This window comes from Chitinophaga skermanii, assembly GCF_003259335.1.
GTDB classification, from domain to species: domain Bacteria; phylum Bacteroidota; class Bacteroidia; order Chitinophagales; family Chitinophagaceae; genus Chitinophaga; species Chitinophaga skermanii.
The window spans coordinates 1-107,706 of the sequence record NZ_QLLL01000014.1; the positions used below are offsets into that span (position 1 = coordinate 1).

Genomic DNA, 107,706 nt, shown 5'->3' on the forward strand with positions numbered 1-107,706 from the left:
TTCCCAAGGCGCTATTAATACAGGTAATTATAACATTACGCCAAGTGGATTCTCTTCTTCCAATTACATGCTTACATATGTAACCGGTACACTTACGATTAACCCCGCTAGTTTAACGGTGACTGCCATCGATGATACCAAAACATACAACGGCATTGCCTACAATGGTGGTAATGGCGTTACTTATACAGGCTTTGTAAACGGAGAGAATGCGACGGTTTTAGGTGGTACATTAACATACAGTGGTACCTCCCAAGGAGCAACCAATACAGGTAATTACCTCATTACCCCGGGCGGTTTAACATCGCCTAACTATACGATCAACTTCAATAACGGTACTTTACAAATTACCACGGCTACCTTAACAATCACTGCCACAAATGCTACCAAAGTATATGACGGCATTGCATACAATGGAGGTAACGGCGTAACGTATGCAGGTTTTGTAGGTACTGAAGATGAAACAATACTAGGTGGAACATTGGTTTACATGGGTACCTCCCAAGGTGCCGTAAATGCAGGTAATTATATTATTACACCAAGCGGTTACACATCTTCCAACTACAATATCACCTACACCAACGGTACCCTCGATATAACAAAAGCTGGTTTATCGATCACCGCAGATAATGCTAGTAAAAACTACGATGGCCAATTATACACAGGCTTCACGGCTAACTATACTGGTTTCCAGAATGGTGAAACAGCCGCTAATTTAACAGGTAGCTTAAGCTTCACAGGCAATGCAACAACCGCTGTAAACGCAGGTACTTACACGGTCACGCCAAGTGGTTATACATCTACCAACTACGATATTACTTACAATAACGGTACGCTTGTAATCGACCCAGTAGGCTTAACAGTTACAGCTACTGATGCAACAAAAACCTATGATGGCATAGCATACGCTGGAGGTAACGGCGTAACGTATACCGGTTTTGTGGGTAGTGAAGATGCAACTGTATTAGGTGGTACATTGAGCTATACCGGTACCTCACAAGGTGCCATTAATACAGGTAACTATGTGATTACGCCTAGCGGGTTCACTTCTTCCAACTACATTATTACATATACAAACGGTGCGCTTACTATCAACCCGGCTACGTTAAATGTAACGGCTGTGGATGATAATAAAGCATATGATGGTATCGCCTACAACGGGGGGAATGGCGCTACTTATACCGGCTTCGTGAATGGGGAAGGTGTCGCTATATTAAGTGGTACATTAGCTTATAACGGTACTTCTCAAGGCGCACAACACGTAGGTAATTACACGATTATCCCAAGCGGGTTAACTGCTGCCAACTACACCATTAACTACATCAATGGTAACTTGCAAATCACACCTGCTACCTTAACGATCACCGCTAATAACGATACAAAAAATTACGATGGCGTCGCTTATAACGGTGGTAACGGGGTTACATACAATGGTTTTGTAAACGGTGAAACAGCAAGCGTGTTAACAGGTACAATGGCCTACTTAGGTACTTCCCAAGGCGCTATTACACCAGGTACTTATACCATCACCCCAAGCGGCATAACGGCCCAAGATTATACAATCTCGTTTATCCCTGGTCAATTAGTAATCGATAAAGGAACCTTAACGATTACGGCGAATAACGCGCAAAAAACATACAACGCTATTGCTTACAATGGAGGTAATGGTGTAACCTACACAGGCTTCGTGAATGGAGATAATGCCGGTACTTTAAGTGGTACAATAACTTATAGCGGTACTTCCCAAGGTGCCATAAATGCAGGTAATTATATGATCACCCCAAGCGGTGTAACGTCTGCTTATTATAATATTGTATTCACTAACGGAACGCTTACCATCAACCGCGCACCGCTCACAATTACAGCAGAAGATAAACAACGCTGCGTTGGCTCCGCGAATCCTACATTCACCTTCAGCTTCAGCGGGTTTGTTGCAAACGAATCGCTCAGTGTACTTACTAGTATGCCAACGGCTACTTCAAGTGCTACAGCCGCATCTACGCCTGGTAATTATACAATTGTTCCGGCAGGTGCCCAAGCGAATAACTATACCATCACTTACGTGAATGGTAACTTAACGGTGATTGCTTCTCCTGTAAGTACCATGACGGCCCCACAAGGTCAACTCCTTTGCGGCCCAACTGCTTCGGTACAATTACAAGCATCCGGTAATTATACATTTACTTGGTACCTCAACAATGCCCAGTTACCAAATACGAACGGCACATTACAAGTGATGAATGAAGGTACCTACACCGCCATTGCTACCAACGCAAATGGTTGTGCTGCTACAGTTGCCAACAGTATCACGATCACTAAACGTTTAGCGCCAACGGCTAACTTTGTATTCGATTCTTATTGTATGGACAAGCCCGTTACGTTCATTAACCAAAGTAATGTGGCCAATAGCGGCCCTGTTACTTATACATGGAGTAGCAGCGAAGGACAATCCAGCTCGGCCGCGTCACCTCGCTTTACATACCCCATCCCGGGTATCTTCCATGTAACGTTAACGGTTACACCAAACGAGTGTCCTGCTTTAGCCACTACTACTTCCAAATCGGTAGCCATTGAAATGGCGATCCCGGCACAACGTTTAAAACAAGCGAGCGTAGTAGCGAATATGCCAGGAATGATCAAAGGCCGCCAATTCCCATTGGCAAATTATAACTGGTCGCCTATGGTTGGCCTATCAAGCACAACTGTATTCAACCCGTTTGCAACGCTTACCCAATCACAGGAATACACCATCGAAATGCAATTCCCTTCCGGTTGCGTTACCACCGACACCCTGTTCGTAGACGCCACCGCGAAAAGCACTTTCTACGTAGCTTCTGCCTTCACGCCGAATAACGACGGTAAAAACGATCTCTTACACGTAGTACCAAAAGGTGTAAAACAGCTTACTTTCTTTAAAGTATTCGATCGTTGGGGCAATGTAGTTTTTGAAACCCGCGATGCAGCACACGGCTGGGACGGTACTTTCAAAAGCTTAGAAGTGCCTACCGGCGCCTACATTTGGTTCGCCGAAGGGGTAGGTAGCGAAGGACAAGTAATCCAAGCAAAAGGCAACGTTACACTTATACGATAAAGCAAACTAGTACATAAACAAAAAGCGATCTCTTCATTCGTAAGAGATCGCTTTTTGCTTTTATTGATAAGTATCTATCTACTTAAATTTCCCATTTATACCCCGCAGCATATACTGTTTGCAGGTAGCTGTTACATCCTGCATCGTGTAATTTGCGCTTGAAGTTTTTAATATGCGCATACAAGAAGTTATAATCTTCCAACATACCCGCTATATCACCCGACAAGTGTTCGGCTAACGCGTTCTTAGAAATCACTTTATTCGCATTGCTCATAAAATAGAGGAGTAGGTCAAATTCCTTCCGCGTAAGGGGTACTACTTGTTCGTTAACAAGCACCGTTTGTGCCAATATATCAACTGTAATCTCGTGTTGCTTTACAATGTTGGAATTATTGAACTTACGGCGACGGATAATAGAAAATACCCTGGCCGACAATTCCGGCAAATGGAAAGGCTTCGCCAAGTAATCGTCTGCCCCGGCATGTAATGCTGCTACCTTGTGTTCAAAAGCATCCTTGGCAGAAATGATAATTAAGCCATCTTGTTTGTTTTGTCGTTTAATTTCTGCTAGCAATTGCATACCGTCGCCACCCGGTAATGTAAGGTCGAGGATAATACAATCGTATTCATAACTATTGATTTTGGTAAGCGCCGTTTGGAAGTTTCCCGCGTATTCACACAAATAATTTTCTCCTACCAGGTAACTCATAATGCTCTGCGCCAATTGAATTTCATCTTCTATTAAAAGCAACTTCATATCGTAAAACTCAAGTTGAATTCTGAATTAATTTTGAATAATAACTGTCGTTACAAGCAGTTTGTACTACTAATAAGTACGTAATGGGGAGATAAAAGGTTGCCTAACTCATTGAAAATTATAGGGTAATGGTTTTTTAAGGGGGTTTGTAATAATGATAGAAACGATGGGAAATCAATTCAGCATTCCCTCGTTTTTATTTCTTTTATGAGCCAATTTCCAGTTTGCATTGATCTTTCTTTGCAAAAATAATTTACACACCTTGAAAAAGCTATACATATTTCTCGTACTGCTCATGATGAGTGTACATCTTTTTGCACAAAGTGGATCGATCAAAGGAACGGTACACTCTGCCGATGGAAAACCAGCTGCTTTTGTGACGATTAGTATTAAGAATTCCCAAAAAGGAGCGTTCTCTGGTGAAGACGGCTCTTTTACAATTAAGAACGTAAAAGTTGGCCAACATACCTTGGTTATCTCTTACACGGGCGCCAAAACGCTCTTCCAAACGGTGACGGTTGAAGATGATAAAGTGTCAACCATTCAAATCGCCCTCCAAGAAACGGCTAGCCAATTGAACGAGGTGGTGGTGGAAGGTGCTAAAACACGTACCATCAATAAACGCCCCATCAGCATTGGTAAATTACCGGTTCCGGCAATGGACTTACCACAAGGTATTGCTATTATTGGTCATGAAATGCTCGAAAACCAACAAGTACAACGTTTAAGCGACGTAGTTAAAGATATAAACGGTGTGTACATGGCTTCTATGCGTGCCGGTACACAAGAAACCTTCAACGCCCGTGGTTACGGTTTCTCTAGCAGCAATATGTTCAAAAACGGTGCGCGCGTAAATTCTGGTGTAATGCCGGAAATGAGCTCACTTGAACGTGTTGAAATCCTAAAAGGCAGCGCCGCCATTTTATATGGTAACGTAGCCCCGGGTGCCGTAATGAACATGGTAACCAAGCAGCCGAAATTCAACTTCGGTGGCGAAGTAAACCTCCGCGCAGGTAGCTTCGGTTTATTCAAACCATCGGTAGATATTTACGGTCCTATTAACTCCCGCGTAGCCTACCGCGTAAACGGTACCTTCGAAACGGCCGATAGTTACCGCGACCAGGTTCATTCTAAACGTTACTACGTCAACCCATCTTTACTTTTCAAACTCAGCGACCGTACCGAGTTACTAGTACAAGGCGATTATTTGAAACACGATTTCACACCCGATTTTGGTATTGGTTCAATCAATAACACCAAAATTGCCGATGTGCCTAGAAATACATTCTTTGGTACACCTTGGCAATATGCCCATACGCAACAATCAACTGCCGGTGTAAACTTGAAACACAAGTTTAACGAAGGTTGGTCGTTGAATGCCATGGTTAGCTATCAAAACTACAACCGCGATTACTATTCTACGGAAAGAATCCAAGCCGATAGCACCGGTAAATGGGTACGTCCATTAAACAGGACTTACAATACGGAAGATTATTACGTAGCGCAAGTGGATATCAACGGTAAATTCAAAACCGGTAACGTTGAACACAACGTACTAGCAGGTGTTGATGCCGATCGTTATAACACCGTTGCTTATTCGTACAATCAGCCTACCACATACGATACCATCAATATCTTGGATCTTAGCAAATACAAACAACGCCAAGATATTCCCGATGCATCAAGAATTCGTAGCGTAACATCGCCTATTAGCCGTGTTGGTGTGTATGTACAAGACCTCGTGCGCATTACGCCGAAATTGAATGTATTGGCGGGTGTGCGTTATTCATACCTACAAAACGAAGCACCGGTAACAAAAGATTTGAAAACAGGTGCCGAAACAAAAGGTAAATCGAAGTACGACCAAGCATTTTCGCCACGTGTAGGTATCGTGTACAAAGTGAAACCTAACATGGCCTTCTTTGCCAGCTATTCGAATTCATTTACACCCAATAATGGTATCGATGTCGACAGTGCTAACTTAAAGCCTTCTATTATCGACCAGTATGAAATTGGTATGAAGAACGACTTCGTGAAAGGGAAATTGTCGGTGAACGTTACTGCGTACCGTATCAAAAACAATAACTATGCACAAACTGCGCCTTTCCAAAAAGATGGTGTTACACCTAACAACAATGCCAACCTTAAAGCGTTGATCGGCGAAACGTTGAGCCAGGGTGTAGAACTCGATATCAATGGTCATCCATTGCCAGGTTTGGATGTAATAGCGGGTTACAGCTACAATAATATCACAATTGAAGGTACATCCGATCGCACCGGCGGATCTACGAAGGGCGAACGTTTAGTGGGTAACCCCAATCATACAGCAAATGCAAGTGTATTCTATACTATTCAAAAAGCCAGCTTGAAAGGCTTGCGTTTTGGAGTAGGGTATTACTACATTGGTCAACGTTATGCAGGTTGGAACAACACAGTGAACCAAGCACAGAAATACAATAGGTTGATTTCTGTTCCTGGGTTCTCTACCCTCGATTTCACAGCAGGTTACTCTTTCAAACGTTTCTCTGTATTAGCGAAGGTTTCGAACATTACGAATACGTATAACTATTACGTGCATGAGAACTATAGCATTAACCCAATTCCGCCAACGCAAGTAACAGGAACGGTTGCCTATAAATTCTAATTTTTAGCAGGATACTTATGTCAATGATAGCCGCATGTTCGCAAGAGCATGCGGTTTTTTTAATGTATGCAGTACGCTGCTAACTTGTATACTGGAGGTTGAAAAATATAAGCATTTTCAACTGCTATTACTTACAGTGAAATAAATTTTTATAACAGGTTGATAATAATCCTTCTATAAGTTGGCTTCAGTAGGAGTATAATATCTTCTAATGTTCTCCCAATGTTCTCCTAATGTTCTTCCAATGTTCTCCCAATGTTTTTCCAATACCAGGGATATATATGGAACATGTTGCCGTACTATTGGAGAGGTAAGTTCCCTGTTGTTCTCCCTGTAAGTGTAAGTCGCCTGGTATACCTACTTCTGATACCTTCAGCTAGTTACAAGGTAGCTCCCATGTAATATTCATGTAAATCCACCTGCATACCATGTAATCGCCATGTAATTGTCTTATACTTCGCTTTGTTTACAGTGTATGAAGACTTGATGTTTACTTTGGAAAGCATGGGGTTTGAAGGAAAGGAGAGCAGGAGTTATGTTGAAACGGTTATCGATGAAATGAATAAGTGTATTATAGACGTTGTGAAAGCAGTGAAAGACCCGTAAAAGCACAAAAAAGGATGCATATGAGCAATGCATCCTTCCTTTGTATGAATTGTTGTGTTAAACTGCTTGTTGAACGAGCGCCGGTTTTTTCTTCTTTTTCCTTGTTCTATTAAGCCACATGATAGTACCAGTCGTTGGAAAGGTAGCACCTAGCAAGGCAAGTATAAAGGCAAAGATTTTAGAAGGCCAGCCGAAGATGGCGCCTGTATGAAGTGGTTTAATAGTAGCGCGGATTTTTTGACCACTCGTGCGCTCCGCGAAAGTTTGGGTTTTAATGATATGACCTTCGTATTGATCAATGAAATAAGTTGTTGTGGCATTTTCATGCAAAGCTTTCGGCGGCAATACGTTTACTTGGAATGCACCGGCCGAATCTTTAGGGGCAGATAAGGAATAGTAGATCCCATCTTGCGTTTGTGCCTGTACTATTCGAAGGGCATCTTCGTAATTAATTTCCCCCGGCGCCGTAGGACCAGAATTCGGTGGAGGCGTAGCCTTTGGAGATGTACCTAAGCTAGCATACAAGGCATTGTTAAACCAATCGAACGACCAAGTTAACCCTGTAAAAGCCGAAATAAATAAGAAGATGGATGTATAGAACCCGAAAACGACGTGTAAATCATTCGTTACTCTTTTCCAATTACCATCCCATTTCACCTTCAAACGCTGCTTTAAGATGTTGCGCGTTTTCGGCCACCACAGGATAAACCCTGTAATTAAGATGAACAAGAAAATGAAAGTGCTGATACCTGTAATTAACTTGCCGGTTTTGCCCGCTAATAACCAGCGGTGCAAAGAGAATATTTGATAATAGAATGATTCGGCGTAACTGTAAGATTCGATCATCTCACCCGTGTAAGGGTTCATGAAAGCAGTGCGTGTTTTAGCTTTTTCCTCTTTTTGTTCTTTAGGGCCCGTTCCTTTTTTCCCTTCTTTCGCTGGTTTACCCGCTTGCTTGGGTTTTTCTTTTTTGGCTTCTTCGTATTGAACTTGCACAGAACGCCCGGGATCTGCAAACAATTGCACACGGGTTATTTTAGTACCTGGGAAAGTTGCTTGTACTTTCGCTGCCAACACGTCTATCGAGAGGCGAGGGCCTGATGGTTTTACGTAGTAACGATCGTGGTGGGTGAGTTCTGTTAATTCTTTTTCAAATACCAATGCAGCGCCCGTTAAACAGCTAACAGAAATCACGAGGCCTGCCGCCAATCCTAAGTATAAATGAATACGTCTAAAGAAAATTTTCATACAGCTAATGAGTCGGAAGACACAAAGAAAAGAAAGCAGCATAACTTAATGATCTCGAAACGGGAATTTATTTTATTCAGAATTGCTAGTTGAAGGGTTTATAATAATTTGCATATTATCTATATACAAATTATAAAAATATATTATTTTGAATGAAAGCAGGGTTTTGTTCCCAATTGGATAACTGGTTCATTCATATTCATCTCGCTTCAAAGAAGGGTTACTACGAAAAGATTACATTTTTCTTTCTTATATTTGAGCAGCAAACCTAACTATTTTCTCATCGCTGTATGTACTAACATCATCAGCACAAAAGCATGTAAAATATCCTCTATAATCCTATTACCTTATGCGGAAACTTCTTACGTATTTACTTCTATTCTTATTGTTGGCTTGCAACACCAATAATTCGTTACAGATCAATAAAGATCATCTTGGCCCAACGTATGTTTGTGGCAAACTTAATCTCGATACACTTAAGTCAACTATCTACGACATAGACTCCATCACGTATGATAATGGTGATTGGTTTTCTTATAAATTCTACGAAAACGAAGACCGTCAATTCTGGGTATGTTTCGAAACCGCCGGAGAAAACAATAACATAATTCGCCTAACAACAAATAATCCTAAGTACGCCACCACCGAAGGCGTACACGTGGGCGACAAGCTCAGCGATATTGTAAAGAAGTACCCCTACCAAGTGCACTACGAAGCCGGTGTTGCCTTCCTTACACTCGAACAATCTGAAGTAACTGTACAATTTAACAATATGCTGAAAGGCTCTACAGAAGAACTAGAAGATGTATTATACGATGGTGAAACATCCACAACCGTCCTGTTGAAGTTGTTGAATGAAAATGCCGTGGTGGCAATTTTGGGGATTTCAAATTATTGTGGAGGCATATGAGTTTAACATTGCCAATTCACGGTCACAGCAAGAAATAGCTTGGAAAGTTTCAATTATTTGTTTGTTAAGTTCAATCTTCAACAGGAAGGATTGATAGTTTAAAATGAATATATACTTGTGTTAACGTTGTATTGTGAGGTGTTGATGTGTTTATCGAATTGAATAGATTTTATCGATGAGTATTTTTTTATTGCTTTGGTATTTTTATTAAAACCTAACTATACGAATCTAGTTTTTCTATGAAATATTCTTACCTCTTATAAGTTTACTAGAGTTTTCTTACGTGTAATCCTATACCATTGGATACAAATATTCATGGACAAATGATCACTATACTGCTATAGTTGATTTTGTTCCTAAAAATTAATTTACTAAATGGAAGAATTTTTATCGGTATCATTGTTTTTTCAGGATGAATTGTTGATTACATTAAATAATATATGGTTAGATCCATATGCACCTTCAACAAATAGAAAAATCGTTTTTCAAGGAGTAAGTGGTTTCCCAAATGCCTTTTGGGAAGGGAAAGAAATTTTAATTATCGTTGAAGTAATTAATAGAGAAAAAATCAGAGAGATTGCATCTTTCAATTTTCAAATTGAAATTACTAATACCATAGAGCTCGAGAATAATGTTAGTGGATGGTTTATAGATGGTGCAATTAGTGAAGTCAGTAAGCCTTATTATCAACCGCATGTTGATATTCTTATGCAATGGCAAAATGGAGAAAGTATTGACTGGTATAGTTTAAATTCAGACTCAAAATCTAACTACTTGGCGGCTTGTTTTTTTTATTCTGGATTAGATTTTAGATTGAAGAAGAAGAAGGAATTTGTCATTGATATGAGTAAAATCAAGGAGGAGTCTGATATTATTTATGAACTTTCTCAAGAAATGTTGGAGAATAGAGGATATATGGGAAAAGAATTATTTACTTTAATTGATTGTTTTTATTTAATGAATGACAGAAAGTTAAATGAAAATATACAAATCAAATTACTTAATTCGGCTTTGATTGATAAAAAATTGGGACAATCTTTTGTTAATTTGATTAGTAGAAATTTATTGGAAGCAGGCTTTCAAGTTGAGGTATACTAGTGTAGTATGAGCAAGAATGATGATTTAAAGTCATTCTTGCTTTTATCCGTATCCCCAAAACTTTCTCACCCCCAAATTCCTCCCACTTCTTATTTTAGCAACAGAATTACCAATACTTGCTAAATAACCATCATACATATTCCGACTTGGAATTGATCAGTCTACTCAAAAAAGTCAACATCGGAGCCTTCGATGCCATCTATTCACAGCATTGGGCGGCGATGTACCAGTCTGCCTTTTATTTGTTGAGAGACGAGGATGCGGTGATGGATATTGTGCAAGATATTTTTACTGGGCTATGGGAAAAGTGCCAGCAGCTAGATATCCAAGTGATGCTTGCTTACCTCCGTACTGCTGTACGTTTCAAAGTCGCTAATTATATCAAGGCAGGAAAAATCCACTCCTCCTTCTATACAGAACTCGCCGGGATCGACATGCCCAACACCCCCGGACCGCAAGATTTCCTAGAACTGAACGACCTTAAAACCATCATCCAATAGGTAGTCGGCGAAATGCCCGAGAAATGCCGCGAAATATTCCTCCTCAGCCGCGACGGGCAGCTCAGTAACCAACAAATTGCCGACCTATTAGGCATATCCATCAAAACTGTGGAAGCGCAAAAGACCATCGCACTTAAACGCATAAGAATGAAAAAGTCCCAATTTACTTTAATTTCGGTTTAAATATAATGATGACAAATCAAAAAGATGATGAAACAGCTAATAGTATTGAACCGAAGGAGAAAGGGTAGTATCATAGCCTTATGTATTGTAATTTTCTTTGCTTATTTGTTCATGTCAACTCGTGGTAAAACAGATGGAAGGCAAATTTTTGACAGTAATAAGAAATCCTTTGATAAAGTAGTTTCGATAGCAGATTCTATTATTAGTTTATTCCCTGGATGTTATTCCTTTAGGTTTTTAATTACAAGTAAATACATGTACCAGGTTTGCGATTCTGTTAAGCCAAACGTTGTTAAATTACCAGGGGAATATTTGGCGACACAGGATGAAGGATTTATTCGTGAGTTTATGCGCGAATGTCATATCAATATTATTAAGGTTAAAGATGGTCGTGTAGAATTTATATTCGATGACTCAGAACCTGGTAGAATAATTTATTCACGATTTAAGTACGGAGATTTCAAGGAAAATAGCATAGGAGGGAAATACTTGTTTTTTACTGATAAGGAATACAATTCAAATTAATAATATTTTAATGGTTGTTAATAAACACCACAAATCGCTTTACGATTCAATGCCAGCCATATTTCTTATTAGATCCCTTCTTGCCCTACAGCAAGAGGGGATTTTTTTTATCAAATTCTTCCTGCCATAGCAGCGACTTTTCAAAGCTTTTTTCAAATTTCCCCGCATATTTATTTTCCTTGCTTGAAATGTATTACTTTCATTACCGGAACACCATATTATAACAAGGAAATTATACAACGATGAACTTTTCTGTACAACCCACATTAGAAAACGATATTGCTATCTTGTATCCCCTACAAGCAGACGACTTCGAAGCTTTATTTGCCGTAGCTTCCGATCCAAAAGTATGGGAGCAGCATCCTAATAAGGACCGTTATAAAAGAGATATATTTATGAATTTCTTTGATGGCGCTTTAAAGAGCGGAGGAGCATTTAAAGTTGTAGAGAAGGCTAGTGGCCAGGTATGTGGCAGCAGCCGTTTTTATGATTACAATGAAGCAGAGAACAGCATATTTGTTGGCTACACATTTTACGGTACAGCTTTTTGGGGTAAAGGATTAAATCCATCGGTTAAAAAGTTAATGCTAGATTATATTTTCCAGTATGTAGATAAAGTATTATTCCATATCGGGGCCGATAATATTCGTTCTCAAATTGCCATTGGTCGTATTGGTGCAAAGAAAATCGGGGAAGAAGAGGTCGCTTATTTTGGAGAACCTTCACGACTAAATTTTGTGTATGCGGTTGAGAAGAAAGATTGGTTGAAATAAGTATCGTTTTCGTAATGGAGGATGTTTGTTAACTGGCCAGGACGAAGGCTGATGATTGTTTGTGTTTACAGTTGAATGAACCCGCGGTTTTGTGATGCCACGACGAACAATTCGTCGTGATGACTTGTTATAGAAAGTATTAATATATGCATTAAAACCAATATCATGAAACTGTTTCTAAGTCAACTATTATTATGTCTCGTACTGTCGACTACTATGTTTGCCCAAACAGCTCCCGTAAAGTATGATGTAATACAGAAAACCAACGGGGAGGAAATGAAAGGGAAAGTAATGGAAATGAATGATACAGAAGTGAAATTTACCTATGCAGGAGAAACCCTTTTGTACACGATTAAAAAATCCGATATTCAAAAAATTACCTTCGGTAGCGGTAGAGTAGAAGTAATCAATGCCCCCACTTCAACACCTGCCACCGACCCAACTACACCAGCGCTACCCGCAACACCCAATGTAGATCCCCGGAACCGCGTAGCCATTTTGCCATTTACCGTAATACACGACGGTCAAGATGCCCCGCAAGATGTAAGCTTTCAAATACAATCTGAAGCCTATCATTTCCTGAATAAGCACGCTGGTGTATATACACTCGTAGATCCACGCACGGTAAATGTAGCCCTCAATAAAGCCGGCATTACAAAAGCCACCTTTATGAACTATAGCATGGATGAAATTGCCAACGCACTAGGCGTAGAATACGTGGTAATTGGTACCGTAAGTGTAAATAGAACTTCTGCCACTACCTACGGTTCAAGTACGTATAACGATAAAGAGAATAAAGACAAGAATAAGAAATCGGGTTCGGAAAGCACCTATGCTACCAGCACCCAGAACTATAGTAGTAAAACTGAAATCAGCATTTACAATAATAAAGGTCAAACTATTTCCAATCAAAACCGCAACTCGATGTTAAATACACAAGATGCTTATCATTCCACCTTGGAATATTTGCTGAAACGTTGCCCCTTGTATACGAAATAGTTGACAGTATCTATAGCCAATATGTACATGAAGTTTATTAATCGTCTCATCATTCTATTATGTTTGGCATTGCCCGTAGCCGGGCAAGATTCCACCTCGCGCTTAATGCAAACCTTGCAACAATTAAGCACAAAGGAATCGCGTGAAAGCATAGATAAATATAAACAACAACGTATATCGGTGCAACAATCCCAAACGCTCGACGAGCTAAAGGTGGTTACACAAAGAACGAAGTTGTTTCTGAAAAGCGGTATTGATTCCTTGGCAATACGTCATGATATTAAGTTGGTGACAGACGATTTTAAGATATTGCAAGTGGGAGTGCTGTACGATAAGGAAAGCACGATTTCTCAACGTAACTACACCGTTTCTGCCGTTATTCTTTCAGAACTCATCAATTTAACAGCAGATCATAAGGAGCATGTCGATGCATATGTACATGTATTGGTACAATATCGAAGCCGCATAGATTCTTTATCGAGCGATTCAACACTTTTTGTATTTAGTAGCGATTCTGCGAAAGCGGTTAAATATCTCAAACGATTAGCCATCGCGGCACGCGAAATCAGTCCTATTGATAGTGCCGTTGATAAACACTTAGGGAATCTCCAAGAAATAGGTACTACCTTGGATCAACTCCTGTTCGAATTAAGATTAGCTGGTGAAGAAATCGAAGTACACCGTGCAAACCTATCTAAACATACGATGCACCGCGAGTTTCCTAACCTGTTGGCCAGTGGTGGTAATTATAGACCATTGGGGAGAATCGTGCAAATATCCTATGCAAAAGAACAACTCGCCTGGAAGTTTTATTTACAAGACAATAAAGGCAAGCTTTTGTTATGGCTTGTATTGATTGTTATGTCGAGCATCTTTCTCTATACCTTACGCAAGAAGTATAGAGCCGAGCACCCCTTGCAAGAGGAAGCCAAAGAACAACTCGTTATTCGCTACCCAATATTAACTGCCATCGTTATCGTGAGCAGTATTTATCAATTCGTGTTTATTGATGCCCCCTTTATTTTTAGTTGTGGGAATTGGTGGATATGTGCCATTTGTTTGGCCATCATATTTAAAAACCACATCACTTCTTATTGGTGGCGTTTTTGGGTAGGCTTAGTATGCTTATTTACACTCGCTTGCTTCGATAATTTGATTTTACTGGCATCGCTGACCGAACGCTGGTGCATATTTTTGTTAGCAGCGATTGGCGCGGTATTTAGTGCTGTTTATTTAATCAACAACAAACGGCACGAGTTGCGCGAGAAACGCATCCTATACTTTATCGCGGTGATGGGTATGGCACAGGTAATTTCAATCGGGTTTAACCTATTGGGGCGATATAACCTGTCTAAAACCTTCATGACAAGCGGGTTTATTGGATTAGTGATTGCGATTCTTTTCTTATGGACCATCCGCTTCATTAATGAAGGATTAAAAATAGCCTCGCTTATTTATAAGCGCCCCGACAAGCAATTACTATACATCAACTTTGATAAAGTGGGAGAAAAGGCGCCTTCCATCTTCTACGTGTTGTTGGTAGTAGGTTGGTTTATCCTAATGGGCCGTAATTTCTACGGCTTTAGGCAATTCACGGTTCCGTTCAATAATTTCCTAAACCAAGAACGAACAGTAGGGGATTACACCTTTACAGTAAACGGCCTCTTTGTATTTGTATTGATCTTTATCTGCGCCATGGTGCTATCGAAATTGATAAGCTTTTTTGCCTATGATCATAGTACGCCGCAAAGCCCCAATAACAACCAAAAACGCGTTGCGCTGGGAAGCTGGTTGTTGCTGGTGCGCATATTCGTTATTAGTACAGGTTTGTTCTTAGCCATTGCAGCTTCTGGTATACCGCTCGATAAAATCACAATTATTCTAGGAGCATTAAGTGTGGGTATAGGCTTAGGTTTACAATCGTTGGTAACTAACCTCGTTAGCGGGTTGATTATTGCCTTTGAGAAGCCTGTTAACGTAGGTGATTATATTGAGGTAAATGGGAAAGCCGGTACCATGAAAGAGATCGGTTTTAGAAGTAGCGTAGTAACCTTGTTAGATGGCGCCAACTTAGTCATCCCCAATGGCGATTTGTTAAAAGATCAATTGGTGAATTGGTCATTGTCGAAGAATAATAGGAGAGTTCATATCCCGGTAGGCGTTGCTTATGGTACGGATTTAGAAAAGGCACAGGCTGTGTTAATGACTATTCTACAAAAGGATGAACGCGTATTGGGATATCCAGCACCCCTTGTCATAGCACAACGATTCGGTGAAAGCTCCATTGATTTGGAAATGATGTTTTGGATTCATCATTGGCGAGATACATTTAGTGTTACAAATGATATGATATTGGCTGTTGATCGTGAATTTAAACAAGCTGGCATCGAGATCCCATTCCCGCAGCAAGACCTTCACATTATTCAACAGCAAAAAAATGAACCATCACAATAAATAGAACCAGTTATGAAAAACCTATTCATTGCAAGTGTATTGGGTTGGGCGATATCAGCCATGGCTTGTCAACCCAGCCAACAAAAACCACAAGCCGACTCGCTTCCTCCAAAAGAAGATGGAGCAATAGTAGTACCTCCTGTAGACTCGTCCGTTTTAATAGAACCTTCGCGGGCCTTGGATGAAGCGGTTGTAACGATGATTAAGAACAATTTGGAAAAGAAATATGCGAACGACTTGGCCAAACAATTACTAGATTCTACAAGCCGTAGTTTCTACGCCGAAGCATACGATGTAAACGACGATGGCAACAAGGAAATTTTTGTGAGCTTAATGGGGCCTTATTTCTGTGGATCAGGCGGCTGTAATGTATTATTGCTAAAAAGTAATGGTGAACGCATCACGGATTTTACAGTTACGGCTACACCTATTATCGTTAGTAATACCAGTTCTCATAAATGGAAAGATTTAATCATTGAAAGCGGTGGCAAAAAACACCTTGTGAAGTTCAATGGGAAGAATTATCCATCCAATCCAAGTGTGCAACCGGTCTATAAAGAAACAGTAAGTGATACCTTACCGAAGGTACTTGACATTGCTCATCACACTTATCCAAAGTATACATTCTAATAGTATATAAAAAGAAGGTGCTACAAAGCATGCAGCACCTTCTTGTAATTTTTATTTACTTTCTTGCTCAATGGGTAGATCTTTTGGAAGCATCACCTCTGCCTCGTTTACATCCTCGTATTTAATATTGGTCGCCGTACATTGCATACGGTTCGTTTCGAAAGCTAATACAGCGCCATAAGGCGAATAGATACCAATTACGCCGCCTTGGAAAGGTAATTGATCTGTTACCCAAAGCGTGGTTTTGTCGTTGTTGTTTTTAACTGTAATTTCTTTACAAACAAAACCTAGAATCGTTTTTGTTTTAGTACCTACTTTGTATTTCTCGTTATCTGTTGAAGCGTTGTAAGGCTTCTGTATCAATTTCTTTTTACCATTACCATCTTGTTGTAAGCTATATACCGATGTGGTGGCTGGGTCAATATACCTAGCTATATCTTGCCCGCTACCTGCACGAAGTGTCATGCGTGTATTGCCCTCTTCCGATTCCATGTCTTTCGGGCCAGGCATAACTGTTTTAGCATGGCTCCCATTGAAATAAAGCGTAGCTTCTGTTGTAGCGGTGGCCGGCAGAATATCCTTGAATTGTTGTTGATCTGGACGTAAGGAAGCATGTACATTAATGGTAATATCGTAACTAATTTTACCAGATTTCTGTTGTTGTGCTTGTGCCATTTGTAAGCAGAGTAGGCCCGCTACTAAAAATGTTAACTTTTTCATGTTGTATTATGATTTAATCTTTTTGAATTGCCTGAATTTGTATACCCCGCTCAGCATAAAGTACCTACCCAATGCATTATTGCGACGATCTTCAATAAACCCGTTCCCCATAATGCGGGTAAGCCCAGCGTTCTTATTCATCACATCTTTCGCATCAAAACGAAGACTAAATGATTTTCCTACCTCTTTCTGTAAAGCCAAACTCAACAAAGGAATCGTTTGGTTATAGCCATTACTAAGTCCTAATGTGCTATACGCCTCGAATGAGGTTTCAAACGTGGTACGATAGGGTAGCATGTGAATGGTTTCAATACTATAGTTCAATAACCAACTGGTTTGCGGTTGAATGCTCGCCATTGTTAATTGCCTGTTATACCAAGTGGCATTGAACTTACCGTGCACGCTGGTTTTGTAACCGAAGTAATAATTCATATCCATACCGGGTCGCAAAGTGAATGCCTTGCTAATAGTGGCAATGCCATTATTAAAAATCGTTTGATATTGATAGCCTGTTTGCAGCTCCGTATTCATATTGGAGCCGTTGTTTTTCAAACGGAAGCTTTTACCCAGGGTAAGTGAAGCACTGTAATTCCCTTTTACGTTCGTAGGCATTACGTATTGTACCCCGCTTTGCAAATCAATACTGGTGCTATCGGTTACTTGGCTATTGTAGTAACGAACATCCCCTACAGCAAACAAACTATTGCCGGTACCGGTATCGAACTGCCGGAAATGTACACTCCAAGCATGCAAACGAATAGGCTTAAGCGCAGGATTACCATTGCGTATGTAAAGCGGGTCGCTTTTGTCGGGCAGTGCTTGTAAGTACTGCATGGCGGGTAAAGTAGTGGTATAGTTATACTTGAAACGTAGTTTTCTGCGTGGATCAAACTTGTATTCTGCTAACACTTCAGGTGCAAACGCGTGAAACTTTTGGGCGATGGTATAGTCCTTAGTGGCGGAAGTACCTCTTAAATCGTTCACTAAGTACCCCGCATCCATGGTAAGCTGTAGCTTTTGCCATTGCCCGGCAAAGGAAACTTTCGCGAGGTTTTGCCATTGATTCGTTTGTAAAACATCGCTTAATTGGGGATCGATTTTTTCTTTTAGTTGGTCGCGTATTTGGATATTGTATTCCCCGCGGTTAAAATAGATTTTATCGCCAATTTGAAGGTATGTTTTCTTGGATAGTGGCATTGTGAAAACGCCGTTGGCACTCAAACTTTTCTGCTCGCTTTTATTCATTTGCAGTTGAGCAATTTCCTTTTGTTGTTCGCCACTCGGCAAGTTGTAAAAGGTACTTTTTGAAGCATTCTCTTGCGTTTGATCGAATGTGTACCATTCGGGTTTCACCTGCAGTAAAAGCGAATAACCAGGTGTGGCAAAGCGATGGCGTGCTAATATTTCGGCACTGCCTAATGTGTGCCGCGCTTTGGTATGGTTGGCCAATTGCCCATCATTGAGTATGGCTTTATTTAAACTTAACGACTGAAAATTTCGCGTAAGATGGTTTTCACTTGTTGTAAGATCTATATGCGGCGACACTTTAATGCTGTTGCGTTGGTTGATTTTCCAATCTGCACTAGCATCAACCCGTTGGTTGGTTTGCTGTTGTTGAGTAGAACCGTTTTGTAAGTAACGGTAACTTGTATCAACTAACTGGAATAATTTATCGTTGCTATATTGATTAGTGGTATTGGATGTGTTGAAGAAATAACTACTACGCCATTTGAGATTCGTCCAGTCGTTGTTAAAATTCGCCCCACCGTATTTCGTATCCGTTAGGCCAATTGGTCGGGCCATTTCTGCCAATTCGCTGGGGTCGCCTTCAATCCGTACACCTTTCATACGCATAAGTTCGGAAATAGCAGCAGGCGGTAGGTTGCGGAACATCGTAGGATTTGTACCGGCTAATCGAATCAACTCCGCTGCGCTGAAGCCCGATTTGTTCACGTTGTTTCCCTTCAATAACAACGACAATTGCATATCATCCAACAAGCTGTTCGCATTTATCCCCGCATCGTAACGCTCATTTGTACCGATACCACCGTGAACATTCCCAAAGATGCCACGCTTGCTATTTTTCTTTGTAACGAGGTTGATCGTTTTCACTTGTTGACCATCGTTCACTCCTGTAAACTCGGCCATGTCACTTTGTTTGTCGAGAACTTGTACCTTATCGATCATATTGGCCGGTAAATTCCGGGAGGCAATAGCAGGGTCGTTCCCGAAGAATTCTTTCCCGTCCACAAGTATCCTTTGTACAGTTTCTCCTTGGGCCTTAATAGTGCCATCTTTCTCCACTTGTACCCCGGGCAACTTACGTAGTAACTCATCTACAACAGCATTTTCCCGTGTTTTAAATTTATTGGCATTGTATTCTACCGTATCGCCTTTCATAGAAACCGGCGGTGTATTATCTACAATCGTTACCCCGTTCAACTGCACTACTTTATCGATATCCAATTCCATTGTTGGCGGTAAAGCCGGGTACTTACCTGTATTACTACTAAACCTTTGCAATAAAGGTTTATAACCCGCGATGCTCATTGCTAAAACGTAATCACCGTTTTGTAACGTTGCATGTAAACGGCCTGTTGAATCGGTAAAACCTTGTGCAATGGGTACGAGCAATGTATCTTGTATGCGCGAAATTCGGAATGGCTGGAAGGAGGCGCTAGTTGGTTGCTTGGGCGTGATGATTTTAGTTTGTATAGCCTGTTGACCATACAAGGGTATAAAGCAAACGGTAAAAAGAAGTGTAATAAATGTAATCCTGGCGTTCATGGTTTATTGCATATTGCTATGCAGCAAAACTATTAAGCGGCGAGGGTTTTATGGGTTAACGAGACTTGATATAACCTTAATGAATGTTAAAATTTTAGACAATTAGTTTATATCCTTTACCACGAACATTCACAATTTGAATACGTTCATCATATTGTAAGAATTTGCGCATACGGGTCATGTAAACATCCATATTACGGGCATTAAAGAAACTATCATCCCCCCAAATTTCCATCAGCATATCTTTTCTTGCCGTGATTTGGTGTAGGTTGTCGGCTAACATTTTCAATATATCGGCTTCCCTTTGCGATAAACGTTGTACGCCATTGGGGTGGTGGAGGGTTTGACGGGGATAATCGAATTGGTAATCCCCAATCAGCAAATACTGCGTATCACTCTTCTTCGCTGTAGGTTTAGCTTGTACCCGTTTCAGCAACGCTTGCATGCGCATGATCAGCTCCTCGATACTAAAAGGTTTCTTCATGTAATCGTCGGCTCCCACTTGGAAACCCTTAATAACATCTTGTACTTCGCTTTTTGCAGTAAGGAAAATGAGTGGTATTTGATCATTGATGGCCCGGATTTCCGTCACCAACGTAATGCCGTCTTTCTTGGGCATCATAATATCAACAATACAAATACTTGGTTGTAGCAATTGGAATAGCTGGAGGCCTTCTACACCATTGGTGGCAATGGTTACATCAAAACCTTTCATCGCTAGCGTTTCCTTCACCACGCCCGCTAACACGTTTTCATCTTCAACCAATAAAACCTTTACTTGTTCCATGCTCTTTTCAAATGTATGGTGAATGTTGTGCCTTTCCCTAGTTCGCTGGTAACGGAGATGTGCCCATTTAGTTCAGTTACGAGGCTTTTTACATGACTCAATCCCAGTCCATATCCTTTCACATCATGCACATTGCCTTGCGGAACACGGTAAAACTTATCGAAAATGAGTGCAAGTTGTGAGGTAGCGATCCCAATCCCGCGATCTTGTACCAATATAATCACTTGTTCTTCGTTGCCCGTAACACGTATGCTTACCCAACGGTTGTCAACCGCTGTGTACTTTATCGCGTTATCTACAAGGTTAACAATAATCGTTTCCAAATAAGCCGCTTCCGTATGAATAACCGGGTTATCCAATTGTACTGTCAATACAAGCTGCACCCCCTGCAATTTGGAAAAACGTGCCAGTACACTGGGTAACCAAGTATCGAGCGCAATAGCGGTAACTGGCCCCGCAATTTGTGCATGATGTTCCAAGCGTGTTAGCTGCACAATGCGATCGAGGAGAAGCTGTAGTTTGCGTAATTCCTCTCGTTCAAGTTGTAAATACCGCGATGTCTTTTCTGGATCGTGCATACCCCCGAAATCAAGTAATGTTTCGTTTGTAGCACTCAAGATCGCAACAGGTGTTTTGAGTTCATGGGTGATATTGGAAATGAAATCATTCTTCATCACCTCTAACTTTTTCTGTTTGATAATGATACGCCAGAGTATCCAAATACAGAAGATTATGAGCACCACCAATAAAAACGACAATACAATGGGCCATAATATCTTCACAAACAACCAACCACTAAGTCCTTGAAATTGCGCAGCAATATTCGGCTTACGCGAATAACTATCCGCTCGCAAGTTAACGATCATAGGTGCTTGTAATGAAGTATCGGCTGGGGAAAGGGTTAAGATGGTAAAAGGAAGATGAATATTCCGGGCCGCCAACTCTTTTGTGTAAAAGCGGCGCAGCACAGCCGTATCAACACTCACAATGTTACTCATGCTAAAGATGGAAGATAATAACCTTTTAGGATCAACACCTACGGCTTTTAAGTCCACATTTTTCCGCACCAGCATGGTATCGGAATTGCCGGCCCTCGCTTCCATATCGCCCGAGAAAACGGTTACAACGCCTCTACTCACGGGTCTTTTCTTCGAAGTATCATGGCGATCGCCAACGTGTATATCACCGGAAAGGTCGAACCGTTCAGCTGAAAGCGGCAAGCCAGGGGCGCTGGTGCCTTGGATTTTACCCTTCAATCCCATTTTCTCAATCGCTTCCACCATAGCTTGGTCGTACGCTTTCTGTAAAGCATCGGAAGCAACCTGTTGGAAATTCTGTTGCTGGTTCGTATACACACTGAACAACCAGTACAACTGGAAAACAGTTACAGCCAATGCTGTAGGTATAGCAATCCACCAAATCCGCTTGACGATAAAATCCATATAACAAATGTAATGAACGAATAGGCAGGGAAAATAAAACATTAACGTTCATTAACAAAATATCGAGGTTGGTTAACAGTTGGGGGGGATGGGAATTGGTGGAAGTTGGGAATTGAAGAACATTTTAAAATGCTAAAAAGTATGTTATGCTGATTTATTTCTAGGTTCTAATGGATTATATCAAAATCAATAAATAAACAATTATTCTGATAAACTAATGCATTTGGCCATTAATTGCTCCTGAACATACCTATTTGTTATATGTTCCTGCTCCAATCTTCGGTTTTCCTTTTGTAAAAAGGCATACATTTTTTGTTCATAGGGATGTAAATGAGGTAATTCAATCTTGCGGTATTTGGAATGTACCGAAAACGAAGAAAATTCATTGTACGTCGTTTCGTCCATTAAAAAACTCATAGCGTGATGGTAGTAATTTCGTGTCATGTTCAACATTTCAAAACCAGCTGCATCCATGTCGAACCAGCAATACAGTTCACAATTAGCCAGCCAAGGAATATGTTTATTAACCCGGCTTTTAAAACCTTCTCCAAAGATGGCTACGCTGTTTTTGATTTTTGGAAAGGAACGAAAACAGGCTCCATTCTCAATAATAAACACCTTGTCTGGTTTCCACGGGAGTAAAGCAGCATCATCAATCGTGAGCGCCACTTCATGATATCCCAAGGTAGATTTTAGTACCTCATCCAATACCCTTACTTGTGTATAGATATTGTTACGTTTTATTTGATACCTGCCCGAAAAATCTTTTTCTGTTATGTTAATCTTATATGAAGGCAATATATTATCCAACATCTTTTTCAAAGGCTTAGTATTCTGTTCGATAAACTTTGTGTGCAACGCTATCGGAAGCTCACGTAGGTAAAACGGATGAGGAGGGCTATGGTCGAAGAAGTAACGGACTACTTTCAGTAAATCGGACATGATGCCCGCATAAGTTAGTAGGAAAGCAGGTTGCTCAGCAACCCATTGAGAATTGTTCGGAAAAGAGTCAGTAATTAGCTTAAAGGTTTCTTTTATTTTCAAAAAAACTTTTTCCCGCTTAGTAAAGAAAAGATAATCCTCCAGGCTTTCAAAGAATATTTTATCGGGTATCTTTTGTGGTGATCCCTGTATGTTTTTTGTTTTCCATATTACAGTATATCCTTTGCCTTTTGCTTCCTTTGAGTGATTATATAAAGGCACAATAGCAAGTTGAAGTTGGTTAAAGCCAGTATCTTTTACTTTTTTGTCTGATGGTATAACCAGTGGAAAAGGATTTTCATTTTTTAAAATAGCACCCGCTATTCTAAAAAAGTGTTTATCTGATTTAACTAAAAGTTCCTGTAGTGTTATCATTCTGATTCTTCGCTTATTTGTTTAAATTTTTCACCTTGTTCATAATACTGCTCCATTGTTAGGTTATACAATACTGAATTTTTTTTATTCTTAATTTCTACAAAATGCACCGCATGAATGTATGGTTCTGCGATGTTTATTTTGTCTAATGGGGTTACTACGAGAATTTGCAAATTGAGTTGTTCGCAGAATTCCATTAAGAAACGGCTTTTCTCAGGATCCAGCCTGCTAAAGGCTTCATCAACTGTTATGAAGCGAAGGCTTTTGTGTTGACGACCTTGTTGAAAAATTCCAAACTGGTGTGCAATAGCTGCGCCCAAAATGGCATATGTGAACTGTGCTTTTTGCCCTCCCGAATAGCTGGCGGTGTTATCATGGTATTGCTCTGCTTTGTTTTCTATCATAGAGTATTCTCTCGCACTAAAGGTGAGCCAGTTGCGTACATCACTTACTTTTCTACGCCAGGTTTCTTCTTTTTGAAGTTCGGTAATTAGGTGCTTAATTTTTTCAAATACCTGTTCCCTGTAAAGGTCGTCTTGCTGTGTGGCAAAGTCCAACGCATTAGGAATTGCATCACTAAGCTGCCCACGGAAGATATTAATTTCGTTTTCACCACGCAGTGGTCGGTGTTCAAGTTGCAGATAAGTGTCGGGATTGCGGTTAAAAGTAATTTTCTTTAATGGAATGTTTAGTTCCTCAATCATATCCTTAATCTTATCCAGCTCAGTGTTCAGCCAAGTACGGTAGCTGGTAAGTGCATCTAGCATGCTTTTGTCCATGTATTCGCGGAACCTTTTTTTATGTTTCACCAACCGCTGTGTTTGTATAATATTATATAGCTCTTCAATTTCCTCTATATTTTTAAGATCAGCGCTGATGTTGATTACATCGCCATGCCAACTTGGAAAGTCTCGGATTATTTTTTCCTCTGGATGAACAAATGCCGCTATGTCTTTGATAATCTTTTGTTCCAGTTGGTTAACAGTTTCTGAAGCCGTTCGTTGCCTTGATTTTAGCCTAGTGCCAATCTGTTTTATCTCATTTTCAAAGGCTGAAAGTCCCTGTTCATTAATAAGTTCAAGTTTTTCTTCCTGCAAAAATCTCTGGATAGAACGTGATCCTGTATCGGAGAGTGCCTTAAAATCAAGGCTAAGCAATCTGGCGTTTTTATTAATATACTCATCGTTCAATGTTTTTATTTCTCCAACTAAACGATCTCTTTTGGCGTGTTCTAATTGTAGTATTCTTTCCGTGTCCTTAATCAGTTCAACAATTTGCTCATACGCGTGCGATGATTTCTTAAGTTCATTTAACTGTTCGTTCAACAACACTAACTTTTTTGCATGCCGCTGCCAATCTATCTCGTCATAATATCGGTATCGAAGTAAGTTAGTAATTGCAAGTATAGTTTTATTAATGTCGTCAATGCGTGGTGTTATTTCCCTGATTTTGTCACTTATCTGTTGATAATTTGATTCTGCCAGGTGTTTCTGTTGTTGTAGGTATTTTATTGTTTCCCGGTTATCCCATCCCAAGCGATATTTCCCTTTGTGCCATTTGCCGGGGCGGTCATCTTTTTCATGGCGGTTTACATTGCGCATGAGTCCATTGGATGTAATAGCTTTTTGTGATCCATAGAACACATCCAGGTCGTCGGTACAATAATAATTGAAACGATCAAATAAAGCATTTGTTATCCAGTCTTTATAGATAGAGTCCTTAAATTCCAATTTATCCACGAGATCATTCTCATCTGTCGACCAGCGAAGTAATGGTGCAATTCTCTTCTCTATTTTTTGGTATACTAATTTAGTTTGCAAATCATTGTTATAAATAAAATGATTGACTGCCTTTATAAATTTTTCCGGTACTAGCAATTGCATAGAAAAATTATGTAACAGTCGCTCAATAGCGTCTTCCCATTTTTGTTCTGCCGGTTTTACCTTTATTAACTCACCGGCAAAAGGAAGTTCAACTTCTGTTATATCCAACAGTTCTGTTAGCCGTTTTCTAGCCTGTACTAGATCTTCGGGTATTCGATTTCTTCGCTCTAGCAGTGAGGATATCTGCTTTTGTAACTCATTTATCTTTGTTTCTGTACTTTCTTGTTCAATTTTATATCTCGTTTTTTGTTCCGACAATCTCTCTTGGTCCTTGGGTATGATAATGCCCAGTTTTTCAGCCTGCTTGTAGTTTTCGTTAAATGCAGAACTACTTGAAGGGAAATCCAACTTCAGTTGCTTACAAGTGTCTTCATAAAATTTACTCGCTGCAGATTTATCATTTCTTTTGATGATTTCTGCTTCAATATCCTTATTCAGTAAGGTTACCTGGTGGTCGATGTTCAGGGCGGCCTTTTGGGTGATTAATTGAACTTTTTTCTCATCTAATTCGCTTATTCTTTCTGTTGTAAGACGCTTTTCTTCTTGAGCTATTGTTGTATCCCATTTAACCTTACTAATATATGTTACTAACAGGTCATACTCTTTTTTATTAAGATAGAAGGGCATTTGTTCTTCCACAAAATCGAGCTCGGTTTTAAGGCTTCGTTGTTCATACAGTGTGTCTTTATGGATGATAATGGGTGTAAGAAGCTCCAATTGTTTTTCATCTTTCTGTATAGCTTTATGGCTGATAAGTAGGTCACTATAATGTTCATACAAGCTTCTGAATTGCTCTTCCGCTTCTGATTCTTCTAGCATTTCTTGCCTTATAAAGTTTGTAAGATCACCCAATACTTTTATGCCCACTGTCTGGCTAAAGAGTGATAGCGCTTTATCTTTTAGACCGAACAAATCGCTAAAACGGCTGGCATATTCTTTAAAGCTGTTGTATAGTTCTGTTTTAGGGAATTGGTTTTTCAATTTCTTTTTCCAATCACCTCGTATATCAAAATGATTTTTTCCAAAATGCTCATTGATGTTGAGCAAGTAGGGTGCAATGAGGAAGATTTTTTGCAAACTTCCATTGCTGTACCATCTAACCTGTATTAATGATATAGTGTGATGTGTACCTGAGTTTTGAAAGCAAGCCAGTAGAACAGAATAGGGATTTTCTGCTTTTTGTCGTAATTGCTCTATTTTGGATTTTTCTTCCTCCTCGGAAAAGGTTTTACCATGATAGCCCCAAAAGTAGGAGTTTTCGTCTCTTTCTTTTTTAGATTCAGCACCCGACGATTGGTTGTAAAACCTTTTACCAGTAGGTACCAGTATAGTGAGCAGGGCATCTATTAAAGTGGTTTTACCGCTACCATTTGCTCCAGTAAGTAGTGAGGTCCGACCATCGGGTTGCAGTTTGTACACTTTACCATTAAAGGTCCCCCAGTTAAACACTTCGAGGTACCGTAGCCTATAGCCATTGTCTGTATTATTGTTACTAAAGAGTGTGGACATAATGGGCGAGCTTTTGTTTTATTTCTTCTAGCTTTTCGTTGTTGATAAATGCTTTCAGAATCCGTTTTATTTCATACTGGTTGTTGTCCTTGTTAACAGTATCTTCGCGGTTGAGTTTCAGTATACCGATGTTAAGCAACACAGTAATGGGTTTGGACAAGTCACGCCACAATTTACTCTTGTTGGTTTGTTCTTTGTAAAACAACTCAATACGTTCTTTAATCTCCTTTTGTGTTAGAAAGTATTTAGTGCCATCACTGCGTACATCAAATTCTTCCAGGCCTTCCCGCAACATGACAGCTAGCAGGGTAGACTCGTAATTCAGCGCCTGTTTTTTCATCAATCGTGGTAATGGTTGTTCTTCATCCTCGCCAGCTTCCGGTTGTAGCACTCTAGCAAAGCCATCCTGTTCAGTAATGATTAACTGCATCCCTATTTTTCCAAAGTATTCCTGTATGGCCGATTGCCAACCCAGTATATCGCGCCAAGTATTTTTGTCATCCGCATACACTGGCCCTTGCAGCAGTTTAATAATGGCAGCGGCATAAGGCGCCCTTAATATTTTCGGTTCCATATTAATGTACAATTGGTTTTGTATAAATAATCATCGGCACATTTACCCAACGGTCACCAACCAGGATTGGCTCTTTAGCATCCTCTAAAATAATATGATGGCTACCTTCGGTTGCGAGTGAAAAGTAACCTACTACTTCGCTTAGGCCATTTTCGATACCATAGACATCAATAATTTCCCTTAATGTTGCCTGGCCTTTGGCTTCCACTATTACGTCTATACGTTGTTGTAGCTTCTTCTTATCAATAGTAAACTGGTCAAACAGGGCTTTATAGTCAACCTCTTCTTCTTCCGTATGATTGTCGGGAAATAAGACGGTCGTAGCCGTATCTCGTTCTTCGCCTAGTTGCCAACGGTCAAAAAGATTAATGATAGGCTCATCCTCAATTATAATGAATTGTTCCTCCTTTATTTTTGTATCAATTAGGTCAAAAGCCATTTGCCGTATGTCTCCAATTAGTTCCATGGCCTTTCTACGTTCTAATAAGCTTTTTTCAGATAATACCCGGCTAATTTTTTCGCTTAATTTTTTATTGGCGTCTATTACTTTCCGGCCAGAAACATGCAAGTAGCGTTTCAGGTTTTTAAGGAATTTATCGTTATTATAGTCAATATTGTTTTCGGTCAATATCTGGTAAAGTCGCTCGGTAAGTACGCTAAATTCCTGTTGTCTTTTTTCGTTCATCAAAAACTCCCAAAAAGCTTTAAAGCTTTTACCTTGAGGCTTTTGGTCTATATCGTCCAATGCATCTAACGCAAATACCAACAGTGTGCCCTTCGCTATGTCGCGCTCTGTGTATTTCCGTTGTATGTCTTTGCGTATCTGCTCAAAGTTTTGCTCCACTTCTGAAAAATCAGCCAATAGTTCACGGGCCATTTTGTTGAGGTCGTAAAACTGCTCTTTAATTTCGGTTTCGTCAAACACGCTTGGCTTTTTACCTAGTTTGATAAGGTTAATCTCGTTTTCTATTTCGAATTTCTTTTTCTGCAATTCTTCTATGCGAGCTTCGGGATCTTCATTGGTTTGCTCTACCATTTTTTGCAGTTTAAAAAAGATGTCTTTAAACCGGCTGTTAGTTCCTATATATTCGCGCGGTGCTAGGTCCTCTAACCATTTAAGTACTTTAATAGTGTCCGGCGTCAATTCGTGCAAGTCTTCGCCATCGTCGCCAGGATATTTACGGAGGTACCCGCTATTACTCCATTTATCAATATATTGGGAGGCTCTTATTGCGAAATCGTCGAATAGAGTAGCAGCATCTAACTCCTCATCTTTTTCTTCATAAGATAGCTCTTCCATATATCCCTCAAGCTTGCTGCGGAGTTCGCCGTTGGCAATAGTAGTTGTATTTGCATCCGTAAATACTTTATGTAGAAACGAAATAATGAACGGCGCATTTTTGAGCCGAATCAGCTGCAACGGTTTTGCCGTTTTAAACTGTTGAACAATGGATTCAAATGTCATATTACATAAATATAAACATCATTTAGATACATACCTTACACAATTATATTTTGTCATTAACTTATTTTCTTTGCAAATATTGCTTTAATAGCTCCTCTTTTTGATTCCAATATGAATTCAATAACGCAACTAAACAAGAACCTTTTCAACACAAAATATTAGCAATGTTTCTATATTAATGAGTAATTACATTTTTTGTATATAAATGCATCTATTCAAACAACAGCAGTTTTATATATTTGCATTTTAACAAGTTTGCTAACTATTTGATTTTGAATACGATGATGTGAGAAATTTTTGATTACGTTCGAACTGAAAAGGGGTAATTGTACCGAAATAAATAGATACATATATTCAAGACTAAAATGACACACAAGCCTTATAGTTATTGATAACCAGCGCAGGTTCGACTCCTGTTCTGGGCACAAAATGTAAACACCATCTTTACTTTGTAGAGATGGTGTTATTATTGATTAGATATAAACAATCTGCTTCCTTAGGGTTGTAACACAAACCCTTTATCAACCTCTCCACAATACATCTTCATTCCGTTTATTACATAATAATATTTCCCTTTTTCCATATGCAATCCTGCTCTTAAAGTTCCATTTACCCACTGGTTCGCTAATGTTACAACATAAAATGCACTCGAATCATGTGGTGCAATTGTTCTTTTCAAGGTAGATGGTGTTAGCAATGCAGTATCTAAAAATAATTCCATCCTCGGCAAGCCATAATTAAACATGCTTGTTTTCCCCGTGGTCATCGTATCGGGGGGTAATAATATCCTAAAATAACTACCCGGTGAAGATGTAAGTTCAATGGAATCCACAGGGAAGCCAATATTTAAGTTGAATGGTTGCGCTGTTTCATTGATAATATGTGTCCAAAATACAGCATACACATACGCCTTACCATGTGGGTCGGTGTACCTTAATCCTCCTTTGGGAAAACTGTTTTGTATGGTAACCTGGCTACCACTGGCATCCGTATAGGTATTCTTGGTATAGGGGGTATCGGCACGGATGTTAGATGGCATATGCTTTGTTGGAAGACCAGTTTTTTGCGGCTCGTTGCAAGACGCACAAGTTGCCAACATTAAAGTCAATAAATAGAAGGGTAAATGTGTCATCTTTCTTTTCGTATTATAGATATAAATGGCAGATCCCAATTAACAGCCACGTGTTTTCCGCGCGATTATTTTAATAAGAAACCCAATCTCATCCGACACAACCTGGTCGGCCACCACATCATAAAACTTACCCGACCTATAACGAATGCCCCAATCCGTTCTGTCAATAACAAGCTTTCCATTGGCTGTTAATACGCCATCCTTCAATTCCATGCTGGCAGGAAAAGTAACTAGCCTTGTAACACCCTTAATGGTTAGTTTGCCTGTAACAAGTATCGTTTTATCGCTTTCTGTAGTCACGTTGGTGATTACAATGGCAGAAGTAGGGAATTTCTCCACGTCAAAATAATCAGGTGATTTTAAGTGATGTATAGGCGTATTGGTATTCGATTTGTCTTTATATGCCAGCGAGTGTAAGTTAATGACTGCCGATCCGCCAATAAGTTGACCGTTTTCAACAATGAAGGCACCATTAGAAAGGTATACAAACCCTGTATGTTCTTTGTCGGGCGAGAGCACCATAGTACCTGTCCATGTAATTACACTTTCTTTGGTATCGATCGCATATACTTCTCCTTTGTTGCTCGATGGTGTAACTGCTTTTTCCTTTTTTTGAGAAGTTTGGCAATTGGAAAACAAAACGGCTGCCAGTAAACTAATGTACATAAATAACTTGTTGTTCATACGAAAGGTGTTCTTGAGTGATAGGTAATTGCCCTTTTTTAATGAGTCATCGTTTTCGGGCTTTAAAAGGATGATGCAACGAAATTCTTTGATATCTTTCAGCACGGGAAATTTGGCGTGTAAATAGAATTGTAAACATTGTAAATTTTTAAATTGACTATATGCGTACTAGGCAACAGCTCCTCTTAGGAAAGCGCAAATACCTCGTTGGGTCTATCTTAGGGCTCATGATAACTTTCATCTGTGTAGCGTTCACGATGGGTAGCAGCGAGGATTTTGATATGGCTAGGCGAGAAGTGTTACTGCGTAAAATTGGGCATGAATTACTTTTACAATCAGGCGATAGTACATCGAGGGTGCTTCCTGTAAGAAAGCTAGGAAAGCATGAGTACCAAATCAGTTTTGAGCAGGCGTTTTCTTTTCAACCGGAAATATTAGTGAACACTACTCGGCATGTATTGGCGCAAGATCCCCAAGCAGGGGAGTACGTAGTAAATGTAGTAAACTGCAATAGTAGTACGATCGCCTATAGTTATGCCATATCCCACAATAGGAAGGATGATATCGTTAGCTGTATTGGAAGGAAACAGCCAACTGCCTGCTACACAATTAATGTAATGTTCAAAACATTGGATACCAATACTGCAAAATCCGGTTATTTATTGGGCAGCATTCCATTGATAGCCCTTGTTGGCTTCTTATTGCTAAGGTCGGTTAAACCTAAAAACGTACCCGTACCCAATGTTAGCCAACCTACAAACTGCATGACTATAGGTGCCGTGTTGTTCGATGCCCAACAAAAGAAACTCCACATCCACGAACAAACGATCGAGTTAACCAAAACAGAAACCCGCGTATTGTTACTTTTCGCCGTTTCGCCCAACGAAATTATCGAGCGAAGCAGGTTGCAAAAGGAAATATGGGAAGATGAAGGTGTGATAGTAGGGCGTAGCCTAGATATGTTCATCTCCAAATTGCGGAAAAAACTGGAACCAGATCCAAGCCTAAAAATTGTAGTGATACGCGGTAAAGGATATAAACTAGAAATCAGCGCTTAAAAATAGTAAATAGGGGCATCCCCAATCCAGCTCATTTACCCCTAAAAAGCCTTCATCCTTGTAAAACGATGAAGGCTTTTTCGTACTATTTATCCCTCCAATTCCTCCCATTTCCCCCTCCATATCAAAAAAATCGAATGTTTTTTTAGTGTATTGAAACACCCCGAACCACCCTCCCAAAACCCATGTTTTTCAAGGAATAACCCAATTCGTTACATGTGCCTTAAGTGCATTAAGGTTTAGTACGATGAATTGAATATCAGCATGTTATGATGAAATTAGTTTGGAATATTGCATTTAATTTCAATAAATTTGATCATTCAAAGCATAGCATACGGGACGTTTATTTTTCCTTACGTTGAATGAGAAATTAGTAAGGCACATGTGTATTTAGATTACCACGATTTATGAAGTAGCATTTGTTCCCAAACCGTAAACACAAAACACCCATGATGTAGAAAACCTGGGGGAGCACTAACCCCCATATCAACCAATTTATAACCCGTAAAAAATCCACTTTATGAAAAAATTGACTCTGCGGCTTGCAGCCGCAGGCATGCTATGCGTTGCATTGTATGCTTGTAAAAAAAACATCTACACGCCTGGTGAAAACGACAATGGCACCACGGTAAGAGCAAACGAATCTGTTAGTATATGGACCACCACCGGCAGCCAAAGCCAGCTTCTCCAACAACAAGGCAATGTTACTTTCGCACCTGATGCAGGCACCAACGCTACTACCATTACGGTAAACGACGCCACCACTTACCAAAGTATCGATGGCTTCGGCTTTACCCTTACACAAGGTAGTGCCAAACTTATCAGCAACCTGTCGGCATCCGCGCAAAGCTCTTTGTTAAATGAATTATTTAGCCCATCCAGCGGCATCGGCTTATCCGTTGTAAGGGTAGGTGTAGGAGCCACCGATTTAAGTGACTATTCATACACCTATCGCGATGGTGCATCGTTCAGCCTAGCCGGCCCCGATCAAACGTACACCATCCCAATTTTGAAGAAAATCTTAGCAATCAATCCCGCCATCAAAGTATTGGCTACCCCGTGGACTGCCCCCACTTGGATGAAAACCAACGGCTCGTTCGTTGGCGGCACCCTAAAAGCTGAAAACTACGAAAGCTACGGGCAATACTGGCTCGATTACATGAATGCTATGAGAGGACAAGGCATCGAAATCTGGGGTATCACACCACAGAACGAACCGCTCAATCCGTATAACGAACCTAGTATGACCCTCACGAAGGAGAACCAACTAGGCCTTATCAATAGCTATATCGGTCCTAAACTACGCGGCGCCGGTTTTAACTGTAAAATTATTTGCTACGATCACAACTGTGATAATACCGAGTACCCCATCTACGTTGCTAATAACAGCTCTTACGTAGATGGCTCCGCCTTCCACTTATATGGCGGGAATATCTCGGCCATGACCACCGTAAAGAACGCCACCAACAAAAACGTATACTTCACTGAACAGTATACTTCCACCACGGGTAGCTTCTCCGGTGATCTTTCATGGCATATCCAAAACGTAGTCATCGGTTCCCTCAATAACTGGTCGAAAACCGTTTTGGAATGGAACCTCGCGAGCGACTCGCAAGGTGGCCCACATACCCCAGGTGGCAGTACCGTATCAAGAGGTGCCGTAACAATCGATGGTAGCACAATTACAAGAAGAGTGGGCTATTACATTATTGCACATGTATCTAAGTTTGTGCAACCGGGCGCTGTTCGTATTGCATCTAACAGCTCGGGCAACATTCAAACAACTGCGTTTAAAAATAGCGATGGCTCTAAAGTACTATTGGCTTTCAACAACGGCGGCTCTAGTGTTTCCTTTAAAGTGAAATGGGGTAACCAATCATTTACCTACTCGTTAGCAGCTGGTTCTGCAGCTACCTTCAAATGGTCGGGTACAGGCGGCGGCACTACTTCCCCAGCTCCTATCGGTCAAAATATTACGTTGAAAGGTTTGAATAACCAATACGTAAGTAGCGAAAACGGTACCCAAGCAATGAATTGTAACAGGGCTACAGCATCCGGCTGGGAAACCTTTACTGTAGTAGATGCAGGTGGCGGAAAAGTTGCTTTACAAGCTATGGGTAAATACGTAAGTTCTGAAAATGGTGCACAAGCCATGACTTGCAACCGTACCACGATCGGTGATTGGGAGAAGTTTGACTGGGTAGTGAATGCCGATGGTAAAATATCGTTGCGTGGTAACAACGGTCAATATGTTAGTTCAGAAAACGGTACACAACCAATGAATTGCAACCGTGCTTCTATATCGGGTTGGGAGGCATTTGGTGTAAACCAGTAGCCTATTCTACACATGAAATCGTTTACCCACCGCTGGCAAAAGGCCCGGTGGGTAAACTAAATTACAGACCATGAGAGTTTTTCTAATCAATATCTTATGCCTGCTTGCCTGTGCACATGTTGCTGCCCAACAAAAGCAGCCATTCGCTACAGTAGAACTATCTGGAGGCTACCAAGTAGCCAACCTTCATTGGTCAATCGCAGGTAAAGTAAATGGCGCACCTGTTAATGTATTGTCGGAAGTGAAATGGAGTGACCTAAGCGGTCCTACATTTAATGCTACGCTACAATTACACCCCGCTAAGCAAATATTCATCGGCGCAGCGCTTACGCGATCTTTCATCAAATCCGGCAATGCCACCGATACAGATTACGGAGATAACGATCGTAGCGCCACTACCTACCACGCACAATTAAATAGTGATGAAGGCTCGCTACAAACATGCCGGCTCTACGGCGGTTATTATTTCCTCCAACAAAGAAAATGGCAAGTGGCGGCCATGATGGGCTATACAAACAATAAAGCATGGCTGTATTTACTCAACCACGCAGCGGAAGTGCCCGGTCAAAAGAACCTTCGTTCTACCTATAGCACAACTTGGAAAGGTATTACAGGAGGCATCATTGGCAACTACCATGCAACATCATGGCTAGCTATATCAGCAGATGCGCAATACAGCCAAGTGGCATACCGCGCCGTAGCAGATTGGAATTTGATCGATGCATTTCAACATCCCATCAGCTTTACACAGCGAGCCAATGGATTCGATCTGCGTATGGCCGTTAGTAGTGTTTTTAAATTGAACCACTATCTAGCACTTTTCATCACAGGCACGTACCAACACGCCGAAACAGGGTATGGTACAGACGAATTATTTTTAGCATCGGGTGCTGTTCAAACAACACGTTTTAACGGCGCATTTACAGGTGCTAAGCAAATAGCTATCGGCACGCGTATGCAATTCTAAGCAACTAAGTTTTCATAATCAAATCTACCCAACTCCCTTTTTTATTCTTTTTAGAAGCATGCTCTTCTGAATCTAGCAAGTTCTTAATCCGCACAGCATACGCCCAGCAAGTGCCTTGCCGCATACCCGTTTTCTCTGCAATTTGGTAAGAAGAAATATGCCCCTTGGTTGTAAATACGAGGTATACAATGTAAAATGCCTTGTTGATGGGTATACGGTTATTCTCGAATATCGTATCATTCATCGGCGATTCTTCATAGGCACATTTATTACAACGACGACTAAATGGTTTTCGTCCCTTACTAAAGTTATGATAACTACATTTCTTACAAGTGAACCCGTTACTCCATTTTAAATCGGCGAGGAAACGGTAACAATTCTCTTGGTCGGGGTATTTCTGGCTGAATTCTTCGAAGGTTAAAGCGGCCGATTTTATGCGGGCATCCGTAATTTTTTCGATATTGGTTTTCAATGCTGCATTGTCCTTCTCAAGTATACCATTCATGCGGGCAATCTCTTGCGCTTGCAAATAAATCTCCCGCGATTGTAGTTCCAATTGTTTTGTACGGGCCGCAACCTGTTCTTCCAATTGTTGGTTCACGGTTTCTTGTAGCTTCAAGTGATGCTGCATATGGTAAATAGCGTCGTCTTGGGCTTGCTTCTTCTCTTTTCTAAATAGCCTTACTTGGTCGCCGATGGAAAAGGAGAGGAAGATCATTTCTAATACAAAACCCATCACCATCCCGTAATGTGCCGCCACGGCCGGGTTACCGGTAATAAATCCTAACACGTTAATCAATTTAGCAATCGCTCCAATAAACAATAAGGCATTCCCCACAACAAAAAACCGGGCAGGCTTAAATCCCTTGTACCAAATAATAACACCCGTTATGAAGGCCGTAAACAGCGGTATAAAATCAAGGAATTTATAGATGAACCATTCTTTTTTGAACAAAAGACAAATAATAAAGAAAGCTGTACGTACAATAATGGTCCAGTTAATTATTTTATATAAAACAGGACTCTGCCTTTTTACCCGCAACAACGAGCGTGCAAAAATGAGCGCGAATACACTCATGCAGTACAATGAAACGCCATACATGTAAACATTTAATGTAGGGGTATTAGGCCATAAAAATTGGAAGGCAATACCATCGGTACTCGCTTCATACACCCCAACACTTACAATGTATAATACATAATAAAGGTAATGCCTTAGCCCCGTTGCCATTAACATCAGCAAGTTGTAAAAGCAAAACACGATGATCATACCATAAAACAAGCCGTACGTAATGTATTCTACAAGGGCATAGTTAATAAATCGCTCCAGCGTTCGGTACACCATAATGAAATTGATCTCGTTCAAAGATTTTATCCGAACGTAATAAGTATACGTGCCCGCTGCCGTAGTAGGAATAAGGAATTCAAAGTTCTTATGCCTGAAAAGCCGGTCTTGGAAATTCTTAGCGGCCCCGGCATGCGCTGGAATATATTGGCCATCCGCGCCCGGTAAATAAAGCGTAATATCGTCGATCGTTTGATCGAAAAACTCGATTACACTATGGCGTTTGTCGAGCGACTGTGGAATGACCACCTGCACCTTGAACCAGTAAGCCGATGATTGATGCGTATTTTTAGGGTAGTAGCTGGTATTCGTTTTAAATGCCCCCGCTGCGTCCCGTTGCCTTATTTCATCGAATGTTAAGTTGCCTACAGGATCTTCTAACCAATGGATTTCGCCGAATGTGAAAATGTATTCTGCCGTTTTATGCAATATGTTCACCGGCTTTTGTGCCTGTAAGCTAATGCATGCGCAACAGCATAAAATAGCAGTTAGATAGGCTTTAATAGGAACGTTGAATCGAATCATGTGGAACGCGGTGGAATTTTGGTGGATGTATTGTATATGTAATGGCGGGATGTACTATAAAAGCATCCTATACGTGGAATAATGGCCATTAAGTGTTTGGTTGTTCTACTGTTTTTTCCTGTAACTAGTCATTTATCTTCATACTTGCGACAATTTTGCTCGTTGATCCTACTTACACAACTGCAGGCCGTGTAGTTGTACTAATGTAATGAAACCGGCGGATTTATACATCCAATAGGCATGGAAATATAAGATCCTGTTCCAAAGAAACAAAAGGCAAGTTGAAAATCAAAATGATGCACAGTTAGGCGAGGTATATCGGCATCATTAGGTAGGTATCATTACTTTCTAAAAAGTACGTTCATAATCACCTGCGCACGTTCATCTAACAATTGCTGGAATTCTTTTTCCGTTAGCTTAAACATCTTTTTATATAAGGGGGCCATGATAAGGGGGTAGGATAGCAGGGAAAATAAATTCATTAAGAAGTGAATAGGATTCGTTTTGTCGATCAATCCTTCCTCCATGGCTGTCGCCGCTTCTACTAAATAAGTTTTTACAGGGGCCGATTGAATGTTCGCTACAAGCTTTTTCCCGTATGTATTGATTTCAGTAATCAAGAACGTTTCTTCGTACGGGTAAGCCATCAACTCTTTTAAAAATACGTATATCATACGCTCCGTCTTCGCTTTGAATGGTTGACCGGATAACATGCATTCGTCTAAACGTTGACTCAAGCCTTGCAGGGCATCTTGAAAAATAGCGGCCACCAGTTGATCTCTCGAACGGAAATAGTAATGTAAGCCCGTTCTATTTACGCCCGCAGCATCGGCAATTTCTTGCGTGGTAGCATGCAGTTTTCCTTCTGCAAATAGCAGGCGTTTAGCGGTATCTTTAATGAGCTGTTCCGTTCCCGTATTTTTTAGCGGCATAATGCTTTAGCTTAAATGAATGGTTTGTTGAATGCCAATTTCGTCGATGAAATAGTCATCGTGAGAAATCACGAGCAATGTACCTTCAAAATTCTTGACAGCCAAAGTTAGCACCGCTAAACTTTGAATATCGAGGTTGTTGGTGGGTTCGTCGAGTATAAGTATATCGGGCGCATGTCCACTAGCCAACAAGCAGCTCAAAGATAATTTCATTTTCTCACCACCGCTAAGTCCCGCGCATTTTCTATCGAAGAAGTTGGGTGAAAACTGGGCGTCTACGAGTAATTGTTGCAGCTCTTCTTCATCTAATCTTTTGCCATTATGGGCTTGAATTTGTTCGAAAACAGTGAGGGTAGGATCAATAATAGCGTATGCTTGATCGAGGTAGTAATAGGAGAAAGCTGGACTGTTGTTAGTGCCTGTAGTAGGTTGGAGTTGATGCGTGATGAGTTGTAAAAGCGTGGTTTTTCCAATGCCGTTTTCACCTAAGATTTGAACACGATCACCATATTTCACTTGGAAAGAAAGCTTGTTCCAGAGCGGATGCTCGTGGTAACTAAAGTTTACATCAATGAAATCGACGAGCACTTTCCCGGGTTGTGGAGTGGGGGAAGGGATATGAATCTTCAGCGTTTCGTAGACCGAAATTTGCGCCTTGGTTTTTTCAATCTCGATCAGCAGGTGCTCGATTTTCTCTTCATGGGCATTCATCATACGGGCGGTACTACGTTCGGCCTTGTTTTTTAAACCACCGGCGATAATGCGGGGAATGGAATTGCTCATACCAACTGCACGACCGGCCGATTCTTGTTGTGCCCGGTGCCCGGCCATGTCGTTCGCCTTTCGTTCGTACAGCTTGAGGGCTTTGGATTGCTCGTTCAAGCGGGCACGTAACGCGCTCACCTTTTCTAGTTTTTTCTGCTGATAGAAATCGAAATTCCCACCAAAGGTTTCAATCCCCTTGTCGCTGAGTTCTACAATTTTATGCATGAGGTTCAAGAGCGTTCTATCATGACTAACAATCAACATCGTAGATTTACTTTGCTGAATTAGGGTGTACAATTGCCGACGCGTATGGGCATCGAGATGGTTCGAAGGCTCGTCGAGCAGAATAAGGCGCTGACTATTCAATTCCATTGCCGCTAAGAAAACCCGGGTCTTCTGTCCACCACTTAAACTGCCTAGTAACCTATTTTCGCTGATACTACCAACACCCCATTTTTCGAGCACCTTGCGCACCGTGTTTTCAATATCCCAATCTTCATCCAACACGGTAAAATGATGTAAGCCGGTATCGCCACCAAGTATCGCCTGCAAAGCAAGCAACTTCTTATCCACCCCTAAAGCCATCGCCACAGTCCATGTATCATATTCACCTAAATGCTGCGGCACATACCACGGTGTTTCGGTGGTTGTAATATCCCCCGGTGCCGATGGTAACTTACCTGCCAATAATTTTAATAAACTCGACTTCCCCGCACCGTTAATGCCCACCAGCGCCGCTTTCTCACCATCGTTTAATATAAAGTTCAAATCGCTGAATAACGGTACATTATCGGGATGATTATAATGCAACGACTTTACAATTAGTCCCACGGGCCACCTGGTTTTAAAATGAATACCTTGGTTTGTACAGCAAAGATGTAATAAATATTCAATTTTGTTAGACAAAATTGTTAAAATAAGCATTAGTTGTCGATTCAGTTATTATACAGGTATGTAAAGGAGTATATGCGAAGGGTATTAATGTTGTGTAGCCTTGGCTATCGCGCTACTCAAATCCCGCTCTACATTGTATAACAAGCATTAAACTGGTATAATTTTAACCTGTCAATATGGCGATACGGTGCAAGTTGTAGCACATTTTCAACCGGGATTTTCCCAGGTGTTCATCGATAATTTACCGTTGTAAACCAAAGCATTGCCCGGCTCTTCACCGGGGCGTTACCGAGAAAAGCTTAGGTTTTCCAAGGAGTTTGCCGACATTCATTCGACTGTTTGTCGACAATTTGTTGAAATTACCCTTACTGGAAGCGTGTTTTTATGAAATTTGTCGACACGTTGCCGAGATTTTCCGATGAAACCCTTTGTGGAGCTGTTTTTAGCCTCAAATAGTCGAGATTTTGGGGTTAAATTCAATGCAGTCAATAGTTTGGAGAAATTACTTAAAATAAGGCGTTTTTAGAGGTAGATGATGAGTTTTGATCAATTTGTCGATGATTTGTTTTGAGGTCGAAAAACGGGCTAAAAATGCCCTTAAAATGCAAATTTTAGCCCCTTTGATGAGCGAACGAAAAATGTTGGTTTGTTTTGGTGAAGTTAGTAGAATTTTGTACCTGTCAAGATGTCGGTATGGTAGAAGGCCAATCATTCATATGGCGAAAATGAAAATACCATTATAATATTACTTACAGTAGGAGGGAAACCTTTTCCATGTTTGGGCCCCGCACTGTTTTTTAAGAAAAAGAAATGGCCACTTTATCTGCAGTCTTTTGTAAATAATTATTAAAAACTTTCCGCCACCTCGAACATCATTTTCTCTTTGCTTTTCGGGTGCGTGAACTCGAGGTAGGCTGCGTGTAAATACATTCTTTCAGCAGCAGTACCATATAAATCATCACCCACAATCGGTGCATTTAATCCCAGTTCATGAGCGGCATGCATGCGTAATTGGTGCGTTCTTCCCGTTAGTGGCCAAAAATGTATTTTCGTCGTATGTGCATGGCGTTCCACTACTTGCCATTTTGTTACGCTCTTTTTGCCTGCTGTGAAACTAACAATTTGCCTTGGCCTGTTTAATAAATCGGCACAAAGTGGTAAATCAATTTCCCCGCTCGGTGTTTCTATTACTTTTGATAATAATGCAGTGTAACGTTTGCTCACGGTTCGTTGTAAGAATTGGCGTTGAATGTGTTTATGGATAGCTTGTGATTTTGCTACCACAATTAATCCCGAGGTATCCATATCCAAGCGGTGGACCATGTAAGGTTCCGCACCACCCATGAGAGATTTGAGCCGCGAGTAAACAGAGTCTTCAATCGTTACGCCCGGTACAGAACGTAAACCGGCTGCTTTGTTCACTACAATCACGCTTTCATCTTCATATACAATGTCCAGTTCATGGCTTGTTGCGTTATTCAATAGCAAAGGATTATCGTCCACGTCCATTCCTTCCAGCATATGTGCTAGGATTGGTTTGCATTTGCCTGTACAAGCAGGGTAGTAATGTCGGTGCTTCCTGATCTCGGATTTCGGAGAGGCGCCCCACCAGAATTCCGCCATGGCAATAGGGGTATACCCGTTTTTGAAAGCATACTGTAGTAGCTTCGGTATCGCGCATTCGCCTGCTGCTGAAGGTGGTGTGCCTAGCGGTGTTAGTTTGAATATATCCAGTACGCTTTTGCTTTTGCCGGCTTTATTGAGGAAGATATATTGATCGAATAGTTGTTGTTGTAGCGCTGCGGATTTTTCCTTCCGTTCTGTTTTTAAAGTCTCCAAAGTGGTTTGAAAAGCGGCTACCCGTGTTTGTAATGCTTGTAATGTAGTAGCCCACGTTTTCGTTAATACTTTCAAGCGATGTTTGTCGTGTAGGCTTTGCTTTATAAGTTCGGCTTCTGCTATCGTATATTCTGCTTGTGATAAACTTGTAATAAGCGACTCGCGCAATTGCTTGCGGTGGGCTTTATTGTGTTTAAGTTCCTCTTTGAGTGTGTCGATTTCTTGGGATGAAGTGGTGCTTGCTTGCGCAAGGTTTGCTTGTAATTGTATGTATTCTTCGCTGTTTGTGATAGCCTCGATTTGTGAGTTGATACTATTAATCACCACCTGCTCTTTCAAAAAGAAACTATCTTCCTCCAACATATCAAACACCGGCGGCACAAACTTCACATGGTCGTTCGTACCCGCCAACTTCCCGGAAAAAGCCGATAAATACCCCAATTTGCCTGCATGGTCTTGGATCACCAACACCCCGAACATCTTTCCTATACCTGTTCCCGCTTTCTCATCCAACCCAAAATCATGCGCTAACCCCGTATGCGTAACCAAATATTCTTGCAGCTCCGCCGCCGCTATTTTCGTTAGCGGGTGCGGCTCGTAATAAAAAGGAAAGGTAAACTTCGCTGGCAAGGAAATACCCTGGATCGCTTCCTCCGAAAAATATGAAATTCTATGATCGTTACTGTTTCCCAAGTCGACAAATCTTTAAAATAATCCTGCAAAATTATTACTTCTAATCGAATTCATTCAATAATGCCTTCTTTCCTTTACCGCTACCATATTCAGCACATGTTTAAAGATGCGCGCTAATACCTGTAAAAATGGTATATCCGCTTAAATGATCGCATATTGTGTAAATATAATATTTGAATATATATTATATTTACATGACTTATACCTAACTAGCCATGAAACCTCTTGTCCTGTTTTTTGCCGCATTTTTAATTTGTTACAGTCAACTTTCTGCACAACTCTATCAAGTGGATGATAGTACAGACTTACAACACGTCAAAGAATTAGCGTCTATAACGCAATCAAACATCAATATAAATATTAAGGGTACAAAGAAGTCCACTGTCACGCTTCTACAAACCAACGATTCTACTGTCGAAGTGGTGCTAACATGGCCGCAACAATATGAACTGGGTAATGGAAAGAAGATTGACGTGACACAACATTTTGTTGTACAGCAAAATGTTTACAAGTACTGGTATGCCGAATTTGATGCCAACAATATCGCGGCTATCACCCAAAGCGAAGCATTCTTAAGTGAGGATATGCGCAAGATAGGTTCCATTTATTGCAGCTTCTATTTCGAGTTTTATGCTCGTTTTTATCTCAATGATGCCAATAAAGTAGTGATGGAGTATAGGCGGTTAAAAGTAGAGAACCTGCCACCTGCCCTACAAAAAGAGGTACGTGATACAATTGCGGTGGAAAATGCACGGTTAGCGGCGGAAGAAGAAGCGCAACGGGAAATTGCAAGAAAATATGGGGTCGACGTAGCGAAGGATTTTAGCGGAGGTTATGCATTAATTGGTATGATTAGTGACGAAAAAGACTTTAGTGGTAACTATATTACACGGTATGCATTTATCGATACCACGGGTTATATAATGCAAGGTGAACCTTATTTTACTGCGGCAGAAAGCTATACTGAACATTATGCTTTGGTGCGCAATCCTGAAACAAGGCGGTACCAGTTTTTAGGAGACGAATATGTTATGCCAATGTCGACAACATTTCAATATGGTTTCCCCTTTAGCGAAGGGTGCGCGCTTATTTATGATAATAACTATTGGGGTTTTATAGACACGACCGGTTATCTCGTTACAAAAATGCAGTATTATAATGCTCGCTCTTTTTCTGATGGTATGGCGGCTGTGATGTATGAAGATAAATGGGGCTATGTCGATAAAACAGGGAAAGAAGCCCTCATCCTACAGTTCAATATGGCACATGATTTTAAAGAAGGGTATGCCTTAGTGGGGAAGGAGGGTGATCGTGCTTTGAAGTATTATTATATCACAAAAAATGGCGAAGTAGCTTACACGTTTAGTGACAATGAAAAACCTATTCGTTCCAACATGGAAGAGTTTAAAGCGTACACGTTACAGCCAAGCGATTTTCACAATGGAGTAGCTATTATAGAACGCAATGGTCGACAAGTGTATATCGATAGTAAGGGTAAAGAAATTGTCCGTATAAAATCCCGTGGTTGCGCGTTGGAACTACATCACTTTGTGAATGGTTTTGCTAGGGTAAAAGCTTGTGGTAAATGGGGCTTGATCGCGCGTAATGGCGATTGGGTAGTGCCGCCGATCTACGACGGCATCGGAAACATGTACGACAATCGTGTTGCTGTAATACGAAATGGGAACGGCGGTTTTGCAGATTCTACCGGTCGTGTTGTTATTAATCCCCAAATAATGGAACCTGCAGCTGCGATACAGAAACAACCACCCTTCACATATGTTTCTAACTTTTCGGAAGGACTAGCAGTTGTGCAGGTAAATGAAAAATATGGGTATATAGATAAGTATGGCAATTGGTTTATAAAACCCACTTTCGAAGATGCTCTTCCATTTAAGAATGGCTTTGCCCGCGTGATATACGCCGATAGGTCTAAACAATGGAAATACATACGTCGCGACGGTATACAACTGCCTATTTTTTTTCTTGACCCAAGTAATGGAAATTAAAAGATGAAAATATTTTTACAATCCCTATTGGCCATTACTGTATACATCTTCAACAGTACAGTAAGCCATGCACAAGTATTTAATAAAGCACCCAAGTTTGGTGACGATCTTCAACAGGTTAAGCATTACATACAGCAATATGTAAAAGAACAAAATAACCTTATTAGTTTATATGGGCTTGATCTTCCCCTTTATACTACAGGCTCCCAGTTGCGTGGTGGAAACGTTGTAGACGTATGGATGTGTTATAAAGAATGCTGGTATGTATTTAACACAAGCTTCTACGATATTTGTACGCATTTTATCTTCGAAAATGGGAAATATGCATACAAAGAAGAAACGTTTCGAAATAAGTCGGAAGAAATGTTAGCCTTTAGCATAAAAAGCAGGGGATACACCCATAAAATGGGTGATTACTATTTTTCCGATACCTACGATTATTACTACAAGATCTTCACCGAGAAGGAAGGGGCTACATGGGCGTACCACCCAACTGATCTCAATAAATTACCGGCAGATATTGCGGCTACTGTGAAAAAAGAAATGGAGGAAGGGCGAACAAAGGCCAATAGAACGAATACGGCCGATTTACAAGCAAAAAATACAGAAGATTTCCAATTAGAACCTGCGCACTATCTTTTTATAAACGGGGAAGATTTTAATGAAGGACTGGCCCTTGTAGGTGTGGATGCTTATAAGCCTGTAGGCAGCCGCGATTTTGGAGAGCATAAAAAGTATGGTTATATCAATGAAAATGGCGTCTTTCAAATTTTACCTATTTACGCAGCCGCCTATCCGTTTAAGAATGGCTTTGCCCGTGTAAGAAAGGATTTAAGTGATGACATGTACTTCATTAATCAATCGGGAGAAAATATATTTAAGTCGTACTACAATAAAGCAAACGATTTTGTAGAAGGCTTGGCCGCAGTAATGGAAAAGGATCGGAAATATGGTTTTATTGATATGAATGGAAAGCGTGTTACCCAGTATCGATATGATGATGTGAAAGATTTTAAAAATGGATATGCATGCGTTAAGCGCGGCGATAAATGGGGGTATATCAACAAAACAGGAGAAGAAGTGGTGTTGCCACAATTTGAGATGGCCCGGGATTTCAATGAAGGCTTAGCTTTTGTTACAAAGAGTGGAGATGGCAAAACATTCCACCAATACATCGACGAATCTTTCAATATCGTGTTTCAACTGGATGAAGAATCAGTAAGCAATAGGGCGCAATCATTTGTAGATACCGAATACTACGATTTTCATAATGGTGTAGTAAAAGTACTATACTACAATCCGCGCCAATACTTTGCAAAAACTGAAACCCACTATTATAATACAAAAGGTAAACAAGTAAACACCGCGAAAGGCAGCACAGCTTATTATGGTGCAGAGGTTACCTTTGTAGAGAAAGAAGATCGGGGTCCTTATTCAGGGGTATTGGATATTAAAGGCCGTTGGATCATCAAACCACGCTTCGAAAAAATCGGTAAGTTTAGTGAAGGGTTAGCGAAAGTAATGCTGAATAATAACTGGGGATATATCAATTTGAAAGGCGATGTAGTGATTAATAAAGATATTCTTCAACCCAAAGGCACCATCCTACATCAATATCCAATTACGGAAGCAGGTGATTTCTCAGGTGGGCTAGCTTTGGTAAAATATAATGACCGCTATGGTTATATGAATCACGACGGCGCTTGGGTAATAGCACCCACCTACATACAAGCATGCGCCTTTAAAGAAGGCATTGCCCGTGTAAGATTTCCTGGACGATTTGAATGGTGTTACATCGATAAAACAGGTAAAGTATTACGACCCGAGAGAAGATAGTATTGCACGAAAGCCTGTTTATACAACAGTAAAAACAGGCTTTATTTGAATAACGTAAAATTTTATTTGAAATATTAAAAAACAATTCTACATTTGCAACCCGAACAGCGCAATAGCGCAGTTCATTGGCAAACTTGCCCAGATGGCGGAACTGGTAGACGCGCTAGACTCAAAATCTTGTTTTCGAAAGGGAGTGCAGGTTCGATTCCTGTTCTGGGCACAAGAAAGGTTGTAAGGATTGAACTTACAACCTTTTTTATTTGTGTCAATGTCGTATTTGTCCGTTTTTTCCGCTTTTATTCACCAATCACGACACAAAATTGACACACCCCACATGACACACGCTTAATTTCTCCAAAGCTACTGGCCACTTGCATTTTGGTAGTATGTTAATGCGACACTCAAGCCTTCAAAAAATTCTTTCCTCCGCTTTTTTTCACTTTCGTTCGATTTTAGAAATTACCTCAAATCCTTACTGACACGGCATACTATTAGTGCCAATGGTTTCACTCTCTAAATCATTGGAGCATGAATTTTCTGAAACGTAAAAACACTAAAGGCGATAAAATATACTACTATTAAGACTTTGGCAGGGAGAAAGGACAGCGTCCGGCCACTGGAATTTTCGTATATACAAAGCCGAAAGACACGATACAGAAGCAGCACAATAAGCAGGCATTGGCTTAGTTGGAGGTAAAAAAGAGTTAGGCCATCATTGAGCAGCAGTCTATTGGTACAGCGTTCATAACAGCGTATAAGTTCAAAGAGAACTTCCTCGACTATTACGAAGAGTATGTAAACAACAATAAGCGGGATGGCAACCGCCATCTGAAAAGTAGCCTGAAGCAGTTCCGGCTATTTCTAGGCGCTTCCATTATCTCACAAAGTGATATAACCGAAAATACCTGCAAGGCATTTCTTAGGTTATTGTTAGATAAATATACCGGAGAGACGCCCGCCGACTACTACACCCAGTTTAAGTGGGTAATGGCTGCGGCCCCGCTGATGGCTATTTCCTGACAAACTCCACCGAAAAGGTAACTGCTAAATCAAATCCCAGTACCTGGTTGAAAGAATATCTGGAAGTCCCGGAATATCTGGAGCTTCTCAATACGCCATGTACCAACGAAGAGCTATACCGGTTTGCGCTGGGTAGAAGGTAAGTACATCAAATGGTCATGTGCGCGGTTGAGTTTTGCAATACTGTTGAAAGATAAATTGGTAGATGACACTACGATTGCTTATTTGATGAGGCATAACACTACAAAGTAGGTGCAGAAAACATATAAGCGGTACCGGCCAGCGGATCAGCAAATGACGATAGAGCAATTACCTACGCCTAAGCTGTTACCGTTTTTTCTTAAGGTTTAACATTCTAATAAAGGACCATACATTAATTATTATTTTATTTATATTTGAGATATTTAAAGGGTGCCATAAATATGATGAATTTCGCTCAACTCACTTGTGTTTCTTTTTTCAGTAAACAAACAGGGTATGATTTATTTATAAGTATTACTGGTGGGTTCGTAAGTGTTCTGGGCGCATTTTATGTTTACATTATTTCATTAAATCAAGTTAGAAGAGATCGACTAATATATTTTGTTGGACTTCTTGATAGTGTGATACCCTCAGGGATTAAACAAGCCGAATATTGTCAGGAATTATCTGAAAAAGTCAAAAAATCACCATGGATATTCCCTTTGCTGCAGTTTGAAGCAAACAATGATTTAAAGAGAATATCTGAAAGGATTGAACAAGAGGGAATATACCACGCTTTGTTACAGAAATATGGTAGAACTAAAACTAATTATACCTCATTTAGAAATATTTATGCCAAAATTGACTATCTGGATTTAATGATTGATGAATTGAGAAGTTTTAACTCTAGTGCACAAAAAGCGATGTGGGAAAGAAAGCGACTCTATGCAGAAAATTTCAGAAGTATTAAAGTCTTGATTGAAAGAATTATTATAGATGCGAAATACACTAATAGTCAAAATTATTCACATATTCCAGTACGTCTTGATGATATTTTGCAGCGTTTTTATCAGAATTCTCCGTCTGATAAGGAAAACATTAGAGAAACATACTTATATGTTGTTTGGCCCGTACAGTTATTTATACTTACAAATAACCAACAAACGGATGAATTAACATCACTTTTGCAACTGGTAATGGAAGGAATAAACCAATACAAAGGAATTGAAACAGCAGCGTTACACAACGCTAAAGATTTTATCCAATTTCAAAATGCGTTAAGTAACACGTCACAAGACCTCTTGACTTTAACCACCTATATTAAATCAGATTTTCCCATAGAAGAAATATCCTTATTTAGAAAACTGAATCCCTTTCGGATGTAGATTTTATAACTCTCTAACTTCCCTTCATTATCCCATAGCGACCACCAATTCAACGTGGAGGTCGAAGTAACGTGTTTGAAAAAAAATACTACCAATACTGACTGTGAATTATTTTTGTGGAGGGGAGAAGGAAGATACGTATAAATGTTCCTCTACTTTCTTGTAAAAGACAGATACGGATAACCAAAATTTTTGCAAAGTGCCGAAATCGTACTAACGGTCGGGTTAGCCTTGGTAGTTTCAATCCTGCCTACTTGAATTATTAGTATCGTTATAAACCTCTTCCAGGCTCACATCCTTAGCCTCTCGTAAATCCTTCAGGACAGCTGCGATGCCTTTTAATAGCTTGTTATCTCTTATTTTGTGTTGCCATCTATACATTATGGCAAGAAATAATTTTTATTAAGGAATCGTGTATGCGAAGAGTGTGATTGGAGCCTTTTTTCACAATCTTTGCAACTCCGGAGCAAGATTGTCAACTCATTGTGTAACAATGATACAAGTTGCTGGTGTTGCTAAGAGCACCTCGTTTGTAACAAAAAATATTAGCCCCTTCTTAAACGGATTAAAAGTCTTAACTTAGAAGTTAGTCGTACTTCTAGTCATTAACTAGGTCAAACGGATAGAATATATGCTACCTCAAAATTCAACTAATTTAAAAAATAGAGTCAACAAACTTTATCTGCCACGAACAAAACCATTACTTCCACTATTTGAAGTAATTAGTAATTCAATTCATGCTATTAATGATAAAGCTCATACTCTGGACCGTCCATATGACGGAAAAATTGAGATAGAAATATTACGCAATGGAAATATTCAAGCGCTTGCGTCTTTACCTGAAATAAATAACTACCCTATACATTCTTTTAAAGTGACAGATAATGGCATTGGCTTTAATGCAGAAAATATAAAGGCTTTTGCTGAATGTGATACCGATAGAAAGGCTGCGATTGGTGGAAAAGGTGTGGGCAGGCTTGTTTGCTTGAAAGCTTTTGAGAGAATAAAAGTAGAGAGTGTGTATTTAGACAATGACATGTTTAAAGCTAGGAAATTTGAATATAAAAAATCGAAAGATGGGTTTAATGATTATTTAGAAGGGCTTGAAACCGATAAAACGGGGACTGAAACCATTGTTACTCTTTCTAAATACGAGTTAGAATTTCAAAAAAATGTACCCACGAATATATATGAAATAGCACAGGAAATAGTAAATCATTTTCAACTATACTTTATCCAAGGGTTAGCACCAGATATTATTATTCTAAATCAAAATCGAACCAGTATAAATTTAAAGACTCTGTTTGAAACAGATTTTGCGAAAGATATTTTATCAGGTGAATTCACACTCGCAAATGAAACCTTTAAAACCATTATTTCTAAATCTTATAACGCAAAAAGTCACAAGTTTTTATATTGCGCTCACCAAAGAATTGTAAAAGAGGAAGGCGTGTCCAAATATATTGAGGACTTAAAGTACAAAATTGTGACAACAGATATTCAGCAGACATTTTACTACCAAATTTTCATAGTTGGCGATTTTTTAGATAATAATGTAAATGAGGAAAGAACGAACTTTAATTTTAAAGCCGATGATGAAGATGAAACTTTAGATATAAAAGAAATTACATTAGCGAAAATCAGGAAAGGCGCAATTACCTTAGTAGAAGACATTTTGAGTGAATTCTTGAAACAGGCGAGAGTGGAAAAGCTAGCTAAGTACATTCCAATAATAGAAACTGAATTTCCCAATTACTTTGCTGTTATAAATCATAACAAAGAAAAGGTTGAAAGACTACCAGCTGGCCTTTCTAAATCCGAGTTGGATTTAAAACTTTACGAAATAGAAAGCGACTGGCGCATAAACGTAAAGAAAGATGGGGTAGAGTTATTGAAAAAGAAAAAAGACATAACGAATCTTGACGAATACAAAGAACTTTACGAAAAGTTTCTGGGTGAATTTAATGAAATTGGCCAATCTGATTTAGCTCGGTATGTTGTTCATCGTAGGGCCGTTATTGATTTATTAGACCAGTTAATTGAATTAAATTCCAAAGATAAATTTGCACATGAAGATATAGTTCACAGTTTATTTTTCCCCATTAGAGAATTTAAGAGTACTGTTCCATTTGAAAAACAGAATCTTTGGTTATTAGATGAAAGATTGACCTTTAATACATTATTAGCATCTGATAAGTTATTTAGCAAAATCAATGATATAGATTCTCAATCAAGTGACCGTTCTGACCTCTTAATCAGGGTAGAAGAGGTGTTTGATGATGCAGTCCTTTACTCTGAGGAAAAAATTCCCTTTGAATCATTTACAATAGTTGAATTCAAAAGACCAGAACGAGATGATTACGTGCATGGCGACAAAAAGAAAGATCCCATTAAACAGGTAAGGTGCTACATTGAGGAAATAATTAATAATAAGGTGAAAGTGCGCGGTAAATCGCTTGGGGCTAGCGTGAGTACTCCATTTTATTGCTATATAGTTGCAGATATCACAGATTCGCTTAAATCAATATTGGTCTATGAGGGCTTTGACTCGACACCTGATGGGCTGGGATATTTTAAGTTTTTTAATATAAACCACTCTAGGGCATATATAGAAGTATTGCCATTTAAGAAAGTTATCAAGGATGCTAAACAGCGGAATAAAATACTCTTTGATAAATTAAAACTTAGCTAATAAAGGAAACAGACACTTCATTGACACAAATACCTAACAACTAATTCACCCATAACTAGGTTCGATTCCTGTTCTGGGCACCCAAAATAAAAGCCTTGTAAACACTAAGTTTACAAGGCTTTTATCATTTTATCCCACAGCCAATTAATCAGCAAACTTTTGAATCGCACCCGGCGCAACGGGTGTAAAGAAATTCACCAAATTACCATCTGGATCGCGAAATAACAGCGATCTATTTCCCCAAGGCATGGTAGTGGGCGGCTGCACGATATAGGGTTGTATATATTCCGCCAGTCTTTCATAATCGTTGTCAACATGATCCACTTTGAATTCAATGATGGCCGTTTTGTTGGCCGCTGCCTGTGCAACCTGTGCTCCACCAAATGCCTGCAATGTTTTAGTACTCCCTATAGCAAGTGTAGCAGTACCTGTTTTCAACTCGGCAAATTCGGAAGTATAAAAAGTAAATGAACCACCGGTAATACGGGCGTAAAATTCCGTTAACCGTTGGATGTCGGCTGTAATAATTCGAATAGAAACTAATTGCATGATTTGCTTTTTTAAAGTTGTTAAACATCCTCTCACCATAAAGCAAGATGTATATGCAAAAGTGGGAGGGCGTTGTGACAACAGTATGTCAGCAGTGTAGGAATATTTCTATAAAGGGCTTATAAACATTCAAGTAAAAGAAGCCCAATTCCGCATAAAAAACAACTAATTATTACCTGCGCGCGAAACGCATAACATACCTTTTTGTTCACTTTATTTTTATTTTTTTAATACCTCCATTATCCTATTTTCGCCGCTCGCTACGTGTAAAAAGTACAACCCTGGCTATGTTTTAAAAACGAATTCCAAGTAATACGCAGTAGAACAACCATCCCCAGTTATTCCTTCAAAAGCACAGAAAAACCTTTACCAAAACAACACCCTACAGTATGCATCAACCTTCAATAAATACAACACTGCACGAATAGGTAACCCCCATCACGCCATACATCCAGTAAGCCATACCCGTATCAAAGTTGATTATGCTTACGCGGTACCCCGTGAAGTACTATCGTGGTGTGCTATGAAGGTAAATAACCATGCAATTACATCGTAACCTCATAATTGTAAATACAATGAATACACATTTAAACGACATTCTTACACTTCCCGCCAAAGGGCTTCCCAATGTAAAGCACGTGGATGTACTAGTATCCTGTGAACTTATGAACAACCATTCGAAGGCCTGCCCAATTGAGCCTTCCGATCAATTACTCATCACCCAAGATCGGCAAGGCCAAGCGATGCTATTTGATATTGATAGTAATGGCGTCTTACACCTGTTCCATTATAATGATGGTATGGCCGGGGGATATACAGCCTACGAACTGGTGAAGGATTGGCCTAGCTATGATAAGGTGGTTACCTTCGACTTGTCGGAAAACAGGGATGGTACCATTTCAATTGCCATGGTAGTGAACCGAAGAAACGGTTACTTCACCGATGTACTGGTAGCCGATAATATCCCCGCGAATTTTGAATGGAAGAATTTTAGTCAAGTAGTTAAAAAAGTAACGGGTATAGCGTCAGAATTCAGGGGAACGAAAATCCGTATCGGCACAAGCGATATGGATGGCCATGCCATGGTAGTGGTGAATGGAAATGTTCTTGGTAATGAAACCTATTACCGGGTAGATAATAGGTATGCTGCCTCGCAATTAACGATGTCAAGTACACCAAGTCAAGCCAACCAAGTCGAAGTGGGCTATGTATCAGGACAAAAAGGGCATTTCGGTTTATCCGGTGTTAATAGCTATAGTAAACTAGCATTCGTAACGATCCCTAATCAAGCCGGCAATGAAAATTCATATGACTTCAGTCCTTCAAAAGTACCGGGTAATTTGCATTACAATTGCATATTTGTCGGCCAAGGAACAGCAACGCAACCTTCCCAATTGTCATCTGATCTATATGTAGGAGCGGCGGAAGGTATATACCTGTTTCATAATAGCAAGGTGAGTCTATTTCAACGCGTGAATACGAAAGTAAAAGATGTAAAATCATTGTATGTAACAGAAGATACTCACCAAATTTCAGTGTGGGCAGTCACGAAGATCGGTCATCTTTATTACATCAGTGGGTCGAAGAACGGCGAGCAATATACCTGGGAGGATGAACAGTTGTTTGAATTAAACATCAACCACTTATCTTCTATACGCAACAGGGTGAAGTTCACGAACGAGATTTATTATGTTGACCAACGCAAAAACTTTATCCATAATTGGGAGTGCCCTACATCTGGTTTTTGGTTCACAAGAACGATCAAGCAACAAAACGATCCTTACTTATTAGGCGTAGCATCCTATACCACCTTGCTCAAATTAACCGACCAAGATGGCAATATTTTGGCAGGAAAAACCTTTTCGCTTTCTTCCTCTGAGTGGCTGTATGTTGAAATAAATGGTGAAGCCTACAACATGGATGTTAATCACCCCGTTAGCGTTACAACAGATAACCGGGGCATGATCAACATTGTGCAACTCACCGACGAAGTTTTATCACCTATATTTTACCTGGACGCAGCTTTCCTTGATAAAACCATCAATGTATTCCCGCATGGGAAAGTCATAGATGGACTATCCAACATCCAATCTGCCGACGATCTAAGAAAAGCCAAGGATATTAATGGCGACCCTATTCTAACCGGTTACCATCCACCGGCCACGTTGAATCATGTAGTTGATTGCTTACGTACACTCACCGGTATTGCTGCCTATACCCAAAGAGGTACAGTAAGAAAAGGTGACTTGTTTGTGTCACTTTCCAACAAGGAAACGAAAATAACCGGTCGGCTCGACCTACGCGGTATGCCCGATTTCAAAATAGGCATAAAGTTGGAGCGCGGTATATGGCAGTTGTTTTCGGAAGATGATTATGCGAAATTCATCGTAGAAGGCTACCATGTTCGCTGGTTCGGTAGTAAATGGTGGAGAGCTGTGAAGAAAGCAGCGGCAGCTGTTGTTGATACGGTGGAGAATGCTGTTACAACCGTTATAGAGAAAGTAGGCGATACGGTGAATTTAATCATTAACATCGCGGGAGATGCTTATCATTTCGTGCTAGATACCTTGTCGGAAGTAATGAAGGGAATTGATTGGGTGTTGAGCATAGTCAAAATAGCTATTACAGATGCCGTACGTTGGTTAGGCGATTTTTTAGGCTTTAAAGATGTTTGGACTACCTACCAGGTAATTAAAACGTTAGCGAAGAATGGGATCGACTATAGCAACCACGCAATAGAAAAACGATTAAATGAACTCAAGAATTTTATAAATGACGAGTTCGGAAAAATTGAATCCTTGGTGTCAAAAGCTACAGTACCATCCTATATTGCTTCCAAAGGCTTAAGCGAATCGAAGTCACATAAGAACCCTTTCGATTCGGCGGCCGGTAACTGGATCTTCAACTTGATAGCCAATAACCAGCTATTCGAAGGCGGTATGAAAGCTTCAAGTGGTTCTAGCGGCTTCCAGGGATTTGTACGAAATACGATTCAACCTGCTTTTGAAGAAATAAAGCCCAAGCTACAAGTTTTAATAAACGATGTGCAGTATGCGCTTTCGAAAGATGTAAAATACTATCACAATATTGTTAAAGATCTTATTAATCTTTTCATTGCCCCCATGAAAAGGGTGCTGATAGGTATCCTCGATTATATAAGGGAAATGCTGCAAAGTATTCCTACCTTAATGAATGGCAAAGTACTGCCGCCATTTTTAGATTCATTATACAGGTGGATTGCCGCTTTAATTGGCGATTATGAAGAATTAACGATCCTCAATGCCATCTCGTTTATTGTGGCCATTCCGTATACCTACGGGCATAGAATATTAAAAGGATATGCGCCTTTTGCATATGGTGATAAAGGTCTTACTGCAACTTCCTTGTATAGTACCTTGTTCGATCCTCGTCGTTCCGGGGAGGATTCAAAATCTTGGGAGGACTTGAAAGAAGCCTATTCTAAAGGAGGTGCGGGTATTGCATCCATTGCGTCAATGCCATTAGCTTTGTTGTCGTTAGCCACCTCTATGTCAAAATCAGGTAAATCAAATAAAGAGAACCCTAGTGAACTAGAGCAAATAGCGCGTGGCTTCCAATTGCTAATTCCACTTATCACGATCCCATTAGAAAAGGATGACCAAAATACGGCATCATTCGTATTAAGAGTTATTTCTTTCGTTTGTGCTACTATGAAAGATTGGTTCGGTGTATTAATTGAAGAAAAGATGATGGGTAAATTAGTAACGGCAGTGGCAGATACATTTATATTCATCCTTTCATTAACGGCCGATATACTTAACGGCGAAGACTTACTCAGTTATTTGCAAGATATTTTATCCAATTTGGGCGGTGTAGTTAGTTCTGTTGGTGTACTAACGGAACAAATTATTGCCGTTGGCATCGGCGCCGGTATTTCCTTGGGAGGCGCTGCTGTAGGTTTAGTACAATCAGTTTCAGATGATGGAGATATTGTGCAAGTGGTAAATCCTGGTGGTTGATAAGATAAGTTGTTTGAATAGTAGGTAGGGTTATATCGAAGGATGTAGCCCTACTTTCTTGTGTTCAACTATTTGTATACCTCAAAAGAACAAGCAGCAAATTTTATTGATTGTTGCATACTTGGATATACACTTGTAAGTCATATTCCATGATGGCAGAATAAAAAGTAAAGCGTCTGCAGTTTATGGAATCCCTCAAAATAACGCATCTCTCATAAAAAAGCTATGAAACCACTAATCACTTTTTTCTTAACTATTCTTTTTACAACGGGTGCCTTCGCCACCGCCCAATACCCCGATAAACTTATTTATAAAGGAAAAGAATACGATCTACAGAGTAATCCTTTAGAAAACTATTTCGAACAACACCCCGAAAGTCGACCGAAAGGAGATACTTGGTCAACTGCCTTGTGGCGTGGTTATATTGCTACCTTTGAAGTGCGTGATGAAACACTTTACTTAAAGGATATAGAAGTGATGGTGTTCGATAGCATTACTAAAGACACAAAATTTCAAAGTGTAGTGAAAAAGGTATTCCCCGGTCAAACTAATATGAAAATTGATTGGGTAACTGGCATTTTGGTGTTGCCCTATGGTAAATTGGTCAATTATGTTCATATGGGATATGGGTCTACTTACGAAAAATATATATTGTTAGAAGTGGATAAAGGTGTGGTGAAGAAGGATATTTACTTGAATAACGAACAATATGAAACCTTTAAATACAAACAATTCCTAGCGTTTAAAAAAACGGAAGAATACCGTCAACTCAAAACCAGTTTGCAACAAAAGGAAGGTATGACGGATGAAAGTATCGACGACTTTCTCAAGAGTTTTATCATTGGGTATTCGTCCCGTATCTTAGCAGATGAATAAAGTATAGTAAGGATGGGAAGCATTGTGGAATGTGATTTCCCTCAAAAATCCATTAACTTTGCTTCCTCATTCATACAAAAAAACAGGTCGAACTCGTGTATTCAAAAGAAGAAACATCAAAGCTCAAACAAGATTTCTGGACCACCTTCGGGCGCTATATGAAACCCATTTTATCCGCCGATGGTGAAAAAGTAAGCTGGGCCAACTACAAAACCGGCATCCCGGGCATCTTCTTTAAAATGGATACCGACAACCGCCATGCACGCATCTCTATCCTCATTACCCAAGCCGATCCAACATTACATGCTGCTTTCTACGAGCTATTCGAAATGCAAAAACAAATGCTCGAAACCACGCTCGGCGAAAATGATTGGGCATGGGAACAAAATACCACCGACGATTACGGCCAACCTATCAGCCGCATCACCAAAGAACTGAAAGGTATTTCCGTGTTAAGGAATGAAGATTGGCCTACTTTAATTTCATTTTTCAAAGAAAGAATGGTCGCGCTCGATGAATACTGGAGCATGGCCAAGTATGGTTTTGAAGCGTTGGTGTAATAAAAAAACCTGCAACAAGGGTTTGTTGCAGGTGCAAGTTTTATAGGACGTATGATTATTTCTTCATCCACATCACCCCGTTCTTCGAAGAATACATGCTAATCGCCTTTTCTTCCAATAACCCACGCAACACCTTCTCCGCATCTACAAGCGATATTTCACTCAATTCTGCAAACTCTCTCGTCGTCATGGTAGGATAAACCGCAAATAACTGCGGCCAATCTTTTACATAAGCGGCCTTGCTAGCAGTTGGATGCATCTTTTGAATACCTTGCTCAAATGCTTGGTAAGGTTTAAAACCATATACCATAGTAGGGGGCTGGTCGCCACTGGTAACAAACACCGTAGGGAACCCACGTACGCCCATTTTCCTAGCATATTGTAAATCTTCCTTGAAAGCAATGGTAGCACGCTCGTAATCCGCTTTTAACTGCACAGCATCCAAACCCGCCTGTGTTGCAGCCGTAGCTATGTGTTCCCATTTGGCGATGTTCTTCTTCTGCAAAAACACCATCTCGCGCATTTGACGAAGGAACTTCACGGCTTTCTCTTTATCCTGGTATTGCGCCGCCATAAAAGCAATGGATGGAGGATACGACGAGTCCAATGGATCTTCCAACCAAACATCACCATCAATCGGCATATTGTAATAAGCACTTACTTCATCCCAATGATGCGCTACATCCGAGGGTTTGCTAATGCCACCACTGTTGTAACTCCAATCGGGTAACAAGCCGCCCATGTGGTACTCGATCTCAACATCCTGGCCGTATTCCAGTTTGAGCTTCCGCAACTGCGGCTCAATACCCCAACAAGATGAACATATCGGGTCGGTGAAATACACCAGTTTGACAGGTTTCTGGCCCGTCGCTGTTTTCGCTGTGATATGACTATCTTGGGTACTGGGAATTTCGCACACACCCGTAGCCGGGTCGCACAATAATGGGTTGGTATTTGACATCGGTTTGTTTTTAGTTTGACCTGTACAGTTAACGAGCAACATGCAGAGTACAGCAGTAAAAAATACAGGAAGCTTTCTCATAGAATTCCTTTAGAACAGCACAAAACTACAGCAGTACAAGTACACAATTGTTATCCCTTACCCTTTAGAAACTAGTTACCTCCAGGAAACTAACTCGCCTTATTGTAAGTTTTGTGCCTACCTTTACAGTCATATGAAAAAGCAATCTACCGTCAATACTACCGGCCTTTGTAAAACACGTATCCTCGCCATCAAAGACACGATGGAGATATTGTCTGGTAAATGGAAGTTTCACATCATTGGAACTTTACTATTAGGTGGGAAAATGCGCTTCATGGATTTGTTACGGGAAGTAGACGGCATTGCACCGAAGATGTTATCGAAAGAATTGCAAGATATGGAGATCAACCAGCTGGTGGTTAGAACCGTTTGTAATACAAAGCCTATTACCGTAGAATATGAAATCACGGAATACGGCAGCACATTAGCGCCTATTATTGATGAAATTGCGAACTGGGGTATTTCTTACCGGAATGCTTTGTTAAAGAAAGAAAGCACCGTGCAAGGCTAAAGCTGCTTATAATTAGAGCAGCTTATTTAATCCCTAGTAATTGGAATAACTCATCCTTCTTGTTCAATGCAATGGTAATCGTTTTTCCATTCACTAACTCCACCATGTTCCCCGTTACACTGCGCACCATTTCCAAGTTGAGAATAAACGATCGCTGTACCCTGAAAAACTTCGGCAAGGTCAACACTTCATCCATCGATTTTAAAGTACCCAAGGTAGTAAAGGTTTCGTTTGCAATAACAATCTTTAAATAGTCGCCTTGGGCTTCTACATACAGTATTTCACCTAGTAAAATTTTAATCAACTTGCCGTCCGCTTTAATAAACACCCGGTCGGCCGATACTTGTTGTATCGCCGGTTGCTTACGCATGTCGATATATTCCTTGGTGCGGTTCACCGCTTTTACAAACCTGTCGAAACGCACAGGCTTTACTAAGTAATCCATTACCCCGGTTTCATAACCTTCCAGCGCGAAATCGCGGTGCGCCGTAATGAAAATAATTACAGGCGGCTTTTCTAATGATCTTACCAGCTCTAAGCCATTCATTTTCGGCATTTGAATATCGCTGAATATGATGTCTACTTCATGTTGTTGTAAGTACATAAATGCTTCCATAGGATCACCAAACGTAGCGCCCAGTTGTAAGTAGGGTATTTTTTCTATGAACGATACAACTACATCTTGCCCAATCGGTTCGTCGTCGATAACGATACAATGCAATGGTTCCATTATTTACTAAGGACTATTTTTAAGTGGATGTCAAATGTTTTTCCGTCATTGTTTACCGTCAATTCGTGCTGGCCGGGATAGATTAACTGTAAACGTTTTCTTGTATTCGCTAATCCAATGCCACCAAATTCACGCTTCTCCATCATAGCATCTATATCATTTTTTATATGGAAGAAAAACGTATTGTTGCTGATGGTGATGTTGATGTGTATGAAGGGGTCTTTCATGCGCTTTAACCCGTATTTAAAGGCATTTTCTATAAACGGAAATGTAAGTAAAGGCGCTATAAACAACTTGCTGTCATATTCTTCTCCCGTAATATGGAATACAATTGGTTTATCGGCCGGGTAGCGCATTCTTTCTAGCTCCACATAATTCTTCATAAACGCCAGTTCCCGTTCTAGTAGCACTTTCTCTGTGTTCGATTCATACAAACTATAACTCATAATGTCCGACAAGTTCAAGATCACTTCCGGTGCCGCATCATCTTTGCGAATGGTAAGACCGTAAAGATTATTGAGGGTATTGAAAAGAAAATGAGGGTTGAGTTGTGATTTTAAAAAGTCTTTTTCAATTTGAACGTTTTGGATTTCTAGTTCTAATTGTTGCTTTTGTAGTTGCAAAGTTTTGCTATACATTTTCGTAATTTCAAACACGATTTTAACCAAGGAGAAAGGGGATAACAAGGTAATAACAATAAACGCTTGCGAAATCACCCTTCTAAACCCCAATGCCTCCGTAATACTTTGCTCCGCTGCCTTCGATACAACACCTTTCAATTCCCCGTTCATTACTTCAAACCCAACCTGCGCATAGGCGATAGAAATCAGATAGTTTACCGTCATCCACAAGTAAATGCACACGGGCACACTCATTACAATCAACAAAACCGTTAACAATCGCTTAGGCGTAAACAATTTCGGCAACAATAAATACCAAAAAAAGTAAAAGACGGTCATGTTATTCATCGTCATCCGAAGCGTCAACAGTAAACTTTCAACCCCTGTTAGTTTATACGCTATTTTGTAACTAATAAATAGTAGGATAGCGAATACACTCCACATAAGCCCATGTAAAAGTACCCTCGCCTTTGTAGTATATAACTGGTCGATATCCATCGCGGCAAATCTCTCTGAAAAGTAACTGGTCGACAATAGTAGCGTGTTTAATTTGACTGTAAATATCGCTAAACTTGCGTACAAGTAGCTGGTTTATAATATTCTAATAGTGGCGTTAATTAGATTAATGGCATTATGACCAAGGATAGGATAGAGCACATTCCCGCTGAACTTCCTTAAAATACCCACGCTAACAGCTGAAATAAGCGTTAAATAAACAATGGTGATAATATCACATTTTACCTTGTGATCCGGTGTAACCACTACACCATGCGTTAACCCGAAAAAGAAAGTAACGATGATCAAGCCCCAACCAAACGAAATCCCTTTCACCTGCCATTTTGGGAGGAACACTTTATCCAGCATCCATAAATACAAGCCTCTAAACAATATTTCTTCCGTTAAGCCCGGCATCGTAGCTTGGAAAGCGAATGTTTCTGCATTGAATTGTCCCCCTTTAGGGAATAAAATCATTTTAAACACAATATCAAAAGCCAGGAAGCCGAGGAATACCCATACACCGAATCGTACCTTTGAAGGCTCGTTGGTGGAGGTAGTGAAACCGGCTGCCTTCCATTGATCTTTCGTCATGCACAGGATAAATACCACCGCTAATAGTAAGCTAGCCAACTTGCCCGTCCATGCAAACCGGGTATGCCAGCCGAGTATTGTATCTAGCTGCCTGCTTAGGATTTGTACATACACATCCGTTAAGAAATAAGCAATAAAGAGCAGTAAGTATGTAAGTTGACCTTTTGCTGATTGGAAATAAGCGATACATAAAACTGGTAATAATAACAAAATCCACAGGATCGGTGTAAGTAACGACATATCTATAATTTTCTTTGAAACGCTGTACTGTAGGCGTTATGTGTGTTGAATTGATAACGATCCAAAAGTAGGTAGATGGGGTAGGCAGGAGAAATGATTTCGGTGAAATAGGTGCTGTACTCGGTGAAAATTGGGTTTTGCCAGGTGGTATAGTTAGTCTCGATTATCTTATATGTGATATGAACTATAAAAATTTCTTGTAGTTTTATTCTTCAGCCATATAAACTCGTCAACTTATGCAAGTGCAAGATATTTTAAAGGAACTCCAATCACTCAGCAATGCTGCTACACTCAAACACAACAAAAAGAGTGGTGCACACGATAACCAATACGGCGTTAAACTGGGTGATATTCGCAAAATAGCTGCAAATATTAAAACGAATCATGCGCTTGCACTCGAATTATGGCAAACGAATAATATTGACGCGAAGTTGTTGGCCTGCCTTATCATCAAACCAACTGCCTTATCACCAAAAGAAGTCACTGCATTAGTAGAATCAATCGATTTCGTGGGAGAGGCCGATTGGTTTACCTCCTACATATTGAAAGACTATCCCAATAAAGATCAATTCCGCGAAAGCTGGATGAAATCAAAAAATAAATGGGCTGCCCGCGCCGGTTGGAGCCTAATGGCTAGTAAAATTGCACAAGGCGCAGAAGGACTAGATTTAGACAAACTACTAGATCAACTCGAAAAAGAAATGCCCATAGCCGTACCCGAAGTACAATGGACTATGAACTATGCACTGGCTTACACCGGTATTCATCATCCCGCCTACCGCGCACGCGCTCTAGCCCTAGGAGAGAAGCTAGGCATACTCCGCGATTACCCAGTATCTAAAGGCTGTACATCACCCTTTGCTCCAATTTGGATTAATGAAATGGTAAAACGAGCAGAACAAACGAAAAAGAAATAACTAAGTTTTAAAGTACATCAGTAACCTCATTCACCGTAGCTGCTGCAATGCATGGAAGTACCAAGCCCGCATTGCATCCATTCAAACCTGCGCCCCAACTAGCATTAAACTCTAATATAAACCAACCAATTGGTTCGGCATAAGCCACATCAATGACTACACTTCTTGGAAATAATGCAGCATTCTCTTGTAGGAAACCTGTTACAAAAGCACGTCCTGTTAATAGATCCGCTTCTCCTTCATAACAAGCAATATCTTTCACGTCGCCATCCAACACAAAACAGCGCGCTTCTGCTTGTATGTGCGAAATAATGCTAGAAGTAAGCACTGGTTCTGTCAATTCCAACCCTTGGGTACGTTCTTGCAAAGCTGCTAAGGAAGTTAAAACGCCCGCAATGAACATTTTAGGCACAACGGGTTTTATAAATATAGGAAACATCGCTTCGGTAAGTGCTCCCAACGTAGTTTGCGTTATACGGCGTTTGGTCCAGCGTTGATCGAGGCGGGCGATAATGGTATCATCTGGGAAAAGTAGTGTTTTGTTATACAATTGTGCCAGTACGAAGGCAAAGGCTTGGTTGCCATATATCGCCAGCGGTTGGGTGACTAAACTGTCGTTTTTGATCCAGTATTTTCCTAGTAGCTGTACCGGGTTACCGGTTTGCATCCAAGCGTTTTGTACGGCTTCAATTTCAATATCCAATTTCTCTGGCAATAATAGGGTAGTAGGGTGCATTAGTTAGGCTGAGTTGTAGTGGATTTAAGATACTCTTCGACCGAAATTTCCATCAATATCATTAAAAGCCCAAGAAGCCATCGCCTCCAGTACAGGCTGTAAACCTCTTCCGGCTTTACTTAAACTGTAGGTAACATAGGGCGGCACTTCCGGCTTGGCTTCGCGGATAATTAAATCGTCGGCTTCCAGTTGTTTTAAATTCTGGATCAACATCTTTTCTGAAACCTGCGGAATGGCCCTTTTTAGTTCGCTATAGCGTTTATCTCCTTGGATAAGGTGAAATAGAATAATCGGCTTCCAATAGCCGCCAATCTTATCCATTACGTAAATAACAGGGCACTGGTCAAGTGCATATTTCTTATTCTCTTGTATGGTCGAGCTTTCTTTGATGGCTGTCATGATACATACTTTAGGGTAAGTACTTGTCTAAAAGTTAGTACAAAGATAGCTTTGCATACAGAAATAAAACAAATCAAAATGAAAAAGATCATCGTATCCGGTTCGCTGGGAAATATAGGTAAAACATTAACGGGTTTATTAGTGAAAGACGGTCATGATGTAACCGTTATTACAAGCTCCCCTGGTCGTACCCAAGCCATCGAAGCTTTAGGGGCAAAGGCTGCTGTAGGGTCCGTGTCTGATCCCGTATTTTTAACAAATACACTCCAAGGGGCTGATGCCCTCTTTGCTATGACGCCTCCCAATATGGGCGGTGAAAACATTGTTGCTAATACTGTTAATGCCGGTAAAGCATTTGCCGATGCCATTACAAAAAGCGGTGTGCCAAGGGTAGTGATGTTAAGTAGCGTGGGGGCCGAGTATACCGATGGCACAGGCCCCATTAAAGGTCTACATCAGATCGAAAACCTGTACCGCCAAATCCCCGGTATTTCTTTAACCATTCTACGCGCTGGCTACTTCTACACCAACTTCTTCAACGATGTGGCAATGATTCAACATATGAACATCATGGGTAGCAATTTCCCAGGTGATGTAAACCTCCCGGTTGTTCACCCCGATGATATTGCCGCCAAGGCCGCGCAAGCATTACTGGTTACCCCAACAGGTACCGATATACAATACGTAGTAAGCGACGTTCGCCAACCGAATCATATCGCTTCCGTACTCGGTAATGCTGCCGGAAAACCAGGCCTCCCTTGGGTGCCTTTCACAGACGAACAAGCTCTCAGCGGTATGACCCAAGCCGGGTTACCAGCCGAAATGGCCGGTTTGTACGTAGAAATGGGCCAAGCCATCCGCGATCATAAACTCATGACCGATTTCGAAAAGAACGGTTCTCCTGTTATAGGTAATATCAAGCTGGAAGATTTCGCTAAAACATTTGCTACGAAGTTCACGGCTTAATTGGATCATGTACAAAAGCCCTCTCTACACAATTCGTAGAGAGGGCTTTTTATTTCCATAAACGCTGTACATTCATATATAAACTACCTGCAAGCCTATCCAAAAACTATCATTTGCCTATCTCGAGCCTATCCCAAGCCTATCTAAAGCCTATCCTAAGCCTATCTCGACCCTATCCTAAGCCTATCCCCCGCCTATTTATAACATTGTAAATGAAGTAGTTAAGTCGTTTTGGGCCAATGCTAACGCTTGTAAATGATTATCATCCAAGGTTTTATAAAGGAATCCGGCACTATCCGGCATATTTTACCTCCATTGTTAGCCGTTTACATAAACAATCAGCAAAACGATACGCCTACCTTATCCATGCTAATCGTGTAAAAGTGAAACAGGCAAAAAGACAATTAAAAAAAGGACCATCCAATTGATGGTCCTTTTTTTGATATGGTGTAAATTGAACGTCAAACGGAATACACCATGTTTAAGATTTCATCCATCGAGCAAATCAAGCACGACCTATTATCGCCTCCACAAGCACCGCGCATTTTTCCTGGTAATACAGCGTCTCATTTCGATGCCTTGTATGAAGAGATTGTTACGCAAATTAAAACGACCACGATCTCCGCGGAATGTGTTTTATGGGATAGCGTAAAGGCTGTCAACGAGAATAAAGCATATGCCGATGCTGCTTATTGGGAGGAAGGGCTTTTGCCTAGCGCTTCCACTTACTGGTTTTTTGCAGAGAATGGGCAAGGGGATAGGTGGTTGTTTGATGCGGATGAGGAAGTGTTGTTTTATGACCATGATGGGGGTGAATTATCGCCCCGGAATTTTCGCAGTATGGGAATTCAATTTTCGCAGTGGTTACAGTTTGCATATTTAAACCGCGCTTTAGATGTTGTGTATGCTGAACGGGGAACGGTAGATGAAGTGCTGAATATGGCCTATAAAAACAAGCTACGCGAAATCAGCCTGTCGTTATTAGAGAATTATCCCTTTGAAGATTAAAATGGGAAGCATCCCATTCGTTTAATATTGTTGCATTATTTCCCATGCCTGTATGAACACATTTTGTCTACTCGATATGCGTTTCGACAAGCATCCGTTTCAATGCTATGTTTATATATATTTAAAGAATATTTTCAATAAGAAAAAATTTATTTTCAATTCCAAATCAGGTAGTTTTATACCGTTTTCTCCAAATTTCTTCTCCGAAACTCCTAAGACTTAGTAACTGTATAACAGGTGCCGAACCTTTGTTGGTCCTGCATTACATCCAAAATCACAACTGAAAAACCAGGCAAGCATGTGAGCTAGTTTTGCGCAGAAACCATTGTCTTTTCCTCGTTTTTTTTATGTAAAAAATTTGTTCGAAATGCATCGCTTATCGTAGCTATTCATCATGGCTACAGCACTTATATCTACGTTGATATGATTAGAAGTTTACACCCCTACAGGGCATGGTGCCATTTTATGCGCTTTGTTGCCCTATTCTTATTGTCTGCTCTATTAAGCCACCCCGCATTTGCGGAAGGTAGCAAGGAACTGAATGCAAACGGTGGTAACCGTCCATTCATTAATTGTGGTACCACGTATAATGTGTCGTTCCCCTTTACCTCTTACGGTACTGTAAAGGTATACGTGAACGTGGGTGAACGGATATTCTTGGGTTCTAGCGCCCAAGGTATTGGTTCCGGTACTATCAATTTGCGTGCTCCCAATGGCGTCAATTATTCGTCGGGTACAAGTACCACAACTGGGCGGATATCGAATAGAACACAGGAGGTAAACGGTCCTAACGTAGGTTCAGTAACAACAGGGTATGTGCCCTATATTGTTACAGTAGGTGCCGGTCAAGCCGGGATTTGGGAAATCGATTTCATCCCACCTAGTCCAACAAATACTACTTCTCCATCGCCCATTTTAGCATCAGGCTCTTGGTCGCAACCCAGTACAGCCTTTCTCGCAGCATTCGACGTTAGCGTTCGTAATGCCGGTAATACGGCGTTTATTCCAGGTCGTTTATTCACAACAAATTTTGTGGCCAACATGGGGAATATTTCTTCTACTTTCCGTGCCATCTTCAACGTATTAACCCGCGATGGTTACATTTATACAGTGAACAATAACGGCCAAGCGGGATTTGGTTTCACTTTCTTCGTCAATAACAAAGGCTTCCGCGATGCAAACGGTGCCCCGTTATACAAATCTATCGACGATATCACTACTGCTGATGTACAAGATCCCCGTAGTGAGGATACTGAGTCGGATGTTACACACAAAATCTTCTTTAATAGCCCGGCAAGCGATTTACCTACCAGTGGTGCCACGCGATCGGGTACAGATTGGTTGCTTATAACACCTACACCGGCAGTTGTATCGAACTACACCTTTACGGGTGTAGAAGGTTCAGCGAATGTGGCAGGTACGAACCCCGCCGGTGGTAATATCGGTTTTACGGCAAGCCAAAATGGGAACTTCCTCATTAGAATCGATTTAAATAATAACGGGGTGTATACCGATGCGGTTGATCGATCAATTACAGGGTCTGCCACCGCCGGAACGAATACTGTTTATTGGAATGGATTGAATGGCTTAGGGCAACCAACAGCCACCACCATATCGAACATTAATGTACAAGTAGTCTTGTATGCGGGGGAAGTACACTTTCCCTTTATTGATGTAGAGAATAATCCCAATGGTATCATCATTACTCGAACGAATGGGAGCGGGGCTAACGATGTTGTCTTTTGGGATGATTCTGATGTACCGGTATCAGGTATTCCATCTAACCCGGTTGTAAACACAACTGGGATTAGTAGTACTACGAACGGCCATAAATGGGGTTCTACGTCATATTCTGCGACCGATTTTGGTAATGAAAACGGGTTAGATACTTGGGCTTATATTACCAGTACGCCCTTAACAGGTACTACCAATGTTGTTTTACGTGAAGCCGATTTAGAAACTGTTTTCAGTTCTTCTAACTTAACAGCGGCCTGTGTAGGCGCTTCTATTATCGATACTGTGCGTATTCGGAATAACGGTCCTAGTAACGTAACCGGTGCCAGTGTACGTATTACATTCCCAGCTGAATTAACCGGGGTTACTGTAACCAGTGCCGTTACTTCGGGCACTGCATCGCTTACTTCATCCAGTACAACTACTACGCAATACAGCGCCGTTGTCAATATGAATAACGCCGCAGTAATGACATTCATCGTTAGAGGTACGGTATCTTCTTTCCCAAGCAGCAGTAACATCACTTTCAACGCTAGTATTATGCGCCCCCCAGATGTAACCGACCCCGATGCTACCAATCCCGATCCTGCCCCGCCAACAGACCCACAAAACGAGTGTGATGCTGCTCCTTCCGGTGTGGGTTGTAACAATATTAAAGTAAACACCATTACCATCTCCAATACCCCTACAACGGCAACGATTGTAGGAGATGCTGCACCAACTTATTGTGCTGTTACCTCAGCTACTTTAACAGGGAACACCGCCTCTGTTGGTACAGTTACGTGGACAAAAATTAGCGGGCCGGGTACACAAACATTTACTTCACCCAACTCGGCATCTACTACCGTTAACGGCTTGCAAACAGGTACCTATGTATTTAGGTATACAATCAGCTCTGGTGCTTGTACACCAAGCACAGCCGATGTTACATTAACCGTTCAAGCGGCCTTATCGAACAACGTAATTACGGCGCCATTAACAGTATCATATTGTGGTAGTGGCGATCCTTCCGTTATTACCGGTAGTACACCTTCCGGCGGCTCGGGTACGTATACATATCAATGGCAAAGTTCTTTGAACAATAGTACATGGACAGATATTTCCGGTGCTACGTCTGCCAGTTATGATCCCCCGGCATTAACAACTACAACTTATTTCAGAAGAACGGTTACTTCTGGCGCTTGTACCACACCTAGTAATAGTAATGTTGTACAAGTAACGATCATCCCATCTGTGACGAATAATACTATCACAGCGCCAGCTACAACAACCTTCTGTACAAGTGGCGACCCAGCCAACATCGTGGGTACAACACCAACAGGTGGTAGTGGTATTTACGCTATACAATGGCAACAAAGCTCAGATAGTACCAACTGGTCTGATATCCTCGGTGCTATTGGAACAAGCTATGATCCCCCGTTAACATCTACTACCACGTATTACCGTAGAGCCATTACTAGTGCGACTTGTTTAACACCGGTATTAAGTAACGTGGTGAAAGTAACGGTTCAACCAACTTTAACAAGCGGTAGCATTGCAACCGACCAGGTATTATGTGGCGCTGGTGATCCAGCCTTGCTGACTGCTGCTGCTCCAACGGGTGGTACTGGTACGTATACTTACCAATGGCAATCGTCGACTACAAGTTCTTCGGCCGGTTTCACGGATATTGCTTCGGCGACAGCCGCTACATACGATCCCCCAGTAATTACAACTACTACCTATTACCGTAGAATAGTACGTAGCGGGGTTTGTCCAGATGCGACCAGTAATGTAGTAACTATAACTATCAATCCTAGCCTAACAGCAGGTTCTATTGGCAGTAACCAAACTTTCTGTGCGAGCGGCGATCCGAATGTATTCAGCCAATTAACGGCGGCTACAGGTGGTAACGGGGTGTATACATACCAATGGCAATCATCCACAACTTCTGCAACGGCAGGTTTTACAAATATTAGTGGTGCAACGGCTCCTACATACGACGAAGGAACAATTTCTACCACTACCTACTATAGACGTATTACCCGTTCCGACGGATGTACAGATGCGATCAGTAACGTAGTAACCGTTACTATTCAAGCAGGTATTGGCAATAATACCATCTCTGCAGATCAAACTATTTGTACAGGAAGCACACCGGCTGCTTTAGCGGGAGCACCAGCCACAGGTGGATCTGGTACCTTTACCTACCTATGGCAAAGCAGCACAAACGGCACCACTTTCGTGGCAGCTGCGGGTACTAATAATGGTCAAAACTACTCACCAGGTGCGCTTACGCAAAGCACCATTTTTAGAAGGGTAGTTACCTCTGGTGCTTGTGCAACAGGTATAAATAGTAATATCGTACAAATCACGGTTCGACCAACTACTTCTGTAGCGAATGCCGGTACAGACCAAGGTCCTTTAACTACGTCAACTACCCAGTTACAAGGTAATAACCCAACACAAGGTATCGGCGCATGGACACAGTTAACCGGCCCTGGCCCTGCTACAATTAATAATGCGAGCCTATACAATACAACTGTAAGTAACCTTGTACCAGGTGCCTATATCTTTAGGTGGACGATTACCAATGATCCTTGTCCAAGCTCTTCTGCAAACGTAACCATCCGTGTGAACCAGCCACCGTTTGCTTTGAATGATAGCATTACAACGAATGAAGACCAGCCTATCAATATAAATGTTACGGCTAATGACTTTGATAGTGACGGTTCCGTGAATGTATCGAGCATTGTAATAGCTAGTCAACCTAAATTCGGCACTGTTGCCGTGAACGCAAATGGTACCGTATTATACAACCCAATCGCGAACTATAACGGTCCCGATGATTTCACCTACACGATTCGCGATAACCTCGGAGCAACGTCGAACGCAGCTACTGTGAAGTTAACAGTGAATAGTGTAAACGATATTCCTGTAGCGGCCGACGATTACATCAACGTATCTGAAAATACCACTATCACCTTACCGGCACCAGGCGTGTTAGCAAACGACGTAGATGCCGATAAAGAACAATTGACGGCGGTATTAATATTACCGGTGAAACATGGCACAGCCCAATTGAATGCCGATGGTTCATTGACTTACACCCCAACACGCTTCTTCTTCGGACTAGACTCTTTACGTTACCGTGTGTGCGATGCTGCCAATACTTGCGACACCGCTACTGTATATTTCAACGTAGGTAATGTAAACGATAAACCGGTTGCGAATGCAGATACATACAATATGCTGGAAGATGGTAAATTAACCACCACCGTAAGCGTATTGGCAAACGATACCGATGCTGATAATGATCCATTAACAGCTACGCTTTTAACACAGCCGGCCCATGGTTCCATCATCTTCCAATCGAACGGCCAGTTTATTTATACACCGGCAGCTAACTACAATGGCACCGAAACCTTCACGTATACCGCTTGTGACGCAGGCGGATTGTGTGATACGGGTACGGTAACGATTAATATTGCCCCTGTAAACGATGCGCCAAATGCAGTAAATGATGCGTACAATACAGCGGAAGATGTGCCTTTAGTGATCACCGCACCGGGCGTATTACAAAATGATGTGGATGTAGATGGCCAGCCATTGACGGTAGCGCTCGTAACAGCACCAACAAATGGTACCATTGTATTGAATGCAAATGGTTCCTTCACATATACACCCAACCGCGATTTCAATGGATTAGATGTTATCACCTACCGCGTATGTGATAACGGTACACCAAGCTTGTGCGATACGGCCACGATTTCCATTACTGTAACACCTGTAAACGATACGGTGGTTATAGCAAATGAAACGTATACTTTGAATGAAGATAATGCGCTGAACGTAGTATCACCAGGTGTATTAGCCAATGATGTTGATCCAGATGGCGATGCAATTACGGCGGCTTTGGTGACTGGGCCTAAGCATGGTACATTAACCTTACGTCCGAATGGTAGTTTCAACTATCTACCGGATGCAAATTACAATGGTGTAGATTCCTTCGTTTACCGGGTGTGTGATAACAGTGGTGCATGTAGATTAGGTACAACTACCTTAAACATCACTGCCGTAAATGATAAACCGGTTGCAGGTAACGATGCCTTCTCTGTAGATGAAGACCAAGTATTGAATGTTCCGGCAGGTGCATTAACCACCAATGATATTGATGTAGATGGCAATCCTTTAACCACCACGCTCGTAACCGGCCCAACAAATGGTACTATCACGGTACGCCCGAATGGTAGCTTCACCTATACACCGAATGCAAACTACAATGGTACCGATGTATTCACTTACCGCGTATGTGATAACGGCACACCAAGCTTGTGCGATACGGCTACTGTTACTATTACAGTAAATGCTGTAAATGATGCCCCTGTAGCTGTGAATGATAGTTATAGTTTGAATGAAGATCAACCATTGACGATTGCGAATCCTGGGGTACTAGCCAATGATACGGATATAGATGGTGATGTATTAACCGTGAACGTAATTACCTCGCCAGCCCATGGTAAGTTAACCGCCAACGCGGCAGGTGGATTCACTTATACACCAGGTCGCAATTATAACGGCACCGATTCATATACTTACCAGGCTTGTGATAATGCCGGTTTGTGTAGCAATATCGCTACGGTTACCTTTACAATTGCACCTGTTAATGATCCTCCATCAACATCACCGGTAAGCTACGCAGTGGATGAAGATAATACATTGAATGTGGGAGCGCCAGGTGTGTTATTCAACTCTTCTGATGTAGATGGTGATCCATTAACGGCCACTTTGGTACAAGGGCCTGCCAATGGTACGCTTACTTTAAATTCAAATGGCTCGTTCACCTTTGTTCCTGCAGCGAATTTTAATGGTAACGATTTCTTCACTTATAACGTATGTGATCCACAAGGCGCTTGTATCTTGGATTCAGCTTTCATTCGTATCAACGCGGTAAATGATGCACCTGTAGCATATAATGATGTATATACAGTGGCGGAAGATAATACCTTAACAATTGCAGCACCAGGCGTATTGAGTAATGATACCGATACTGAAAATGATGCCTTAACTGCTTCGTTGTTAATTCGACCTATACATGGTACACTTACCTTGAATGCAACAGGTAGTTTCAGTTATGTGCCGAATGCAAACTACAACGGGGTAGATAGCTTCTCCTATAGATTGTGCGATGCCGGTGGTTTGTGTGATACGGCTGTAGTGGTCATTAATATTACACCGGAAAATGACGCACCAGTAGCTGGTAACGATAACTATAGTATCGATGAAGACAAGCCTTTGGTAATTACATCGCCAGGGGTATTGTTCAATGATTTCGACATTGATGGTGATCCTATCTTCTCTAGCATTTTCATTCAACCGGCCAATGGTACGGTAACCATGAGCAGCAACGGTAGCTTCACGTATATACCGAATCCGAACTTCAACGGTGTAGATACTTTCGTATACCGCGTATGTGATAACGATACACCACAACTGTGCTCAAATGGCACGGTAACAGTGGTAGTACGACCAGTAAATGATGCACCTTCTGCTACCAACGACGCGTATACAACAGCAGAAGATACGCCGTTAACTGTAGCAGCGCCAGGTGTATTGGCCAATGATACCGACGTAGATGGCGATCCAATTACAGCCAGCATTGTTCGTCAACCGTTGAATGGTACCGTTACGCTCAATGCAAACGGCGCCTTCACGTATACACCAAGCAATAACTTCAACGGTACAGATACATTATGGTACCGCGTATGTGATAATGCTACACCAAGTGCATGTTCAAATGCCTTCGCGGTATTTACAGTAACGCCTGTAAACGATGCGCCTATACCAAAAGAAGACAACTACACTACTGCCGAAGATCAAACATTAACGATTGTGGCTCCGGCGGGCGTTCTCTTCAATGATTCAGATCCAGAAAACGATCCGTTAACGGCTACCGTGGTAATCAACCCTGTAAATGGTACCGTAATATTGAATAGCAATGGTACGTTCTCGTATACGCCAAATGCAAACTACAATGGTATCGATAGCTTCACTTACCGCGCCTGTGATAATTCGTTGGCATGCGCAGATGCTATTGTGCATATCGTGGTAACCCCTGTAAACGATATACCTGTAGCCACGGATGATAATTACACCTTGGCAGAAGATACGCCGTTAACGGTGGCTGCACCAGGTGTATTGTCGAATGATGTAGATGCCGATGACGATCCATTAACGGTGGTAATTGTTACAAACCCAGCCCATGGTACGGTTACCTTAAACCCTTCAGGCGGATTTACTTATACGCCTGTGAAAGATTACAATGGTACCGATGTATTCTCGTACAAGGTTTGTGATGGCAGTAATGCTTGTGATACAGCATTCGTGAATCTCACGATTACAGCAGTGAATGATACACCGGTTATTGTACCGGATGTATACAACATTCCACCATTGTTACCATTCGCTGGTAATCAATCTACCGGTAACTACTTTACCAAGAACGATTATGATCCAGATGGTGATCCTATTACACCAACACCGATGTTTACGACAGATATCAACGGTAACTCGTTGTTATTGAGTAACGATGGCTTCTTCCAATTCACATCGGCCCCAGGCTTCTTAGGTGCCGCTACATTTACGTATACAGCCTGTGATCCAGGTGGATTATGTGGCTCGGCAACGGTTACATTTAATGTGGGTGCAGTGAACGTACCACCGGTGGCGGTAACTGATAGCTTTACGGTGGATGAAGACGATATCCTACGTGTACAAAGCCCAGGTAGAAACATTTTAACGAATGATGCAGATCCAAATGGTGGTAGCATTTATGTATCAGGAGTGGCTACCCAACCATTACATGGTACTGTAACGGTTTCTACTGACGGTTCATTCACTTACGTGCCGGAAGCAAACTATAACGGCTTAGACTCGTTCTATGTGAATGTATGTGATCCACAAGGTTTGTGTGCGAATCCAAATAATAAAGTCATAATCACTATCAACCCAGTGAATGATCGACCAGACGCTGAAAATGATAGCTATAGTGGTGCTGAAGATACCCCGCTGACTGGGAATGTGCAAGATAATGACGCCGATGCAGACAATGATGCGCTCACTTCAACCTTAATAGATGCGGTGGGTGGTACTGTGGTACTGAATGCAAATGGGACCTTCACTTTCACGCCAAACCTCAACTTTAACGGCAATGCAACATTCCGTTACAGCCTGTGCGACAATGGTGTGCCAAGCTTGTGCGATACAGCGTTGGTAAACTTGTACTTCGAACCGGTGAATGATACTCCGTCGGCGATTAATGATCTCTATAACATGGCGAAAAACACCGTGTTAGTAGTAGATGCTAATAACAGTGTATTGCAAAACGATCAAACATACGATGGTGATGCCCTATCGGTTAGTGTTGATACATTACCAAGAAATGGTACTTTACAATTTAATAGCAACGGTACATTCCGCTATATACCGAATACTGGTTTTTATGGAGTTGACAGCTTCTTCTATAAAGTGTGCGATCCATTCAATGCTTGTAGTGGTGCGAAGGTGACCATCAACGTGGTTGGCTCGAATGAAGTACCGGTAGCCGTAGATGATGTGGCATCAACCAGCGAAGATTCGACAGTAACAGGCAATGTCTTAACTAACGATAGTGACCCCGATCCAACGAATACACTCTCGGCAACCTTAGTAACTATTCCTGCTAATGGCTCCGTTATTGTAAATGCGAATGGTAGCTATACTTATACGCCAAATCCAAACTTCAATGGCACCGATGTATTCTCGTACCAAGTTTGCGACAATGGTGTACCAAGTCTTTGTGATACAGGTAACGTGGTAATTACTGTAAACCCAGTGAATGATCCCCCGGTAGCTACTGCCGATGATTATTCAACCTTGGAAGATAATACCCTGAACATACCAGTGGCACAAGGCGTATTAGTAAATGATACGGATATCGATAATGAACCATTGTCGGCTACGGTAGTAACAACTACTACCAATGGTATCTTACAATTCAATAGCAACGGTTCCTTCCGTTACATCCCGAACCGCTATTATAACGGGGTAGATTCATTCACGTACCGTGCATGTGACGTGGCCGGTACTTGTAGTACAGCGATAGCCCGTATTCACATTACGCCGGTAAACAATGCTCCAATCGCCGTAGACGATATCTTCGTTAGAACAGAAGATACTGTTATAACATTCCCGCCAATCGTTATCTTGATCAACGATTCTGATCCTGATGGTGATTCATTAAGTGGTCGACCAATAGGCAACCTACAACATGGTACCTATGTAAGCAATCCTAACGGAACATATACCTATACACCAGCCCGCGACTACTTTGGTGTAGATAGTATTATGTACCAGGTATGTGATCCATATGGCTTATGCGATACAGGGTTGATTAAAGTGATATTATTACCAGTGAACGATCCACCATTAGGAGGTGTCGATAATTACACGGTATTAAGCGACAGTACCTTAATTGTTAGTTCGCCAGGCGTATTGGCAAATGATAAAGATATAGATGATACGAACTTGAGTGCCACCCTTGTAACAGGACCTACAAAGGGTAGCTTACAACTAAACTCCGATGGTAGTTTCACATACGTTCCAAACCAGTACTTCTATGGCCTGGATAGTGCCACTTATAATGTATGCGATACAAGTAATGCTTGCTCGCTTACCAAGATTTACTTTACCGTTGTAGGTAGTAACCATCCACCTACAGCCATCACCGATAACTACACCACGGCAGAAGATAGCACTTACTCGGTAGAAGGTTCTACAGGTGTATTAGCGAATGATTTTGATGTTGATGGTGAAGGATTAACAGCTTCATTAGCCGTAGCTCCGAATAACGGTTCTGTAGTAGTGAACCCGAATGGTGGCTTTACCTATACACCGAACCCGAATTTCTTCGGTAAGGATGTATTTACCTACCAAGTATGCGATAACAACGGTACGCCGCTTTGCGTAATTGGCACTGTTAACATAACCGTTCAACCTCGACCAGATCAACCAATAGCGCAACCAGATACATACACTGTTAAAGAAGACAGTGTGATCAATGTACCAGGACCAGGTGTATTGGTAAATGATAACAATGTTGATAATGACCAGTTAACAGCTACATTGCTTACACCACCAACGAAAGGAACATTTAGCTTCAATGCCGATGGTAGTTTCACTTACCGCCCGCCATTATATACTAGAAGTATAGATAGTTTCACATACCGCGTATGTAATCTAAGCGGCCTGTGCGATTCATCAAAAGTATACCTCAATGTATTACCGGTGAACCACGCACCTGTAGGGGTCGACGATGTATTCACGATTCCAGAAGATACGGTGATTACATTCAATCCAAACATCGCGTTAGTGAATGATATTGATGTGGATGGAGATTCGCTAGTAGGTACGCCAATTTCATTGTTACGTCATGGCACTTACGTAATCAATGGTAATGGTACCATCACTTATACGCCAGATCGTGACTATAATGGAGTAGACAGTGTACAGTATAAAGTATGTGATCCATTTGGCTTGTGTGATACGGCCTATGTGAAATTGATCATCTTACCGGTAAATGATGCGCCTGTAGCTTGTGATAAACAATACGCAACACCAGAGGATGAACCATATACAGTATTAGCACCAGGCATTTTAACATGCGATTCGGATGTGGATGGTGATGTATTGAATGGATACATTTTAGTACAACCAAAAAATGGAGTATTAAACGTTCGTTCCGACAACTCGTTCACGTATACACCTCATCCGAACTTCTTCGGCCAAGATACAACATGGTATGTTGTATACGATCCATCGGGCGCGCGCGATACAGGTACAATCATCTTTACCGTAATCGACGTAAATGATGCACCTATTGCGAACGATAATACCGTAGCCGTGGCGAAAGATAGCACAGCTAACGGTAATGTATTATTGAATGCAAGTGATGTTGACAAAGATGCTTTAACAGCCACAGTTTTAGTAGGTGCTACCCATGGTAATCTTAACCTGAACCCGAACGGAACATTCACCTATACACCAAATGCCGGGTATATGGGTATAGATACCGTACTGTATACAGTATGCGATAATGGCAAACCGGTATTATGCGATACAGCGAAACTCACCTTGATCGTATTCAAAGTGAACTTCCCACCAATCGCAAATGATGATACGTTGAATATTGCACCGAATGTACAAGGTACAGGTAACGTGGTAACAAATGATAACGTTCCAAATGGCGATACTTTAACAGCAGTAGTATTAAGTACTACGGCAAATGGTACCATCACGATGCAACCAAATGGTAGTTATACATATTTACCACCGGCTAACTTCCTAGGTGTAGATACGATTCGCTACCAAGTATGCGATAATGATAGTCCTGCATTGTGCGATACGGCTACCTTAATTGTGAACGTGGTTAGCACAAACTTGCCACCATTGGCAATCGACAACTTGGAAACCTGTGGTGCAGGTATACCAATAACAGGCAATGTATTGGCCAATGACTATGAACCAAATCCAGGCGATACATTAACGGCAACGCTCTTAACCTTCCCTACGAAAGGTAGCATAACATTGTCGGCCAATGGCGATTATACTTATGTAGCGAATATTACGGAATCGGGTGTAGATACGGTGTATATTAAAGTGTGCGATAATGGGGTGCCATCGTTGTGTGATACTTCACGCTTCCTGTTATACATATCAGCATACAACAACCCTCCAGTGACTGCGGATGATATTTTAACAGTGGTTCAAGGCAACACAATTGGCGCCAATATATTCCGGAATGATACCGACGATACTTATCCACTTCGCCCTACAGTGATCAAATTACCAATCAATACATACAGCTTAGATTCGGCGGGTAACTTTACATATACAGCGCCAGTCAACTTCTTAGGTAACGATACGTTGATTTACCGTGTATGCGATGCCGGTTACCCATCGAAATGTGATACAGCCATGGTGATTATACGGGTGGTAATACCAAACGTGGCGCCGGTGGCTGTGAATGACCAAGCAAGCATTGTAGTAGGTAATACAGCTACAGGAAACGTATTGATCAACGATACAGATGCAAACAACGATGTGTTGGTTGCAAGCATCATCAAATCCACTACAAAAGGCAATATTATACTAAGTGCCGACGGTTCTTACAACTATACACCGAACGGTATATCGCTAGGGGCCGATACTTTAATTTACCGCGTATGTGATACCGCGTTATGCGATACCGGCTTGTTAATCTTACAAGTATTATCAAATAACCGTGCACCAATTGCTGTAAATGACGCGGCGAGCGCCGTAGATGGCGTACCGACCATTGGTAACGTACTTTTAAATGATAGCGATCCAGACGATAATGCCCTTGTGGCGAACTTACTTCGCAACGTACAACACGGCAGCTTGGCATTTAATGCCGATGGTAGCTTTACCTATACAGCGAACGGCAACTACACCGGTTTAGACACTTTGGTATACAGCGTGTGCGATAATGGCTTGCCATCTTTGTGCGATACAGCGGTATTGGTAATCACTGTATCTCGTCCACCAAATGGTAAACCAATTGCTAATAACGACCAAGTAAGCTTGCTAGAAGGTGGTAACGCATCTGGCAATGTGTTAAGTAATGATATCGATCCGGAAGGAGATCCATTAACAGCGTCGATTATTTCGAATGCCAACCATGGTGTATTCACCCTCAATCCAAATGGTAGCTTTACTTATGCACCAAATGCAGGCTTCTTCGGTAGCGATTCTGTTATGTACCGTGCATGTGATAACTCAACTCCACCATTGTGCGATACCGCGTTATTGGTGTTCGCTGTGCAACAAGGCAATCGCAAACCGGTAGCGCAAGATGATATTGCAAGCGCTATTGCAGGTATCGCCTTGAATGGCAATGTAGTGATCAATGATAGCGATCCTGATGGTAATGCTATTACGGCTTACCTCCTGAATACAGTACAACATGGTGTTTTAACATTCAGCGAAAGCGGTAGCTATACTTATACGCCGAATGCAAACTTCGCAGGCTTAGATAGTTTCGTATACCGCATTTGCGATGATGGTAAGCCATCGCTTTGTGATACAGCAGTGGCTAGGTTTACCGTAAGCTTACCTTCCGATAAACCTGTCGCGAATAACGACCTGGTAACCCTCAATACCGGGGGAACTGCTACTGGCAACGTGTTATCAAACGATATCGATCCGCAAGGTCGACTATTAACGGTTGTCGTAGCGAAACCGGCACAACATGGTGCCTTCACCCTCAATTCAAATGGCACCTTTACATACACGCCAGGTCCATCGTACGCCGGTCAAGATACCGTTATCTATAGTGTTTGTACGAATGAGTTCCCTCCAATGTGTGATAGTGCCTTGGTTATCTTTACAATTGTTCAAGGTAATAGGGCGCCAATGGCTATCGACGATAGCAAAACAGCGGTGGCAGGGGTAACCGTAACAGGTAATGTATTGGCGAATGATAGCGATCCAGATGGCGATGGTGTAGTTGCCGGTGTTGTGAAAGGTTTATCAAATGGTCAATTCAACTTCAATACAGATGGTACGTATACATATACTCCGGTATTGAACTTCATAGGTAATGATACATTAATCTACCAAGTATGTGATAACGGCAAACCAAGCCGCTGCGACACCGCTATGTTGGTGATTACCGTAGGACAAGGTAACCGTGCACCGGTGGGTAATGATGAAGTAGTGAATGCTGTAGCCGGTTTATCCGTAACAGGTAACGTATTGTCGAACGATACTGATCCTGATGGTAACACGTTATCAGCGAGCATGATTAGAAATATTACACATGGTACATTCAACCTCAATGAAGCAGGTAGCTTCACTTATACACCTGCAGCTAATTATGTAGGTAATGATACCTTGGTATACCGCTTATGCGATAACGGTATTCCTAGCCTCTGTGATTCTGCAACGTTGATCTTCATCGTTAGCGCTCCACAAGGTGCTCCAATCGCAAACAACGATCATTTCCAAGTAGCATCTAACGGTAGCACAAGCGGCAATGTATTGTCGAACGACTTGTCGACCAACGGTGGTAGCTTAACGGCTTCTATTGTGAAGAATGCTAGTCATGGTGCTTTCGCACTCAACGCAGATGGTACCTTCACCTACTCACCTGCAACAGGCTTTGTAGGTATCGATAGTATTGCATACCGCGCTTGCGACAATGCAACGCCTCCACAATGTGATACAGCATACTTAATCGTCACAGTCATCCAAGGCAACCGCGCACCTGTAATTGTGGGCGAAAGCGTAACTACTATTTCGGGTATTCCTGTAGTAGGTAATGTATTAGCAAACGATACTGATCCAGATGGTAACGTGTTAACGGCTACACAAACAGCCAATGTGAAATATGGTATTATCGCCTTCAACTCGGATGGATCTTATACGTACACATCAACACCGGGCTACGTAGGTAACGATACCTTGCACTACCGCGTATGTGACAATGGTGTGCCACCATTATGTGGTGACGCAAGCTTGATCATCACCGTATTAGCCCCTGCCGATAAACCGGTAGCCAACGATGATGTAGTGAAGATGAATAGTGGTAGTAGCGTCAGTGGCAATGTATTAACGAATGACATAGACCCTGTCGGTGGCACATTGGTGGCTAGTACAATTACGGGAGCTAGTAACGGTACATTTGCCTTGAACGCGGATGGTAGTTATACTTACACACCAAACACGGGCTATGCCGGTTCCGATACAGTACGATATAGGGCATGTAATAATGCAACACCGCCTGCTTGTGATACAGCCTTATTGATCTTCAACGTTATACAAGGTAACCGTGCACCGGTAGCCGTAAATGATGCACAAGCAGCGCTTGCAGGTATCCCGGTTAGTGGCAACGTGTTAACAAATGATAGTGATCCAGATGGCAACTTGCTCATCGCTAGTGTACAGCAAAATGTACAACATGGTCGCTTGGTACTCAATGGCGATGGTAGCTATACTTATACACCGGGTGCGGGCTTCGTGGGATTAGATTCCTTGGTATACCGCGTGTGTGATAATGGTATTCCATCACAATGTGCTACAGCTAGCTTAGTGTTCACAGTAACTATTGCTAACCGTGCACCTGTAGTGGTGAATGATAATGTGTCGTTGGTATCGGGAGGAACAGCAAATGGCAATGTATTGAATAACGATAGTGATCCAGATGGTGATCCGTTAACGGTGTCTATCGTGAAAGATGCGAGCAACGGGGTGGTGGTATTGAACACTGATGGTACCTTCACCTATACACCGAATGTGGGCTTTGTGGGTATTGATACGGTAATTTACCAAGCATGTGATAACCGTGTACCTCCAGCTTGTTCACAAGGCTTCATCATCTTCAACGTGGCACAAGGCAACCGTCCGCCGTTAGCTATCGATGATGTAGTTAACGCGATAGATGGTATCCCGGTAATCGGTAATGTATTATCGAACGATACAGACCCAGATGGTAATGCTTTAGTAGCGACTTTACTGCGCAATGTACAGCACGGCTTCTTGGCATTCAATGCCGATGGTAGCTATACGTATACAGCAGATGGTGGCTACGCGGGTACAGATACCGTGGTATACAGCGTGTGCGATAATGGTACGCCAACGCTTTGTGATACAGCTATGTTGATCTTCACGGTAACGAATCTGAATGGTAAACCACTCGCTAACGACGATCGTATCAGCTTATTCTCTGGTAATAGTGCTAGTGGTAATGTGTTAGCAAATGATACCGATCCAGAAGGCGATCCATTGTCAGCTTCTATTGTGAAGAATGCAGGGAATGGCGTATTTGCGCTCAATGCAAATGGTAGCTTCACGTATACACCGAATGTAGGTTTCGTAGGAATAGATACCGTGATCTACCGCGCTTGTGATAATTCGTTACCGCCATTGTGTGATACGGCCTTATTGATCTTCACAATTGATCAAGGTAACCGTGCACCAATCGCGAACAACGATGCGGCAACAGCGGTGGCAGGTATTGAACTGAACGGCAATGTAATGTCGAATGATAGTGATCCAGATGGAAATCTCATCCAGGCTACTTTGATCACGAATGTGAAGAATGGTACATTAACATTCAACCTAAACGGCGCTTACACCTATACACCTAATGCTACCTTCGGTGGCCAAGATACATTGGTGTACATGATTTGTGACATTGGTCAACCTGCCCTTTGTGATACAGCCATCGCCGTATTCACAGTCATCTTACCGGCAGAAAAACCAGTGGCAAACGATGATAACGTATCGTTAGATGCGGGTGGCGCTGCCAGTGGCAATGTATTATCAAACGACATTGATCCACGCAGCCGACCATTAACTACCTCTATAGTGAAACCGGCTGCGAATGGAACCTTCAACCTTAACGCTGATGGCTCCTTCACATACACACCAAATGCAGGCTTCTTTGGTAACGATACCGTTATTTACCGGGCATGTAACAACGCTACACCGCCAATGTGTGATAGCGCGTTGTTGATCTTCAACGTTATCCAAGGCAATAGGGCCCCGGTAGCGGTAGATGATAGCAAAACAGCAGTAGCGGGTGTAACGGTAACCGGTAATGTATTAGCGAACGACAGCGATCCAGATGGTAATGCTGTAGTAGCAGGTGTTGTGAAGAATGTTTCACATGGCGCATGCAGCTTCAACAGCGACGGTACATATACATATACCGCAGATCTCAGCTACATTGGTACCGATACTTTGGTATACAGCGTATGCGACAACGGTACGCCAAGCCTCTGCGATACCGCGATTTTAGTCATAACTGTTGGTCAAGGTAACCGTGCACCGATAGCGAATAATGAAAACTTGGGCGCTATTGCAGGTGTAGCTGTAACAGGTAATGTATTAGCAAATGATACCGATCCCGATGGCAATGCCTTAACGGCAAGCGTGGTTAAAAACATAACGCATGGTACGATGGTACTAGGTGCAGGTGGTAGCTTTAACTATACACCGGCGGCGAACTATGTAGGCAATGATACCTTGGTGTACCAAGTATGCGATAACGGCGTGCCTAGCTTATGTGATACTGCTACGTTGATCTTCACCGTAAATGCACCACAAGCAGCACCAATTGCCAATAGTGATAATGTTCAATCAACGCCGGGCATCCCAACAACGGGCAACGTGTTAACGAACGATATCGCTACCAATGGCGGCAGCTTAACAGCCTCCGTGGTAACACCGGCCGCGCATGGTACTTTCAACTTGAACCCGGATGGTAGCTTTACATACACGCCAACGCCAGGTTATGTAGGCCTCGATAGTATTGCATACCGTGCATGCAGCAATGAAACGCCGCCACAATGTGATACCGCTTATGTTATCATTACAGTGGTACAAGGCAACCGTGCACCTGTAGTATTCAACGAAAGCGTAGGTACAATTAGAGATATCCCAGTAAGCGGCAACGTACTGGCGAACGATAGCGACCCAGATGGCAACGTATTAACTGCCACACAAACCAGCAACGTGAAACATGGTGTAATTGCCTTCAATGCAGATGGTTCTTATACTTACACGCCAAGTGCCGGTTACGTGGGGAACGATACCATGACTTACCGGGTATGCGATAACGGTGTACCATCATTATGCAGCGATGCAAGTTTGATTATAACCGTAGTTGCACCGGCCGGTAAACCGGTAGCGAACGAAGATGTGGTACAATTGAATGTAGGCGGCTCGGCCAGCGGCAATGTACTAAGTAATGATATAGATCCGGATGGAGGTAGCTTAACGGCGAGCATTATCAGCAATGCGAGTCACGGTATATGTAGCTTAAATGCCGATGGTAGCTTTACCTATACCCCGGCTGCAGGCTTCTTAGGACCTGATACGGTGAGGTACAGGGCATGTAACAATGCAACACCGCCAGCTTGTGATACAGCGTACTTGATCTTCCAAGTATTGCAAGGTAACCGTGCACCGTTGGCAATAGAAGATTACTTAGATGCGTTTGCAGGCATCCCAGTGAATGGTAATGTATTAGCCAACGATAGTGATCCAGATGGTAACTTGCTAATTGCAAGCATAGAACAAAATGTGAAACATGGCGTGCTTGTACTGAATGGTAACGGTACGTTTACTTACACTGCCAATGCTGGATTCACAGGTATGGACACATTAGTGTACAGGGTATGTGATAATGGTATACCGTCGATGTGTACAACATCCTCCTTGTTCATAACGGTTACTATCCCGAATGCTGTACCAATAGCTGTAAATGATATGGTAGCAGCTACAGCAGGAACAGCGGTAACAGGTAATGTATTAACAAATGATAGTGATCCGGATGGTCAACCACTTACGGCAAGTACCGTTCGCGGTGTACAACATGGCACGATTGTACTGAATGCCGATGGTTCCTTCACTTACACAGCGAATGCGGGTTATGCAGGTAGCGATACCTTGATTTACCGCGCGTGCGACAATGGTACCCCAAGCTTGTGCGATACGGCTTACTTGGTCTTCAATGTAACGATCGGTAACATGGCACCGGTAGCGGTGAACGATGTACAAGCTGCAACGGCCGGTAGCCCAGCAACAGGCAATGTATTATCGAATGATACAGATCCGGATGGTCAACCACTTACGGCAAGTACTGTTCGCGGTGTACAACATGGCACGATTGTACTGAATGCCGATGGCTCCTTCACTTACACAGCGAATGCGGGTTATGCGGGTAGCGATACCTTGATTTACCGCGCTTGCGACAATGGCACCCCAAGCTTGTGCGATACGGCTTACTTGGTCTTCAATGTAGGAATAGGTAACCAAGCACCTGTGGCGGTGAACGATGTACAAGCAGCAACGGCCGGTACAGCAACTACAGGCAATGTATTAGCAAACGATGCAGATCCGGATGGTCAACCACTTACAGCAAGTACCGTTCGCGGTGTACAACATGGCACAATTGTACTGAATGCCGATGGCTCCTTCACTTACACAGCGAATGCGGGTTATGCAGGTAGCGATACCTTGATTTACCGCGCTTGCGACAATGGCACCCCAAGCTTGTGCGATACGGCTTACTTGGTCTTTAATGTAACGATCGGTAACAGGGCACCGGTGGCGGTGAATGATGTACAAGCTGGCCCAGCTGGTGTAGCCATCACAGGAAATGTTATTACAAATGATAGCGATCCTGATGGTCAACCATTAACGGCTAGTGTTGTGAGGAACGTACAAAACGGCATCATCACAGTCAATGCCGATGGTACCTTCAGTTATACAGCAAACACCAACTTCAACGGTAGCGATACCTTATCTTACCAAGTTTGCGATAACGGTACACCAAGCTTATGTGATACAGCTTACTTGGTCTTCAATATCTCAACAGGTAACCATCCACCAACCGCGAATAACGACCGTGTAACCACGAAAGCGAATACAACGGTAACAGGTAATGTACTCGACAATGATACTGATCCTGACCGTGATAACTTAACGGTTAGCGTAATCAGCAACGTTCAACATGGTACTATCACCTTCCCGGCAAATGGTAGCTTCTCGTATACTCCAAGTCTGAACTTCACTGGTCTCGATTCGCTCGTATACAGGGTGTGCGACAATGGTACGCCGAACTTATGTGATACAGCCGTATTGTATATCAATGTAGTGGCAAATGAAAAACCAATTGCAGGAGACGATATATTCAGTGGATTGGAAGGTACAACCGTAACAGGTGATGCATTACAAAATGATATCGATCCAGATGGTAGCAGTTTAACACCAAGCGTAGTAAGCGGCCCACGGAATGGTACATTCAGCTTCACACTAGGAGGTAACTTCACGTATACACCGAATACCGGCTTCACAGGCAGGGATACGATCACTTACCGCGTATGCGATAATGGTACTCCAAGCTTGTGCGATACAGCTACTATCATCATCAATATGATCCGTGGTAACCGTGCCCCGGTTGCTGTCGATGAGTTTGTGAATGCAAATGCAGGCGAACAAATAAGGGGTAACGTGTTGTCGAATGATAGTGATCCTGATGGTAATAGCCTCTTAGCTAGCCTGGTGCGCGGTACATTACATGGTACGTTCACACTTAACGATGATGGTAGTTACACCTATACACCGGATGCAAACTTCCAAGGATTAGACACCTTATTCTACCGTATATGCGACAATGCAACGCCGCAGGCTTGCGCGAACGCTAGGTTGATTATTGATGTAAGAATTGGATTGAAACCGGTGATCGGTATCGCGAAAGCGGTGGCAAGTTCGAAACTGGAAAATGATGGAACATCTACCATTTCGTTAACATTCACTGTGCGCAATATGGGTAATGTACCTATCACAAATGTTCAAGTAGAAGATAACTTATCGAATGTATTCCCAGCACCGCTGACATACCGAATTAGGTCGATCAGTGCAAGCGGCAACTTAATTGCCAACGCTAGCTACAATGGTGCTGCAAACATTAACTTGTTATCGACGGGTAGTACATTGGCGGTAGGCGCGCTGGATAGCATTACGCTGTCGTTCAATGTAACACCACATGGAACATATGGTACCTACAATAACGTGGCTACACTGGTAGGCTTCTTCAATAACCAACGCATTACCGACTTGTCGACAGACGGTAGAAATGTAGATCCAAACAACGATGGCACCCCAAGCGAGCAAACACCAACACCAATTGTTGTTGCGCCAAGAGACATTTACACCCCAACCGCCTTCACACCAAATGGCGATGGTAAAAATGATCGCTTGATCTTCGGTGGATTAGATCGCTATCCAAACTCCCGTTTAACGATCTACAACCGTTGGGGTAACCAAGTGTACCACAATAAGAATTATGACAATTCTTGGACGGCAGAAAAACTCCTCCAAGGCACATATTACTACATCCTTGAAATCAACGCGCCTGAAGGAAAACGCGTCCTCACAGGATGGATAGAATTGATGCGGTAATTGTTTTTTATATCAACAGTAACAGGTTCCCGGGTACGTCTGTACCTGGGAATTTTTTTTACCAATAGGGGAGATAGAGCGCTTGTAGAAAAATTATTAATATTAATTATAATATCTATATATTGTGTTATTATTTAACCTATAAACATTTCATATGGACCGTCGGGCCTTAACCTTTGCTATCTTATCTACTTTGGGTATTATTTCATCTGTATTCGCATGGATTAAATTTACAGGATCTTTATTGGGGGTATCGATGAACAGCATGCCAGGGGTAAATGGGTATGATACAGATTCGGGTAAGATTAATGCGCTCTGTTGTTTAGCCATGCTTGTAGTATCAGTCATTCCTGCCATTACCTTCAATACGAAGCGCGTAATCTTTATTTTAGGTAGCGTGATTAATATGGCTGCTGTTGGTTATTATATATACAGCTTCAAGACATTAGATGGAAGTGTAGAGTTGATAAAAATAGCGACTGCCATGATGGATTTGTCGATCATGCCGTATGCTGCTTTCTTAATTGCAATGGGAGGATTCTTATACGCGTTGATGGTGGGTGCTGATTACGATTCGGAAGATGAGCCAACATACGCTTAATACATACATTCTTTCTTTGGGTACAAGTTAAAACCCCGTTGCGCAATTAGCTGCAACGGGGTTTATTTATTTACAAAGCGCTACACTGCTTAGCTTACTTTCACTTCTGTTTCCAACATCCCGTTAATCATAGCCTTAAAAGCCACTGCCGCATGATGCACTTGCACACTCCATTCTTCCGCAGCGCTATCATCGGCACCATCCGTAATGTACTTTAAGCACAAAAACGGTATATTCTCTTGCTGTGCAATAAATGCCAAAGGATACGCCTCCATGTCTACCACGTTATACGCCGTTACAGCATGTCCCATCTCGAAGCTATCGCCCGTGCCAATGGTAGCCAAAGGCGCATGTTCTACAGCTAAACCGTATTCCAATACCGTAGGTATGCCCGACAAAGGCGTTTCATACAACTCGAACCCCAAACCGCGCACATCCATGTCACGTTGGATAAACTTCGTGCAGCACACAATCTCACCACGTTTAAACGTGCTGCTACCGGCAGAACCGAGGTTTACGATAATGCTGGGTTTCTTTTGTGCAATCGCCTTGGTAAGGTGGTAAGCTGCATTTACTTTACCGATTCCCACGAACAAAGGATCGTATTCAACGAACTCTTCCGCCGCTTCATAACTCAATGCAAATACAAATAGAGGTTGCTCCTTTAATAAGTTGACAATCGTTGCGTTCATAGCTGTTATTCCTGTTTTGTATTTTAAACGAACGCAAAAGTAAGGTTTCCGGCGCTTACAATTGTACAATTCCTTTGCGAATGGCTTCCAAGCATAAGCCCACCCGGCTCTGCACGTGCATTTTCGCAAAGAGGGCCTCTCGGTAACCTTCTACTGTTTTTTCGGTAATACCCATCTTTTGGGCTATTTGCTTGTAGGTCATATCGCTACAAGCATGCTGGAGGAATGCGCGTTCTTTCGGGGTAATGTGTAACGCGGCTTGTTCTTGTTCGCGCATGAGGAGTCGTCGGAAGTTTACATTGGCGGCATCGGCATTGTAGAAGCCTTGCTCGTGAATTTCTTGTAATGCTTTTTCGAGGGTATTGGGGTGCGTGTCTTTCAACAAGTACGCACAGCAACCGGCTTTTAGCATGCCTAGGATGGCATCGTCGGTTTCATTCATAGAAAGGGCTACCAGCTTAATAGTAGGGTGATTTTTATGAAGCCACGCAGCCGTGGCAATGCCGTCCATGATCGGCATGTTCACGTCGATGAGCATCATTTCGGGGGTGTTGTGGGGGGTGAGTTTTTGTTGAAGGTCTTGGCCGTTGAGGGCTTCGATGACGACGTCGTATGTTTTGAAACTCTCCAACATAAGCGCCAAAGATTTTAAGAACAATTGGTGATCGTCGATGATCCCGATGCTAATTTTCATTGTGTTACTGTTTAATAGGAATGGATACTTGCACGGTGGTACCTTGGGGTAACATGCTTTCCCAGGTTATTTGTCCACCTAGTACGTGTACGCGGTGTTGCATATTTTTAATACCGAGGCCGGCAGTTGGTTCTTTGGCGTTAAAACCTTTACCATTGTCGATAATACGTACGAGTAATTGTTGTGCTTTTTCTTCGAGATGTATTTGAATGTTGGAGGCTTGCGCATGCTTAATGGCATTTTGCATGGCTTCCTGTATAATCCTGAATAAGATGATTTGCATCGCCGGTTCCAGCTCTACACGGGTGTTAGAAGGAAACACGGTGGATACGCTTAATTGTGGTTGTTGTAAGCGTTTTACTTCCGTGGTTAAGTTATCCAGCAAGTTGAATTGCTCGAGCCACTCGCGGTTCAATGATTTCGATAAAGACCGTAGTTCGTTGATGGCATCTCCCAAGGTGGCGTACGCTGTTTTGAGGGTATCTGGCGGTTGGGGTATTTCCCGTTCTGCCAAGCCCAACAGTAACAAAGCCGTGTTTAGTAATTGGCCAACATTGTCGTGCAGTTCGCGCGACAGGCCATTGTACGTTAATTCCTGTACCTCTACTTGCGATTGGAGTAATTGTGCTTGGAACTCTTTCTGGGAAGCCACTAATTGGTCTTTATGTTCTTGCCGTTTCCTTCTGAAAATCAATAAATAACTCACACAAAACGCCGTGAATACAAAGAAAATGATGGAACCGAAGATGGTGGCCATCATTAATTCGTTGCTGTTATTTTCTACCATCAAGGTGTTAACGATATCCATGGGCATTTTGCTTGTTGAGAAATAAACCGACTGTAAAACACAAGTACATAATAATGTTACAAATGTTGTGTATCATAGAAATCCCGAACAGCAATTCATTCGATGGCTGGCGAATATAATAATACAGCGCAAACGTAAGCAAGGTGCAAGGGGCGTAGAAGATTAAAGCGCCTAGGTACCAAGCAAACGGGTTGTCTGCGCGGATTAAGTTTTGATCGGTGAAGTATTGTTCCTTCAGTAAATACAACATCCACACGAGGTAAATCGTATTGTTCACGCACACCAGTTCATTGAGAAACTGGCCATGCAATCCCTTTACAATAAACAAATAAGTAGTAATGCCTGCATATAAAATCAAGGTGCCTACCATGAACTTCCGGTGAAAGGGGAAACGCATTTTCGAGCGGAAGAGCATGAACAGCATGCCGAATTCTACAGGTGTATACAGGTTGTACGATATGTTCAGTAGTGCATTTTCCTGGTAGAACATAAACGTTAATAGTTGAGGCACCAGGGCTGCCAATACAAGGTAAAAGATCCACTTGGAATCGTTGTTCAACCCTTTGTAGTTGATGAATCCTGCTACGGCTGGTAGTACAACGATCCAAATGGAAATGATATGTAGGATCTTGAGAAACAATGGTGTCAAGTTTTAAATTCTCGGGGTGTTGCCTGTTGCGCTCACCTTCAAAATTTTGAAGCTAGTAGGGAAGCGAACATTGTCTTTGTTGCACGGGTCGGGGTTCTCGTAATCGAACATGTACGTTTCTGTTGAACCGTCCGGCATGTTTTGCAAGTTGTGCTTTTGAATGAACTTCAATGTGTTCGTAAGTCCATTCACGGTACGGATGGTACCACCACCACCGCCTGTACCGGGGTGCTCTACGCCACCACCTTCAATTTCTACATCGTCGCCTTCTACACCGAATGTTCTACCGTCGATGTCGACTGTTACGGGTTTAAAATCAACGGAAGGAGAGGTTTTGTAGTTGAACAACATAACAGTAGGGCGGGCGAACTCGCAAGCGCGGCCGGTATCTTCATAATCGAATTCAGATACAGAGCGGGCACCCATAAATACCGCTAAGCCACCATTTGGGTCCATGTTGGCGAAGAGGTCTTTTAGTTGTGCATGAGAAAAGAAGAATACTAAATCCTCTTCTTGCGGTAATGTTCCTTCTCTACCGAAGATCATTCTTGCTTCGTGGGGATTCGTTTCGCGTAATGCTTTTACGTCGATGAGGTTGCTGAGCCTAGTTTTAGTACATACGTGCTTTTGGAAGTAACCGGCACCTTCAAGTTGGGTGATAGGTTGACCAAAGATAACATCTGTATCTTCTCTTAAGATAGGTTGGGGCTCTTGTGGTAAAATCTTTTCCATGGTTCGTGTTGAATTTGAGGTTTAATGAAATTTGGTATCAAGGCGCAAATTACTATATCACAGGTGGGGGCTTCCGGGGAATTTTCCCCCCAAGAAAAGGGATTAATCCCCGGCCAATCATTTTGCGATTGTTAGACCTTTACTTTCACAAACGGGATAGTAAAATAGTAATTATTCGGACATGTGCAGCCCCGTTATTCCAATATGACCAATTAATGCTAGTAAAGATGAAAAAGAGGTACCCCATTATGCTCACCTGCTTGTTGTGTTGCTTTCAGCCTGTAGCCCAAGCAACCGTACATGCGAAAGCCAAACAAAAAACCGTCGTCTTAAAAAAGTCGACGTGCACTTGGAAAAATATCATGAAAGTTTCCAAGATCACCGCTAAATAGAATTTTTTACGCAATATAAATCGGTAACAAAACATGCTTATGTAGATGCATTTCGTTTAAACGGGAACCATGCTCAACTTATTAGGTTTACTCATACTCATAACGCAAACAGGAAAGTAAAATTTACAACAGTGTTTATCGGCCTTCATTCGTTGTTGGCGTCACTTCATTAACCCCAAGAAAGTTAGAATAGAGATCAAAAAAGCCTTGCGGATATCTATCCACAAGGCTTCTTCTTTTGTATGCTTGATTGTATTGTTTACTTCAAAAATACATCGCCCTTTTTATCGGTCGCTACTACCCAGCGCAAGGCCGAAATAATCAGCTTGTTCTGTGTAGCATCGGTGAAGATGTGGGGGCCATGACCCATATTGAGGTATACCATGCGGTATTTCGTGTTCGTCCAGCCGATAGGGGTATCGCCACCGGGGAGAATGTCTTTTAGGCCCAGCGGGTAATTGTCTTGCGCCAAGGTGGCGAGTACTTTTACATCCGGGTTTTCGCGCGGGCTGGGTTTCCATTGGTACCATTCGTTAATGGGGGCAATGAAGGTGGTAGGTAAGCCGCGGGTAACGGTGTGCGAGGTATCGTCGACCACAATTTTAGCCGGCATTGGCGGCCAGTTGTTACGGTAAAATACGCCGCCCCCGAGGAACTTTACGAACCAAGGCCAGTTGGTGGTTTTATCGTTATACGCTGCTACGTGGAAGCCAAACCAGCCACCACCGTTTTCCATGTATTTCTCGAAGGCAGCCCGTTGCGCGGCGCTGTGCGGGAAATCGTTGATCATCATCAGCAGTTGGTAATCCTTTAGTTTCTCGTCGTTAAGGTCGCCCATATTGCTCGTGGTATCAAACACGAAGCCATTGCCTACGGTGAGGTCTTTGAAGAACTTAATGGCCTCGTCGGCAAACTCCACGTGTGCTTTTTCTACGGTACGACTATAAAACGCCAATACTTTAAAGCGCGGGTACCGTTGCGCTTGCGCTTGTGTTTGTAGAATAAGGATACAAGCGAGTATGGAAATAGAATGAAATATCTTGTTCATGTTGCGAATTGTAGTGTTTAATTTGAAGCCAAAGCGGTGACCGCTTGTAAGAACCAGCCACTATGAGGAATCCATTGTTCACTCCAGCGCCATTCATTCCCATTATCTTCCACCTTCCAATCGATCCCGGTGCCATCGGCATTTTTACCGGTAATACCATTAGAAATCCCACCATTCCCCGAGCCATGACCATACATAGAAGCCATATACGGTACATTCACCTTACCATAGCTGTACATCATGCACATATCGTAAGGGTTGCAGCCCAGTACCCAGTTCACCAGGTTCGAGGCGTACGTGGCAATTTCAGGCTTTACACCCAGCTCGTTCTTAGCAGGGTATACCAACCTGCCACCGACTAACATCGCCGAAGCAAGGGAGCCTAAACGGGCATTTTCGCCCTGCCACCACCAGCCCGATTCGTTTTCGTGGGGAATGAAGAAGCCGTTTTGTACTTGGTCTTTAAATAAGAACGATTGACGGGCATAGCCGAACGGGTTCTTTACTGCTTGCGTAACCGATAAATTATAATCTACGGCTGCACGGATGGTATTTAAAGCTTTAGCGCGAAGTGTTTGATCCTTTTCAGCATCTAGGTAACGGGCGAGGGAGATAATGGGCAATCCCGCGTCGGCAGCATGCCAGAAGGGGCGTTTGTTATCGTCGGCTAAGAAGTAACCTCCATGGGTCATCCTGTTTCCCAAGTTATTTGCACGTAAGCGAGCAGCGGCTTGGTACTTCGGTTTACCGGTAGCGAGCCATAATTCGGTAGCACCCATCAATGCACAGTAATCGTCGATGATGTTCTCTTTACCGTTATCGCAATACTTCAAGTTGTTCTTTTCTAAATGTTCGAACGCTCTTTCTGCGGCAGCGAGGTATTGCGCGCTGGTGAAATCGCGGTTCTTATGCCAAGTAGAAATGCGTGCTAAGGCAGCAATACCCATACCGCCACCTTCCCGGTAAGCACATTGATAATCCGCTGTGGTTTTACTATCGGCCAGCAAACCTACTACGCGGCGTTCCGATGGGTCTTTCTTGAAGTAAGAGAACACGGTCATGTAAAAATAACCTTCCGGGGACAGGGAGCGCATGATGTAATCGGCACCATAGAGCGCTTCCTCGGTGAGGGAAGCGCGGGTGTTTGTTTTATCTAAGATCGCCGGGATGCGTTCCACGGTATTAATCATCGACCAATCGACCATGGGTATTTGCTGGGGCGACATGAAGTTGGTGTATGCCAAATGCGAGAAGTATTTACTTACATCGCCGGAGGCATCGCACCAGCCACCTGTTAAATCAACCCGTTTATTACTACCAAAAAGGAGTAGCTGTTTATCGGCACCTAACTCTTCGGGTGAGCTGGCGCGTTGGTGGAAGAAGAATTCCCGGATAGCAGGCACGGCCAATTCCGTTAAGGCATTCTCGCCGATGTAGAAGGGCTTCGATTCGTATTCCTTTCCATTTACCTTCAACACGAGGTAGTATGTTCCTTTCGCAGTAAGCTTCGAGAAATCGGCACGGTTGTACCATTTTCCATTGGCCCATTCTGTTACTTGTTGACCATCTTCCAGTTTGCCGGTGAACTCGGTTGTTTTTGTATAAGCACTGCGTACTATAAACTCCGTGCCGGCCGGTATTTCTGCATCACTACTCACCAAAATGCTTTTCGGGGTGTGCGCATTGTAGGCCACTTGGTTGCCTAATACTTGCACTTGGGAAAAGGCTTGTTGGGAGATTAAAGCCGACAATAGCAAACTCGGCCACCATTTCTTTTTCAACATGAATAATACTTTATAGCAATTATTGGATAGTTGTTTTATATAAACCTGTTCTTCCTGTGATGTATACATCACGACCTACTTTCACAATAGAAGACGGTCTTTCAGGCACAGGTACCATGCGCACTTCGTTACCATTTGCATCGAATTCATACAGTTCGCCATCGGCCACCCAAACATTCGAATTCAAAGGATCGGGGATTGAATTGAAATCGCCCTTCTCTGCAAAGTATTGCAAATTGGATAAATAACCTTTTGCATCAACATCGAACTTCACGGTACGTTTATCATATTCATCCACCGCGTATAAAGGCTTACCAGGGTAAGCCGCTACGAGTGAAGTAGCACGGGCTAAATCGTAGGCAGCAGGAATAATGGTTTTGCCATCAGGAGCTACCCAGCAATGTTCGTTTTTATTGAGCGACACGATATTGAAATCGTGGTAATCGCGCCAGCGGTTAGAAGGGTAGTAGGCTTTCGCAACTTGTTGCTGTGCCATCGGTTTATAATCGAGTAGGCGGATGCTTTCTTCTGGATTATTGGGGTTGATGCTATATACAAGAGAAGCGAAACCGGAATTACCCCAACCGCTAAAAGATGTACCACGGGCATCGGCCGGGTTCTCGAATTTCTCTTGTACACCGTTTACTAAGTACCCGGTTTGCGGGTTGTAACGGAATACGACTAACAAGTTATCTTGACTGTCGACACCGAGTGATAATGGTTCCCAAGGGAATTCGGCCAGTAGTTGTAATGATTGCTTTTGTGCATCCCATTTGTACACGCGCTTCATACGTTGTTCTGCAAAGTATACATTGCCTTTGGAATCGGCTGTTAAGCCGGTGGCAAATTCAAAACCTTTCGCTAGCAATTGTACCGGTTGTGTAGTACTTGGCTTCGGTGTTGCGTTGATCATCAAACGAGCGAACTCGGTAGGACGGATTTCTGTTTGAGAATTGATATCATACAAAGGATTATCCGTTGTGTACTTCACTTGGCTGTAGTTGTGTACGTTGAGCAATTCTACACGGTTACAATCCCAAGTACGCACAGAATAAGGGAAAGGCGTTTTCACACGAATCACGCGGAACATATACAAGTTCGCGAAGATCATATCGTTACAGTTCGTTAATTCCAACGGCTGGCAATCAGAACTTTCTACACTTTCTTCTTCCAATTGTAAAGCATACACTTTCCAATTCGATACCTGGTTGAAACGTACTTCGTTACGTACGTGGTGCTCTACCGACATGGCGTAGATTTTACCTACAGTCGACGTTTTATCGGCATAAAAACCACTGGTGGCAAACGTACTGGCCGACCAGATATTTTTAAAGATACCGCCACCATTATTGGTTACCCAAAGGCTCCAGTATTGTGTATCCCATTGGTTATCGAAAGTACCCCAACCACGTGGGCCACCTTGGCGTTCTTCCCATTTCCAACCGGTTTTAACACCTGGGCGAATGGTACCGTGGCCACCAATGAACTTCACATCATCCATCATAGAACGAGGACCGGCCATCCATTTACATGCTACTGCACGGTAATTGCTGGCGCCTGTATTCAAGCCAATGCCTGTCATAATATTTTCGCCGTTTTGCGGCGCTTCTACCATCGCTTTCGGGGCACCAAAGCCACCAAAGGCAGGCGCGTTTTCCGCTAAGGAGAAGTTAGTTGCCATTGGGTGTAATCCGATAAGTACCGTATTAGGTTTCAGTTGAATCGTTTCCGAGATACGGTAAGAGCCAGAAGGCACGAAGATCACCGCGTGTTGATCGATCGCTTGTTGAATGGCTTTCGTATCATCGGTTACACCATCACCTTTCGCGCCACCGTCTTTCAAATTAAACCAGGTAGTCATAGCCGGGAGGTTCGGTACATCCTTGGCCGCGATCGCTGGTAAGGTATTGAGCGTTTGAAGGTCGTAAGAAGTTTGAATCGCTGGAATCGCTTTGAGATCGTTCATTTGTAAGCCGTAGGTATACGATTTAACCGCGTATACGTTCGCAGGCGCTTTTGTTACAGAATCTGCTTTCGGGTAGCGTACCAAAGTAGGCACTTTGCTACAAACGAGGTTGCGGATGTTCAGTTGCATATTGGCATTGCCTTCGTTGCTGAGGGTAATAGCCGGGCCGCTGATATTCTCGAAGCGACAATCTTCCATGAAGATTTTCTCCCAGTAATTATGTTCTACTTGGATAGCGCTCGGTGCGTTCTTCACCTGCATGCGTACGATCGTGAAACCGGCTTCTTGGGATTTAATCGCTGAAATGCGTTGGTTTTCGAAGTAGCTGTCGAGCATCATGAACTGCCAGCCGGGAGAGGCCTTCGTGGTATAGATACCATAATCGCCCCCGTAGAACTGCACATCTTCGATCATATTACCGATCTCGAACAAACCGGCTTTGCCCTTGCCAATATTGATATTACAGTGTGCTACATAACTGTGTTGGGCGAAGTGCGTACGCAAGGCCACAGCATGCGGGTTACCATCTTCAATTTGTAAATCGATGTTGGATAAAGCGCTATAGAAAGTACTAGCCCCTGCATCGCTGATATTGCCACCCGGCTCTACCACGCTGCTTGTGAACCAGAACATATAGCCGGCCTTGCCTTTATCGTTTGGCTTTTCCGTTTGGAAGCCGGGCGAGTTCTTCTTCAAGCTAATGATGGGCCTCGTTTTCCCATAGCCGATTAAACGGATGGCCGTAGGAATATAAATTGTTTTTGAAATGTAGTATTTACCCGCCGGTAGAAAAATGACCCCGAAGCTTTTATCCTTCTTCAGTTGGTTGATGGCTGCTTGTAGCTCATCGGAAATATCGGCCGAAGTAGATTGAAAATGCACGGCCGCTGTATCGGGCGGTAATTGGGTGTAGACGGATACACCGGGTTTAAATTGGGCTTGCAAGGCATACAAAGGTGCCAATAGCAGCAGCAAGCATGCTGTTACTTTATTCATACTCATGTGAAACATACAACGTGGGTTGTTTATGTGTGGAAATTGATTTTATATGTTGTATTGCAATCGATTGATCAAGATAGTTATCATGGGGCTGAATACCATCTAAATATTATGGATGGTTCTATTTTTGTTTGTGTTGGGGGTAGATTGTACGTTTATACCGTAAAAATATTAATTGTATTCAGATTATATTGCGAATAAAACTTTATTATATGGATGGACATATCGGCCACATTGTTGTAATTGAAAGTTTAGAAAATGAAAAGCTTACAGGAAAGGAGATATATGATGATTGCATAAGTCGACAAATTGAATTTCGAAAGTCAAATTTGACGCATAAATACTATAGTGTTAATAGTAAAGATCAATTATTCGAGTTGCTAAAACTTTATATTCATACAGCTGAATTCTATGAATCTGGTTTATTACTCCATTTTGAAATGCATGGTGCCGATAATCAGGAAGGGATAATTTTGAGCAATGGAGAATTAGTAAAATGGACACAATTAGTAGAGCAACTAAGAGAAATTAATATTAAAACTAAAAATAGGCTTTATGTTTCTATGGCAACGTGTTTTGGACGCTATATGTATTTAGGAGTCGATCCTTATAAAAAAGCCCCTTATGCGGCTTTTATTTCTGCAAGTGTTGAAGTAAATGGCCCTGAAATAGTCGAAAATTTCACTATTTTATTTGAAAATTTAATTAAGAGTGGCAATCTAATCGATTCTTATCTTATAATGGAAAATTATGTATCTAAATTTTATTACAAAGACAGCAAAACTGTTTTTGAAGCTTCCTTTGAAAGTATTATGAACCAATTATACGGAGACGAACAATTAAAAGCACAGATTCTAAGTGAGGCTAATAAAGAAGTCTTATTAAAGACTGGAGTTTTATTGACAGATCAAGAAGCAGAGTATGTTTTTAAAAAGGCACTAGCTGATATGTTTGAAAGACAATATGATGCTTTTAAGTTTAATAATTAAGTAATTAATTCAGAATTTTTTTAACCTGGCGGACTAAATTGACAAGTAGATCTTCTTTGTCCTCACTATTCATTTTAGAAATTGGATTGTCGGGAGAATTCATGGCTTGATATTGATTTAATGTCTCAAATTCCTCGAATAAACAAGGCCTGAGAATCATAGATATTATAACTGCACCCTTTTTTTCTGCGGCCTCTAATAATGGTGGTAACTCGTTAGTATTTATAAAATCAGAGCCCAAAAAGTCAGTGCTAATAAGAAGAATTGCAATTTTAGTTTCACTAATTGCTTTTTGAATTTCCTCCTTCCATTTTTGCCCAGGAATGATTTGCGAATCATCCCAGAATTCAATATTGTTCAAAAAAGGTTTGAAGTGTCTTTTTATGTCTAATAAGAAATCCTTATCTCTATGGCTATAGCTAACGAAAACCTTACTTCGAATAGTTTCATTCTCGGACTGATATTTTTGGGTAACTATAGTAGGAAGTACACTAAGTTCTTGTTTTATATAAAATATTAGTTTCTCACTTTCTTTATCTATTCCGCAATTTTTATCGGGTTGACCATTATGATTTTTGATTCTATGATTTAATAGAGACTGTTTTAATAATTCATCAAACCTTTTTAGAAAAATAGCTTTTGTTTCAGGATGGTAAAAATCAAACAATTTCCTCTTTAATGATTCTAGAACCGAAGAGGACGAAAAGCTATGTCCATAAAGAAAAATGTTGTCTCTGAAGAATTCTTCAGCCATTTGCTCAACAATTAAATCATCAGTCATAATAAAAGCAATACTTAATTTAACGGACTATTGTTTCAATATTAATAGATATTAAAATAGTTTAAATTTTTGAACTTAACAACTTTGCTATAAATCATTCTTCTATTATCAATTTCTATGTGCTTTCAAATAAACATTCACCACCTCTTCCAAACTAATTTCTAATTCCTTGCAAATATCAAACACCGTCACAAAACTGGTTTTGCTCTTTTGTTGCTTGATTTTAGACATGAGTTTACGAACGGCCCTGTCTTTTAAACCCGTGATAAGCATCACATCTTTGGTAGATAGCTTTACACGGAAGAACTGCATTTCTGTGTTATTTTCCATGGTGAAAGAGTTTGCTTTTATACTGTGGGCCGATGGGGATCACAGCTTTTGATAAGATGACAAATCCTGGTATTACCTTTTCTATTTTCGCCAATGATACAATGAAGGATCGGTGAATCCTTTGGAAATGATCAGTGGGTAGTTGTGCTTCAAATTCGCGGATCATACTAGTGACCAGCATGGTTTCAGTTGACGTATGCAAAATAGATTGCTTGCCTACAGATTCGATGTAACTGATCTCTTCAAAGTTGATCCATTTTTGCACCTTTTCCTCTACACTTCTAACAAAGCAGCCGCTTTTCAATGTATGTGCCACGGTGTTAGCCCTGGCCTGGGCAATATGTTGAATAGCTTTCGTGGCCGCTACATGAAAACGTTTAGGGAATACAGGTTTCAATAAAAAGTCAATCACATTCAATTCGAAACCGTCAAAGGCATATTGTTGGTGAGCACTGACTATAATAAACTTTGTTTGGTTATGGGCTTCTGCAATGAAATCTGTGCCCTTTAGCTTGGGCATCTCTATGTCAATAAAAACAAGGTCGGCATGTTTTAGTTGCGCTATCGCCATCACCGGGTCTGTGTACATGCCTACTAATTCCAATGCTGCATACCTTTCAATATGGGTGGCTATATTTTCTACGGCATCTGGTTCATCATCTATAACGATGCAACGGATAGTGGAGGGTGCCATTGAATATCGTTTTGTAGGTCAATAAATAAATGGATCGAATAGTGTTGCGCAGTTTGTTGCACGCGTAGTTTGAAGCGCCGGGGGTAAATCAATTGCAAACGCTTTTTTAAGTTAACTAATCCTCCTCCCGATAAACCGTTAGCAGGTGATGGGCTGATAAAGTTCTCGCCCCGTAGATGCAATTGGTTACCGCGCAAGTGCAATGCTATTTTTATGGGTTGAAGCGGGTTGCTAAAGTCACCATGTTTAAAGGCATTTTCAAATATGGGCAACAAAAGCAAGGGCGCTATTTCGTATTGTAAAGGATCGCCGTGCATATCGAACGCTACATAAAAGTGAGGTTCGAATCGTAAACGGAAGACTTCTGTATAGCTTCTCAAATATTGTATTTCATCACTTAGCAATACCCGGTTGTTGCGGGGTATTCGAATGGCATACTGCATGAGTTCTGAAACATGTTCGATGTGCTCACCTAACTTTGCCGATACCTTGTTAGAACGATTGTACAAGCAATTCAGCATGTTCAGTAAGAGGTGCGGGTTAAATTGATACGTGAGGTAAGCCAGTTCTGCATTTTTTTGCGCTGTTTCTTGCTCCTTTAGTTGCTTATTTAATTGCAAAATTTGCAAGTAGGCGTAAATGAGTGCGCTCGCAATAATGGGCGTATAGTCTTTAAAGTAATAATGAACGATGTAGGGATCATAATTCGTGTAAGGTAACGCGAATCCTACGGCTAGCGACATACCTATTGATAGGTAATACTCAAATGAAAAAGCGGCAATAGTATTTACAAAAAGTAATACTACTAGCCATGTCCATGCTTTCTTTTTAAAAAGAGGCCATACCCATAGGTACAAGCCATAAAACAAAGCCATGGAAGTAAGAAAGTGGCTAATAGCCATCCAGCCGGTTGTTGGGCTAATCGTAAACTGTTGGGTCAACTGAACTTGGTAAAGCATGAGCACCCAGTACAGCACGTGAATCGTTGTAGTTGTTTTGCGTGTCATGATACAAATGTAAAAAGTTAAGAAATGCAAAAAGGGGCATTTGGAATGAACGCGAAAAAAAGGGAATGAAATCGTGAGAAAGTAGAAAAAAAGTAGAAAATAGGGGTCGTTGGGTAGCTATTGGGTAGTACTTAATGAGCTGTTCCGGTGCACTCGGAACAGCATAAGTGTTGCTGTTACTCTTTATTAACAGCAGTCTGGCTAACGCCACTCATTACAGTACCTGCTGCCGTAAGTACGGCGGCCCATTCCTTTAAATAGTAAGGCAATTCAAAAGGCAGTGAAATAATGGCACCGCCAATGGTGGCCAATACAAGTCCGATGTTGCGGAGCTTGATGAAGAATGGGGGCGTAGGCGCAACGAGCCTGTTCATTAATTCTACCATTGTAGTTGTTTTTTTAAGATGAAGAAATGACTAGACTTTCGGTAGTACTTTGATGATGCGCAGGGCATTGTGTTCGCCACCATATAACGCGTAGTCACGCGCATCTAATACCTCGGTAAATACAATACCCAGTGAGATGAACAAGTGACGTGATTCATTGGGCGTAAAGGGGAGGTCGAAGTTGATGTCTGTCGTTGGGTCCGTGCTAATAGGAAACTTCGCAGAATTCAGCACTAACCCTGCATTTTCGCCTGTTTCGAAATTGAAAGCCGCTACCGATGCGATCAGTTTAAAGTGGGTAGCATTTGTATGCTCTTTTAGCTCTTCTTGCGGGACGAAAGAAGGAATGGAGATACTGGCTAAACCATCAACCCTATTAACAGCTACCTCATAAGGAGCGTTGAAGTTAATACCAAACTTACTCTTGTCGTTAAACTCAAATCCTTGTATCATCGTAAGGTCGCCGTATTCTACCATACGCTCACCACGTTCGTGGACGGTATCCTTTTGTAACAATTTACGGAAACTGGCAACGAGCCTTTGATGTACTGTACCATCCTTGATTTGTTGTGCGGCCGATTTGAACCTACCTCGAAATTGCGTTGTCGCATGAACCGCCTCAGCAAATTCATTTCGCAAGGAAATGGTTCGCATGTTTTTCTTGTTGTTTTCATTTAAAGGGGTACTCGTTTTTTCAGTCGTAATGACCCCATTTTTAGTTTGATAAACGGACACTTTGTCCTTGTTTTTTAGCTGGATGCTATTTGTTTTTGACATGATTGAAAAATTTAAGTGTTGTAAAGAAGGCACTATTGTAAGCCGTGCCTATTAAGCTTTTCACCGGGTGAAGTTTGTTTGATGTGTAATTACAATTCGAAATTAAGAGGTCGTTTTGAACAAAAAAAATCACGTGCCGGAAAGTGCCGCTTTTAACCGCTTTTGACCGCTTTTTGCCGGAAAATGCCGAAAAGTGCCGGTTTCTGCCGGAAAATGCCGCATTATGCCGGATAGTGCCGGAATATGATGCATATGGATTAACAATAAGTGCGGTAACTACGAGTTGAGGAGGTATAGTGCTGTTATAGAGCGGATATGTTGTTATGCGATCTCTACTATGTAGAAATAAGGTGGGGAATATATGTAGAACATTAGGGTAACATTAGATGAACATTGGAAGATATTATAATTGAGTTTTGGGAGCGTTAGAATATGTTTGTCATCAGCTATTTGGATGTTTTTTGTATAGGTGCGGGGAGGTTACGGTAAATGTGAGTAGTGGGGGACGGGTTTTTCAAAATTAAAATGAACAGCTTGTGAATCATAAACAAAAAATCCCGAGTTAACTCGGGATTTTTCACTATTAAAAGTTAAACAATTCAGAGATTTTTTTTATTTGCTTTTGTGGCAGGGAATAGGTGCTGCCAGCTATTTTAAAATATTGATTGTTTTGAGAAAAATATATGTTATAAATCGTGTCATTTTTTGCATATAATTTTACTTTACTGTATGGTTTAAACTTAACAAATGCTCCTTTAGAAGCTTGCAGAATTTTTAAGAACTCATTAGATTCAATTTGTTTGTATTCTTCTTTCTTAAAAAGAGATACTTCTGCCTTGTAGATATAGTCAGTGATAAACAAATTTTCGAACGATTTATGAATCGTGTTCTGGCCAAATAGGTACCCTGGTATTACAATACCTATTAATAGGACTATATATTTTATTACTTTACTCATATTAGTTACTTCTTTTCATTGCTTCTTTAAACTTGACGTCTACACCTGTTCCTGGGTCTTTTAAGACTTCCGTTTCAATATCTTTTTTATCTGCAGCCTTTTTAGTATCCTTCCATAACTTATTGGGAGTTACAGATTTTACTGGTCCGAGCATAGTTTCTTTACCAACTTTTTTCCCAAATATTCCTTGTAATCCGTCACTAACATACGTTGAACAATTATACCAAGCTCCGTTGTAATCGGTTTTTTCCTGGTTGGCATTTTCAAGACGTCCTTGTACCGCCATATCCTGTTCATAAGATGTCGAAAGTTTTAGTACACCGTCTGGTCCGACTTCTTCATCTGGACTAACGCTTGATCCGTCAGTAAATTCGGATACCGAGCCTATGATTGTTTTGTTCCTGGCGGCCTTAACAGATTTCATTGCACCTTTTACATCAAAATTAACCGTGGTACCTGGCCAATTATCATAAAATGTATATGTACCGTCAGCAACCATTCTAGAACGTTCTGTTTCCACTCCGTTTACAGTTTCTTTATACTTTTCTTCTTTATAGTTTGATATTGCAATACCTGCGTGACCAACATTGCCTGTTTTAGATGTCCAAATTACCAGTATTACATCTTCACCATTCGGGTCTACTGCATTAATCGGGTTATTGGCAACATAATTATAAGACGTAAGGTCGGGGTACTTTTCACTTAATGGATCCAAAACATGCCATCTCCCCAATTGCTGATCATACATCCTTGCCCCGTAATCATACCATTCTAATCCTCCACCATTTGCAAATTCCGCATTTTGAAGCTCCTTGCCATTATACAGGAATTTATTCTCCAACCTATTTGGTGCAGTCGTAGAAATCCCACTCATTGTTAATCCAAATGGGTAGTAATGTGTTTCCTCTAAAATCGGACCACTGGCAACAAGCAGGGTAACGTTATCAAAGAACACATCAGTCGAGCTTTCGTTTGTAGGGTACAAATACAAGAAACCGCTTTTTTGTACCACCATTTTAGAAGCGCCGAGGTTTTGTACTTCACCAGGTGTGGCTGCTACTTGTTTTACACCACTGTTTTCTTCTACTAATATAAAGTTTTCATCGAATAATGTGTAATTCAAATAGGCTTTCGGGCGATTATTTTGCAATGGATCAGTGTCACGTTCTTTAAGACGTTGATAGCCATTGGCATAGAAATCGGCGTTGATAGGACCTGCAGCATTGGCGGCTAGACCTTTACCACTTTCAGAAGCCATGCCACCCAAGGCGTTTATCAGGGATGGTAATAGATCGTTGATGACGTTTGGATTGGCTTTTGTTTCTCCTGCTGCTTCTTTGTAGTAAGCTTGGGCACCGAGTGAAACAGTATCGCCTGCCATTACTTTAATTACTAAGGATGGCCCAACCTTAGCATTTGGATCATTGCCATTTAAGCGGGCAACACGTTTGTTCATATTCTCCGTCGACATGGTTCTTTGCGTGGCATTAAACCCGCTCGGTACTGCAGCGCCTGTTTCCTCGATATTGCTGAAGAGTTGTGTTTCAACAGGGGCATTCTCTGTTTCCATCGTGGCTACGTAAGAGGAAAGATCTGTTTGCTCTGTAAGTACCATGCGGGTATTGCCGAGGTGATCTTTCACGAAGTAGTCATACACGTAGCTAACAGGTTGGCCAGCTTTTACAACTGGGCGAATGCGGCCTTCGGATTGGCTAGCGAATTGCAACGTGTCGTTCTTGTAAATATAGCCGCCGATGTAGGTCGTGGTATCTCGTTTTACACCCGCGGTGGAATCGATGACGATTTTCTGGTGTTTCGTACCCGCTGCATCGTATACATACAAAATGTTGCCTTTGCCTTTAATGTGGATGAACTCGGGGAGGTTAAGGATATTGTAGCGGATGCTGTCAATGGCCTTGTTGTTATCCTTGTTCATGCTGCCGTTTACATCGTAGGCGTAATCGTTGCCGGTTGGGTTGTTGTCGAGGAAGTCACCGAGCTTGGCTGTAGGGTTCGGTGCTACGGAGTCTTTAACGGCTAAGAGTTTGTTACTGTTAGCAGCGTATGTGTATACGAGGTTATCGACGAGGGAGGAAGTGGTTCCTACTAGGCCGAATTGTTTCATCGTGAGGATGTTGCCGTTTTCATCGTAGCTGATTTTCGGTACATCGAACTGGGTGGTACTATTGTCTACGTAGTTGGTACCCACACCGCTGGCATCTTGTTTGAAATCGGCATAGGTTATGCGGTTGGTTCTATCATAGCCGAAACCATAGGAGCGGGCAATACCATTGTTAGCAGAACGCCACTTGGTGCCGGTGATGTTACCGTTTAACTGTTGCTGGTTAAAGCCACGGTCGTAGTTGAGTTCCATTCCGAAGAAGTGGGTGGCGGTGTTGTTAACGTAGTTCTTATTGATACCATCTACCCAGCCACGGATATTATAAGTATACTCCAGTGATTCGAGGTTGCTACCGAAAGTTCTACTCATCAATTGACCTAGCTCATTGTAGACAACACTGCTAACCGTTTTATTGACACCATCGTCATTTAATTGCATCTTGGTATTAAGAAGCGCACCGACGTGGTTATACGCATTGCTTACCAATACTTTTTGCTTGCCATGTAAACGAGCAGTAGCACTAGCATGGCGAGCATAGGAAGAAAGCATCTTACCACTAAAATCATAGAGGCTTGTAACGGTGTCTTTGCCGCCGCTATAATTATCGGCAATGGCTTGGATCACGCGGTATTGATCATCATAATAACTGACCGTTGTAAACCATTGCGTACCGTTCAATACCCTCGTTTGCGAAGCCGTTGTAAGACCAATAGTTGAATTTGTTTTAGCTACGGTAACCGGGTAGCTATTCGTGTAAGATGTTAGTTTCGCAACATCTGCACTGGTATAACCCGGTACGGTTACTTGCGAGTAATCGTCGTAGAAGGTTTTTGTAAGTGCTGTAATATTAGCAACTGATGGGAAATCTTGGTTGGCATCTACACTGGTTTGCATTTGTGCTTGCGTTTGTACGCTGGCAGCAATGTAAGTGCCTGTTTGTGTAACGCGGTTTAAGCTATCGTATTTGCTTGCTAACCATGTTCTTGATAAGCGTTGGTTGCCATCTTGGGTAAGTACGATTTGATCGCGCTTGTTGTATACCATGTATACGGCATCGGCGCCCGGTACTTTTTTCAAGATCATCCTGTTTTGTACATCGTAGCTGTATTGGAAGCATAATTCATCTTTTACGCCTGCTGGGATTACCCAGTTGCTATTTCTCGTGATAACTACAGCTTTGGGTTGTAGTACAAAACGCAAGGTGTTCAAATCGTCGTAAACATAGTAAGTACATAACCAACCATCGTGGGCAGTGGCGCCATTTCCAATGCTTTGTACTTTCTTTAAGATCACTGTTCCTGCTTTGTCTTTGTATTCCACTACGCGGTTGTCGTTTTCATCGCGTGTTTCAACAACGCTCAGCATACCGGCAGGGTAAATGCCTGTTGTTGTTGGGGTGGCTAACTGGGTGGAAGTGATATTCCAAATACGCACACTATCGGATAAGGTGTTAAACCTGTATTCAGTAGTTACCCCTTTGTTATTACCCGCCCAGCTTTTACCGGCGGCCATTTGTTTTAATGGGCGGTCGAGGGTTGAAGCTTCGAGTTCTGTGTTATTATAATAGAAGCCTTCCGTGTTAGAGAAAATACGATTGTAGAAAGCAGGTTGCTTAGTCGAAGCGTTCAACTTGGGCAAACCATTGCCCAACGAATCTACATAAGGCAAAAATTGTTGCGGTGAACGGCCGTATTGGTCGTATACACTTAACGTAACAATATCGCCTTGGTTAGGTGCTGCTTTCATGGCTATTGTTTGGAAAGGGCGTCCAAGCCCATCCATGTAATTGGTAGCTACTTGTACATCGTAAACGCTTGTTAATGCATCTACGGCAGCCGCTGTTTTAACACCTGGTTTTGTAATCGCTTTCGTTCTAACGTAGTTTACGTTCGTTGCAGATAAGGTGTTTGCATATGGTTGCAAAATAACCGGGGTAGCGGTGGTTGTAACCGTTGTATTAGCTGGGCCGTTAACTTGGGAGCGTACTGTTACATACACGGAGTTCGTTTCCGCCGAAATCCCGTTACTCGTTACCCTGCGTTTAAAGTAGGTAGGCACGCTAATAGGGCCTAATTTATAGGTTTCGCTGGTAGCGCCGCTGATATTGGTCCATGTGCTGTTGTTGGGTGAACTTAGCCATTGGAAAGTATAAGGGCCGGCATTGTTTTCTATTGTTGATACATCTGCATAGCCCACTTCTTCACCTGGTTCTACTACGTTGTTGCGAATACTAATGCTACCCGGTTTTACAACGTTAACCCTTGCCACAGCTGTAGGGTAATCTACGCCACCTGTTTTAATG

69 protein-coding genes and 1 tRNA gene are annotated in these 107,706 nt (G+C 41.7%); 31 read left to right on the plus strand and 39 right to left on the minus strand.

All coding sequences use genetic code 11. The annotated features are described in order from the left end of the window. Positions 1-3,091, plus strand: a 3,091-nt coding sequence (locus tag LX64_RS24490; protein WP_148707453.1) for an MBG domain-containing protein, incomplete at its 5' end; no start/stop codon positions are given. Positions 3,092-3,173: 82 nt separating this feature from the next. On the opposite strand, the gene LX64_RS24495 is transcribed toward LX64_RS24490, so the two are convergent. Next, complete coding sequence (locus LX64_RS24495; RefSeq protein ID WP_111600345.1) at positions 3,174-3,848, minus strand: response regulator transcription factor; 675 nt, start codon at positions 3,846-3,848, stop codon at positions 3,174-3,176. 262 nt (positions 3,849-4,110) lie between these two features. Between LX64_RS24495 and LX64_RS24500 the strand changes: the two genes are divergently transcribed. Both LX64_RS24500 and LX64_RS26110 read left to right on the plus strand, forming a co-directional pair. After that, positions 4,111-6,492, plus strand: coding sequence for a TonB-dependent receptor (locus LX64_RS24500; protein WP_245952821.1), 2,382 nt, complete (start codon positions 4,111-4,113; stop codon positions 6,490-6,492). 462 nt (positions 6,493-6,954) lie between these two features. Next, positions 6,955-7,098 carry a hypothetical protein gene (locus tag LX64_RS26110; RefSeq protein ID WP_158538728.1) on the plus strand — a complete coding sequence of 48 codons (144 nt, stop codon included), beginning with the start codon at positions 6,955-6,957 and terminating at the stop codon, positions 7,096-7,098. A gap of 57 nt (positions 7,099-7,155) precedes the next feature. On the opposite strand, the gene LX64_RS24505 is transcribed toward LX64_RS26110, so the two are convergent. Further along, positions 7,156-8,346 (minus strand): PepSY-associated TM helix domain-containing protein, encoded by a 1,191-nt coding sequence (locus LX64_RS24505; protein WP_158538729.1) that lies wholly within the window; start codon positions 8,344-8,346, stop codon positions 7,156-7,158. A gap of 349 nt (positions 8,347-8,695) precedes the next feature. Here LX64_RS24505 and LX64_RS24510 point away from each other — a divergent pair, with 349 nt between their 5' ends. The 9 genes from LX64_RS24510 (at position 8,696) to LX64_RS24550 (ending at position 16,418) form a co-directional block, all read left to right on the plus strand. After that, positions 8,696-9,256, plus strand: coding sequence for a hypothetical protein (locus tag LX64_RS24510; protein ID WP_148707454.1), 561 nt, complete (start codon positions 8,696-8,698; stop codon positions 9,254-9,256). Between the two features lie 375 nt (positions 9,257-9,631). Then, positions 9,632-10,354, plus strand: coding sequence for a hypothetical protein (locus LX64_RS24515; RefSeq protein ID WP_111600349.1), 723 nt, complete (start codon positions 9,632-9,634; stop codon positions 10,352-10,354). Positions 10,355-10,500: 146 nt separating this feature from the next. Continuing rightward, on the plus strand, positions 10,501-10,854 hold the full coding sequence (locus LX64_RS24520; protein WP_148707455.1) for an RNA polymerase sigma factor: 354 nt from the start codon (positions 10,501-10,503) through the stop codon (positions 10,852-10,854). Between the two features lie 12 nt (positions 10,855-10,866). Further along, positions 10,867-11,037, plus strand: a complete 171-nt coding sequence (locus LX64_RS26525) for a sigma factor-like helix-turn-helix DNA-binding protein (protein WP_111600351.1) — start codon at positions 10,867-10,869, stop codon at positions 11,035-11,037. 24 nt (positions 11,038-11,061) lie between these two features. Next, positions 11,062-11,562 carry a hypothetical protein gene (locus tag LX64_RS24530; RefSeq protein WP_111600352.1) on the plus strand — a complete coding sequence of 167 codons (501 nt, stop codon included), beginning with the start codon at positions 11,062-11,064 and terminating at the stop codon, positions 11,560-11,562. Between the two features lie 242 nt (positions 11,563-11,804). Continuing rightward, a complete protein-coding gene (locus tag LX64_RS24535) occupies positions 11,805-12,335 on the plus strand; it encodes a GNAT family N-acetyltransferase (RefSeq protein ID WP_111600353.1) in 531 nt (176 codons plus the stop codon). A 165-nt stretch (positions 12,336-12,500) separates the two neighbouring features. Further along, the gene (locus LX64_RS24540) at positions 12,501-13,334 is read left to right on the plus strand and encodes a hypothetical protein (RefSeq protein WP_148707456.1); all 834 of its coding nucleotides are present in this window, start codon (positions 12,501-12,503) and stop codon (positions 13,332-13,334) included. A 27-nt stretch (positions 13,335-13,361) separates the two neighbouring features. After that, the gene (locus LX64_RS24545; protein ID WP_158538730.1) at positions 13,362-15,788 is read left to right on the plus strand and encodes a mechanosensitive ion channel family protein; all 2,427 of its coding nucleotides are present in this window, start codon (positions 13,362-13,364) and stop codon (positions 15,786-15,788) included. Between the two features lie 12 nt (positions 15,789-15,800). Next, complete coding sequence (locus tag LX64_RS24550; RefSeq protein WP_111600356.1) at positions 15,801-16,418, plus strand: hypothetical protein; 618 nt, start codon at positions 15,801-15,803, stop codon at positions 16,416-16,418. 51 nt (positions 16,419-16,469) lie between these two features. On the opposite strand, the gene LX64_RS24555 is transcribed toward LX64_RS24550, so the two are convergent. From LX64_RS24555 to LX64_RS24600, 10 genes are all read right to left on the minus strand, one after another. Then, positions 16,470-17,138, minus strand: coding sequence for a DUF4412 domain-containing protein (locus tag LX64_RS24555; RefSeq protein WP_148707457.1), 669 nt, complete (start codon positions 17,136-17,138; stop codon positions 16,470-16,472). A 6-nt stretch (positions 17,139-17,144) separates the two neighbouring features. After that, on the minus strand, positions 17,145-19,925 hold the full coding sequence (locus tag LX64_RS24560; RefSeq protein ID WP_111600358.1) for an outer membrane beta-barrel protein: 2,781 nt from the start codon (positions 19,923-19,925) through the stop codon (positions 17,145-17,147). A 94-nt stretch (positions 19,926-20,019) separates the two neighbouring features. Continuing rightward, on the minus strand, positions 20,020-20,712 hold the full coding sequence (locus LX64_RS24565) for a response regulator transcription factor (RefSeq protein ID WP_111600359.1): 693 nt from the start codon (positions 20,710-20,712) through the stop codon (positions 20,020-20,022). After that, positions 20,700-22,154: a sensor histidine kinase gene (locus LX64_RS24570; protein WP_158538731.1), complete on the minus strand. Its 1,455-nt coding sequence runs from the start codon at positions 22,152-22,154 to the stop codon at positions 20,700-20,702. Before LX64_RS24570 ends, LX64_RS24565 begins: the two co-directional genes overlap by 13 nt. A gap of 201 nt (positions 22,155-22,355) precedes the next feature. Beyond that, on the minus strand, positions 22,356-23,510 hold the full coding sequence (locus LX64_RS24575) for a Wadjet anti-phage system protein JetD domain-containing protein (protein WP_111600361.1): 1,155 nt from the start codon (positions 23,508-23,510) through the stop codon (positions 22,356-22,358). Continuing rightward, positions 23,507-26,902 carry an ATP-binding protein gene (locus tag LX64_RS24580; protein ID WP_111600362.1) on the minus strand — a complete coding sequence of 1,132 codons (3,396 nt, stop codon included), beginning with the start codon at positions 26,900-26,902 and terminating at the stop codon, positions 23,507-23,509. Before LX64_RS24580 ends, LX64_RS24575 begins: the two co-directional genes overlap by 4 nt. Continuing rightward, on the minus strand, positions 26,886-27,476 hold the full coding sequence (locus tag LX64_RS24585; protein WP_111600363.1) for a DUF4194 domain-containing protein: 591 nt from the start codon (positions 27,474-27,476) through the stop codon (positions 26,886-26,888). Before LX64_RS24585 ends, LX64_RS24580 begins: the two co-directional genes overlap by 17 nt. Before the next feature lies 1 nt (position 27,477). Beyond that, positions 27,478-28,941 carry a DUF3375 domain-containing protein gene (locus LX64_RS24590; protein ID WP_111600364.1) on the minus strand — a complete coding sequence of 488 codons (1,464 nt, stop codon included), beginning with the start codon at positions 28,939-28,941 and terminating at the stop codon, positions 27,478-27,480. Positions 28,942-29,437: 496 nt separating this feature from the next. Continuing rightward, the gene (locus LX64_RS24595; RefSeq protein ID WP_148707458.1) at positions 29,438-29,980 is read right to left on the minus strand and encodes a hypothetical protein; all 543 of its coding nucleotides are present in this window, start codon (positions 29,978-29,980) and stop codon (positions 29,438-29,440) included. A 132-nt stretch (positions 29,981-30,112) separates the two neighbouring features. After that, complete coding sequence (locus tag LX64_RS24600) at positions 30,113-30,757, minus strand: YceI family protein (RefSeq protein ID WP_148707459.1); 645 nt, start codon at positions 30,755-30,757, stop codon at positions 30,113-30,115. A 161-nt stretch (positions 30,758-30,918) separates the two neighbouring features. Here LX64_RS24600 and LX64_RS24605 point away from each other — a divergent pair, with 161 nt between their 5' ends. The 3 genes from LX64_RS24605 to LX64_RS24615 all read left to right on the plus strand — a co-directional run bounded on the left by LX64_RS24605 (position 30,919) and on the right by LX64_RS24615 (position 35,117). Next, positions 30,919-31,815: a winged helix-turn-helix domain-containing protein gene (locus tag LX64_RS24605; RefSeq protein ID WP_111600367.1), complete on the plus strand. Its 897-nt coding sequence runs from the start codon at positions 30,919-30,921 to the stop codon at positions 31,813-31,815. A gap of 520 nt (positions 31,816-32,335) precedes the next feature. Then, positions 32,336-34,150: a glycoside hydrolase family 30 beta sandwich domain-containing protein gene (locus LX64_RS24610; RefSeq protein ID WP_111600368.1), complete on the plus strand. Its 1,815-nt coding sequence runs from the start codon at positions 32,336-32,338 to the stop codon at positions 34,148-34,150. A gap of 70 nt (positions 34,151-34,220) precedes the next feature. Continuing rightward, positions 34,221-35,117 carry a hypothetical protein gene (locus LX64_RS24615; protein WP_111600369.1) on the plus strand — a complete coding sequence of 299 codons (897 nt, stop codon included), beginning with the start codon at positions 34,221-34,223 and terminating at the stop codon, positions 35,115-35,117. Positions 35,118-35,121: 4 nt separating this feature from the next. Here the strand turns inward: LX64_RS24615 and LX64_RS24620 are convergent, their stop codons facing one another. The 4 genes from LX64_RS24620 to LX64_RS24640 all read right to left on the minus strand — a co-directional run bounded on the left by LX64_RS24620 (position 35,122) and on the right by LX64_RS24640 (position 42,110). Further along, positions 35,122-36,987: a 7TM diverse intracellular signaling domain-containing protein gene (locus LX64_RS24620; RefSeq protein WP_245952823.1), complete on the minus strand. Its 1,866-nt coding sequence runs from the start codon at positions 36,985-36,987 to the stop codon at positions 35,122-35,124. A 341-nt stretch (positions 36,988-37,328) separates the two neighbouring features. Beyond that, entirely contained in the window at positions 37,329-37,919 is a 591-nt protein-coding gene (locus tag LX64_RS24625) for a TetR/AcrR family transcriptional regulator (protein WP_111600370.1), read from the minus strand. Between the two features lie 6 nt (positions 37,920-37,925). Then, the gene (locus LX64_RS24630) at positions 37,926-39,515 is read right to left on the minus strand and encodes an ABC-F family ATP-binding cassette domain-containing protein (RefSeq protein WP_111600406.1); all 1,590 of its coding nucleotides are present in this window, start codon (positions 39,513-39,515) and stop codon (positions 37,926-37,928) included. A 909-nt stretch (positions 39,516-40,424) separates the two neighbouring features. Further along, positions 40,425-42,110 (minus strand): RluA family pseudouridine synthase, encoded by a 1,686-nt coding sequence (locus tag LX64_RS24640; protein WP_111600372.1) that lies wholly within the window; start codon positions 42,108-42,110, stop codon positions 40,425-40,427. Between the two features lie 215 nt (positions 42,111-42,325). Between LX64_RS24640 and LX64_RS24645 the strand changes: the two genes are divergently transcribed. The 6 genes from LX64_RS24645 (at position 42,326) to LX64_RS24670 (ending at position 51,013) form a co-directional block, all read left to right on the plus strand. Beyond that, positions 42,326-44,119, plus strand: coding sequence for a WG repeat-containing protein (locus LX64_RS24645; RefSeq protein ID WP_111600373.1), 1,794 nt, complete (start codon positions 42,326-42,328; stop codon positions 44,117-44,119). A 3-nt stretch (positions 44,120-44,122) separates the two neighbouring features. Continuing rightward, the gene (locus tag LX64_RS24650) at positions 44,123-45,955 is read left to right on the plus strand and encodes a WG repeat-containing protein (RefSeq protein WP_111600374.1); all 1,833 of its coding nucleotides are present in this window, start codon (positions 44,123-44,125) and stop codon (positions 45,953-45,955) included. Positions 45,956-46,091: 136 nt separating this feature from the next. Further along, positions 46,092-46,175: transfer RNA gene (locus tag LX64_RS24655), tRNA-Leu, on the plus strand. A 524-nt stretch (positions 46,176-46,699) separates the two neighbouring features. Then, positions 46,700-46,975 carry a phage integrase SAM-like domain-containing protein gene (locus LX64_RS26530; protein WP_394337186.1) on the plus strand — a complete coding sequence of 92 codons (276 nt, stop codon included), beginning with the start codon at positions 46,700-46,702 and terminating at the stop codon, positions 46,973-46,975. Between the two features lie 422 nt (positions 46,976-47,397). Further along, positions 47,398-48,321, plus strand: coding sequence for a hypothetical protein (locus tag LX64_RS24665; RefSeq protein ID WP_111600375.1), 924 nt, complete (start codon positions 47,398-47,400; stop codon positions 48,319-48,321). 631 nt (positions 48,322-48,952) lie between these two features. Further along, a complete protein-coding gene (locus LX64_RS24670; RefSeq protein WP_111600376.1) occupies positions 48,953-51,013 on the plus strand; it encodes an ATP-binding protein in 2,061 nt (686 codons plus the stop codon). Between the two features lie 144 nt (positions 51,014-51,157). Here LX64_RS24670 and LX64_RS24675 read toward each other — a convergent pair whose 3' ends face one another. Then, positions 51,158-51,562, minus strand: coding sequence for a VOC family protein (locus tag LX64_RS24675; RefSeq protein WP_111600408.1), 405 nt, complete (start codon positions 51,560-51,562; stop codon positions 51,158-51,160). A gap of 575 nt (positions 51,563-52,137) precedes the next feature. Between LX64_RS24675 and LX64_RS24680 the strand changes: the two genes are divergently transcribed. The 3 genes from LX64_RS24680 (at position 52,138) to LX64_RS24690 (ending at position 56,996) form a co-directional block, all read left to right on the plus strand. After that, positions 52,138-55,560, plus strand: coding sequence for a hypothetical protein (locus tag LX64_RS24680; protein ID WP_111600377.1), 3,423 nt, complete (start codon positions 52,138-52,140; stop codon positions 55,558-55,560). A gap of 225 nt (positions 55,561-55,785) precedes the next feature. Beyond that, positions 55,786-56,436, plus strand: coding sequence for a hypothetical protein (locus tag LX64_RS24685; protein ID WP_111600378.1), 651 nt, complete (start codon positions 55,786-55,788; stop codon positions 56,434-56,436). A gap of 95 nt (positions 56,437-56,531) precedes the next feature. After that, entirely contained in the window at positions 56,532-56,996 is a 465-nt protein-coding gene (locus tag LX64_RS24690) for a DUF4268 domain-containing protein (protein WP_111600379.1), read from the plus strand. A 55-nt stretch (positions 56,997-57,051) separates the two neighbouring features. Here the strand turns inward: LX64_RS24690 and LX64_RS24695 are convergent, their stop codons facing one another. Further along, positions 57,052-58,038, minus strand: coding sequence for a ClpXP adapter SpxH family protein (locus LX64_RS24695; protein WP_211324890.1), 987 nt, complete (start codon positions 58,036-58,038; stop codon positions 57,052-57,054). A gap of 133 nt (positions 58,039-58,171) precedes the next feature. Here LX64_RS24695 and LX64_RS24700 point away from each other — a divergent pair, with 133 nt between their 5' ends. Further along, positions 58,172-58,549, plus strand: coding sequence for a winged helix-turn-helix transcriptional regulator (locus tag LX64_RS24700; protein WP_111600380.1), 378 nt, complete (start codon positions 58,172-58,174; stop codon positions 58,547-58,549). A gap of 22 nt (positions 58,550-58,571) precedes the next feature. Here the strand turns inward: LX64_RS24700 and LX64_RS24705 are convergent, their stop codons facing one another. The 3 genes from LX64_RS24705 to LX64_RS24715 are packed head-to-tail and all read right to left on the minus strand — an operon-like array spanning position 58,572 to position 61,228. Then, a complete protein-coding gene (locus LX64_RS24705) occupies positions 58,572-59,279 on the minus strand; it encodes a LytR/AlgR family response regulator transcription factor (RefSeq protein ID WP_111600381.1) in 708 nt (235 codons plus the stop codon). Then, a complete protein-coding gene (locus tag LX64_RS24710; RefSeq protein WP_211324891.1) occupies positions 59,279-60,481 on the minus strand; it encodes a sensor histidine kinase in 1,203 nt (400 codons plus the stop codon). The genes LX64_RS24705 and LX64_RS24710 overlap by 1 nt, the downstream gene beginning before the upstream one ends. Positions 60,482-60,490: 9 nt before the next feature. Next, a complete protein-coding gene (locus LX64_RS24715) occupies positions 60,491-61,228 on the minus strand; it encodes a CPBP family intramembrane glutamic endopeptidase (protein ID WP_111600383.1) in 738 nt (245 codons plus the stop codon). Positions 61,229-61,464: 236 nt separating this feature from the next. Between LX64_RS24715 and LX64_RS24720 the strand changes: the two genes are divergently transcribed. Beyond that, positions 61,465-62,145, plus strand: a complete 681-nt coding sequence (locus LX64_RS24720) for a DNA alkylation repair protein (protein ID WP_111600384.1) — start codon at positions 61,465-61,467, stop codon at positions 62,143-62,145. A gap of 7 nt (positions 62,146-62,152) precedes the next feature. Here the strand turns inward: LX64_RS24720 and LX64_RS25890 are convergent, their stop codons facing one another. Further along, positions 62,153-62,881 (minus strand): ATP-grasp domain-containing protein, encoded by a 729-nt coding sequence (locus LX64_RS25890; RefSeq protein WP_148707460.1) that lies wholly within the window; start codon positions 62,879-62,881, stop codon positions 62,153-62,155. A 24-nt stretch (positions 62,882-62,905) separates the two neighbouring features. Beyond that, positions 62,906-63,280 (minus strand): winged helix-turn-helix transcriptional regulator, encoded by a 375-nt coding sequence (locus tag LX64_RS24730; protein ID WP_111600385.1) that lies wholly within the window; start codon positions 63,278-63,280, stop codon positions 62,906-62,908. Between the two features lie 78 nt (positions 63,281-63,358). Between LX64_RS24730 and LX64_RS24735 the strand changes: the two genes are divergently transcribed. From LX64_RS24735 to LX64_RS24750, 4 genes are all read left to right on the plus strand, one after another. Then, positions 63,359-64,246, plus strand: a complete 888-nt coding sequence (locus LX64_RS24735) for an NmrA family NAD(P)-binding protein (protein ID WP_111600386.1) — start codon at positions 63,359-63,361, stop codon at positions 64,244-64,246. A 477-nt stretch (positions 64,247-64,723) separates the two neighbouring features. Continuing rightward, on the plus strand, positions 64,724-65,254 hold the full coding sequence (locus LX64_RS24740; protein ID WP_111600387.1) for a hypothetical protein: 531 nt from the start codon (positions 64,724-64,726) through the stop codon (positions 65,252-65,254). Positions 65,255-65,677: 423 nt separating this feature from the next. Continuing rightward, complete coding sequence (locus tag LX64_RS24745) at positions 65,678-86,995, plus strand: Ig-like domain-containing protein (RefSeq protein WP_111600388.1); 21,318 nt, start codon at positions 65,678-65,680, stop codon at positions 86,993-86,995. Between the two features lie 154 nt (positions 86,996-87,149). Then, entirely contained in the window at positions 87,150-87,596 is a 447-nt protein-coding gene (locus LX64_RS24750; protein WP_111600389.1) for a hypothetical protein, read from the plus strand. 89 nt (positions 87,597-87,685) lie between these two features. Here the strand turns inward: LX64_RS24750 and LX64_RS24755 are convergent, their stop codons facing one another. The 8 genes from LX64_RS24755 to LX64_RS24795 all read right to left on the minus strand — a co-directional run bounded on the left by LX64_RS24755 (position 87,686) and on the right by LX64_RS24795 (position 97,372). Then, on the minus strand, positions 87,686-88,288 hold the full coding sequence (locus tag LX64_RS24755; protein WP_111600390.1) for a 5'-methylthioadenosine/S-adenosylhomocysteine nucleosidase family protein: 603 nt from the start codon (positions 88,286-88,288) through the stop codon (positions 87,686-87,688). 55 nt (positions 88,289-88,343) lie between these two features. Next, complete coding sequence (locus LX64_RS24760) at positions 88,344-88,982, minus strand: response regulator transcription factor (protein WP_111600391.1); 639 nt, start codon at positions 88,980-88,982, stop codon at positions 88,344-88,346. A gap of 4 nt (positions 88,983-88,986) precedes the next feature. Next, positions 88,987-89,790, minus strand: coding sequence for a sensor histidine kinase (locus LX64_RS24765; RefSeq protein WP_158538732.1), 804 nt, complete (start codon positions 89,788-89,790; stop codon positions 88,987-88,989). Then, positions 89,777-90,430, minus strand: coding sequence for a hypothetical protein (locus tag LX64_RS24770; RefSeq protein WP_148707461.1), 654 nt, complete (start codon positions 90,428-90,430; stop codon positions 89,777-89,779). Before LX64_RS24770 ends, LX64_RS24765 begins: the two co-directional genes overlap by 14 nt. Before the next feature lie 12 nt (positions 90,431-90,442). Further along, complete coding sequence (locus tag LX64_RS24775; RefSeq protein WP_111600394.1) at positions 90,443-91,171, minus strand: hypothetical protein; 729 nt, start codon at positions 91,169-91,171, stop codon at positions 90,443-90,445. A gap of 651 nt (positions 91,172-91,822) precedes the next feature. Then, the gene (locus tag LX64_RS24785; RefSeq protein WP_111600396.1) at positions 91,823-92,611 is read right to left on the minus strand and encodes a ThuA domain-containing protein; all 789 of its coding nucleotides are present in this window, start codon (positions 92,609-92,611) and stop codon (positions 91,823-91,825) included. Positions 92,612-92,628: 17 nt separating this feature from the next. Then, the gene (locus LX64_RS24790; protein ID WP_111600411.1) at positions 92,629-94,395 is read right to left on the minus strand and encodes a glycoside hydrolase family 9 protein; all 1,767 of its coding nucleotides are present in this window, start codon (positions 94,393-94,395) and stop codon (positions 92,629-92,631) included. A 19-nt stretch (positions 94,396-94,414) separates the two neighbouring features. Then, positions 94,415-97,372 carry a glycosyl hydrolase family 28-related protein gene (locus LX64_RS24795; RefSeq protein WP_211324892.1) on the minus strand — a complete coding sequence of 986 codons (2,958 nt, stop codon included), beginning with the start codon at positions 97,370-97,372 and terminating at the stop codon, positions 94,415-94,417. A 200-nt stretch (positions 97,373-97,572) separates the two neighbouring features. Between LX64_RS24795 and LX64_RS24800 the strand changes: the two genes are divergently transcribed. Beyond that, on the plus strand, positions 97,573-98,349 hold the full coding sequence (locus LX64_RS24800; protein ID WP_111600397.1) for a hypothetical protein: 777 nt from the start codon (positions 97,573-97,575) through the stop codon (positions 98,347-98,349). A gap of 4 nt (positions 98,350-98,353) precedes the next feature. Here LX64_RS24800 and LX64_RS24805 read toward each other — a convergent pair whose 3' ends face one another. The 8 genes from LX64_RS24805 to LX64_RS24840 all read right to left on the minus strand — a co-directional run. After that, on the minus strand, positions 98,354-99,130 hold the full coding sequence (locus LX64_RS24805; protein WP_111600398.1) for a toll/interleukin-1 receptor domain-containing protein: 777 nt from the start codon (positions 99,128-99,130) through the stop codon (positions 98,354-98,356). A gap of 108 nt (positions 99,131-99,238) precedes the next feature. Next, on the minus strand, positions 99,239-99,460 hold the full coding sequence (locus LX64_RS24810; protein WP_111600399.1) for a hypothetical protein: 222 nt from the start codon (positions 99,458-99,460) through the stop codon (positions 99,239-99,241). After that, positions 99,450-100,154, minus strand: a complete 705-nt coding sequence (locus tag LX64_RS24815) for a LytR/AlgR family response regulator transcription factor (protein ID WP_111600400.1) — start codon at positions 100,152-100,154, stop codon at positions 99,450-99,452. Before LX64_RS24815 ends, LX64_RS24810 begins: the two co-directional genes overlap by 11 nt. Continuing rightward, the gene (locus tag LX64_RS24820; RefSeq protein ID WP_111600401.1) at positions 100,121-101,161 is read right to left on the minus strand and encodes a sensor histidine kinase; all 1,041 of its coding nucleotides are present in this window, start codon (positions 101,159-101,161) and stop codon (positions 100,121-100,123) included. Before LX64_RS24820 ends, LX64_RS24815 begins: the two co-directional genes overlap by 34 nt. 176 nt (positions 101,162-101,337) lie before the next feature. Then, positions 101,338-101,547, minus strand: coding sequence for a hypothetical protein (locus LX64_RS24825; protein ID WP_111600402.1), 210 nt, complete (start codon positions 101,545-101,547; stop codon positions 101,338-101,340). Positions 101,548-101,577: 30 nt separating this feature from the next. After that, a complete protein-coding gene (locus LX64_RS24830; RefSeq protein ID WP_111600403.1) occupies positions 101,578-102,324 on the minus strand; it encodes a hypothetical protein in 747 nt (248 codons plus the stop codon). A 583-nt stretch (positions 102,325-102,907) separates the two neighbouring features. Further along, positions 102,908-103,186 (minus strand): hypothetical protein, encoded by a 279-nt coding sequence (locus LX64_RS24835; RefSeq protein WP_148707462.1) that lies wholly within the window; start codon positions 103,184-103,186, stop codon positions 102,908-102,910. A 97-nt stretch (positions 103,187-103,283) separates the two neighbouring features. Then, the coding region (locus LX64_RS24840; protein ID WP_211324893.1) for a DUF6443 domain-containing protein at positions 103,284-107,706 on the minus strand (4,423 nt) is incomplete at its 5' end.

Bases quoted from the DNA above. Each gene is read 5' to 3' on its own strand.
- LX64_RS24495 (WP_111600345.1), bottom strand. From the start codon at position 3,848: ATGAAGTTGCTTTTAATAGAAGATGAAATTCAATTGGCGCAGAGCATT.
- LX64_RS24505 (WP_158538729.1), bottom strand. From the start codon at position 8,346: ATGAAAATTTTCTTTAGACGTATTCATTTATACTTAGGATTGGCGGCA.
- LX64_RS24510 (WP_148707454.1), top strand. From the start codon at position 8,696: ATGCGGAAACTTCTTACGTATTTACTTCTATTCTTATTGTTGGCTTGC.
- LX64_RS24515 (WP_111600349.1), top strand. From the start codon at position 9,632: ATGGAAGAATTTTTATCGGTATCATTGTTTTTTCAGGATGAATTGTTG.
- LX64_RS26525 (WP_111600351.1), top strand. From the start codon at position 10,867: ATGCCCGAGAAATGCCGCGAAATATTCCTCCTCAGCCGCGACGGGCAG.
- LX64_RS24530 (WP_111600352.1), top strand. From the start codon at position 11,062: ATGATGAAACAGCTAATAGTATTGAACCGAAGGAGAAAGGGTAGTATC.
- LX64_RS24535 (WP_111600353.1), top strand. From the start codon at position 11,805: ATGAACTTTTCTGTACAACCCACATTAGAAAACGATATTGCTATCTTG.
- LX64_RS24540 (WP_148707456.1), top strand. From the start codon at position 12,501: ATGAAACTGTTTCTAAGTCAACTATTATTATGTCTCGTACTGTCGACT.
- LX64_RS24545 (WP_158538730.1), top strand. From the start codon at position 13,362: ATGAAGTTTATTAATCGTCTCATCATTCTATTATGTTTGGCATTGCCC.
- LX64_RS24550 (WP_111600356.1), top strand. From the start codon at position 15,801: ATGAAAAACCTATTCATTGCAAGTGTATTGGGTTGGGCGATATCAGCC.
- LX64_RS24555 (WP_148707457.1), bottom strand. From the start codon at position 17,138: ATGAAAAAGTTAACATTTTTAGTAGCGGGCCTACTCTGCTTACAAATG.
- LX64_RS24560 (WP_111600358.1), bottom strand. From the start codon at position 19,925: ATGAACGCCAGGATTACATTTATTACACTTCTTTTTACCGTTTGCTTT.
- LX64_RS24565 (WP_111600359.1), bottom strand. From the start codon at position 20,712: ATGGAACAAGTAAAGGTTTTATTGGTTGAAGATGAAAACGTGTTAGCG.
- LX64_RS24570 (WP_158538731.1), bottom strand. From the start codon at position 22,154: ATGGATTTTATCGTCAAGCGGATTTGGTGGATTGCTATACCTACAGCA.
- LX64_RS24575 (WP_111600361.1), bottom strand. From the start codon at position 23,510: ATGATAACACTACAGGAACTTTTAGTTAAATCAGATAAACACTTTTTT.
- LX64_RS24580 (WP_111600362.1), bottom strand. From the start codon at position 26,902: ATGTCCACACTCTTTAGTAACAATAATACAGACAATGGCTATAGGCTA.
- LX64_RS24585 (WP_111600363.1), bottom strand. From the start codon at position 27,476: ATGGAACCGAAAATATTAAGGGCGCCTTATGCCGCTGCCATTATTAAA.
- LX64_RS24590 (WP_111600364.1), bottom strand. From the start codon at position 28,941: ATGACATTTGAATCCATTGTTCAACAGTTTAAAACGGCAAAACCGTTG.
- LX64_RS24595 (WP_148707458.1), bottom strand. From the start codon at position 29,980: ATGCCATCTAACATCCGTGCCGATACCCCCTATACCAAGAATACCTAT.
- LX64_RS24600 (WP_148707459.1), bottom strand. From the start codon at position 30,757: ATGAACAACAAGTTATTTATGTACATTAGTTTACTGGCAGCCGTTTTG.
- LX64_RS24605 (WP_111600367.1), top strand. From the start codon at position 30,919: ATGCGTACTAGGCAACAGCTCCTCTTAGGAAAGCGCAAATACCTCGTT.
- LX64_RS24610 (WP_111600368.1), top strand. From the start codon at position 32,336: ATGAAAAAATTGACTCTGCGGCTTGCAGCCGCAGGCATGCTATGCGTT.
- LX64_RS24615 (WP_111600369.1), top strand. From the start codon at position 34,221: ATGAGAGTTTTTCTAATCAATATCTTATGCCTGCTTGCCTGTGCACAT.
- LX64_RS24620 (WP_245952823.1), bottom strand. From the start codon at position 36,987: ATGATTCGATTCAACGTTCCTATTAAAGCCTATCTAACTGCTATTTTA.
- LX64_RS24625 (WP_111600370.1), bottom strand. From the start codon at position 37,919: ATGCCGCTAAAAAATACGGGAACGGAACAGCTCATTAAAGATACCGCT.
- LX64_RS24645 (WP_111600373.1), top strand. From the start codon at position 42,326: ATGAAACCTCTTGTCCTGTTTTTTGCCGCATTTTTAATTTGTTACAGT.
- LX64_RS24650 (WP_111600374.1), top strand. From the start codon at position 44,123: ATGAAAATATTTTTACAATCCCTATTGGCCATTACTGTATACATCTTC.
- LX64_RS24665 (WP_111600375.1), top strand. From the start codon at position 47,398: ATGATGAATTTCGCTCAACTCACTTGTGTTTCTTTTTTCAGTAAACAA.
- LX64_RS24670 (WP_111600376.1), top strand. From the start codon at position 48,953: ATGCTACCTCAAAATTCAACTAATTTAAAAAATAGAGTCAACAAACTT.
- LX64_RS24675 (WP_111600408.1), bottom strand. From the start codon at position 51,562: ATGCAATTAGTTTCTATTCGAATTATTACAGCCGACATCCAACGGTTA.
- LX64_RS24680 (WP_111600377.1), top strand. From the start codon at position 52,138: ATGAATACACATTTAAACGACATTCTTACACTTCCCGCCAAAGGGCTT.
- LX64_RS24685 (WP_111600378.1), top strand. From the start codon at position 55,786: ATGAAACCACTAATCACTTTTTTCTTAACTATTCTTTTTACAACGGGT.
- LX64_RS24695 (WP_211324890.1), bottom strand. From the start codon at position 58,038: ATGAGAAAGCTTCCTGTATTTTTTACTGCTGTACTCTGCATGTTGCTC.
- LX64_RS24700 (WP_111600380.1), top strand. From the start codon at position 58,172: ATGAAAAAGCAATCTACCGTCAATACTACCGGCCTTTGTAAAACACGT.
- LX64_RS24705 (WP_111600381.1), bottom strand. From the start codon at position 59,279: ATGGAACCATTGCATTGTATCGTTATCGACGACGAACCGATTGGGCAA.
- LX64_RS24715 (WP_111600383.1), bottom strand. From the start codon at position 61,228: ATGTCGTTACTTACACCGATCCTGTGGATTTTGTTATTATTACCAGTT.
- LX64_RS24720 (WP_111600384.1), top strand. From the start codon at position 61,465: ATGCAAGTGCAAGATATTTTAAAGGAACTCCAATCACTCAGCAATGCT.
- LX64_RS25890 (WP_148707460.1), bottom strand. From the start codon at position 62,881: ATGCACCCTACTACCCTATTATTGCCAGAGAAATTGGATATTGAAATT.
- LX64_RS24730 (WP_111600385.1), bottom strand. From the start codon at position 63,280: ATGACAGCCATCAAAGAAAGCTCGACCATACAAGAGAATAAGAAATAT.
- LX64_RS24735 (WP_111600386.1), top strand. From the start codon at position 63,359: ATGAAAAAGATCATCGTATCCGGTTCGCTGGGAAATATAGGTAAAACA.
- LX64_RS24740 (WP_111600387.1), top strand. From the start codon at position 64,724: ATGTTTAAGATTTCATCCATCGAGCAAATCAAGCACGACCTATTATCG.
- LX64_RS24745 (WP_111600388.1), top strand. From the start codon at position 65,678: ATGATTAGAAGTTTACACCCCTACAGGGCATGGTGCCATTTTATGCGC.
- LX64_RS24750 (WP_111600389.1), top strand. From the start codon at position 87,150: ATGGACCGTCGGGCCTTAACCTTTGCTATCTTATCTACTTTGGGTATT.
- LX64_RS24755 (WP_111600390.1), bottom strand. From the start codon at position 88,288: ATGAACGCAACGATTGTCAACTTATTAAAGGAGCAACCTCTATTTGTA.
- LX64_RS24760 (WP_111600391.1), bottom strand. From the start codon at position 88,982: ATGAAAATTAGCATCGGGATCATCGACGATCACCAATTGTTCTTAAAA.
- LX64_RS24765 (WP_158538732.1), bottom strand. From the start codon at position 89,790: ATGGATATCGTTAACACCTTGATGGTAGAAAATAACAGCAACGAATTA.
- LX64_RS24775 (WP_111600394.1), bottom strand. From the start codon at position 91,171: ATGGAAAAGATTTTACCACAAGAGCCCCAACCTATCTTAAGAGAAGAT.
- LX64_RS24785 (WP_111600396.1), bottom strand. From the start codon at position 92,611: ATGAACAAGATATTTCATTCTATTTCCATACTCGCTTGTATCCTTATT.
- LX64_RS24790 (WP_111600411.1), bottom strand. From the start codon at position 94,395: ATGTTGAAAAAGAAATGGTGGCCGAGTTTGCTATTGTCGGCTTTAATC.
- LX64_RS24795 (WP_211324892.1), bottom strand. From the start codon at position 97,372: ATGTTTCACATGAGTATGAATAAAGTAACAGCATGCTTGCTGCTGCTA.
- LX64_RS24800 (WP_111600397.1), top strand. From the start codon at position 97,573: ATGGATGGACATATCGGCCACATTGTTGTAATTGAAAGTTTAGAAAAT.
- LX64_RS24805 (WP_111600398.1), bottom strand. From the start codon at position 99,130: ATGACTGATGATTTAATTGTTGAGCAAATGGCTGAAGAATTCTTCAGA.
- LX64_RS24810 (WP_111600399.1), bottom strand. From the start codon at position 99,460: ATGGAAAATAACACAGAAATGCAGTTCTTCCGTGTAAAGCTATCTACC.
- LX64_RS24815 (WP_111600400.1), bottom strand. From the start codon at position 100,154: ATGGCACCCTCCACTATCCGTTGCATCGTTATAGATGATGAACCAGAT.
- LX64_RS24820 (WP_111600401.1), bottom strand. From the start codon at position 101,161: ATGACACGCAAAACAACTACAACGATTCACGTGCTGTACTGGGTGCTC.
- LX64_RS24825 (WP_111600402.1), bottom strand. From the start codon at position 101,547: ATGGTAGAATTAATGAACAGGCTCGTTGCGCCTACGCCCCCATTCTTC.
- LX64_RS24830 (WP_111600403.1), bottom strand. From the start codon at position 102,324: ATGTCAAAAACAAATAGCATCCAGCTAAAAAACAAGGACAAAGTGTCC.